Source organism: Hydrogenoanaerobacterium saccharovorans (assembly GCF_003814745.1).
GTDB classification, from domain to species: domain Bacteria; phylum Bacillota; class Clostridia; order Oscillospirales; family Ruminococcaceae; genus Hydrogenoanaerobacterium; species Hydrogenoanaerobacterium saccharovorans.
This window is the reverse complement of record NZ_RKRD01000001.1, coordinates 1,787,815-1,903,157: the sequence shown is the minus strand read 5'-3', so window position 1 is coordinate 1,903,157 and position 115,343 is coordinate 1,787,815. Positions and strand designations below refer to the sequence as shown.

At 43.3% G+C, this 115,343-nt stretch carries 105 protein-coding genes, 2 tRNA genes and 1 riboswitch (2 of these 108 only partly in view); of the genes, 74 read left to right on the top strand and 33 right to left on the bottom strand.

The genetic code is table 11. The features are described 5' to 3' along the window. Positions 1-273 carry the start of a DeoR/GlpR family DNA-binding transcription regulator gene (locus EDD70_RS08930; RefSeq protein WP_092750918.1) on the bottom strand. Its footprint begins 474 nt before the window's first position, so the window shows 273 of its 747 coding nt (coding positions 1-273); the start codon lies at positions 271-273; its stop codon lies beyond the left edge, outside the window. Between the two features lie 169 nt (positions 274-442). On the opposite strand from EDD70_RS08930, the gene EDD70_RS08925 reads away from it, so the two are divergent. From EDD70_RS08925 to fucU, 5 genes are read left to right on the top strand one after another with little or no spacing between them, the layout of a single operon-like run. Beyond that, entirely contained in the window at positions 443-1,126 is a 684-nt protein-coding gene (locus EDD70_RS08925; RefSeq protein ID WP_092750920.1) for a class II aldolase/adducin family protein, read from the top strand. A 30-nt stretch (positions 1,127-1,156) separates the two neighbouring features. Beyond that, on the top strand, positions 1,157-2,629 hold the full coding sequence (locus EDD70_RS08920; protein WP_092750922.1) for a rhamnulokinase: 1,473 nt from the start codon (positions 1,157-1,159) through the stop codon (positions 2,627-2,629). A 23-nt stretch (positions 2,630-2,652) separates the two neighbouring features. Further along, entirely contained in the window at positions 2,653-3,804 is a 1,152-nt protein-coding gene (gene fucO, locus EDD70_RS08915) for a lactaldehyde reductase (protein WP_092750923.1), read from the top strand. Between the two features lie 29 nt (positions 3,805-3,833). Further along, on the top strand, positions 3,834-5,618 hold the full coding sequence (locus EDD70_RS08910) for an L-fucose isomerase (RefSeq protein ID WP_092750925.1): 1,785 nt from the start codon (positions 3,834-3,836) through the stop codon (positions 5,616-5,618). A 23-nt stretch (positions 5,619-5,641) separates the two neighbouring features. Next, positions 5,642-6,073: an L-fucose mutarotase gene (gene fucU, locus EDD70_RS08905; protein ID WP_092750927.1), complete on the top strand. Its 432-nt coding sequence runs from the start codon at positions 5,642-5,644 to the stop codon at positions 6,071-6,073. Positions 6,074-6,124: 51 nt separating this feature from the next. Here fucU and EDD70_RS08900 read toward each other — a convergent pair whose 3' ends face one another. After that, positions 6,125-6,808, bottom strand: coding sequence for a DNA alkylation repair protein (locus tag EDD70_RS08900; protein ID WP_092750929.1), 684 nt, complete (start codon positions 6,806-6,808; stop codon positions 6,125-6,127). A gap of 325 nt (positions 6,809-7,133) precedes the next feature. Here EDD70_RS08900 and EDD70_RS08895 point away from each other — a divergent pair, with 325 nt between their 5' ends. From EDD70_RS08895 to EDD70_RS08865, 7 genes are all read left to right on the top strand, one after another. Further along, a complete protein-coding gene (locus EDD70_RS08895) occupies positions 7,134-8,819 on the top strand; it encodes a hypothetical protein (RefSeq protein ID WP_092750931.1) in 1,686 nt (561 codons plus the stop codon). 89 nt (positions 8,820-8,908) lie between these two features. Beyond that, entirely contained in the window at positions 8,909-9,742 is an 834-nt protein-coding gene (gene proC, locus EDD70_RS08890) for a pyrroline-5-carboxylate reductase (protein WP_092750933.1), read from the top strand. 129 nt (positions 9,743-9,871) lie between these two features. Then, positions 9,872-9,973: riboswitch (purine riboswitch) on the top strand. A 104-nt stretch (positions 9,974-10,077) separates the two neighbouring features. Next, the gene (locus EDD70_RS08885; RefSeq protein WP_205408574.1) at positions 10,078-10,869 is read left to right on the top strand and encodes an FAD binding domain-containing protein; all 792 of its coding nucleotides are present in this window, start codon (positions 10,078-10,080) and stop codon (positions 10,867-10,869) included. After that, positions 10,866-11,321: a (2Fe-2S)-binding protein gene (locus tag EDD70_RS08880; RefSeq protein ID WP_092750935.1), complete on the top strand. Its 456-nt coding sequence runs from the start codon at positions 10,866-10,868 to the stop codon at positions 11,319-11,321. The genes EDD70_RS08885 and EDD70_RS08880 overlap by 4 nt, the downstream gene beginning before the upstream one ends. Beyond that, positions 11,318-13,624: a xanthine dehydrogenase family protein molybdopterin-binding subunit gene (locus EDD70_RS08875; protein ID WP_242943058.1), complete on the top strand. Its 2,307-nt coding sequence runs from the start codon at positions 11,318-11,320 to the stop codon at positions 13,622-13,624. Before EDD70_RS08880 ends, EDD70_RS08875 begins: the two co-directional genes overlap by 4 nt. 102 nt (positions 13,625-13,726) lie before the next feature. After that, positions 13,727-14,362 carry a DedA family protein gene (locus tag EDD70_RS08870; RefSeq protein WP_092750937.1) on the top strand — a complete coding sequence of 212 codons (636 nt, stop codon included), beginning with the start codon at positions 13,727-13,729 and terminating at the stop codon, positions 14,360-14,362. Between the two features lie 493 nt (positions 14,363-14,855). Next, on the top strand, positions 14,856-15,056 hold the full coding sequence (locus EDD70_RS08865; RefSeq protein WP_092750939.1) for a DUF6514 family protein: 201 nt from the start codon (positions 14,856-14,858) through the stop codon (positions 15,054-15,056). A gap of 201 nt (positions 15,057-15,257) precedes the next feature. Here the strand turns inward: EDD70_RS08865 and EDD70_RS08860 are convergent, their stop codons facing one another. From EDD70_RS08860 to EDD70_RS08815, 10 genes are all read right to left on the bottom strand, one after another. Then, positions 15,258-15,791 (bottom strand): DUF2284 domain-containing protein, encoded by a 534-nt coding sequence (locus tag EDD70_RS08860; protein ID WP_242943059.1) that lies wholly within the window; start codon positions 15,789-15,791, stop codon positions 15,258-15,260. A gap of 75 nt (positions 15,792-15,866) precedes the next feature. Then, positions 15,867-16,907 carry a uroporphyrinogen decarboxylase family protein gene (locus tag EDD70_RS08855; protein ID WP_092750940.1) on the bottom strand — a complete coding sequence of 347 codons (1,041 nt, stop codon included), beginning with the start codon at positions 16,905-16,907 and terminating at the stop codon, positions 15,867-15,869. A 243-nt stretch (positions 16,908-17,150) separates the two neighbouring features. Then, complete coding sequence (rnfB, locus tag EDD70_RS08850; protein WP_092750941.1) at positions 17,151-17,960, bottom strand: RnfABCDGE type electron transport complex subunit B; 810 nt, start codon at positions 17,958-17,960, stop codon at positions 17,151-17,153. 19 nt (positions 17,961-17,979) lie between these two features. Beyond that, positions 17,980-18,579 carry an electron transport complex protein RnfA gene (locus EDD70_RS08845; RefSeq protein WP_092750943.1) on the bottom strand — a complete coding sequence of 200 codons (600 nt, stop codon included), beginning with the start codon at positions 18,577-18,579 and terminating at the stop codon, positions 17,980-17,982. Positions 18,580-18,581: 2 nt separating this feature from the next. Further along, the gene (gene rsxE / locus EDD70_RS08840; RefSeq protein ID WP_242943060.1) at positions 18,582-19,277 is read right to left on the bottom strand and encodes an electron transport complex subunit RsxE; all 696 of its coding nucleotides are present in this window, start codon (positions 19,275-19,277) and stop codon (positions 18,582-18,584) included. 2 nt (positions 19,278-19,279) lie between these two features. Next, the gene (locus tag EDD70_RS08835) at positions 19,280-19,843 is read right to left on the bottom strand and encodes an RnfABCDGE type electron transport complex subunit G (protein WP_092750945.1); all 564 of its coding nucleotides are present in this window, start codon (positions 19,841-19,843) and stop codon (positions 19,280-19,282) included. Then, positions 19,840-20,775: an RnfABCDGE type electron transport complex subunit D gene (locus EDD70_RS08830; RefSeq protein ID WP_092750947.1), complete on the bottom strand. Its 936-nt coding sequence runs from the start codon at positions 20,773-20,775 to the stop codon at positions 19,840-19,842. Before EDD70_RS08830 ends, EDD70_RS08835 begins: the two co-directional genes overlap by 4 nt. An 11-nt stretch (positions 20,776-20,786) precedes the next feature. Then, entirely contained in the window at positions 20,787-22,097 is a 1,311-nt protein-coding gene (rsxC, locus tag EDD70_RS08825) for an electron transport complex subunit RsxC (RefSeq protein ID WP_092750949.1), read from the bottom strand. Between the two features lie 19 nt (positions 22,098-22,116). Then, entirely contained in the window at positions 22,117-22,638 is a 522-nt protein-coding gene (locus EDD70_RS08820; RefSeq protein ID WP_092750951.1) for a Gx transporter family protein, read from the bottom strand. Between the two features lie 68 nt (positions 22,639-22,706). After that, positions 22,707-23,780, bottom strand: a complete 1,074-nt coding sequence (locus EDD70_RS08815) for an FAD:protein FMN transferase (protein WP_092750953.1) — start codon at positions 23,778-23,780, stop codon at positions 22,707-22,709. Between the two features lie 185 nt (positions 23,781-23,965). Between EDD70_RS08815 and EDD70_RS08810 the strand changes: the two genes are divergently transcribed. From EDD70_RS08810 to EDD70_RS08775, 8 genes are all read left to right on the top strand, one after another. After that, the gene (locus EDD70_RS08810; protein WP_092750955.1) at positions 23,966-24,400 is read left to right on the top strand and encodes an FMN-binding protein; all 435 of its coding nucleotides are present in this window, start codon (positions 23,966-23,968) and stop codon (positions 24,398-24,400) included. Between the two features lie 94 nt (positions 24,401-24,494). Then, positions 24,495-24,827 (top strand): DUF1622 domain-containing protein, encoded by a 333-nt coding sequence (locus EDD70_RS08805; protein ID WP_092754405.1) that lies wholly within the window; start codon positions 24,495-24,497, stop codon positions 24,825-24,827. Between the two features lie 182 nt (positions 24,828-25,009). After that, positions 25,010-27,223 carry a formate C-acetyltransferase gene (gene pflB / locus EDD70_RS08800; RefSeq protein WP_092750957.1) on the top strand — a complete coding sequence of 738 codons (2,214 nt, stop codon included), beginning with the start codon at positions 25,010-25,012 and terminating at the stop codon, positions 27,221-27,223. A 72-nt stretch (positions 27,224-27,295) separates the two neighbouring features. Beyond that, a complete protein-coding gene (gene pflA / locus EDD70_RS08795; RefSeq protein WP_092750959.1) occupies positions 27,296-28,024 on the top strand; it encodes a pyruvate formate-lyase-activating protein in 729 nt (242 codons plus the stop codon). A 414-nt stretch (positions 28,025-28,438) separates the two neighbouring features. Beyond that, positions 28,439-29,614 (top strand): DUF3798 domain-containing protein, encoded by a 1,176-nt coding sequence (locus EDD70_RS08790; RefSeq protein WP_162840760.1) that lies wholly within the window; start codon positions 28,439-28,441, stop codon positions 29,612-29,614. A gap of 112 nt (positions 29,615-29,726) precedes the next feature. Further along, positions 29,727-31,322: a sugar ABC transporter ATP-binding protein gene (locus EDD70_RS08785; protein ID WP_341465100.1), complete on the top strand. Its 1,596-nt coding sequence runs from the start codon at positions 29,727-29,729 to the stop codon at positions 31,320-31,322. Continuing rightward, entirely contained in the window at positions 31,319-32,371 is a 1,053-nt protein-coding gene (locus tag EDD70_RS08780) for an ABC transporter permease subunit (RefSeq protein ID WP_092750963.1), read from the top strand. Before EDD70_RS08785 ends, EDD70_RS08780 begins: the two co-directional genes overlap by 4 nt. Continuing rightward, entirely contained in the window at positions 32,364-33,626 is a 1,263-nt protein-coding gene (locus EDD70_RS08775; RefSeq protein ID WP_092750965.1) for an ABC transporter permease subunit, read from the top strand. Before EDD70_RS08780 ends, EDD70_RS08775 begins: the two co-directional genes overlap by 8 nt. Before the next feature lie 69 nt (positions 33,627-33,695). On the opposite strand, the gene EDD70_RS08770 is transcribed toward EDD70_RS08775, so the two are convergent. Next, complete coding sequence (locus EDD70_RS08770; RefSeq protein WP_092750967.1) at positions 33,696-35,021, bottom strand: MATE family efflux transporter; 1,326 nt, start codon at positions 35,019-35,021, stop codon at positions 33,696-33,698. Positions 35,022-35,249: 228 nt separating this feature from the next. Here EDD70_RS08770 and EDD70_RS08765 point away from each other — a divergent pair, with 228 nt between their 5' ends. From EDD70_RS08765 to EDD70_RS08730, 8 genes are all read left to right on the top strand, one after another. Beyond that, complete coding sequence (locus EDD70_RS08765) at positions 35,250-36,716, top strand: aminoacyl-histidine dipeptidase (protein WP_242943061.1); 1,467 nt, start codon at positions 35,250-35,252, stop codon at positions 36,714-36,716. Positions 36,717-37,166: 450 nt separating this feature from the next. Beyond that, on the top strand, positions 37,167-38,249 hold the full coding sequence (gene gcvT / locus EDD70_RS08760; protein WP_092750971.1) for a glycine cleavage system aminomethyltransferase GcvT: 1,083 nt from the start codon (positions 37,167-37,169) through the stop codon (positions 38,247-38,249). Between the two features lie 35 nt (positions 38,250-38,284). Beyond that, positions 38,285-38,662 carry a glycine cleavage system protein GcvH gene (gene gcvH / locus EDD70_RS08755; RefSeq protein WP_092750973.1) on the top strand — a complete coding sequence of 126 codons (378 nt, stop codon included), beginning with the start codon at positions 38,285-38,287 and terminating at the stop codon, positions 38,660-38,662. A 3-nt stretch (positions 38,663-38,665) separates the two neighbouring features. Then, complete coding sequence (gcvPA, locus tag EDD70_RS08750; RefSeq protein ID WP_092750975.1) at positions 38,666-39,994, top strand: aminomethyl-transferring glycine dehydrogenase subunit GcvPA; 1,329 nt, start codon at positions 38,666-38,668, stop codon at positions 39,992-39,994. Then, the gene (gene gcvPB / locus EDD70_RS08745) at positions 39,991-41,430 is read left to right on the top strand and encodes an aminomethyl-transferring glycine dehydrogenase subunit GcvPB (RefSeq protein WP_092750977.1); all 1,440 of its coding nucleotides are present in this window, start codon (positions 39,991-39,993) and stop codon (positions 41,428-41,430) included. Before gcvPA ends, gcvPB begins: the two co-directional genes overlap by 4 nt. Continuing rightward, a complete protein-coding gene (gene lplA, locus EDD70_RS08740) occupies positions 41,427-42,431 on the top strand; it encodes a lipoate--protein ligase (protein WP_092750979.1) in 1,005 nt (334 codons plus the stop codon). Before gcvPB ends, lplA begins: the two co-directional genes overlap by 4 nt. A 41-nt stretch (positions 42,432-42,472) precedes the next feature. Continuing rightward, a complete protein-coding gene (gene lpdA / locus EDD70_RS08735) occupies positions 42,473-43,855 on the top strand; it encodes a dihydrolipoyl dehydrogenase (protein WP_242943062.1) in 1,383 nt (460 codons plus the stop codon). Between the two features lie 225 nt (positions 43,856-44,080). After that, positions 44,081-44,156: transfer RNA gene (locus tag EDD70_RS08730), tRNA-Ala, on the top strand. A 186-nt stretch (positions 44,157-44,342) separates the two neighbouring features. Here EDD70_RS08730 and EDD70_RS08725 read toward each other — a convergent pair. Together EDD70_RS08725 and EDD70_RS08720 are read right to left on the bottom strand one after the other, a co-directional pair. Beyond that, positions 44,343-44,921 (bottom strand): DUF6143 family protein, encoded by a 579-nt coding sequence (locus tag EDD70_RS08725; protein ID WP_092750983.1) that lies wholly within the window; start codon positions 44,919-44,921, stop codon positions 44,343-44,345. Between the two features lie 155 nt (positions 44,922-45,076). Continuing rightward, positions 45,077-45,436: a winged helix-turn-helix transcriptional regulator gene (locus EDD70_RS08720; RefSeq protein WP_092750985.1), complete on the bottom strand. Its 360-nt coding sequence runs from the start codon at positions 45,434-45,436 to the stop codon at positions 45,077-45,079. 114 nt (positions 45,437-45,550) lie between these two features. Here EDD70_RS08720 and EDD70_RS08715 point away from each other — a divergent pair, with 114 nt between their 5' ends. The 5 genes from EDD70_RS08715 (at position 45,551) to trxA (ending at position 48,839) form a co-directional block, all read left to right on the top strand. Beyond that, positions 45,551-46,222: an NAD(P)H-dependent oxidoreductase gene (locus EDD70_RS08715; RefSeq protein WP_092750987.1), complete on the top strand. Its 672-nt coding sequence runs from the start codon at positions 45,551-45,553 to the stop codon at positions 46,220-46,222. Between the two features lie 40 nt (positions 46,223-46,262). Further along, on the top strand, positions 46,263-47,288 hold the full coding sequence (locus tag EDD70_RS08710) for an NADH:flavin oxidoreductase/NADH oxidase (protein WP_092750989.1): 1,026 nt from the start codon (positions 46,263-46,265) through the stop codon (positions 47,286-47,288). 151 nt (positions 47,289-47,439) lie between these two features. Next, on the top strand, positions 47,440-47,856 hold the full coding sequence (locus EDD70_RS08705; protein WP_092750991.1) for an RrF2 family transcriptional regulator: 417 nt from the start codon (positions 47,440-47,442) through the stop codon (positions 47,854-47,856). Positions 47,857-48,072: 216 nt separating this feature from the next. Next, complete coding sequence (locus tag EDD70_RS08700; protein ID WP_092750993.1) at positions 48,073-48,357, top strand: hypothetical protein; 285 nt, start codon at positions 48,073-48,075, stop codon at positions 48,355-48,357. A gap of 158 nt (positions 48,358-48,515) precedes the next feature. Next, the gene (gene trxA / locus EDD70_RS08695) at positions 48,516-48,839 is read left to right on the top strand and encodes a thioredoxin (RefSeq protein WP_423230120.1); all 324 of its coding nucleotides are present in this window, start codon (positions 48,516-48,518) and stop codon (positions 48,837-48,839) included. Positions 48,840-48,851: 12 nt separating this feature from the next. Here the strand turns inward: trxA and EDD70_RS08690 are convergent, their stop codons facing one another. After that, positions 48,852-49,529 (bottom strand): Crp/Fnr family transcriptional regulator, encoded by a 678-nt coding sequence (locus tag EDD70_RS08690; protein WP_341465102.1) that lies wholly within the window; start codon positions 49,527-49,529, stop codon positions 48,852-48,854. A gap of 162 nt (positions 49,530-49,691) precedes the next feature. Between EDD70_RS08690 and EDD70_RS08685 the strand changes: the two genes are divergently transcribed. Then, positions 49,692-52,136, top strand: coding sequence for a CoA-disulfide reductase (locus EDD70_RS08685; RefSeq protein WP_092750999.1), 2,445 nt, complete (start codon positions 49,692-49,694; stop codon positions 52,134-52,136). A 67-nt stretch (positions 52,137-52,203) separates the two neighbouring features. Here the strand turns inward: EDD70_RS08685 and EDD70_RS08680 are convergent, their stop codons facing one another. The 5 genes from EDD70_RS08680 to EDD70_RS08660 all read right to left on the bottom strand — a co-directional run bounded on the left by EDD70_RS08680 (position 52,204) and on the right by EDD70_RS08660 (position 59,662). Then, the gene (locus EDD70_RS08680) at positions 52,204-54,573 is read right to left on the bottom strand and encodes a homocysteine S-methyltransferase family protein (protein WP_092751001.1); all 2,370 of its coding nucleotides are present in this window, start codon (positions 54,571-54,573) and stop codon (positions 52,204-52,206) included. Continuing rightward, complete coding sequence (locus EDD70_RS08675; RefSeq protein ID WP_092751003.1) at positions 54,563-55,240, bottom strand: vitamin B12 dependent-methionine synthase activation domain-containing protein; 678 nt, start codon at positions 55,238-55,240, stop codon at positions 54,563-54,565. Before EDD70_RS08675 ends, EDD70_RS08680 begins: the two co-directional genes overlap by 11 nt. 38 nt (positions 55,241-55,278) lie before the next feature. Next, positions 55,279-56,151 carry a methylenetetrahydrofolate reductase [NAD(P)H] gene (metF, locus tag EDD70_RS08670; RefSeq protein WP_092751005.1) on the bottom strand — a complete coding sequence of 291 codons (873 nt, stop codon included), beginning with the start codon at positions 56,149-56,151 and terminating at the stop codon, positions 55,279-55,281. Between the two features lie 324 nt (positions 56,152-56,475). Continuing rightward, complete coding sequence (locus tag EDD70_RS08665; RefSeq protein WP_092751006.1) at positions 56,476-58,737, bottom strand: bifunctional diguanylate cyclase/phosphodiesterase; 2,262 nt, start codon at positions 58,735-58,737, stop codon at positions 56,476-56,478. Positions 58,738-58,912: 175 nt separating this feature from the next. Continuing rightward, positions 58,913-59,662: a GntR family transcriptional regulator gene (locus EDD70_RS08660; RefSeq protein ID WP_092751009.1), complete on the bottom strand. Its 750-nt coding sequence runs from the start codon at positions 59,660-59,662 to the stop codon at positions 58,913-58,915. 305 nt (positions 59,663-59,967) lie between these two features. Here EDD70_RS08660 and EDD70_RS08655 point away from each other — a divergent pair, with 305 nt between their 5' ends. From EDD70_RS08655 to EDD70_RS08570, 18 genes are all read left to right on the top strand, one after another. Beyond that, positions 59,968-61,242, top strand: a complete 1,275-nt coding sequence (locus EDD70_RS08655) for an amidohydrolase family protein (protein ID WP_092751011.1) — start codon at positions 59,968-59,970, stop codon at positions 61,240-61,242. A 266-nt stretch (positions 61,243-61,508) separates the two neighbouring features. Beyond that, positions 61,509-63,791, top strand: coding sequence for a xanthine dehydrogenase subunit XdhA (xdhA, locus tag EDD70_RS08650; RefSeq protein ID WP_092751013.1), 2,283 nt, complete (start codon positions 61,509-61,511; stop codon positions 63,789-63,791). A gap of 16 nt (positions 63,792-63,807) precedes the next feature. Then, positions 63,808-64,695 carry a xanthine dehydrogenase subunit XdhB gene (xdhB, locus tag EDD70_RS08645; RefSeq protein ID WP_092751015.1) on the top strand — a complete coding sequence of 296 codons (888 nt, stop codon included), beginning with the start codon at positions 63,808-63,810 and terminating at the stop codon, positions 64,693-64,695. Further along, positions 64,688-65,182 (top strand): xanthine dehydrogenase subunit XdhC, encoded by a 495-nt coding sequence (xdhC, locus tag EDD70_RS08640; protein WP_092751017.1) that lies wholly within the window; start codon positions 64,688-64,690, stop codon positions 65,180-65,182. The genes xdhB and xdhC overlap by 8 nt, the downstream gene beginning before the upstream one ends. A 170-nt stretch (positions 65,183-65,352) precedes the next feature. After that, entirely contained in the window at positions 65,353-65,709 is a 357-nt protein-coding gene (locus EDD70_RS08635) for a winged helix-turn-helix domain-containing protein (protein ID WP_242943063.1), read from the top strand. Then, positions 65,706-66,728 carry a molybdopterin-binding protein gene (locus EDD70_RS08630; protein ID WP_092751019.1) on the top strand — a complete coding sequence of 341 codons (1,023 nt, stop codon included), beginning with the start codon at positions 65,706-65,708 and terminating at the stop codon, positions 66,726-66,728. The genes EDD70_RS08635 and EDD70_RS08630 overlap by 4 nt, the downstream gene beginning before the upstream one ends. 15 nt (positions 66,729-66,743) lie before the next feature. After that, the gene (gene moaC, locus EDD70_RS08625; protein ID WP_092751021.1) at positions 66,744-67,235 is read left to right on the top strand and encodes a cyclic pyranopterin monophosphate synthase MoaC; all 492 of its coding nucleotides are present in this window, start codon (positions 66,744-66,746) and stop codon (positions 67,233-67,235) included. A gap of 18 nt (positions 67,236-67,253) precedes the next feature. Continuing rightward, positions 67,254-68,225: a GTP 3',8-cyclase MoaA gene (gene moaA, locus EDD70_RS08620; RefSeq protein WP_092751023.1), complete on the top strand. Its 972-nt coding sequence runs from the start codon at positions 67,254-67,256 to the stop codon at positions 68,223-68,225. A 52-nt stretch (positions 68,226-68,277) separates the two neighbouring features. Next, positions 68,278-68,721, top strand: a complete 444-nt coding sequence (locus EDD70_RS08615) for an MOSC domain-containing protein (protein ID WP_092751025.1) — start codon at positions 68,278-68,280, stop codon at positions 68,719-68,721. A gap of 2 nt (positions 68,722-68,723) precedes the next feature. Next, complete coding sequence (locus tag EDD70_RS08610; RefSeq protein WP_092751027.1) at positions 68,724-69,215, top strand: MogA/MoaB family molybdenum cofactor biosynthesis protein; 492 nt, start codon at positions 68,724-68,726, stop codon at positions 69,213-69,215. Positions 69,216-69,246: 31 nt separating this feature from the next. Then, positions 69,247-70,080, top strand: coding sequence for a molybdate ABC transporter substrate-binding protein (gene modA, locus EDD70_RS08605; RefSeq protein ID WP_092751029.1), 834 nt, complete (start codon positions 69,247-69,249; stop codon positions 70,078-70,080). 64 nt (positions 70,081-70,144) lie between these two features. Then, positions 70,145-70,834 (top strand): molybdate ABC transporter permease subunit, encoded by a 690-nt coding sequence (modB, locus tag EDD70_RS08600; protein WP_092751031.1) that lies wholly within the window; start codon positions 70,145-70,147, stop codon positions 70,832-70,834. 39 nt (positions 70,835-70,873) lie between these two features. Further along, positions 70,874-71,950, top strand: coding sequence for a sulfate/molybdate ABC transporter ATP-binding protein (locus EDD70_RS08595; protein WP_092751033.1), 1,077 nt, complete (start codon positions 70,874-70,876; stop codon positions 71,948-71,950). Between the two features lie 172 nt (positions 71,951-72,122). Further along, positions 72,123-73,040, top strand: coding sequence for an aspartate carbamoyltransferase (pyrB, locus tag EDD70_RS08590; protein WP_092751035.1), 918 nt, complete (start codon positions 72,123-72,125; stop codon positions 73,038-73,040). Positions 73,041-73,044: 4 nt separating this feature from the next. Next, entirely contained in the window at positions 73,045-73,470 is a 426-nt protein-coding gene (locus EDD70_RS08585; protein WP_092751037.1) for an aspartate carbamoyltransferase regulatory subunit, read from the top strand. A gap of 28 nt (positions 73,471-73,498) precedes the next feature. Continuing rightward, positions 73,499-73,876 carry a RidA family protein gene (locus EDD70_RS08580; protein WP_092751039.1) on the top strand — a complete coding sequence of 126 codons (378 nt, stop codon included), beginning with the start codon at positions 73,499-73,501 and terminating at the stop codon, positions 73,874-73,876. 302 nt (positions 73,877-74,178) lie between these two features. Continuing rightward, on the top strand, positions 74,179-75,507 hold the full coding sequence (locus EDD70_RS08575; protein ID WP_092751041.1) for a uracil-xanthine permease family protein: 1,329 nt from the start codon (positions 74,179-74,181) through the stop codon (positions 75,505-75,507). A gap of 78 nt (positions 75,508-75,585) precedes the next feature. Continuing rightward, positions 75,586-76,233 (top strand): helix-turn-helix transcriptional regulator, encoded by a 648-nt coding sequence (locus EDD70_RS08570; protein ID WP_092751043.1) that lies wholly within the window; start codon positions 75,586-75,588, stop codon positions 76,231-76,233. Positions 76,234-76,280: 47 nt separating this feature from the next. Here EDD70_RS08570 and EDD70_RS08565 read toward each other — a convergent pair whose 3' ends face one another. After that, complete coding sequence (locus EDD70_RS08565; RefSeq protein WP_092751045.1) at positions 76,281-76,913, bottom strand: helix-turn-helix transcriptional regulator; 633 nt, start codon at positions 76,911-76,913, stop codon at positions 76,281-76,283. 456 nt (positions 76,914-77,369) lie between these two features. Here EDD70_RS08565 and ssnA point away from each other — a divergent pair, with 456 nt between their 5' ends. The 5 genes from ssnA to EDD70_RS08540 all read left to right on the top strand — a co-directional run bounded on the left by ssnA (position 77,370) and on the right by EDD70_RS08540 (position 85,484). After that, positions 77,370-78,707, top strand: a complete 1,338-nt coding sequence (ssnA, locus tag EDD70_RS08560) for a putative aminohydrolase SsnA (RefSeq protein ID WP_092751047.1) — start codon at positions 77,370-77,372, stop codon at positions 78,705-78,707. A gap of 62 nt (positions 78,708-78,769) precedes the next feature. Further along, positions 78,770-81,763 carry a putative selenate reductase subunit YgfK gene (gene ygfK / locus EDD70_RS08555; RefSeq protein WP_092751049.1) on the top strand — a complete coding sequence of 998 codons (2,994 nt, stop codon included), beginning with the start codon at positions 78,770-78,772 and terminating at the stop codon, positions 81,761-81,763. 95 nt (positions 81,764-81,858) lie between these two features. Further along, complete coding sequence (hydA, locus tag EDD70_RS08550; RefSeq protein ID WP_092751051.1) at positions 81,859-83,262, top strand: dihydropyrimidinase; 1,404 nt, start codon at positions 81,859-81,861, stop codon at positions 83,260-83,262. 122 nt (positions 83,263-83,384) lie between these two features. Then, the gene (locus EDD70_RS08545; RefSeq protein WP_092751053.1) at positions 83,385-84,032 is read left to right on the top strand and encodes an RDD family protein; all 648 of its coding nucleotides are present in this window, start codon (positions 83,385-83,387) and stop codon (positions 84,030-84,032) included. A 168-nt stretch (positions 84,033-84,200) separates the two neighbouring features. Further along, positions 84,201-85,484, top strand: a complete 1,284-nt coding sequence (locus EDD70_RS08540) for a transglutaminase-like domain-containing protein (RefSeq protein WP_162840761.1) — start codon at positions 84,201-84,203, stop codon at positions 85,482-85,484. A 74-nt stretch (positions 85,485-85,558) separates the two neighbouring features. On the opposite strand, the gene xdh is transcribed toward EDD70_RS08540, so the two are convergent. After that, a complete protein-coding gene (gene xdh / locus EDD70_RS08535) occupies positions 85,559-88,117 on the bottom strand; it encodes a selenium-dependent xanthine dehydrogenase (RefSeq protein ID WP_092751057.1) in 2,559 nt (852 codons plus the stop codon). A gap of 370 nt (positions 88,118-88,487) precedes the next feature. Here xdh and dpaL point away from each other — a divergent pair, with 370 nt between their 5' ends. From dpaL to arcC, 4 genes are all read left to right on the top strand, one after another. Next, positions 88,488-89,708: a diaminopropionate ammonia-lyase gene (dpaL, locus tag EDD70_RS08530; RefSeq protein WP_092751059.1), complete on the top strand. Its 1,221-nt coding sequence runs from the start codon at positions 88,488-88,490 to the stop codon at positions 89,706-89,708. 74 nt (positions 89,709-89,782) lie between these two features. Further along, positions 89,783-90,979, top strand: coding sequence for a YgeY family selenium metabolism-linked hydrolase (locus EDD70_RS08525; RefSeq protein ID WP_092751061.1), 1,197 nt, complete (start codon positions 89,783-89,785; stop codon positions 90,977-90,979). A 62-nt stretch (positions 90,980-91,041) separates the two neighbouring features. Beyond that, complete coding sequence (ygeW, locus tag EDD70_RS08520; RefSeq protein ID WP_092751063.1) at positions 91,042-92,238, top strand: knotted carbamoyltransferase YgeW; 1,197 nt, start codon at positions 91,042-91,044, stop codon at positions 92,236-92,238. Positions 92,239-92,366: 128 nt separating this feature from the next. Further along, a complete protein-coding gene (gene arcC / locus EDD70_RS08515; protein WP_092751065.1) occupies positions 92,367-93,296 on the top strand; it encodes a carbamate kinase in 930 nt (309 codons plus the stop codon). 144 nt (positions 93,297-93,440) lie between these two features. Here arcC and EDD70_RS15350 read toward each other — a convergent pair whose 3' ends face one another. Genes EDD70_RS15350 through yedE form a run of 3 tightly spaced genes read right to left on the bottom strand, consistent with a single transcriptional unit; the run spans position 93,441 to position 94,961 of the window. Then, a complete protein-coding gene (locus EDD70_RS15350) occupies positions 93,441-93,680 on the bottom strand; it encodes a putative Se/S carrier protein (protein WP_092751067.1) in 240 nt (79 codons plus the stop codon). Between the two features lie 5 nt (positions 93,681-93,685). Beyond that, entirely contained in the window at positions 93,686-93,895 is a 210-nt protein-coding gene (locus EDD70_RS08505) for a sulfurtransferase TusA family protein (RefSeq protein ID WP_092751069.1), read from the bottom strand. Continuing rightward, positions 93,879-94,961 carry a YedE family putative selenium transporter gene (gene yedE / locus EDD70_RS08500; RefSeq protein ID WP_092751071.1) on the bottom strand — a complete coding sequence of 361 codons (1,083 nt, stop codon included), beginning with the start codon at positions 94,959-94,961 and terminating at the stop codon, positions 93,879-93,881. Before yedE ends, EDD70_RS08505 begins: the two co-directional genes overlap by 17 nt. Positions 94,962-95,145: 184 nt before the next feature. Here yedE and EDD70_RS08495 point away from each other — a divergent pair, with 184 nt between their 5' ends. From EDD70_RS08495 to EDD70_RS08480, 4 genes are all read left to right on the top strand, one after another. After that, the gene (locus EDD70_RS08495) at positions 95,146-96,303 is read left to right on the top strand and encodes an aminotransferase class V-fold PLP-dependent enzyme (RefSeq protein ID WP_092751073.1); all 1,158 of its coding nucleotides are present in this window, start codon (positions 95,146-95,148) and stop codon (positions 96,301-96,303) included. A 20-nt stretch (positions 96,304-96,323) separates the two neighbouring features. Beyond that, positions 96,324-97,706: an L-seryl-tRNA(Sec) selenium transferase gene (gene selA / locus EDD70_RS08490; RefSeq protein WP_092751075.1), complete on the top strand. Its 1,383-nt coding sequence runs from the start codon at positions 96,324-96,326 to the stop codon at positions 97,704-97,706. Then, entirely contained in the window at positions 97,703-99,589 is a 1,887-nt protein-coding gene (gene selB / locus EDD70_RS08485; RefSeq protein ID WP_092751077.1) for a selenocysteine-specific translation elongation factor, read from the top strand. Before selA ends, selB begins: the two co-directional genes overlap by 4 nt. A 35-nt stretch (positions 99,590-99,624) precedes the next feature. Then, positions 99,625-99,720 (top strand) — tRNA-Sec (locus EDD70_RS08480). Positions 99,721-99,783: 63 nt separating this feature from the next. Here the strand turns inward: EDD70_RS08480 and selD are convergent. Next, complete coding sequence (gene selD, locus EDD70_RS08475) at positions 99,784-100,818, bottom strand: selenide, water dikinase SelD (RefSeq protein WP_092754413.1); 1,035 nt, start codon at positions 100,816-100,818, stop codon at positions 99,784-99,786. Positions 100,819-100,918: 100 nt separating this feature from the next. Between selD and yqeC the strand changes: the two genes are divergently transcribed. From yqeC to EDD70_RS08455, 4 genes are all read left to right on the top strand, one after another. After that, complete coding sequence (yqeC, locus tag EDD70_RS08470) at positions 100,919-101,929, top strand: selenium cofactor biosynthesis protein YqeC (protein ID WP_092751079.1); 1,011 nt, start codon at positions 100,919-100,921, stop codon at positions 101,927-101,929. After that, a complete protein-coding gene (gene yqeB, locus EDD70_RS08465; RefSeq protein ID WP_092751081.1) occupies positions 101,923-102,723 on the top strand; it encodes a selenium-dependent molybdenum cofactor biosynthesis protein YqeB in 801 nt (266 codons plus the stop codon). The genes yqeC and yqeB overlap by 7 nt, the downstream gene beginning before the upstream one ends. After that, positions 102,716-103,747, top strand: a complete 1,032-nt coding sequence (locus tag EDD70_RS08460) for an XdhC family protein (RefSeq protein WP_092751083.1) — start codon at positions 102,716-102,718, stop codon at positions 103,745-103,747. Before yqeB ends, EDD70_RS08460 begins: the two co-directional genes overlap by 8 nt. A 157-nt stretch (positions 103,748-103,904) precedes the next feature. After that, entirely contained in the window at positions 103,905-104,489 is a 585-nt protein-coding gene (locus tag EDD70_RS08455; RefSeq protein ID WP_092751085.1) for a hypothetical protein, read from the top strand. Between the two features lie 140 nt (positions 104,490-104,629). Here EDD70_RS08455 and ade read toward each other — a convergent pair whose 3' ends face one another. The 3 genes from ade to EDD70_RS08440 all read right to left on the bottom strand — a co-directional run bounded on the left by ade (position 104,630) and on the right by EDD70_RS08440 (position 108,007). Next, on the bottom strand, positions 104,630-106,336 hold the full coding sequence (ade, locus tag EDD70_RS08450; protein ID WP_092751087.1) for an adenine deaminase: 1,707 nt from the start codon (positions 106,334-106,336) through the stop codon (positions 104,630-104,632). Positions 106,337-106,478: 142 nt separating this feature from the next. Further along, positions 106,479-107,654 (bottom strand): cation:proton antiporter, encoded by a 1,176-nt coding sequence (locus EDD70_RS08445; protein WP_092751089.1) that lies wholly within the window; start codon positions 107,652-107,654, stop codon positions 106,479-106,481. Positions 107,655-107,671: 17 nt separating this feature from the next. Continuing rightward, a complete protein-coding gene (locus EDD70_RS08440) occupies positions 107,672-108,007 on the bottom strand; it encodes a hypothetical protein (RefSeq protein WP_092751091.1) in 336 nt (111 codons plus the stop codon). A 222-nt stretch (positions 108,008-108,229) separates the two neighbouring features. Here EDD70_RS08440 and EDD70_RS08435 point away from each other — a divergent pair, with 222 nt between their 5' ends. Next, positions 108,230-108,973: a YebC/PmpR family DNA-binding transcriptional regulator gene (locus EDD70_RS08435; RefSeq protein WP_092751093.1), complete on the top strand. Its 744-nt coding sequence runs from the start codon at positions 108,230-108,232 to the stop codon at positions 108,971-108,973. A gap of 165 nt (positions 108,974-109,138) precedes the next feature. Here the strand turns inward: EDD70_RS08435 and EDD70_RS08430 are convergent, their stop codons facing one another. Together EDD70_RS08430 and EDD70_RS08425 are read right to left on the bottom strand one after the other, a co-directional pair. After that, a complete protein-coding gene (locus EDD70_RS08430; RefSeq protein WP_092751095.1) occupies positions 109,139-109,645 on the bottom strand; it encodes a hypothetical protein in 507 nt (168 codons plus the stop codon). Positions 109,646-109,750: 105 nt separating this feature from the next. Next, positions 109,751-110,182, bottom strand: coding sequence for a hypothetical protein (locus tag EDD70_RS08425; RefSeq protein ID WP_092751097.1), 432 nt, complete (start codon positions 110,180-110,182; stop codon positions 109,751-109,753). Between the two features lie 142 nt (positions 110,183-110,324). Here EDD70_RS08425 and EDD70_RS08420 point away from each other — a divergent pair, with 142 nt between their 5' ends. From EDD70_RS08420 to EDD70_RS08410, 3 genes are all read left to right on the top strand, one after another. Next, positions 110,325-110,531: a hypothetical protein gene (locus EDD70_RS08420; protein WP_123811030.1), complete on the top strand. Its 207-nt coding sequence runs from the start codon at positions 110,325-110,327 to the stop codon at positions 110,529-110,531. 353 nt (positions 110,532-110,884) lie between these two features. Continuing rightward, a complete protein-coding gene (locus tag EDD70_RS08415) occupies positions 110,885-111,802 on the top strand; it encodes a hypothetical protein (protein WP_123811029.1) in 918 nt (305 codons plus the stop codon). Continuing rightward, a complete protein-coding gene (locus tag EDD70_RS08410) occupies positions 111,793-112,566 on the top strand; it encodes a protein-glutamine gamma-glutamyltransferase (protein WP_092751103.1) in 774 nt (257 codons plus the stop codon). The genes EDD70_RS08415 and EDD70_RS08410 overlap by 10 nt, the downstream gene beginning before the upstream one ends. A 149-nt stretch (positions 112,567-112,715) precedes the next feature. Here the strand turns inward: EDD70_RS08410 and EDD70_RS08405 are convergent, their stop codons facing one another. After that, a complete protein-coding gene (locus EDD70_RS08405; protein WP_092751105.1) occupies positions 112,716-114,494 on the bottom strand; it encodes a flavocytochrome c in 1,779 nt (592 codons plus the stop codon). Between the two features lie 147 nt (positions 114,495-114,641). Between EDD70_RS08405 and EDD70_RS08400 the strand changes: the two genes are divergently transcribed. Next, positions 114,642-115,343: the beginning of a cache domain-containing sensor histidine kinase gene (locus EDD70_RS08400; RefSeq protein ID WP_092751107.1), read on the top strand. Its footprint extends 1,017 nt past the window's final position; only the first 702 of its 1,719 coding nucleotides appear in the window; the start codon lies at positions 114,642-114,644; its stop codon lies off the right edge, out of view.

The following is a 115,343-nucleotide window of genomic DNA, read 5'->3' as shown; positions in this document are numbered from 1 at the left end:
GGTAATATAACGCTGTGCAATGTTGGCAATGTGCAGCTTTTTTTCGCGGTTTTTTGAAGTGCGCACCAATAAAGGGGCATCTTGGTTGGTGCCCTCAAGCAATGCGGCGCCTCCGCGCACTCTTAAAATCATACCTTCTTCTTCCATCTGGGCAAGGTCTCGCCGTATGGTGGGCGCACTTACATAAAGCCGTTTGCTTAAAAACTCTACGGTTGCACTGCGCCGTTGTTTTAAAATATCCAAAATTTGCTGTTGTCTTTCAAAACATAACATTTTTAAAACCTCCTTGTTGATCGAAACTGATTGATTATGATTCAAATTATACTATAATGTTTTCAGTTTATCAATCTGTATTAAATATATGGACTTAATACAAAACATTATGTATAATTTGCTTAAAGTTAGAAAAAGTTCAATCAACATCGATATAGGAGGAACCAAGATGAACGAAATGGAATACAGAGAGCAAATTTGCGACATTTGCCACAAAATGTGGCAGCTCGGCTGGGTTGCTGCCAACGACGGTAACGTTTCGGTACGTTTGGAAGACGGTACTATTTTAGCAACCCCCACCGGCATCAGCAAAAGCTTTATTACACCCGAAAAATTAGTAAAAATTAATGCACAAGGTGAGATATTAGAAGCAAACAACGGTTACCGCCCTTCGTCCGAAATAAAAATGCATTTGCGCTGCTATCAAGAGCGCGAAGATGTAAACGGGGTAGTTCACGCACACCCGCCGACGGCTACCGGTTACGCAGTAGCAGGCTTGAGCTTGGATGAATACTCGATGATTGAAACGGTAGTTGCCATCGGTTCTATTCCGCTTACTCCGTACGGAACACCTTCAACGATGGAAGTACCCGAAGCAATTACGCCTTATTTAAAAGAGCATGACGTAATGCTGCTGCAAAACCACGGGGCATTGGCAGTTGGCGCCGACGTGCTCACTGCATATTATCGTATGGAAACTTTGGAGCTGTTTGCAAAAATCAGTTTTACAGCGCATCTGCTGGGCGGAGCAAAAGAAATTGAAAAACCGCAGATAGATAAACTGTTAAAGCTGAGAACCGATTATTACAAAGTAAGCGGGAAACATCCGGGTTATAAAAAGTACAACAAGTAACAAATATCGATATAATCAGGAGGATGTGCTATGGAAAAAAAGGTTTTGGCGTTTGACTATGGTGCTTCCAGCGGAAGAGCGATGCTAGGCAGTTTTGATGGTACCAAAATAAACCTCAAAGAGATACATCGATTCGATAACGACCCTGTCAGCGTAAATGGAACGCTATACTGGGATATTCTCAGGCTTTTTTATGAGATGAAGCAAGGCATTTTAAAAGCAAAGAACGGCGGCGGTTTCGACAGTATCGGTATTGATACCTGGGGTGTGGATTTCGGTTTGATTTCTGCTGAAGGAACTTTGCTTGAAAATCCGGTGCATTACCGCGATAAAAGAACAAGCGGCATGATTAAAGAAGTTTGCAAAGAAATGGATGCCAAAGAGCTGTATAGCATCAGCGGGAACCAGTTTATGGAGATCAATACAATCTTCCAGCTTTATTCGCTGCTAAAAAAACGTTCTCATCTTTTACAGCAAACCGACCGCTTTTTGCTTATGCCCGACCTGTTTGGTTACCTGCTTACGGGTAAACATTGTGCAGAACGCTCGATTGCCTCTACCACACAGCTTTTAGACCCATACACCAAGCAATGGAACTGGCACCTCATCGATACGCTGCAGCTGCCGCGCAGAATCTTTGCGCCATTGGTCGATTCCGGCACAATAACAGGCAATCTTTCTGAAATAATCTGTGAGGAATTGGGGGTAGACCCTAAGCCTGTAGTTGCTGTAGCATCGCACGATACTGCCAGTGCCGTTGCTGCAACCCCTGCTGAGCAAGAAGATTTTATCTTTATTTCGTGCGGAACATGGTCGCTGTTCGGTACAGAACTCAAAGCACCTGTAATCGGAGAAAGCTCGCACAAATGCAACCTTACCAACGAGGTTGGCTACGGTGGTACAACGCGTTTCTTAAAAAATATCATCGGGCTTTGGATGATACAGGAAACACGCAGGCAGTTCCGCCGCGAAGGCAAAGATTACAGCTACGCCGATATGGAACAGCTTGCAAAGCAAAGCAAACCGTTTGCCTGCTTTGTAGATCCTGATGCCCCCGAGTTTGTACCGCAGGGGAACATTCCGCGGCGCATTCGGGAGTTTTGCAAAAAAACAGGGCAGTATCAGCCGCAAACTGACGGAGAAGTGGTACGCTGCATTTACGAAAGCCTTGCCATGAAATACAGGTATGCCTATGGCCAGATTCGTGAATGTACAGGCAAAAACTACTCCCGTATCCATATGATGGGCGGGGGTACCAAAGATAACTTTTTATGTCAACTCACTGCGGATGCAACAGGTTGTGATGTGGTTGCTGGCCCGATTGAAGCAACCGCACTCGGTAATGTAGCAGTACAGCTGATTGCATTGGGCGAAATTGACGGCATTGAGCAAGCACGCAAAGTGATCAAAAACTCGTTTAACCCTGTTGTTTACTTTGCACAACCCAGTGATGAATGGATGAAGGGCTACGAGGCCTTTCTGAAGATAGTTGTAAGTAAATAAATTATGGCAAGGAGAGGATTAGCATGGCAAACAGAATCATATTAAACGAGACCTCTTATTTTGGCAAAGGGGCTATTCAAAACGTAGCATCCGAGATACAAGCAAGAGGATTGAAAAAAGTATTGCTTGTAACCGACCCTGATCTGATGAAGTTGGGGGTTACTGCCAAGGTAACCAAAGTACTGGATGACTCGCGTATTGCTTACGAGGTGTTCGACCATATTAAGGCAAACCCCAGCATTGCCAATGTACAAGAAGGCGTTGAAGTTTGCAAAAAGGCGGGGGCAGATGTTCTGGTAGCGGTTGGAGGCGGCAGTGCGATTGATACTGCAAAGGCAATCGGCATTATTATTACCAACCCCGATTTTGCCGATGTAAGAAGCCTGGAGGGAGTTGCCAATACCAAAAACAAGTGCCTGCCCATCATTGCAGTTTCTACTACTTCGGGCACAGCGGCAGAAGTAACCATCAACTATGTTATTACCGATGAAGAGAAAAAGCGTAAGTTTGTATGTGTAGACCCGCATGATATCCCCGTAGTTGCCATAATTGACCCGGATATGACCGCATCGATGCCCAAAGGGCTTTGCGCGGCAACAGGGATGGATGCCTTGACACACGCGATTGAGGGTTACATCACCAAAGGCGCATGGGTAATGACTGATATGGTACATATTAAAGCGATAGAAATGATTGCAAATTCGCTTCGTGCTTCTGTTGCGGGCGACATCGATGCGCGCGAGCAGATGGCTGTTGCACAGTATATTGCCGGCATGGGCTTTTCCAATGTTGGCTTGGGCATTGTTCACTCCATGGCACATCCTTTGGGTGCGGTTTACGATACACCCCATGGTGTTGCAAATGCGATTATTCTGCCCACTGTGATGGAATACAACGCAGATGCAACGGGTGAAAAATACCGCGAAATTGCAAAAGCGATGGGCGTAAAGGGAACAGAGAGTATGACGCAAGAGCAGTACCGCAGTGCCGCTGTACAAGCGGTGAAAAAGCTTTCGACAGATGTCAACATCCCTGCCAAACTTTCGGATGTCGGGGTAAAAGAAGAAGACCTGCAATTCTTAGCAGAGTCGGCTATGGCAGATGCTTGCACACCGGGCAACCCCAAAGACCCTATACTGGAGGATATCATTAAACTCTATAAATCAATGCTGTAAAACTTAAATTTTTAAGGAGGTATATCAGTATGAATTATCCAAAAATCGGGATACGTCCTACCATAGACGGCCGCTGGGGCGGTGTTCGTGTAAGCCTTGAAAAACAGACTATGGCAATGGCGAATGCCGCTGCAGAGCTTATCAGCAGCAATCTTTTTTATCAGGATGGCACGCCCGTACAGTGTGTGATTTCACCCACCACCATCGGTGGCGGTGCCGAAGCGGGCAGAAGTGCCGATTATTTTGCTACGCAAAATGTGTGCGGTACCCTTACCGTAACCCCTTGCTGGTGCTACGGCAGCGAGACCATGGATATGGACCCTCTGACCATCAAAGCTGTGTGGGGCTTTAACGGAACCGAACGCCCCGGTGCGGTTTATCTTGCTGCAGTTTTGGCGGCACATGCACAAAAAGGGTTGCCTGCATTTTCAATTTACGGGCACGATGTAAAAGACGCCAGCGATACAGGAGTACCCGAAGATGTTAAAGAGAAGATTTTGCGCTTTGCTAAGTGTGCGGTTGCAGTTGGTATGATGCGCAACAAAGCATACGTTAACTTTGGTTCGGTTGCTATGGGCATCATGGGTTCTTTTTGCGACCCATCGTTCTTCCAAAAATATTTGGGTATCCGTGCCGAATGGGTGGATATGACCGAAATACTGCGCCGTATTACACTTGAAATTTATGACCATGATGAGTACGAAAAAGCATTGACTTGGGTAAAAGCCAATTGCAAAGAGGGTTACGACTGCAATGCAGGCAAGCAATTGCCCGAGCTTATTACCAAATCAAAGTATATTCCGGCCGAAAAGGATTGGGAGTTCATTGTAAAACAAACATTGGTTTGCCGTGACATCATGCTTGGTAACCCCAAGTTGGATGAAATGGGATGGCACGAAGAAGCTTTGGGCAGAAATGCTATCGCAGGCGGTTTTCAGGGCCAAAGAATGTGGACCGACTGGCTGCCAAACGGCGATTTTATGGAAGCCATTATCAACTCTACCTTTGACTGGAACGGCAAGCGCAGTCCAATCCCGTTTGCTACCGAGAATGATACCCTCAACGGTACTGCTATGCTGTTTGGCAATCTGCTTACGCATTCAGCTACCGTTTTTGCCGATGTACGCACTTATTGGAGCCCCGATGCAGTAGAGCGGGTTACAGGAAAACGCCCCGAAGGCATAGCAAAAGATGGTTTTATGCATCTTATCAATTCGGGTGCAGCGGCACTGGATGGAACCGGAGTTTCGAAAGACAACGAAGGCAAAGGCTGCATGAAAAAGTGGTGGGATGTTACTGAGGAAGATATTGGTGCTATGACACAGGCAACCGACTGGGAGCGTGCCAATTACGAGTATTTCCGTGGCGGTGGTTTTTCCTCACATTTCAAAACGCAAAGCGAAATGCCCGTTACCCTTATGCGCATGAACATTGTGGAGGGTGTTGGCCCTACACTGCAGTTGGCAGAGGGTTACACTGCGTTGCTTGATGAGCAGATACATAACACCATTGATATGAGAACCGACCGCACTTGGCCTACCACATGGTTTGTTCCGCGCCTTACAGGCAAAGGGGTGTTTAAAGATGTTTACAGTGTTATGGCAAACTGGGGTGCCAACCACGGTGCATTCGCCTACGGACACATCGGCGCCGATTTGATTACGCTTGCCTCGATGCTGCGCATTCCTGTTTCTTTGCACAATGTGCCAGAAGATAAAATCTATCGTCCGCACTCTTGGGCAGCGTTTGGCAGTGATTCTCTTGAAGGCGCCGACTATAAAGCCTGCTCGCATTACGGCCCAATCTATGGCTGACAATTAAGAGGGGAGGAAACGATATGTTAAAAAAGATACCCAAAATTCTCTCTCCTGAACTGTTAAAAGTGCTTATGGAGATGGGGCATGGCGATGAAATCGTATTGGCAGACGGTAATTTCCCCGCTGTTACCTGCGGGCAAAGGGTAGTTCGGTGCGATGGACACGGAATCCCCGAATTGTTGGATGCAATTTTAGAGTTGCTGCCGTTGGATGTAAAATACAGCGATAAACCTGTGGGGTTAATGGAGGTTATGGCGGGCGACAGTTACCAGCCGGTAATATGGCAAACTTATAACGAAATTTTGGCTCGTCATGAAAATCCTGCACCGCAGATTGATTATATCGAGCGTTTCGCTTTTTATGAAAAAGCGAAAAAAGCCTTTGCGGTTGTTACAACGGGCGAAGGCGCGCTGTATGCCAACATTCTTCTTAAAAAAGGTGTAGTAGTGTAACAATTTAAAAGCACAAAAATAAACAGCCGTAGCTTTTTTGCTGCGGCTGTTTTATTTGCGCTTCATGCTGCGAATCAGTTTTTTGGTAGGTTCTTCTATTCGAAGAGATTCGGTTATTTTTTGCAAGGCTTTATTGTAAGTAAAATCATCCAAGCGGTTATTTTTAAGGTAGTACAGTGTCTGCTTCGGAAAATGAATGAAGCAGATGGATATTGCCCAGGCAACCGCCATTTTTGCATAATAACCCTCGTGACAGATGCTGTCAAAAAGGGGGAAGAGGCGGTGGATATATTCAGGCACCACAAACCAGTTTAGCAGCATTACCACACCAAAACGCACTTCATATTCATTTGGCGAGGTAAGATATGGCTTTATGAACTCCAAAACAATCTCGCGATGTTCTTTTGTCATTTTCAGCCCGTTGCAAAAGCTGTCGCATACCGACCAGTTATCTATTTTAGGGATGAAATTAGCGGCATAGCGCAAAATCTCTTCTATGTCTGCTTTCGCATACCCAATCACCATACCTTGCAGCATAACTTCTTCAAAATATTCGCTGTCTGCGGTTTTGAGATAACCGCGCCAATCTTCTTTTGCAAGTTGTTTGGCTATTTTACGTAGGGCTGGCAGCCGTACGCCCAAAATAGAATGGACATTCGGCAGAAGTGACGCAGAAAATTTTTGATAGCTTGGTTCGGCTAAGTTAATAAGCTGTTTTCTGATTGTATAATCCAATGCAATTCTCCCTTAACGTTGAATTAGCAAGTGCTGTTGTAAAAACAAGCATAACATCAATTATTTTTGCTGTCAAACATTGTATACTAAATTTGTGCGTGCTCATATCGGTAAACTTTACCAATGAAAAATATAGCGAAGTTTGTTGATTGAGCTTGGTAATAATGTTAAAATTGTATCATCTGCAGTGGAATAATTTGAGACCGGTTTTGGCAACTGTTGTCTCATTCCACTGCTTGTTGCTATTCAGCCATAACGAACGACATCCTGTAAATGACATTTTATACTTCGTTTCACACATAGAAAGGTTACAGGTGTACTAGTTATGAAAAAAGCCGTTGTATTTGTCCTTATATTTGCAGCAATTTTAAGCGGTTGCGCCAATCAGCCCCGGCAGTCATCCGATTATTCACAATCCTCCTTTTCATCAGAAAATGCTCATTCTGATGAAGAAATTTCTCTATCATCTTCCTCAACCCAAGAAAGCAGTACAACCGAGTCATCGCAGCCATCATCGTCTTCCCCTGCATCCGTTGCGCCCAACAAAGAACAGCCGAAACCATCTGCTGCACAAACAGGCAATCAATCCAGCAAACCTGCTGTTTCCGAATCATCAGTGCCTGAGTCCGTGGAGCCCCCCCAGCCGCCGAAAGACCCTGTAAGTGAAAAACTCAAAGCGCAAATCTACAAAGAGTTTCAAGCGGGTACGCCGCAAAAAAAGTTTATCTATCCGGTTACTTCGGATTGGACCAGTTCTGTCACAAACTACTCTTACGACACACGCTTGCAGGCGCACCTAAGCTGGAAGGTCAGTTGGATTTTGGAGGGGATGTACTACGCGTACAAAGCTACCGATGACAAGATGTTTTTGAACGAATCGGTACGAATGGTCGATGCCCTGCTCAAAAAACGGGATGACGCCATCCATCGCCAAGCTTTTGATGGAAATATCTACCCTCTGTGGGGTTCTACCTCACGTTACAACGGCGCATTTTTCACCATAAAAGATGCCGATGGCAACCGCCTTGCTGTTTTGCAATTTCACTCTCAGCAAAATGACCAGACGTATGTTTCGGTAAATTCCAACCAAGATACCAACACCTTTACTTTAAACATCCGTCACCAAAATAAAACCTATACCCTCCCAAACCTCACACTTGCCGATTTGATACAAAGAGTGGAACGAGAAGTGAGCTGGAGCTTTTATGGTTCGCCAAGGGAGGACAAGCATGTGGTTGAGGTAGCGTGGCTTGGTGATGATACAACCGCACTGCCGCAGAGCTGTGACTATACAATGGTTGAAAACACCAATGTTCCCACACCGGTTCATACCGCGCTTATTTTAGAGCCAATGACCCAAACTTACATAGAATTAAAAAACCAAGGTCACCCCGATGCAATGCGGTTTCGTGATGAGATAAAGACGATGTTTGATGCTTTGCTGGCAAACAACTGGGATGAACGGGGGTTTTTTAAAGAGATGGATAATTCCCCTACATTTTTAAACGGAGGTAAAATTATCCCGTGGAATCAGCAGCTGCCGTTGGTGTCGGCAATGGCACTGTACGCAAAAGAAGAGAATGACGCACAGCTCAAGCAGGTGGTAAAGCAGGCATGCAGCTATTTTAAAACCAAAATAACAGCCACATCAACAGGCTATTTGTGGCGTTATTGGGAAGACCCCTCCAATACGGTTACATATTACGAAACCACCAATTATGCGGCGCTTGATTTAAACAGCATTCGCCTTATCCACAGCACAGGGCTAGCTTTTTCAGATGCAGATATCACCTTATTTGCAAAAACAATTAAAAATCGTATTCTTAAAAATGCTGCCTCTCCCGCAACACATATTGATGCCTCATCCCCCAAAAGCGACAACTTAGCATTGCTGCAAAAATATCTGCCGTTTTCACCTTATGTGCCCGAAATTACCGCTTTGGTAGAGAAGCAAACATTGCCGTGGGATATTGCTGCAAAATTGCTTTATTTTAAAAGCAAACAATCTTAATAAAGTAAGGCTTGACAGATAGAGCGATTTGGCATAACCTAATTGATATAGAAAGATATCGACACTACAATTAATTGGGGGACAGATAGATGTTAGAGAATAAAAAAATCGGTTTTATCGGTGGCGGGCAAATGTGCGAAGCAATTTTTAGTGGTATTGTGGCAAGTAAAATTGTACCGCCTCAAAGCATTTGCATTACCGATGTAAACGCAGACAGATTAAGCTGCCTTGCTGAAAAATACGGTGTAAATACCATTGTAAATACACCCGATGCAGCAGGTGCAAAACAGGTGATTGCACAAAGCGATATTGTCGTTTTCTCGGTTAAACCGCAATATGCGCGGTCAATCCTGCAAGTAGTGAGCAGCAGCTTCCAACCCAATCAACTGATTATCTCAATTATGGGCGGCATCACGTTAGAGTATTTGGAAGAATTCTTCCCGGCAAACCCTGTACTCCGTGTTATGCCCAATACCCCTATGCTGGTGCAAAAAGGGATAGCAGGTATTTCCGCAGGCAGTAAGGCGTTAAAAGAGCATTGTGACCTTGGAATAGAACTGTTTAATTTGGTGGGCATCTCTTATCTTCTGCCCGAAAATCTCATCGACCCTCTCACCAGTGTCAGCGGATGCAGCCCCGCATTTGCCTATATGTTCATCGAGGCTCTTGCCGATGGCGGTGTAGAAAAGGGTTTACCGCGCGAAATGGCAATCAAGCTTGCGGCGCAGGCTTTGGCAGGCTCGGCAGAGATGGTACTGCAAACAGGCACGCACCCTGCCATTTTAAAAGATAATGTTTGTTCACCCGGCGGTGGCACCATTGCAGGTGTGCGTGCTTTAGAAAAAGGCGCTTTTCGCGCAACTGTTATGGATGCAGTGGATGCAAGCTGTGCGCGCATGATAGAGGTTGGTAAAAAAGCTTAGCAGTTTGCAGTTTATAAAAGATAGCAGATTAAAAAAATACATTGAATAGTACTATATTTTTAATTCCCATAAAACTCCTGTTGCATAAAACGACATTTTTTGATGCAGAGTGTTTACAGCAAGCCTGCTTTAATGCTATAATAAATCCGTCGTATAAATTTGGAGATATGGTCCAAAAGTTTCTACCTGTCAACCGTAAATTGACTGGCTACGAGGGTTTATAGAGAATATCGGCTCCATTGCAGCTTTTGCATGGAGTCTGTTTTTCTGTGAAGAACTCCTCGTTTATGGGGGGTTCTTTTTTGTTTGCTATATTATAAAACAGGGGGATATACGTGTATACAGTTAAAAGTTATCAATTTGCACAATCACTGGATGAAGCCTGCGAACTGCTGCAAAAGGATTCTAAAAATACAGTGCTTGGCGGATGTTGCTGGCTTAAAATGGGGCATAAGCGCATTCGCACAGCAATCGACCTTACCCGTTTAAATCTGAGTTATATAACCGAGAGCGATGGCAAAATTCTTATCGGTGCAACCACTACATTGCGCGAGCTGGAAACCAGCCCATTGCTGCAAAAACGGTTCGGCGGTATCCTACCCCAATGTGTAAAAAACATTGTTGGTGTACAGTTCCGCAATATAGCAACGGTTGGTGCCAGTGTATTCTCGCGTTATGGTTTCTCCGATATCTTAACTGCACTGCTTGCGCTTAACACCAGTGTGGAATTGCACCTTGGCGGGGTGATGACACTGGAGAAGTTCATTGAACTTCCCCCGCAGCGCGATATTTTAAAGCAAATTATCATTGCAGATGACGGCCGCGTTGCAGCATACCAAAGTATGCGCAATTCTGTTACCGATTTTCCGGTACTAGCTGTTGCCGTAAGTAAACTTGCAGCAGATTGGAAAGTATCGGTTGGCGCAAGGCCGGCACGAGCAGCGCTTGCACAAAATGCTGCCAAGCTGCTCTCGCAGGGGGCATCACCAGAACAAGCGGGCAACGCTGCGGCAGAAGAACTCGCATTTGGCAGTAATATGCGTGCATCGGCACAATACCGTAAACTGTTGGCATCGGTGCTGGTAAAACGTGCGGTGCAGCAGTGCAGGGAGGATACAAGCAAATGAAAGTAAAAATTACAGTAAACGATAAGCTGTTTGATAAACATATCCCCAACGATATGATGCTGATTGACTTTTTGCGTAAATACGGTTTTGTAAGCGTAAAGCGCGGCTGTGATACCGATAACTGCGGGCTTTGTACGGTGTGGGTAGATGGTACACCTGTATTGTCATGTTCTTATCCTGCTGCAAGGGCAGACGGTAAGCAGGTCACCACACTGGAAGGGCTGCAAGATGAGGCGGCAGAATTTGGGCGTTATATGGTAAATCAGGGTGCCGAGCAGTGCGGCTTTTGCAGCCCCGGTTTTATTATGAGTGTACTTGCCATGAAACGTGAACTGAAAAACCCCACCGAACAGCAAATTAAAGAGTATTTGGCGGGTAATCTCTGCCGCTGTACCGGCTATACCAGCCATATCCGAGCAATTCAGGAATATTTGGAGGATCAGAGCAAATGAGGTCAGCAATTCAACTCAAACAGGTTAATCAGCGCATCCCAAAATTGGATGGCATGGCTTTGACCACCGGTAAAGGTGTTTATACCGATGATATTGTTCCTCAAGGGTGCCTTGTTGTTAAAGTTTTGCGCAGCCCGCATGCTTTTGCAAAAATAAAGTCGATTAAAACAGATACGGCACTTCGAGTGGACGGGATTGAGTGCATACTTACTTACCAAGATGTGCCGAAAATACGTTACACCTTGGCGGGCCAGAGTTACCCCGAGCCAAGCCCCTACGACCGTTATATTCTCGAGCAGGTAGTGCGCTATGTAGGCGACCCGGTTGCGATTGTAGCCGGCAGAGATGAAAAAGCCGTTGATAAGGCACTGTCAATGATTCACGTAAAGTACGATGTGCGGGAGCCTTTGCTTGATTTTGAAACAGCCAAAGACCATAAAACAGTTATCCATAAAGAAGATGATTACCATAACAATTTTGATATCGGCGGTAATCCTGCCAAAAATTTAGTTGCAAGCGGTTCGGATATTGCAGGCGATGTAGACGCAGAATTTGCAAAATGCGATGTAGTTTTGCAAGAGACCTACTATACAAAGGCAAACGCGCAGGCAATGATGGAGACATTTCGCACCTATACTTACCTTGACTGCAATGGGCGGCTCAATGTGGTAAGCTCCACGCAAATTCCGTTTCACTGCCGCAGAACCATTGCCCATGCACTGGGGTTGCCGCAAACGGCGGTGCGTGTGGCAAAACCGCGTATCGGCGGCGGGTTTGGTGCAAAACAGACCATGGTAAGCGAACTGTTTCCCGCACTTGTTACGATGAAAACAGGCAAACCTGCCAAGATGATATTTACTCGTCAGGAGTCATTTGCGGCATCCAACAGCCGTCACCAAATGCGTATGACTGTTAAGCTCGGTGCAACAAAGGACGGTATTATCAAAGCAATTTCTTTGCATACGCTCTCGAATGCGGGTGCATACGGCGAGCACGCCTCTACAACGGTGGGGCTTACCGGGCACAAAACCATTCCTCTCTACAGCAAGGCAAATGCCTTTAAATTCACTTACGATGTTGTTTATACCAACACCATGGCAGCAGGTGCATTTCGCGGTTACGGTGCCACACAGGGCTGTTTTGCGGTAGAATCCACCGTAAACCAACTTGCAAATATGCTTCATATCGACCCTGCCGAGCTGCGCCTCAAGAATATACCGCAGCAGGGTGAAAAAATGCCCGCCTATTATAATGAAACTCTCAGCAGTTCTATGCTTGAAAACTGCATCAAAAAAGGCAAACAGATGATTGGCTGGGATCAAAAATACCCAAGTGTGCAGGTGGATGACCATCGTGTGCGCGGTGTGGGGATGTCTATTACCATGCAGGGTTCGGGTATTTCGAACATCGACGTTGCAAGTGTTGCTATTCGGCTTAACGATAGCGGCTTTTATACCTTGATGATTGGTGCAACCGATATGGGCACCGGCTGCGATACCATTCTGGCACAGATGGCAGCGGAACTGATGCATTGTCCCATCAGCCGTATTACGGTAGACGGGGTAGATACCGACCATTCGCCCTACGATACCGGTTCTTATGCATCCAGTACCACATATGTTACGGGTATGGCAGTGGTAAAAGCTTGTGCACAGCTCACTTCTATGATAAAAGAAGAAGGCGCTAGGTTGCTTGAAATACCAACGGTTTTGGCAGAGTTTGACGGCGATAGGGTTTACAGTTCTGCCGACAGAACCCATGCTATTTCACTGGATAAGCTTGCGCAGTCGCTGGTAGGCGGAAAACCGGGTAACTGGTTGTGCGCCAACGCGAGCCATTGCAGCCCTACCTCGCCGCCGCCGATGATGGCAGGCTTTGCAGAGGTGGAAGTGGATACCGAAACCGGCGAACTCAAGCTGCTTGATTATGTTGGTGTGGTGGATTGCGGGACGGTTGTAAACCCGAACCTTGCCACCGTGCAGGCAGAAGGCGGCATTGCGCAGGGCATTGGTATGGCAATGTATGAAGATATCCAATACAACGAATACGGTAAAATGAGTAACGATTCGTTTATGCAGTACAAAATTCCGTCTCGTTTGGATGTGCCCAACATTCGAGTTGCATTTGAAAGCAGTTACGAGCCAACAGGGCCTTTCGGTGCAAAATCCATTGGTGAGATTGTAATAAACACACCAAGCCCTGCCATTGCGGATGCTGTTTTTAATGCAGTAGGGGTTCGAATTCAGTCTTTACCGATCACCGCTGAAAAAATTAAACTTGCAATGTTGCAGCAAAACGAGTAATATTAATAATATAAGAGAGGCTTACGCTTTGTAAGGCTCTTTTATATTATGTCACGAGAATAATGTGGCATAATAATAAAAACAAATGGAAGAAGTGAAAGATTGCAGGACTGGATTATTGAAATTATGAACCAATACGGCTATATCGGTATATTATTGCTGATTGCCATAGAAAACATTTTTCCTCCAATTCCATCGGAGGTCATACTCACATTTGGTGGATTTATGACAACCTACAGTAACATGCAGGTTTGGGGCGTTATTCTCGCAGCTACGGCTGGTTCGGTACTCGGTGCGATCGTGCTTTACGGTGTTGGCAGGCTGCTTTCTCCGCAGCGGCTTGAGCATTGGTTAGAGGGTAAAATAGGGCGCTTGCTGCACTTTAAAAAAGGCGATGTTACCAAAGCATGCGGCTGGTTTGAAAAACGCGGAAAAAGCACAGTTTTGTTTTGCCGTTGCATCCCTATCGTACGCAGTTTAATATCTATCCCTGCGGGTATGGCAAAAATGAATATGGGTCTATTTTTGCTATTTACAACAATAGGCTCTTTTGTTTGGAATATAATTCTTGTATATTTTGGCGTGTTTGCGGGTGCCTCGTGGGAAAGCATTTTAGATTATATGAGCACTTATTCGCATATTACACTGGCAGTGCTTGTAATAGTCGCACTGATATGCACCGTGATTTTCTTTAAAAAGCGATTCGCATCAAAAGATAACGATTCATCTTCTAAATAATTATAAAATCTTTTCGTATATTGAAACGGCAGACTGCATTTATTGCGGTCTGCCGTTTTGTATGTAGATTTAGCAATAATAATTGCCGTACTTGCTTTTGTTTTGGTACCCTTAAGAAAATTTTTTCAGGTGCATAACGGTTTGTAGGTTCAATGATAAAATACCATTGCCAGCGAGGCGGTATGAACTTTAGATAAGGCATGAAACCCAAGCAATAAATGCTTAAAAGCCTCATTCTGCAATTTATTGTATCTTGCTATGAGAACAAACACTATATAAAGTATGAGCTGTGCAGGTTGATGAAAGTGGAGGTAAGTTTATCAGATGAGTAGGAAATTACTGTTACTTTCAGTACAAAAACGAGCTAATTTGAGTGTTGGAGATGAATCATACAAAATTATTGAAGAAAATTTTGTATTATCATGGATTTACTTCTGTATAGCATTTGTTGTATGCTTAAATAGGGACTACTTAAAAGCGAGGTGTAGTAACAGTGTATTGGGTTGTGAAAGAAAAGTATGTAAACGATGACTATGGTATTTACGAAAGCTATGGTATCAAGACGGAGGGATATTACATTGGAGACATATCCACTGATTTCAAGAGTGTGGAAGAGCTTGCACATCTTTGCAATACATATGAGTTAAGTACGATGCATCTAAAAGATGTGGTAGAGGATTGGTTACAAAAGTAATATCCAATTCGCCCTGTTTCACTATCTTTTGCATAACATTACAAGAATACAGCAAACCGCTTAGTTAAACAACTCGAAAAGTTTAACTAAGCGGTTTGCTTTTATTAATTAAAGGCACCTTTCGGCAGAAAGATGCTAACTACCTAATGGAATTGTTCGTCAACGGGCAAAAGCAATTCAAAACACAAAACCAAATGCTCATTACTTTTTATAAAAAAATGCACCAAAATAAGTTACAGTGTTGGCACCGTGTATGTACTTCATCCCGCAGCGTGCCGCAAGCTCAGACACTGCGATGCCGTAAGTTTCGAGCGACGATAGCGCTTTTTCGGGATAACGGCACGGCTCATCTGTGCGTTTTGCACATACCGGACATACGCGGCATCCACCTGCACCCAAATGTAAAGTTTCAGCAAAATTGTCTTTAAAAGCAATTGAAATTTCTTGAGCCAGGTCATTTTGTCGTTCACCAGCAGCCATCATTCCCTCAAAATCGTAGCTGTCTTCAAGGGATCCAACTGTTTGGTATACAACAGCGTAATCAAAAGTTTTTGCTTTGGCAATCAATTCATCAATATCGCCTGCATCGGGTGGGCACATATAGCTTTTGCCGTAATTGCCGCATGCATTACTTTCACAAAGGCTGCGAAAACTGCGGTCGAATGGGATATCTTCCACTTTAATTTGAGCCGCCTGATGTGCGCCCATATCCATTATTTTTTGTACCAAATCCACTTTTATCAATGCTTCCTTTCTTCAGCAGAGGTATATAGAACCAATCCAAGCAAATATGACCATTCAATATAAATGCTATTTATATTGTCCGTGGCTTTTGGCAATTTCAATCATACGTTTTGCTCTGTCAAAGCTGGCGTTTGCAGGGTATTCACAGCCTGTAGCCAGCATAAAACCGCCACCTTTTGCCATAGCATCAATTTGATCGATGCATTGTTTATCCCACTCTTCATCGGTACCAATTACAGCAGAGGCAGGTATAACACTGCCAATCAACATAGTTTTATCGCCGTATTTCGCTTTGCACTCCGCAAAATCGGCGCAATCATCGGGGGGATATAAAAACGAAATTGCCACGGGTTCTGCTGCCTCAATTTGTGCATCAAAATATATTTTTTGGCCGCAGTTGTGAATCATCATCAAACAGCCTTTGTCGCGTACAACTTGCGAAAGCTCGCGCAATGGTTGAGCCTCCATGTCCTTCCACATTTCTTTCGACATAATGGATGCCGAAGCAAACAGAGTGTCGAACATAACCGCATCTACACCTGTATCACATAAAGCTGCTACATATTCTTTAAGTGTTTCATTCACTTGTTTAACGGCTTCTTTGACAGCATCGGGGTCATCGTACAAATCCATATACATATCCTGCTGATTCCGCAGCATAGATACTACACCCAATGGACCAAAAACAAATGCCACAATTGGGATTTTACCCTTTTTCTCTGCTACAATCTTTTTGCAAACATCAATGTGCATCATCATGCGTTCAGAGGTTCGGTAATCAACCTTTTTGATTTTTGCGTAATCTTCAATTTCTTGAATAACACTTTGCGAATAATCGGGATGTGCAGCTTCATTTTCGGGGAATATTATTTTTTGCCCCCATGCATCGCATTCTACTGACAAATCGATTAACGTAACAATACAGTCAATGTCAAAATCTTCGGCAGATTTTAAAAATGCCTCTGCGCAAATGTCTGCGTTGGTAGACCAGTCGCTATAACTGGCGCCAATAAGCTTGCGAGTTACACCGCTTAAAATAGGATATACCGGTACACGGTCTGCTTCTTTATGCGAAAGAGCCAAAGCTACACGTTCATACGAAGTCATATCTATTCCTCCTAAACTACGTTTTGCATATTATCTATAGTATACAGGTAAATCTTCCGGTTGCATTGTAAAAAAGAATAGGTTTTGGTAATTCTTTATCTATCTGCATCTAAAACTATTCACATAATAAGCAATAATCATATGCATTCAATATACTATTTTCAACTTCTAATACTATAAAAAATAGGCTTGTACAGCATTGCTGTACAAGCCTAGCAGTAAAGTGTTAAAACTTACAGTAGATTATTTCTCACACGAGGGGTGGAATTTTTCAATGACATGAACGGGGCACACCTCGATACATTTGCCGCAAGAGATACATTTTTCAACGTCGATATAAGCCAGATTTTCATCCACAGTGATTGCTTCGGTCGGGCACACAGATGCACATTTTCTGCAGGCAATACAACCATTTGCGCAGACCTTGCGTGTTTTGGCACCTTTGTCTTTATTACGGCATTCTACGTGAATGGGTTTGTTTACCGGGTACATTGAAATAAGAGCTTTCGGGCAGGTAGCCACACAAAGAGAGCACCCTGTGCAAATTTCGGGGCGAACCACAGCAACTCCATTTACCAAATCAATCGCACCAAAGGGGCAAGATTTAGCACAGTCACCATAGCCTAAGCAGCCGTATGCACAGCTGGAATCACCGCCGTAAAGCAAACTGGCTGCATAGCACGAATCAATACCTTTATAATCAAGTTTTTTCTTATCATCTCCGGGGACACCTTTACAAGCTACAAAGGCAACTTTTTCTTCTACGTCACTCACGCCGGTTCCCATCAGCTCACCAACAGCTTTTGCTGTTTTATCGCCGCCGGGGATGCAACGGTTAACTGCGGCGCCTTCTTCTACAATGGCTTTTGCATATTGGTCGCAGCCTGCATAACCGCAAGCACCGCAATTGATGCCGGGGAGTGCCTCGCGTACTTCCTCAAGCCTTGTATCTACGGGGATAGCCATAAACTTAGATGCAAACGATAACATAATACCGGCTGCAACGCCAACTCCTGTCAAAATTAAAACAGGGACTAAGATTGCTTCAAACATAATATCACCCTGCCTTTCGTTATTTAAATATACCGTCGATTACACCGCCGAAACCTAAAAACGACAAAGCAACAATCGAAGCGGAAATCAGTGTGATCGGCAGACCCTCAAACGGGCGAAGTATACGGCTGTCCTCCAAACGGGTACGAACCCCTGCGAACAATACCATTGCAAGCATAAAGCCAAGTCCGCCACCCAATGCATTTACCAGTGAAACACCATAGCTGTAACCCTCTTTAATGTTCAGCAAAGTTACACCTAAAATAGCGCAGTTTGTAGTAATAAGCGGCAGGTAAACACCCAGTGTTTTGTGCAGTGCAGGAATATAACGTTTAAGAACAATCTCAACCAACTGTACGAACGCCGCAATAACGAGGATAAACGAAACGGTATCAAGGTATTCAAGGCCGTTTGGTACAAGCAGATAGGTGTAAAGCGGGTGGGTTACTGCAGTAGCCATCAACATTACAAAAGTAACAGCACAGCTCATGCCAAAGGCAGATTTCAAGTTTTTAGATACACCGAGAAACGGGCAGATACCCATAAATTTTGAAAGTACAAAGTTGTTCACCAGAATGGCGCTGAACAACACGATGCTCAAAGATTTTGCAAGTTCCATGATCAGCACTCCTCCTGTTTATTCTGGCAGATTCCTGCGGAAGGGCAGGATGAACAGCCAAAAGATTTTCTTGGTGTTTTGCCTTTTTTTCTCATCAACACGCCAACCAGCGCAATAAGAATACCATAAACAAAAAAGCCGCCAGCGGGTGAAGCAAAAATAGCCATTGGCTCAATGAAGCCGGCAGTTACAGTGAAGCCCATCCAAGTGCCGCTGCCTAAAAGCTCACGAATACTGCCGATAACGAACAGAGACAAGGTGAAACCAAGCCCCATGCCAAGCCCGTCAAAAAATGCATAGCTTACTTTATTTTTGCTTGCAAAAACTTCTGCACGCCCAAGTAAAATGCAGTTTACAACGATGAGGTCAAGAAACACGCCAAGTGCCACATAAAGCGGCTGTACATAAGCCATCATTAATTGCTTGATGATGGTTACAAACCCTGCGATAACAACAACATAGCAGGGGATACGTACAGTGGAAGGAATCAGCTTTTTAATCAGAGAAATTACAACGTTTGAACCAATTAAAACGAATGTTGTGGCAAGCCCCATACCAATAGAATTGCTGACCATTGTAGTTACCGCCAATGATGGACAGGTACCCAGCAGCATCACCATAACGGGGTTTTCCTTAATGATACCGTTTAGTAAAATAGACAGATAGGTCATACTGCCTTTGTTTGTATTGTTACTCATCATTACGCCCCTTTCGCCATTTCAAATGCAGCCAGCGCAGAATTTGCGGCAGTTGTCATTGCTGTAGAGGATATAGTAGCACCAGCCAATGCGGCAATATCATTGTCTCCGCCGCCGGTTCCCTTAACAAGGTTTAAAGTGCCGCTTTTGCCTATAAACTGGCTTTGCCAGTCTTTGTCTGCAATACGTTCGCCCAAACCTTTTGTTTCGGTGTGGCTAAGTACGGTTAAACCTACAATTTTGCCCTCAGGGTCTATACCAAACATCGAGGTGATTTCACCGTGATAACCGACAACTGCGGTTGTAATGGCATAGCCTGCACCATTTTCTGCCTTATAAACTTCAGTAACACCAAGCCCAGTCAATTCACTTTCAGGCAAATCAACTTTTGTGAATTTATCGCCATCAGCTAAAACCACTTTACGCGAAGAATCGGTTTTAGAGCCTTGATTCGCTGCAATGATAGGCGCAGTAAAAAAGTTGGTTACCCCAAGCAGTGCCGTAACGACAAGACATACAACACCAAGTACCAAAACAGGCATCAATATTTCTTTTGCTTTGCTCATTTATATGCACCTCCTAACACCTTTGGAAGGGTTGCTTTTTCAATATACGGTGTGAGAATATTCATCAGCAAGATAGAAAAAGAAACACCCTCGGTGTATGAACCGAACAGACGAATTATAATTGTGATGATACCGCACCCTGCGGCAAATATTACCTTACCCCAGTTGGTGGTGGGGGAGGTAGTGTAGTCGGTTGCCATAAATACGGCGCCAAGCATCAAGCCGCCACTGAGTACATGAAATAGTACATCCTCGCCGCCTAAAAAAGCACCGAGTGCAACTGTACCGATGTATACCAGAGGAATAATGGGGTTGATGACTTTGCGGATTACGAGATAGATACAGCCGATGATAAGTGTAAGCGCGCAGGTTTCGCCAAGGCATCCGCCGATAGTTCCAAAAAACAGGTCGCTGTATTCGGTCCATTTTCCGGCACGCATCATATCAAGGGGAGTAGCCGTAGTCATAACATCGGTGGTGCCATATTGGTATGAGAATGGCTTTACCCATGTGGTCATAGCAGACGAGAACGAAACAAACAGCACAATTCGGCCTACCAACGCAGGGTTGGCAAAGTTTTGTCCTATGCCGCCAAACAGCCCTTTTACAATTACAATCGCTACAAACGAGCCGATTACTGCCATCCAAATAGGCAGCTCAGCGGGTAAATTGTAAGCTAAGATGATACCTGTTACCACTGCACTCAAATCAGATATTGTGTTATCCTGCTTGGTGATTTTGCATAATGCCCACTCAAAAAACACGCAGGATGCAGCACAGACCACCGTCAGTATCAGCGCCTTGCTGCCAAAGATAATGGTTGCCGCAACCAATGTCGGCAGCAGTGCAATTACAACATCCAGCATAATGCTTTGCGTTGTTCTTGGGCTGCGAATATGCGGCGATGATGATACTATTAATTTTTTAGTCAAAGCAAACACCTCTACTTTTTAGTTTCTCTCAATAGCTTTTTAGAAGCTCTGTTTGTCTGCACTAGCGGACGTTTAGCAGGGCAAATAAAAGAACAGCAACCGCATTCTACGCACATATTAACCTTTAAAGCACTAAGCCGCTCAACATCTTTTGCTTCAAATGCGCGTTCAATTGAAACAGGCATCAGGCGAACGGGGCATACCTGTCCGCATTTTCCGCAGCGGATGCACAATGTTGTTTTTTGTTCTTTTGCCTGTTTTTCATTAAAGAATAGCACAGCATTGTTATTTTTTATGATAGGCATGTCCATATCATATAAAGCAATGCCCATCATAGGGCCGCCCATCAGTATCTTGCGGGCTTCGCCTTTTATCCCACCACAAAACTCTGCAACATCTTGGATGGAAGTACCGATGGGAACCATTACATTTTTTGCTTCGGTAATAGCACCCCCGTCTACGGTAATGCGTTTTTGTATCAACGGCATGCCTGTTCGCATATAAGTACCTACAAAGCCTACCGAAGCTACGTTCATCACAATGGTTCCCACATCAATGGGCAATTTGCCTTCCGGCACTACTCTGCCTACTGTGTCGTGGATGATTACCTTCTCAGCACCTTTGGGGTATTTGCATTGCAAAACAAACACTTCAAATTCTTTCGTTTGGGCAGCAAGCTTTTCAAAAAGCTCAATTGCTTTTGGCTTGTTTTTTTCTATGCTTATAATAACCTTGCCAACATTTAAATATTTTTTTACCGCAGCCATACCTGCCAGAATATCGTCGGTATTTTCAAGCATCTCACGATAATCTGAGGTAATGTAAGGCTCACATTCTGCAGCATTAATGATTAAATAATCTGCTTTTTGCTCAGATTTAATATTAAGCTTTACCCAAGTGGGGAATCCCGCACCACCAAGACCGACCAGACCGGATTGCTTGATAGCCTCAATAAAGCTTTCTTTGGAATTTATAACAGGAACTTTTACATCACTGCTGATCTCCTGCATACCGTCTGTATCAATGATGACTGTTTCGCAACTGCCGCCTGATGAGATGACCATCGAATCAATTGCCTTTACTGTGCCCGATACACTTGAATGAATAGGCGCGTAAAAAGAGCCCTGACATTCACCGATCAACTGGCCAACCAAAACACGGTCTCCTGGTTTTACAATGCTTTTACAGGGCGCTCCCAGATGCTGAATCATGGGAATCGTTACTCGAGACGGAACAGGCATAGATACTGTTTGCACATTTTCGGTATTCTTTAAATGAGCAACACGGATGCCATTTAGCAGTTTTTCTTTTGCTATACTCAATCTCAACAACCTCCAACTTCTACTTATATTTGTTGCTAAACTTATTAAAATAGGGTACCAACTGTCCAAAGGTGATTCCGGTTAGAACACCCATCACTGCACCGGATACAATCAATACCATGCTGTAGTAAAGGGTTAAAACCGAACGAATCAAAATGGATGCCGCCAATATTTGCCCGATATTGTGAAATATCGAACCAACCACACTTATGCCGATATAAGATAAACCCATGTTGTTAAATCGTTTTAAAAGCATCAGCACAAGAATAGAAAGGATACCGCCCGAAAGGCTTAAGAAAAAACCTGTAAAGCCTCTGGTCAGCCCAACAAAAGCCGATTTTAATAAAACAAGAATTACAGCGGGTACGTTACCGGCAAAAAAAAGTGTGTACATCGTTGCCAGGTTTGCAAGCCCAAGCTTGATTCCCGGCGGAATCGCCATAAAAGCACATAGCGTACTTTCAAAAAACGAAAGAACCAGTGCAACCGCAAGCATCATCCCAAGGAATGCAACCTGGTAGGTACTGATTTTTCTTTTCATTGTTGCACCTCCGATTGAGTTGAACGACTTATTATATCACAATTTAACAAATTATCCAAGTCTCATATCTATACTGCGAACCGATATTTTCCACCATCATCCTCTAAAAGTTCAACTTTGTCTTTTAACGATGGAGAAACATAGATGTTATACTGCTTGTCAATTGCAATAATCGCGAATTGCGGAGTTTCACCTTTTGCAAGCGTTGCTTTTTCTTGTTCAATGGTTTCTAAAACAGCCTTTTTACCCAAAATATAGTATGTAGTAGATAAAAAATCCGCCAGTGCTCCGTCTGCGGTTACAATGGTTGCAGATAACAAATCGCTCTGGGCGGGAAACCCAGTGTTTTTATCTATGATATGGTGATAGGATATTCCTTGATATTCAAAAAAACGTTCGTATGCACCCGAGGTGGCAATCACCTGCTCGGTACTCATAAGAGAAAGCAATGCATCTGCACTGTCACCAATGGGGTTGCGTATTCCTACACGGTAGCCTTGTTTGCCCCGAGGTGTGCGATAGGTATAAACATTGCCGCCTATTGAAATTAATGCGGTAGAGATGTCCGATTTTTGATAGATGGAACGAACCACATCACATGCATATCCCTTTGCTATGCCGCCCATATCTATTGCCATGCCTTTTTCGGCGAGCATAACCGACTGCTCTTCGTCATTAAAAAGCACTTTTTTGTAATCTACTAAGGCAAGCCTTTGGGCAACCTGCTCTTCTGTTGGGGGTACGCCGTTTTCTTTGGCTTCGTGCCACAGCGCAGTAATCGGCGCAATGGTAAAGTCAAACGAGTTGTGCAAAGTAGATAGCTCCTGTGAGCGTTTAAGCAGATTATAGGTTTGCTCAGCTACCTTAACGTAGGATATTCCGGCAGCGTTGTTGATTTTAGAAATTTCAGATTCGGTGTTATACATAGACAAACTATCATCAAACGCTTTTAACGCCTGAAAAACTTTTTCGCCCGTCTGTTTTGCTTTTCTTCCTGTTATCTGCTGCTGAATAAACGTATCCATCAAAAAATCCACACGGTCTTCTTTTTCCTCTCTAATAGAAAAAAAGAGCAAAGCCGCTAATACTGCAGTTGCTGTCAAAATAACGCCAATCATTAAATTTTTCTTTTTTAACATCATAAACTAATCTCCGTAGGGCAAAATTTAATTTTTCTAGTGAAGGCCCAATAACACTATGAATAATTTTTATACTTGCGTCAACAATTATTATATCATTAATAATTAAATTTTGAAAATAGATTGACGCAGCGATAAAAAAATTATATAATGAAATCTACATAAATACAACACCTTGGAGGTATAGAATGAAAAAATTTGGCATTGCATTGGTTGCAGCACTTTTAAGCGCATCTCTCTTGACAGGTTGCAGCGCTGGAATGAAAGACGGCACATACAAAGCAGAGTACAAAAACGCTGATGATCACGGTTGGAAAGATTATGTACAAGTTACTGTTTCCGGCGGTAAAATTTCCGAAGTTGACTTCGACTCTGTCAATGAACAAGGCGTACTGAAATCGGCGGATGCTGGCTACAAAGATGCTATGGAGCCCGTTTCAGGTACTTATCCTGAAAAGTTCATGAAAGAACTTGAAGACCAATTGGTAAGCAAACAAGAAGTTAAAAAGGTTGATACTCTTGCAGGTGCAACCCTTTCATCAGATTCTTTTAAAGTTCTTGTGAATGAGGCTCTTTCCAAAGGCGCTAAAAAGGGCAACACTGAAACGATTGTTGTAGAGTAATTTTAGTTACCTATACACGGCAGGAAACTCATTGGTTTCCTGCCGCTTTATTATGTAGAAATGTAAAAAAACGGAGGAACAGAGTGTGGAAGTTATGCATGTACTGTTAACCAAAGTGGTTGACTTTGCAATTCTTTTATTTGAATTGGTGGGGGTTCTTATAGTCGTTGCTTCGGGGATTCATGGTACATACAGTTATTTAAAGCGCGACCCTTATACAAAGCTGAATCTTGCAAAAGGTTTGGCAATGGGATTGGAATTTAAAATGGGCAGCGAGATACTGCGTACCGTTGTAGTGCGCGACTTCAGTGAGATTTTAACGGTTGCGGGTATTATTATATTGCGTGCGGCATTAAGCTTCTTGATTCATTGGGAGATTAAGAATGGAGAAGTGGCAGAATCGGAACATGCCCTAAACAAAGATTAATATAATAACTTCAAAAGCTCTGCCATTGGGTAGAGCTTTTTGATTGTATTAGATAATTAAACTATACAAATTGGTTACAATAGTTTTGTAAATTATTGACTAAAAGCAAAAGACATGATATGCTCAAGAAAAAAGTATACTAATTTGATATTAAAATAAAAATCTTATATGGGAGGCAACATATGAATTTCGAAAAAGGCACATGGCAAAGCGAAATAAACGTCAGAGATTTTATTATCAATAATTATTTACCGTATGACGGTGATTATCGCTTTTTAAGCACGCCTACCAAACGCACCAAACAGCTTTGGCAGCAGCTTTGTGATTTAATGAAAATTGAACGTGAACGCAAGGGCGTTTATGACATAGATGAAAAAACCATTTCTACCATTGTATCTCACGATGCGGGTTATATCAACAAAGATCTGGAACAAATTGTGGGGTTGCAAACCGATGAACCTCTTAAAAGGGCTATTATGCCTTTTGGTGGTATCCGTCTAGTATATACCGAACTGGAAGCATATGGCAAGCAGATGGACAAAAACGTAGAAAATGTGTTTAAATACCGTAAAACGCACAACGATGGCGTTTTTGATGCATACACCGATGACATGAAAAAAGCACGTCATACCGGTATTATTACAGGCTTACCCGATGCTTACGGACGCGGAAGAATTATAGGCGACTACCGACGTGTACCGCTTTACGGTGTCGATTTTTTAATTGAGCAAAAACAAACTGCAAAAAAGCATTTGGTTTTCGATATTATGGATAGCCCCACAATCCGCCTGCGCGAAGAGATTTCAGAGCAGATTCGCTCATTGAAAGAACTAAAAGAAATGGCTGCTAAATACGGGTTTGATATTTCGAAGCCCGCAACCGATACCAAAGAAGCAATTCAATGGCTTTATTTTGGTTATTTGGCAGCGGTAAAAGAGCAAAACGGCGCGGCAATGTCGCTTGGCAGGGTTTCAACCTTTCTCGATTGCTATGCACAGCGCGATTTGGAGGCAGGCAAGTACACTGAAGAAGAGATTCAGGAGTTTGTCGACCACTTTATTATGAAGTTGCGTATTGTTCGTTTTCTGCGCACCCCTGCGTACGACGAACTGTTCTCGGGCGACCCTACATGGGTTACCGAAGCGATTGGCGGTATGGCAATGGACGGCAGGCATATGGTTACCAAAATGTCTTACCGATTTTTGCATACCTTGGTAAATCTCGGCCCTGCACCCGAGCCTAACTTAACAATATTGTGGAGCCAAAATCTGCCTGAAAACTTTAAAAAGTACTGTGCCGAAATTTCAATCGAAACCTCATCTATCCAGTACGAAAACGATGATTTGATGCGCGAAAAATTTGGCGACGATTATGGCATTGCATGTTGCGTATCTGCTATGAAAATAGGCAAACAGATGCAGTTTTTCGGTGCCCGTGCAAACCTTGCAAAAGCCTTGTTGTATGCCATCAACGGTGGCATAGATGAACGCTATGGCGAGCAGGTAGGCCCCGAGATTGCACCTATCACCTCAGAATATCTTGAATACGATGAGGTAATGAGAAAATTCAATGAAATATGTGAATGGCTATCCAAGCTTTATATCAATACCCTGAACATCATTCACTATATGCATGATAAATATTGTTACGAACGCATTGAAATGGCACTGCATGACGAAGATATCGTTCGTACCTCTGCTTGCGGTATGGCAGGGCTTTCTGTTATTGTTGACAGCTTGTCCGCAATCAAATATGCTAAGGTGAAGCCCATCCGCAACGAAGCAGGGCTTGCCGTAGATTTTGAGATTGAAGGAGATTTCCCCAAATACGGCAACAATGATCCAGCTGTAGACCAGATTGCAATTGATGTGGTCAAATCGTTTATGAACAAGCTTTCTCGTCACCGTACCTATCGTGATTCGAAACCAACCATGTCCATACTCACTATCACTTCGAACGTTGTGTACGGTAAAAAAACCGGTGCAACACCGGATGGCAGAAAAGCAGGCGAACCTTTTGCGCCGGGTGCGAACCCCATGCATGGGCGTGATACTCATGGTTGTGTGGCTTCCATGAAATCTGTCGCAAAAATCCCTTACGATTACTCTGAAGACGGTATCTCCTACACATTCTCAATCGTTCCATCTGCTTTGGGCAAAGAAAAAGAGCAAAAGGCAGAAAACCTTGTCAGCTTAATGGACGGCTATTTTGGCGATAAGGGACACCATATTAATGTAAACGTTCTTAATCGTGAGGTGCTGATGGATGCTATGGAGCATCCGGAATTATACCCTCAACTTACCATCCGTGTATCGGGTTATGCGGTTAACTTTATCAAGCTCACACGCGAACAGCAGCTTGATGTTATTCACCGTACCTTCCACGAGCGGTTCTAATTTTATACGAAACCTACAAGTAGGGGATCGATTTAATCGGTTCCCTGCTGTGCGTTGGAAGGAGACTGAAAAATGGAAAAGGCTGTTACAGGAAGAATACATTCTATCGAAACGTTTGGTGCTGTAGATGGGCCGGGTGTGCGCTATGTGCTGTTTTTGCAGGGATGCCGACTAAAGTGTTTGTTTTGCCACAACCCCGATACATGGGAGTGTGGAGGCGGCAAACTGGTAACGTCCGAAGAAGTGGTTGAAGATATTAAAAACTATAAAAATTTCATTAAGAACGGTGGGGTAACCATATCCGGCGGTGAACCACTTTTGCAGCCCGAGTTTGTTCTTGATATTATTGAGAGATGCAAAAGCTTGGGCTTTCATACCGCACTGGATACCGCAGGTTCACAGGATCTTGCCGTGTCTCAACCCGTCATTGATGCGGTAGACTTGATATTATTGGATATCAAGGCATTGGAACCGGATGTATGTGAAGAGCTTACAGGGATGGATAATCGGCATGAACTTGAAACACTTGATTATTGCGAAGAAATATCAAAGCCTGTGTGGATACGCCATGTGCTGCTGCCCGGTTATACATTAGATTGTCACCGGCTTGAAAAGCTTGCAGATTTTTTAAAACCGTACACCTGTATTCAAAAGATTGAGCTTTTACCTTTTCATAAAATGGGTGAGTTTAAATGGAAGGAACTGGGGATGGATTATCAGCTTTACGATACCCCGGTACCAACCTATGAAGAAGTACAAATGGCAACCGATATTTTTAAATCCCGCGGGTTGCCTGTATAATAAAAATGCCATCGGCATTGCCGGTGGCATTTTTTTGTTATTTTTACAACTTAAATTAGTTTAGTCGTATAAACTTGCTTCTTTTGGTGTAAATAAAGGTTTAAATTTAAGCCTGCTATAAAAACGATATTAAGTGTAAACAATTCAAAATAAATCTTCTGTTTTGAGTTAAAAATAGGCTATAAAATTTTATCGGAATTTATTCTGCTAAAGCTTTTAACAGATAAAGTATTTGCAGGAACGAATAATTAATCCTGCTTTTTTAGGTGTTTTACACAAAGATATAGTCATGTAGCTTGTCGTTTTGTAGAAACAAAGAAAAGATGTTAAGAATCTCTATATTTTGTTGATACTTGTGAGAAAATATGCTATAATTTCTGAACATATTGTAAATATAATAAACAGGAGGCAATTATGAAAAAGTTATTAGCACTTGTTTTAGCCCTTACCATGGTGCTTAGCCTTGCAGCTTGCGGCAGCAAACCTGCAACCGAAACACCTGAAGGCAGCAAACCCGCAGAGGGCGGTGCTGCACCTGCAAACTTTAAAGTTGCAATTATTACCGGTACTGTTTCTCAAGGCGAAGAAGAGTTCAGAGCGGCAGAGCAGATGAAAGCTGCTTACCCAGAAATGGTTGTAACTGCAACCTATCCTGATAACTTTGCTAAAGAGCAAGAGACCACCATTTCTAATGTTTTGAACCTTGTTTCTGACGAAAGTGTCAAGGCCCTCGTGTTCCTGCAGGCTGTTCCGGGTGCTTCTGCTGCAATTGCAAAAGCAAAAGAGCTCAAACCCGACCTGCTAGTAATTGCCGGTGTAACAGGTGAAGATCCGGCTGTTATCTCTCCTGCTGCAGATATGGTTCTGAATGCTGACGAACTCGGCATGGGTAAATCCATTATGGAGCAAGCAAAAGCACTGGGTGCTAAAACCTTTGTCCACTACTCTTTCCCAAGACATATGTCTGTTGCACTGCTTTCTGGCAGACGTGACCTACTCAAGAAAACTGCTGAAGAGCTGGGCATTCAGTTTGTAGAAGCAACCGCTCCCGACCCACTGGGAGATTCCGGTGTTCCCGGTGCACAGCAGTTCATTCTTGAAGATGTTCCCAAGATGATTGAGAAATACGGCAAAGAAACTGCATTTTTCGCTACCAACTGCGCTATGCAGGAGCCTTTGATTAAGACTATCTTAGCAGGCGGAGCAATCTTCCCGCAGCAGTGCTGCCCAAGCCCATACCATGGCTATCCCGGCGCACTCGGCATTGCAATCCCTGACGATAAAGCAGGCGATGTAGATTTCATTCTCCAAGAGACCACCAAAAAGATTACCGAAAAAGGTAACCCCGGTCGTATGTCTACTTGGACTGTTCCCATCAATATGCTGTTTGTAAAAGCAGGCGTTGAGTATGCGAAACAGTATCTTGAGGGTACCATCACTGAAAAAGCCGATATGGAAGCAATGAAAAAGATCTGCTCAGACTTGGCTGGTGGCCCAGTTACTATGACAAAACTGACCGAAAACGGTGTGGATTACAATAACTTCTTTACACTGCTCGGCAGTTACTACACCTATGGTGAGGCAAAATAATCTAAAGCAGAGTTTATAATAAACATGTTGCGCCACAGGCAATGCACTGTTCCTGTGGCGCACTTTGTTACCTCATAGTAAAAAAAATGAAAATGCTAGGCGGCGATACATCTTGAAAGAAAAGACCCCCATCCTTCAAATGAAAGACATTAAAAAGGAATATTACGGCAATAAGGTGCTGAAGGGAGTTTCTCTGGAGGTTATGCCTGGAGAAATCCATGCACTATGCGGTGAAAACGGCGCAGGTAAATCCACACTGATGAACATTTTGTTCGGAATGTCAGTTATACATGCCACCGGCGGATACGATGGCGAAATAGCAATCAACGGTGAAACCGTAAAAATCACCCACCCCTCCGATGCAATGCGTCTGGGTATTGGCATGGTTCATCAGGAATTTATGCTGATTCCCGGTTTTTCCATTGCAGAGAATATTAAACTAAACCGCGAGCCACTCAAAAAAGGTGTGCTCAGCTATGCTTTTGGTAAAAAACTACAGAACCTAGATGCCCAGAAAATGAAAGATGACTCCAGAATAGCGTTGGATAAGCTGGGTATGGATGTTGATGAAAATCTTCCGGTTGCCGGATTGCCTGTAGGCTACATGCAGTTTATTGAAATTGCACGTGAAATTGACAAAAAGAATATTAAACTGCTGGTATTCGATGAGCCCACAGCGGTTTTAGCCGAAAGCGAAGCTGCAAGCCTGCTTAAGGTTATGAAAAAGCTTGCTTCCGAAGGCGTAGGCATATTGTTTATTACTCATCGCTTGGATGAGGTAATTGACGCAGCAGATAAAATTACTGTCATGCGTGACGGTGCTTGGATACAAACACTTGATAAAAAGGATACGAATATCGAACAACTTGCTGAGCTGATGGTTGGGCGTAAAATTGATATGTCTCAAAAGCAGGTTAACGACAAGCTGGATAAAAGCAAAATAGCAATCTCTGTTCGTGACCTGAAAGTAGAAATGCCGGGTGAAGTTGTACGCGGTGTTGACCTTGATGTTTACAAAGGTGAGATTTTAGGCTTGGGCGGTTTGGCAGGACAAGGCAAAATTGGTATTGCCAACGGCTTAATGGGCATTTACCCCACCTATGGCGAAGTTATCATCAACGGCGAAAAACTTACTTTGAACGACCCGAAGTCTTCCATTAATTCTAAACTGAGCTTTGTATCGGAAGACCGCCGCGGTGTTGGTTTGGTTCCTGATACCTCGATTGAACTCAATATGGTCATTCCCGCTATCATGAATCAAAATCGTTACATTCGTAGATTCGGTCCATTCACGCAGATGAACCAATCCGAAATCCGCAAAAATGCATTGGATTATATCAGAGAGTTGGATATACGTTGTACAGGCCCAACACAGCAGGTGAGAAGGCTTTCCGGCGGTAACCAGCAAAAGGTTTGCATTGCGCGTGCACTTATTTTAAAACCGGACGTGCTTTTGATTTCTGAACCTACCCGCGGTATCGACGTTGGTGCAAAAAGCTTAGTGCTTGATACCATCGTCCGCCTCAATCGCGAATACGGTCTCACCGTTATTATGACATCCTCCGAGCTTGCGGAGCTCAGACAGATTTGCGACCGTATTGCAATTGTTACCGGCGGTAAAATCTTTAATATTCTAGACCCTGACGCTCCTGATTCGCAATTTGGTCTGGCAATGGCAGGGAGTACAGGAAAGGATGGTGCGGAATGAATCGTATAAAAACAGGCATTAAGCAAATGGGCCTTCCGCGTCTGATTATTATTTTATTTTTACTGCTGTTAATTGTTACTGCAATTTTTCAGCAACAAAATATGGGTACGCTCGTTTCAGACGTACTGGTTCGCTTTGGTATGAACATGGTACTTGCATTGGCAATGGTGCCGGCAGTTATGTCCGGTACCGGTATGAACTTTGGTTTACCTGTGGGTTTGCTTTGCGGAATCTTGGGCGGATTAATCAGTATTGAGGTCGGCTTTAAAGGTTGGACTGGCATCCTCATGGCGATTGCAATCTCTATTCCTTTCGGTATTGTTGCCGGTTACCTTTATGGCAAGCTGCTCAATGCGGTAAAAGGCTCAGAGATGATGGTTGGTACTTATGTAGGTTACGCCATTGTATCGTTGATGTGTATTGGTTGGTTGATTATGCCTTTTAAAGACCCAACTATGGTTTGGCCAATCGGCGGATCAGGCTCGGGTTTGCGTTCTACCATCGCGTTAAGCGGCAACTATGATGGCATTTTTAATAATTTCTTCTCTTTTAAAATATTTGGAATTACCATTCCGTTTGGCTTAATTTTGTTTGCACTGATTGCTTGCCTATTGATGTGGCTGTTTTCCAGAAGTAAAATTGGTGTTGGCATGAAGGCGGTAGGTGATAACCCCCGCTTTGCAATTGCATCCGGTATCAGCGTAAATAAAAGCCGTATTATAGGTACCGTACTTTCAACTGTTCTTGGTGCAATCGGTATCATTTTCTATGCGCAAAGTTTTGGTTTTTACCAATTATACAATGCGCCGCTGAACATGGCATTCGCACCTGTTGCAGCAGTTTTACTGGGCGGTGCAACGGCAAAAACCTGTAAAATATCTCATGTAATTCTCGGTACATTTCTGTTCCAAGCACTTCTGACAATTGCTCTTCCGGTTGCCAATCAGCTAATGCCTGAGGGCAGCTTATCTGAGGTTATTCGAATTATTGTATCGAATGGTATTATTCTGTATGCACTTTCTCAGACTGGAGGCGGCGATAATGCTTAATCAAAACACGGCGATAGACAAGCTGAGAAGGTTTGTCATTTCTAACATTGTTCCAATTGTATTTATCATAGTTTGCTTTTTAGGTGTAGTGTACTCCGGTTCTTCACCTGCAATCATTTTAATGGACGTTATATCGCGTTTTGACCGAAATGCGTTTTTGGTTATCTCGTTGATTATTCCGATTCTGACCGGTTTGGGGCTCAACTTTGGTATCGTACTGGGGGCTATGGCTGGCCAGATGGCATTATTCCTTGTATGTGTTATGAAGCTGCAGGGAATCACGGCTGTTGTGGTTGCAACAATCATCTCCATCCCTCTTGCAATTTTTTTTGGATGGCTTTCGGGTCTTCTGCTCAACCGTACAAAAGGTCAAGAAATGATTACCAGTATGATCTTAGGCTTTTTTGCATCCGGTGTATACCAGTTTATCTTCCTGTTTGCGCTCGGAGGAATTATCCCTATAGATGCACCGGGTATCATGCTTGGTACCGGTCGTCCTGGTGTTCGTAACACCATTGACCTTACTAATATGAAGTATGCTTTGGATAATATCTGGAAATTGGATATTTTCTCTGCAATTATTTTATTTGGCGCTCTCTTCTTGGCCATTTATGCACTAAAGCTAATATTGAAAAAAGAAAAAACCAAAAAGAATTTTATTAATATTGGTGTTTCTGCAGCAGTTATTGTATTCGGTTTTGTTGCAGGCAATATGGAACTTTTCAAACAATACAAAGCACTTGCAAAAGTTCCTATGGTTCCGTTTATCCTTATTGCACTGCTATGCTTGTTTGTTCCGGCATTTCTTAAAACAAAACTGGGGCAAGATATGAGAGCGGTAGGACAAGATATGGGTGTTGCAGCTGTATCCGGCATCAACGTCAACAAAACCAGAATCATCGCGGTATGTATTTCTACCGTTTTGGCGGCAGTTGGTCAGATTATCTTCCTGCAAAACCTCGGCAATATGAGCACATACAATGCGCATGAAAATGTTGGTATGTTCTCAGCCGCAGCTTTGCTTATAGGCGGTGCATCAGTATCTAAAGCTACTGTTGGGCAGGCAATTATGGGTACCATCTTGTTTCACCTGCTGTTCAACGTTTCCCCTATGGCAGGCAAAAACATCTTCGGCAGTGCCGAAATCGGCGAATACTTCCGTGTATTTATCGCTTATGGTATCATTGCTGTTACTCTTGCTCTTTACGCTTGGAAAAAGGTTATGCAGGCTAAAGAGAAAAATAAGATTCACTAAGTTTTATACAATGAGAAAAGCTCTGGATGCAGTTTTGCATCCAGAGCTTTTTATATAAATAATATGTAGTTAGATAAACTGTTTGTTCTGCCATTTTCCGCTGAAAAATCGAGTAACAAACACAATAGCCCTGAATAGCCAGTCGATACTCATTGCTACCCAAACACCCAACACTCCCCAACCAAGCCACTGCCCAATGATGTAGCTGAAACCAATGCGGAATACCCACATAGATATTACGGATGTAATCATAGTAAACCGCACATCGTTCGCGGCACGCAATCCATTTGGCAGGGCAAATGACGGTGTCCAAATCAGAATAGAACACACGCTGTGGTAGATTAATATTTGCTTCGCAACCACAGCAGTTTGCGCCGATACCGAATACCACCCAATGATGGGTGAAAGGCTAATCACAACCAGCAGGTTTGTCACAGTCATCATTGCATAGGCAGCACCGGTCAGCTTTAAAGTATAATTTTTCGCCTGCTCGTATTCTTTTGCTCCCACACACTGTCCTATCACCGTAACCATTGCAAGCCCAATTGCAGAACCGGGTATCTGTGCCAGCCCTGCAACCCCGTTTGCTACAGCATTTGCTGTGATTGCAATTGTACCAAACGAGGCAATCAGCCCTTGAACTAAAATTTTACCGATGTTGAACATTCCGTTTTCCAATCCAGTTGGTACACCTATCCGTAAAATACTTTTAATCATTTCAGGATGAAAACCAAGCCGAAAAACTGTATCCAGCCGTATTGTATTATGCGGGTTACGCAATAGAATGATCATGATGGTTGCCCCCAGCATACGAGAAAGCAAAGTTGCCAGTGCGGCACCTGCAGCGCCCATTCCAAACCCAAATATTAAGATTGCATTGCCGCCAATGTTGGTAACGTTCATCAAAATGGATGCAAACATCGAAATTTTTGAATTGCCCATTGCGCGAAACAAGGCAGCACAAGAATTATAGATGGCAATAAAGGGGTAGGATAGCGAAGAAAGCAGAAAATAAATCAGCGCATTTTGCAGTACCAAAGGCTCTGCAGAACCAAACAACCCGTTGATTATGGAAGTTCTCCAAATCAAGCACACAGACATAATTACCGTTGCAAGCCCTGTGGTTACCAACAATAGTTGTTTTGCCGCTATATTAGCGTTGGGGTGATCTTCGCGCCCCAAATACTGCGCCGAAACAATTGCGCCACCTGTAGACAATGCTGCAAAAATACTGATGAGTAGCAGGTTAATCGAATCTACCAGAGATACGCCTGAAACGGCCGCCTCACCACTGCCCGATACCATTAAGGTATCTGCCATACCAATGGTTGCGGCAAGCAGCTGTTCTACAATCAAAGGCACAATCAGCCGAACCAGTTGTTTTTTTGTAAACATTTTACACCACACTTTACACAATTATAATAACCTTATTTTGCACTTTTTTACCTAAGAAGGCAAGCGTATTTTATATTTTTGGCATATTGCAGTATATGCCCAGTAAGTTGTGACTAAAACAAGTAACATTTGTCATACCTTTTCAGAAATTCGTCGATTCAAAGCTGCAGTTGATTTTGTTACTTGGATGGTATAGAATGAATTATATATTATTTTTTAGGAGATGTGATGATGGAATATATCGTAAAAGGATATGAACCTAAAGCTATTTTCGAATATTTTGAACAAATTTGTGCAATTCCGCGTTCTTCAGGTAATGAAAAAGGGGTTGCAGATTATCTCGAAGCATTTGCAAATCAGCACGGTCTGTTTTGTTACCGTGATGAATTACATAACGTTGTAATAAAAAAAGCAGGCAGCAAGGGCTGCGAGCATCTCCCCGCGGTAATGCTGCAGGGGCATACCGATATGGTATGTGAAAAAAATGCAGGCACTGTCCACGATTTTGACAATGAGGGTATTCACCTTGAGGTAAAAGACGGGTTTTTATGTGCCAAAGGCACTACGCTGGGCGCCGATAACGGCATTGCTGTGGCAATGATGCTTGCACTGTTAGCGGATGATACAATAAAACATCCTCCGCTTGAATGTGTGTTTACAGTGCAGGAAGAAACAGGTTTGTTTGGTGCTGTTGCATTGGATGGCAGTGTGCTGAGTGCCAAAACCATGATTAATCTTGATTCGGAGGAGGAAGGCATTGCAACGGTAAGCTGTGCGGGCGGTATGAGAATTCGTCTGCATAAAACCATTGATTGGGCAAAAACAGAAAGCTCTCTCGGTTTAGAAATTGCCATCCGCGGTTTGCTCGGCGGCCATTCCGGTGCAGATATTCACTTGGAACATGCGAACGCAAACAAAGTAATGGGCAGAATCTTATACGCTGTTCTGCTAGAAACCCAAGCGAACTTGGTTGCTATCGATGGCGGCAGTAAAGATAATGCGATTGCGCGTGAATGTGATTGTACCCTTGCCTTTAGCACAGAAGAAGAAAGAAAGAAAGCGAAAACAATTATTACAGCGGTTGCTAAAGATATTTACGATGAAGTCTCTGCGGCTGAACCGGACTTCCGTGTAGAACTAAAAGAGCCAAACTCATTGCCCCAGCAAATGATGAGCAAAGATACCACCGATGCCATTGTAAAACTCGTATTTTTGGCACCGAACGGCATGAGAAAAAGAAATGTGCTTGCAGGCGGTTTTGTTGTTTGCTCGGTTAATTTGGGCGTTATCAAAACAGACAGTACAGAAGTTGTTGTATACTTTTCACCCAGAAGTTCTGTGGCTTCGCTGCAACAAGAAACAAAAAAAGAGCTTCAGCTGCTCTCTGATTTGTTTGGCTGTAAGCTGACATGTGATAGCCAGTATCCCGGTTGGAGCTATGCCGAAACCTCGCAGATTCGTGACCTCTTTAAAGAGAGCTACAGCACATTGTTTGGCGGCGAACTAAAAATCGAGGCAATCCACGCAGGCCTTGAGTGTGGTTTGTTTATTGATAAACTATCAGGGTTGGATGCGATTGCAGTTGGCCCAACCATGTTTGGTTGCCATACCCCCGATGAGCGCCTTGAACTTGCATCTTGCGAGCGCGTCTGGAAGCTCTTGATAGATGTGTTGGATAGACTAGCAAAAGCATAATAAAAACATGATACCACGTTTATTTGTAGCGGCATTTGCATAAGCAAGTGCCGCTTTTTCGTCGTTTGCGTTGCTAAAAAACACATGCATGAAGGTAGTTTCTTTATATTGTTTTTCTATAAAAATAGATTGACGTTTTGAAAATTTTAGGGTATATTTAATAATAAGGAAAAATTGGTTTTATACTCAGAACACCATATGAACAGTTGGGATGAAGAATTTAGTTCGAATTTAACTTTACAAGCTGCTTTGCAGCACCCTGATGCAACCCTGCTTTGGTTTTTTAACAGTGGAATTTATCAGGTACCATTACAGAGGTGTGCCTTAATAGGTACGCCTCTTTCTGTTTAAAGGGTTAGTTTTCTCCTATAGGTTTAGGCAGTATGTAAAAATAAAAAGTTTATGCTTGTTTTGCGTATTAGAACAATCAAATTTAGGAGGATTTATTGTATGGAATTGAAGACACCACTGTACGATTGTCATGTTGCCCTTGGCGGAAAAATAGTACCGTTTGCAGGCTATTTACTGCCTGTACAGTACGAAACCGGTGTGATTACCGAGCATATGGCAGTGCGTACCAAAGCAGGTTTATTTGATGTTTCACACATGGGGGAAGTTTTGTTCAGCGGCAGGGATGCTTTGGGGAACATTAATCAGCTGTTAACCAACGATTTTTCAGGTATGTACGACGGTCAGGTTCGCTACAGCCCAATGTGCAACGAAGCTGGCGGAGTTGTAGACGACCTTATTGTTTATCGCATGGATGAACAGCGTTACATGGTAGTGGTGAATGCCGCCAACCGCCATAAAGATGTTGCGTGGATGAAAGAGCGTTTGTTTGGTGATGTGCAGTTTGAAGATGTTTCTGATACATATGCGCAGGTAGCACTGCAAGGGCCAAAAGCACACGATATTCTTATGAAATTAGCCGATACCGAGCATATTCCCGTAAAATACTATAGCTTTGTAAAAGATGGTATCGTGGCGGGTATTCAATGTATTGTATCTAAAACAGGGTATACAGGGGAGGACGGATATGAGCTTTACTGTGCACCCGAAGATGCCTCTGTACTGTGGAACACTTTACTCAAAACAGGCAAAGAGTTTGGGCTGATACCGTGCGGGCTTGGCGCACGCGACACTTTGCGGCTGGAGGCTGCAATGCCGCTTTATGGCCACGAAATGACAGACGACATCACCCCTTTGGAGTCGGGTCTGGGGTTTTTCGTTAAGATGGAAAAGCCCGATTTTATAGGTAAAGCAGCGCTGGCTGCAAAAGGTACGCCTAACCACAAGCGTGTTGGGCTTAAAATAACCGGGCGTGGTATAGCACGCGAGCAATGCCCCGTTTATGCGGGAAAAACGCAAATCGGTATGGTTACATCGGGCACGCATTGCCCGTATCTCGGCGGTGCCTATGCTATGGCTATTTTACCTCTTGAATATGCCGCTGTCGGCACAGCGGTAGAAGTAGATGTACGAGGTAGGCGTATTACCGCGGAGGTTGTAAAACTACCATTTTATAAACGTTAAAAATAATATCAAAAGATTTTAAAGGAGGATTTACTATGAACATTCCGAAGGAGTTGCTTTATTCAAAATCGCACGAGTGGGTAAAATTAGAGGGAGATAAAGCAAAAATTGGGTTGACCGATTATGCACAAAACGCTTTGGGTGACCTTGTATTTGTAAACATGCCGCAAGAGGGCGATTCCGTTACAATGCAAGAGGCTTTTGCCGATGTTGAATCTGTTAAAGCGGTGTCCGATGTGTTTAGCCCCGTTACTGCAACGGTGTGCGCTATAAACGAAGAACTGCTCGACCATCCTGAGCTTATCAACCAAACACCGTACGACGCTTGGTTTATCGAAGTGGAGGGTATCTCCCAAAAGGAGGAACTGCTTACTCCCGAGCAGTATGAAGCATTGCTGAAAGAGGAGGAATAGAAAATGGGCAGTTATGTCCCGTCTACCTTGTCTGAGCGTCAGCAAATGCTAGAGGGCATGGGATTAAAAAAGATGGAGGAGTTGTTTGCAGATGTTCCGCAAAACATGCTACTTACAGAACCGCTGGATTTACCCCAAGGTAAATCGGAGTTTGAGGTTCGCCGCACGATGGAACAAATCGCAAATAAGAATGTTGTGTTTCAATCCATTTTTCGGGGTGCGGGTGCATATCATCACTACATCCCTGCCATAGTAAAAAGCGTTATTTCAAAAGAAGAGTTTCTCACTGCCTATACGCCGTATCAGGCAGAAATCAGTCAAGGCATTTTACAGTCGATTTTTGAGTATCAAACAATGATTTGCGAACTTACAGGGATGGATGTTTCCAATGCTTCGGTGTACGACGGTGCAACGGCTGCTGCCGAAGCAGTTGCAATGTGTAAAGAGCGTAAACGTGTTAAGGCACTGATTTCTGCTACTACTCATCCTGATGTGATACAGACAGTTCAAACCTACTGTGATGGTGCTGATACCGAATTAATTATTGTGCCTGCTAAAAACGGCGTTACCGATGCGGATGCACTGGCAACTATGCTTGATGATACTGTATCGTGCTTTTATGTACAGCAGCCCAATTATCTTGGTGTGTTAGAAGATGTAGAAAGTTTAGGCAGCCTTGTTCATACTGCTGGTGCGAAATACATAATGGGATGCAACCCCATGACATTGGCTCTTTTAAAAACCCCTGCCGAGTGCGGGGCGGATATTGCAGTGGGGGACGGACAGCCGCTAGGTATGTCCCTAAGCTTTGGCGGGCCGTACCTTGGCTATATGGCGGCAAAATCTGCTGTAGCGCGCAAACTACCGGGCAGAATTGTTGGCGAAACCGTTGATATTGACGGCAAACGTGCTTTTGTGCTTACCTTGCAGGCGCGTGAGCAGCACATACGCCGCGAAAAAGCCTCAAGCAACATATGCACCAATCAGGCACTTTGTGCAATGACTGCATCGGTGTATCTTACCGCTATGGGAGCAAGGGGGCTTACACAGGTGGCACAACAATGTATGTCTAAGGCGCATTATCTTGCCGATAGGCTTGCTGAAATTGGTTTTACGCCTAAATTTAGCAACGAATTTTTTCACGAATTTGTTACCGATAGCCCAATTGCAACTAAACAGGTGATGTGTGCGCTTGAGGCAAAAGGCATTTTGGGCGGATACCCGCTTGGAGATGAACTGAGCGGATGCATTTTATGGTGTGCAACCGAACAAAACACAAAAGAAGAGATTGACACCCTAATTGCTGTTTTAAAGGAGGTGTGCGGTAAATGAAGCTGATAATTGAGAAAAGCCGCGAGGGCAGGGGCTGTACCATTCTGCCCGAATGCGATGTACCTGTTACAACGTTACCTAAAAGCCAAACCCGCTCAGCTGCACCCCGTCTACCTCAGATTGCCGAGACTGACATCAGCCGTCATTATACCCAGCTGATGAAGCGCACACATGGTGTCAACGATGGCTTTTATCCGCTTGGCTCGTGTACTATGAAGTATAATCCGCGTATCAACGAAGAAATTGCCGCATTGCCACAGTTTAGCAAAATTCATCCTTTACAGCCTCAACATACCGTACAGGGGTGTCTTGAGGTTTTTGCAAAAGCTGAGCAGTACCTGTGCGAAATTACCGGTATGGATGCGATGTCCTTTCAGCCTGCGGCTGGTGCGCATGGCGAGTTTACCGGTTTGCTGCTGATTAAAGCTTACCACAAATCGCGCGGAGACAGCAACCGCACCAAAATTATTGTGCCCGATTCAGCCCATGGCACCAATCCCGCAAGTGCAACAATGGCAGGGTATACCATCGTCAATGTGCCGTCACAGGCGGATGGCTGCGTAGACATCGAAAAGCTGAAATCGGTTGTCGGCAGCGACACAGCGGGTTTAATGCTTACCAACCCAAACACCGTTGGTTTGTTTGATAAGAATATACTTGAAATAACAAAAATTATCCACGATGCAGGCGGCCTGTGTTATTATGACGGCGCTAATTTGAATGCGGTAATGGGCATTGTTCGCCCCGGAGATATGGGATTTGATGTAATCCACCTTAATTTACACAAAACGTTTTCTACTCCACATGGAGGTGGCGGCCCGGGCAGTGGCCCTGTAGGGTGTAAAAATCTGCTTACCCCGTTTTTGCCTGCACCGCACTGGCATAAAGAGGGTGAAGGGTACGCGTTTGATACCGAATCACCGCAGAGCATCGGCCGTGTAAAAGAGTTTTACGGCAACTTTTTGGTTGTGGTAAAGGCACTTACCTATATCCTCACACTTGGCAGCGAGGGCATTACCGAGGCTGCCCAAAATGCGGTACTCAACGCAAATTATTTGATGAATCGTCTCTCAGACCTTTACGACATGGCGTTTCAACACACGTGTATGCATGAGTTTGTCATAACGCTGGAACGCCTTAAAAAAGAACACGGAGTTTCTGCCATGGATATTGCAAAAGGTCTGCTTGATAACGGCATTCACCCGCCTACGATGTATTTCCCGCTGATTGTACACGAGGCGCTGATGGTGGAGCCCACCGAAACGGAGAGTAAAGACACACTTGACGAGGCAGCAGAGGTGTTCCGCAAGCTGTATCATACCGCCCAAACTAACCCCGAATCGCTGCATAACGCGCCCATTACCACGCCTGTACGCCGTTTAGATGAGGTGGGCGCTGCGAGAAATCCGCGGCTGAAATATGAATTTGAACTATGATTACAAAAACACAATATTACATCACCCAAAACACACTGCCCTACCGCAACCTTGCACTTGAAGAATATCTGCTGGAAACAGTGCCCGTCGGCACTTGCGTCCTTTACCTTTGGCAAAACCGCTTCACTGTTGTGGCGGGGCGTAACCAAAATGCATGGCAAGAGTGCAGAATAGCAGAGCTGGAGGCTGACCGCGGCTATTTTGCACGGCGCCTTTCGGGCGGCGGCGCAGTGTTTCACGACCTTGGTAATCTCAATTTTACTTTTTTAGTAAGAGAAGAAGATTATAATGTGAGCCGCCAAATAGATGTTATTTTGAGCGCAGTAAAAGCTTTTGGTATTCAGGCAGAGAAATCGGGCAGAAACGATATTACCGTACAGGGACGCAAGTTTTCGGGCAATGCGTTTTATCGCAGTGGGGGCAGTTGTTACCATCATGGCACATTGCTTGTTAACGTAAATATGCAAGATTTGTCACGCTATCTCAATGTTTCGGCAGCAAAACTTTCATCCAAAGGGGTAAGCTCGGTAAAAAGCCGTGTTGCAAACCTAATAGATTTTTGCCCTGAGCTTACAATCAAGCAGTTACAGCACAGCTTAATCAATTCGTTTGCTAAAACTTACGGGTGTACCCCGTCATGTATTGCAGATGACAAAATAGATTGGCAGAGGGTGGAACAGCTTACCGAAAAATTTTCATCTTGGGAGTGGAAATTCGGTCATCGGCTGGAATTTCAGTATCAACTCACTCACCGTTTTGTGTGGGGAGATATTCAAATTCAGTTATCGCTCGACCGTGGAAGGGTTTTACAGGCGGCGGTTTATTCTGATGCCATGGATGCTTGGCTTATTGCACAAATTCCGCAGCAGGTGCGAGGATGTGTGTTTTCTTCAAAAGCGCTTGCAGCATCGTTAAACCCTTTATTGCAAGATACAAAGGGCGAACAAGAAAAGAAAATTATTTATGACTTGCAAGATTTAATCCATAAGCAAGAATTTTAACAAGACGGAGGTGGATTCCGATAAACGATTACAATTTAGCGGTGATTGGCGCGGGCTCGGGTGGATATGTCGCCGCCATAAAAGCAGCACAGTTGGGGCTGCGCGTGGCAGTTATAGAAAACCGCGAGGTAGGCGGTACCTGTCTTAACCGCGGCTGTATCCCAACAAAAACCTTACTGCATGCGGCACAATTGTTTGCCGAGGCACAAGCGTTTGACGCAATCGGGCTGCATGTAGATGGAATATCGTACGATATAAGTGCCATGCATCGCCGTAAAGATGAAGTGATAGAAAAGCTACGTGCCGGTATCGAGAATCTGCTCAAGGCAAATAAAATTGAGCTGATAAACGGAACAGCTACAATCATAGCACCTCACAACATATCGGTTAAAACTGCCGATGGAGCAAAGGAGCTTACTGCCGACCATATCCTAATTGCAACCGGTTCTAAACCCGCACGCCCGCCAATTGAGGGGTTGGATTTACCAAATGTAGTTACCAGCGATGAACTGCTGTCGCTCAGCAATCAAGTTTATCAAAGGTTGGTTATCATTGGCGGCGGGGTAATCGGCGTTGAATTTGCATCTGTTTTTAATGCACTTGGTTGTACGGTTACCGTAGTGGAGGCAATGGAGCGTGTTTTACCTGCAATGGACAGGGAAATTTCGCAAAATCTTGCTATGATACTGAAAAAGCGCGGTGTAGTCATCCATACTGGTGCGCAGGTTCAGCAAATTGTGCAAGCGGATGGTGAACTTCAATGTAAATTCACTGACAAAAATGGTGAGCAAACTGTGGCAGCAGATGGAGTACTTATTGCAATCGGTCGCAAGCCAAACACCGATGAATTATTTAGCAATGGCTTTACAGTAAAGATGAACCGAGGCAGTATTGTTGTGGATGATCGTTTTTGTACTGATGTGGAGGGTGTATATGCCATCGGTGACGTTACTTCGGGCATTCAGCTTGCGCATGTGGCTTCAGCGCAGGGGATTTGTGTTGCCGAGCAGATTTCAGGCTGTCAACCTACAATCCGCCTTGATGTTGTACCGTCGTGTATTTACACCAACCCCGAAATTGCCGTAGTCGGTATCTCTGCCGATGATGCAAAAGCACAGGGACGCGCCATAAAGACAGGAAAATTTATACTGTCTGCCAACGGTAAGTCGTTGATTGAAAATCAAGACAGGGGCTTCGTCAAGCTTGTATTTGATGCAGAAACCGATGTAATCCTTGGTGCGCAGTTGATGTGTGCACGCGCTACCGATTTAGTGAGCGAACTTTCTACAGCGATTGTAAACAAGCTTACGGCAACACAACTTGCCGCTGTAATCCGCCCGCATCCAACTTTTACAGAAGCAGTTACCGAGGCGGTGGAAGACACAGGGGATGGGTCGATACACAGTATGCCCCGCCGCAGATAGTTAATAAGGTAACAGAGGCCCCGCTAAAATAAGCAGGGTCTCTGTTAATATCGAAACCATTAAATTTCATGTGTGCAATCGTCCGTTACTCAAAAAAAGACTTGCATAATGTTATTCTGTATTTATAGCTGTAGAATTAAAAATTAGTTTCTGCAAAAACGTTGTGGCATCTTGATTTTTAAACATGGAAGGAGTATAATTATATTCGTTCGAAACTTGTAATATGGGCCCGTAGCGCAGCTGGGAGCGCGTACGGTTCGCATCCGTAAGGTCGGGAGTTCGATCCTCCTCGGGTCCACCAGCGGCAAGGCGCCGCAAACAAATTGCGCTCTTCACTTTTGTGAGGAGCGTTTATTTTTTGCACACACATTTAAGATATGATAATTATTGAGTTTCGTTCAAATAGAAAGAGCTGAATGCAAGTTGATTTTTCTTGCATTCAGCTTTTTTGTAGTTTTGAATATAAAAAATAGTTAGCAATTTTAAGTCAATATCTACATGGACAAGTGATTTTTTCTTCCCACCATCCAAATGCTACTCGTCCGGAAGCCGAAAGATTGGGGTTCTCAGCTAATGTCAGAAAAACCAAGAAAGAACCACCGGGCGGGAAAATGAGCTTGCCGTTTTCTGTTTCTACCAAGGTTATTTCCGGTTCGCCTCTTCTTACAAAAGCTTTTACTCCTCCGGTAGGTTCGCCTGTAACGTTGGAAGCCAACTGCAACTTCACTTTAGGTATTGGCGTGGGGCGAATTGCCGTATTCGAAGGGGTAACAAGGGTGGATTCTGACGGGATTCCGGGAGGATCGGCGTTAAACCAAAATTGCGCTCGGAAGGGGGCTGTTGATATATCGGTTACCGTCCAAACATTCACGTGAAGATTCACCCCCGAATTGCAGGGGTTGTATAATCTTGCCCATGCGCTGGTATAATTACCAAAACTCAATTCATCGGCATAACCGATAAAATACTCCCCTTTTATAGATTCATATAACTCTATGGGGATATTAACTACTTTTCTATAATCATTTTGGTTATTACAAAATAATTGATTTCTGTAATCAGACATAAACTCACCTTTTCAATAGTGATATAGCTTTCATATTTACATAGCACTACGGTTCATTTTATGTTAATTGCGCAGTATCTGTGAATGTTGTACAAATTTTGGCTGTGCAATTTATAAAGGGCGACTTAGGGCTGAAAATAGTAGCGGATAAAGCGCTACACTTCGCTTACCTCTGGGGTATCAATAAACTGCAGCCCCCAATCGTACATTAAATTCAATATAGGGATGAGAGATTTGCCTTTTTCGGTAAGGGAGTATTCTACTTTAGGAGGTACTTGATAATACATTTCTTTATGGATTAGGTCAGATGCTGCCAACTCTTTCAGCTGATTGCTTAATACTTTGTGCGTGATGTTATTCAAGCATTTTTTTAATTTGCCGTATCGAATCACTTTTTCGTCGTAAATATGCCATAATATAACCAACTTCCATTTTCCCGAAATTTCGTTCATGGTATATTCCATTGGGCAGGTTGCTCTGCGAAAATTTCGTTGCGTTTTACAGGGTTCACTCATAGTAACTCTCCTTTATGATAGTATATAACAAAAAAGTACATACTTGCATTGTCTACAATTTTAATATATATTTACTTTAACAAAGAAAATATTAATTGTAAAGGGTGAGTTTTCATGCCGAATACCAAAGAAAATATTTTGCAAGCCTATTACTTCAGATACGCCTGCAAAGAGTTTGATTCGCAAAAAAAGATTAGTGACGAGGACTTTGACTTTATACTAGAAGCAGGCAGATTATCCCCCAGTTCTTTTGGCTTTGAGCCGTGGAAATTTCTAGTTGTTCAAAACAAAGAATTACGAGAAAAAATAAAAACATATGCATGGGGTGCGCAAAGGCAGCTGCCCACGGCAAGCCATTTTGTCATCATTTTGGCAAGAAAAGCAATCGATACAGCGGCAGGTTCCGACTATATCATCAATTTTATGAGAAACATTCAAAAATTACCAGAAGAAATTGTAAAGCTGAAAGGCGATTTTTATGAGAATTTTCAAAAGAAAGATTTTGATTTATCGGATGACAGAAAGCTGTTCGACTGGGCTACTAAGCAAACATATATTCCTCTAGCCAACATGATGTCGTCAGCAGCGCAAATAGGAATTGATTCTTGTCCGATAGAAGGCTTTGATAAAGCAAAAATTGATGAAATTCTCAAAGAAGAAAATAGAATGGATTCAAACCATTTTGGTATTTCGGTGATGGTTGCATTTGGTTACAGGGCAGAAGATGCAAAGGTCCCTTCGAAAACAAGAAAATCCATGCAAGAGGCAGTAGAATGGATTTATTAAATCACTTCGTTTTAAAATAAGTTATTAAGGAGTCAAAAGTATGAAGCTGCTGGAAGAAAATTTTATCGGAAAGCAAAAATTACGCAACAGAATTGTTATGCCGCCTATGTGTATGTATATGGCAGAAGACGGGCTGGTAAACGATTTTCATATTGCTCATTACACTACCAGGGCGTTGGGTGGGGTAGGTATGATTATTGTGGAATCGACTGCTGTTACCCCAAACGGCAGAATTTCAAAGAATGATTTAGGGCTTTGGAACAATAAGCATATCAATGGCTTGAAACGATTGACCGATAACATCAAAAAGTACGGTGCGGTAGCAGCAGTGCAGTTGAACCATGCCGGCAGAAAAAGCGAAATAGCAAACAGCCTACCGGTTGCCCCAAGTGCAATTTATTTTTCAGACAAGTACCCCATACCTGTTTCGCTTTCTGTAGATGAGATACACGAGATTATCCAATCTTTTCAAGATGCCGCAGTGCGGGCAGTAGAAGCCGGCTTTGATTTAATTGAAATTCATGGGGCTCACGGGTATTTGATTCACGAGTTTTTATCACCGTTTTCGAACACCAGAACAGATGAATACGGCGGTACGCATGAAAACAGAGTCCGCTTGTTAAAGGAGGTATTACTTGCTGTGCGCAGCGTACTACCAAAAGACTTTCCTGTAACGGTGAGGTTGTCTGCAATTGATTATTTAGACGACGGTTTAACCATTGAAGATTCTGTAAAGACAGTTCAGGCGGTTGAAGCGTTAATCGATGCCGTTCATGTATCTACAGGCGGAATTAGCGGAACCTTTGAAAAAATTCAAGACTATCCGGCGTATCAGGTACAATTCGCCAAAGCGATTAAAGATGCAGTTGCATTGCCGGTGATTGCGGTTGGTCAAATCAAAAATTACGATCTTGCAGAGGCAATTATTCGTCTTGGTAATGCAGATTTGGTTGCAGTTGGGCGCGAAATAATAAGAGACCCGTTTTGGGCATACAGGCTTGCTAAAAGGGAAGGTTTAGATTATCCTATGCCAGAAGGCTACCTTGTTGCATTTAACAGTAAATAAATGATAAATGACAAAAGCAACTCGCAGAATTATGCGGGTTGCTTTTGTTGTTGCTCAAGATTTGCTTGACAGTTAGAACTGTAACAATTATAATTACATAAACTAAAGTAATTGAATTTATTTACTAACTTATAAAAAAGGATGAAACGATTTGACAGGAGAATTTGCAGTTGCGGTTCATGCGCTGGTGTTTTTAAACCATAAAAAAACGACGCTTTCAAGCGAAGCCATTTCAGAAAATGTATGTACCAACCCTGCCCGTGTACGCAAGGTTATGGCAAAGCTTAAAAAAAGTGGATTGGTTTCAACGAAAGAGGGCGCAGACGGCGGTTACTTGTTTATTCGTAATCCAAATGACGTTACACTAAGAGAAATATGCGAAGCGGTTGAGGCAAAAGTGGTGTCCTCAGCGTGGCACTCTGGGGATACGGATAAGCAATGTCTAATAGCATCCGGTATGGCAGATGTAATGGATTCTATCTGCAAAAGTTTGGATGAATCATGTAAGCAGGAGCTTGAAAACATCACGATTACGGATATTGAAAAAAAAATATTTAAAAATGAGTAATAACAAGCAATATGCAAATGAGAAATTACGAAAGGTGAGCTGTTATGAAAACGATTCGTAAAGTTGTAATTGCTTTGGCAATGGTACTTCTGTGTATTTTAATATGGTATTCCAGCAGTGGTTCCTGTTCAATTTAATGGTTCCTATTAAATTACAGAAAGATACATTAATATATTACTACATATGAGCTCAGCAATTGAGCGGGGAGGAGACCACATGTATTATGCATTTTCTGCGTTTGTATCGTTTTTTTGCGTGGCAATTGCGTTGGTTGTCATTATTATAAATAGTATCAATTTAAAACAGAAAAGAAAATTTGCAAATTCACTTATCTATTTAACGATTTCTACTCTATATGCGCTTACTGTTGTTAAAAGCCTGGTAGAGCAGAGCAGTGGTATTGCCTGCGCCGCTACACCTACCAATACTCTGCTCGTTTATGGCGGGCTTGCCTTGGTTCACATCTTTTTTGTGTGGGATAGTATCAGACAAGCTGAATAATTCTTATAATAAATAAGGCAATCACACCTGTCAGTTGTTGTGATTGCCTCTTTTAAATCAAAACTTTTGTACTATGTGATTAGGTTACAGATAAAACCAAAAATATGGCTATAATAAAGGTATACCAAAAATAAAAACCTTAATATAAATCAAGGAGGATTGAAGTCATGAGTGTTATGACAATTACAAAAGAAAACTTCGAAAATGAGGTAATCAAATCCGAAAAACCGGTACTGCTCGATTTTTGGGCTAACTGGTGCGGTCCTTGCAAAATGGTATCCCCCATTATAGATGAAGTTGCAAGCGAGGTTTCTGCAACCGTAAAAGTAGGCAAAATTAACGTTGATGAGCAGCCGGAGCTTGCACAGGCTTTTCAGGTTATGAGTATCCCTACTCTTGCAATCATCAAAGACGGTAAGCTGGTTCACTCTTCTGTGGGCGCAAAATCAAAAGCAGCGATTCTGGGTATGTTAGAAAAATAACCATTAACAGTCTTATGTGTAGCTGCGCAGCTTGGTTTTATCCAGTATTTTTACCCCGCCGCGGAACAGCTCGACGATACCTTCGTCAGAAAAGTACTTGAGCATACGAGACACTACTTCGCGCGCAGACCCCATATATTTTGCTATTTGTTCGTGGGTTAAGTAAATGCTGTCGTTACCCTGTTTTGCAATCTCATCCAGCAAAAAGATGGCAAGGCGTTTATCAAAACGCATAAATAAAATTTGCTCCATTGCCCACATAACGTCCGAAAATCGGTCGACAGCTACTTTATTCGAAAAATTTTCGGCATAAATATTTTGGCTGATGATTCCCGAAAACACAGCGGAATTAATAAGTAAAATTTCACTGGCTGATTCTGCATCGATATGCACGTCAAAAGTAATGTTTTTAAGAATGCACGAAGCCGAGAGTATGCATAGATTGCCTTTTGTCAAGCGATAAAGTGTTACTTCTCGTCCGTCTTCCGACAGAATATACGTACGCAGCTCTCCGCTTTTTACAATCAAAACGCCAATGCAGTCGTTATCACCGCCGTGCACATTATATCCGCGCTCGTACCGCACTGAGTGTGTATTGTTTAAAATCTGGTTCTGTTCGGCTGCGTTTAGCTTATTCCAAAAGGTTAAAGCTTTTTTAAGAAGTTCAATATCTTGCTTTTGCAGCATCATAATCCCTCCGCTTTTGTATTATAGCGGTTGAACTTTTTATTCGGATGCCTGAAACTCTTTTGTTCAACCGCATACAGCAAAGAAGCTGCTTTGAGCGTACGACAACATCTTCAATTGCTGTAAAAACAGTATAACATAATTTGAAATGGAATGGTGAACGCAATGAAAAACAATCAGAAGATTCTAATAGTAGGCGGTGTAGCAGGCGGCGCTTCGGCGGCCGCCAGATTGCGCCGTTTGGATGAACACGCTGAAATTGTGATGTTTGAAAGGGGCGAATATATCTCCTTTGCAAACTGCGGTCTGCCTTACTACATTGGCGGGGAGATTAAAGAGAAAGCAGCGCTGACATTGCAAACCCCCGCCAGCTTTCATGCACGTTTTCGTGTAGATGTTCGTACTTTCAGCGAGGTAACTTCAATTGATGCAACCAATAAAACCGTTACAGTAAAAAATGTAAAAACCGGCGAGGCTTACACCGAAAGCTACGATAAACTAATTTTATCTACGGGTGCAGAGCCTATAAAACCCAATTTGGGTGCTGAAGACTCCGCGAGAGTGTTTACTCTTCGTAACATCCCCGACACTTACCGTATCAAAGAATTTATTGAGCAAAACAACCCCAAGCGGGCAGTTGTGGTAGGTGGCGGATATATCGGTGTTGAAATGGCAGAAAATCTGCACAGTGCAGGGCTTGACGTGACGATTGTTGAAATGGCAAATCAAGTAATTGCACCGCTGGATTACGATATGGCATGTGATGTCCATCATCATATTGAGAGCAAAGGCGTAAAACTGCTGCTGGGTACGGCGGTAAAATCGATTACCGATAACGGAAGTTCACTGCAAATTGCTTACGAAGGCGGCGAAATAAACACAGATATGCTGATTATGGCGATCGGTGTTAAGCCTGAAAGTGCGCTTGCTAAAAATGCAGGGCTTGCACTCAACGAGCGGGGATTTATTGTGGTTAACGAAAATATGTTAACCTCCAACCTCGATATTTATGCTGTGGGCGATGCAGTGGAAGTTACCGACTTTGTCACAGGGCAGAAGGCTGCCATCCCGTTGGCGGGGCCTGCAAACAAGCAAGGGAGAATCGCCGCCGATAATATCTGCGGTATTGACAGCAGATATACCGGTACGCAGGGTTCGGCAATATTAAAGGTATTTGATATGACAGTTGCAACTACGGGTATCAATGAAAAAACAGCAAAGCGTTTGGGGATGAAATACGATAAATCGTTTACCTACTCTGCTTCACACGCAAGTTACTATCCGGGTTCCGTCAACATGTCGATTAAAATAATATTTGAACCCAATACTGGCAAATTGTTGGGAGCGCAGGTGGTAGGATATGACGGGGTTGATAAGCGCTGTGATGTGCTTGCCACCGCCATACGCGCAGGGATGACCGCATACGACCTTACAAGGCTTGAGCTTTGTTACGCACCCCCTTACTCGTCGGCAAAAGACCCTGTTAACATGGCGGGGTATGTTATTGAAAACATATTAACCGGCAAAGTGAAGAACTTCCATTGGCACGATGTAAAAGACTTGCCCCGCGATGGCAGTGTTACTCTTTTAGATACCCGTACCACTATTGAGTTTGAAAACGGTAGTATCGACGGTTTTATCAATATACCTCTCGACAGTTTAAGAAGTCGCATTCATCAGCTGGATAAAAGCAAACCTGTTTATGTAACCTGTCAGGTTGCTCTTCGCGGATACATCGCTGCCAGAATCTTAATGCAAAATGGCTTTGATGTATATAATCTGAGCGGCGGCTATCGGCTGTATCACTCTATTTTCAGCAATAGAACAGCACCGAAAAACCCTGTAGTGCTTAACCCGGAAACCCAGCGGGCTGAAAAAAAGGTTACCACGTTAAAAATTGATGCTTGTGGGCTGCAATGCCCCGGCCCGATTGTAAAATTATGCGGAGCTTTAAAGCAAGCGTCACCGGGTGATGTGATTGAAATTTCAACCACAGACCCTGCGTTTGCATCGGATATTCAAGGCTACTGCCGCAGAACAGGCAACCTATTTCAGGGGATGACATCCAACAAAGGGGTATCCACTGTTTTAATCGAAAAGGCATCGGAAGATGCGCAGAATTCTTGCAATGTTGACAATAAAAACAACAAAAACCTTATTGTGTTTTCGGGCGATTTGGATAAGGCGATTGCCTCCTTTATAATTGCAAATGCGGCAGCTGCAATGGGGCGTAAGGTGAGTATGTTCTTTACCTTTTGGGGGTTAAACATCCTGCGTAAACCAGAAAGAGTATCAGTGAAGAAAGATTTTATGTCTACAATGTTCGGTAGAATGATGCCGCGCGGCTCGAAAAAACTATCGCTCTCTAAAATGAATATGAGCGGTATGGGTGCTAAAATGATTCGAGGCGTTATGAAAAACAAAAATGTCGATAGTCTCGAAGATTTAATTAAGCTTGCGCAATCAAACGGGGTAGAACTGGTTGCATGTTCTATGAGCATGGATGTGATGGGAATTAAACCAGAAGAGCTTATTGACGGCGTTAAACTCGGTGGTGCTGCGGCAATGCTTGCAAACGCTGAAGAATCGGATATGTCACTGTTTATATAAAAAATAGCAATACAAAAGCTCGAAAGCCAATTGGTTTTCGAGCTTTTGTGCTTTATGTTTTGTTGTATTATCCCAACAGCTTTTTTGCAATGTCAACCGATTCTTTTGCATCGCGCGCATAGTAATCCGCCCCGATTTTTGCGGCATAGTCTGCGGTGAGTACTGCCCCGCCAACCATTACTTTGCAGGGCAGCTGCCGTTCATGCAGTAAGGCAATGGTTTGAGCCATACTGCCCAGTGTGGTTGTCATTAAAGCGCTCAACCCTACAAGTGGTACTTCGTGCTCAAGCACGGCATCCGCAACTGCAGCGGGCTCCACATCCTTGCCAAGGTCAATTACAGTATAACCATAGTTTTCAAGCAAAATTTTAACGATGTTTTTACCAATATCGTGGATGTCGCCTTTTACGGTGGCAAGCACGATTTTGCCGCGGCTGACGGTTGCGCCATTCAGAGCCATTTTGCTTTTGATTACCTCAAAGGCTGCTTGTGCCGCACCTGCACACTGTATCAGCTGCGGTAAAAAAATGTCGCCTTTTTCAAACGAAACTCCTGCTTTATCCAAAGGCGGTATCAGCTTGGTGTTAACAAGCTCCATCGGGTCAACGGTCTGTAAAAGTTTGGCGGTAATTCTTGCTGCATCGGCTTTTAATCCGCTTTTTATGGCGTAATCCAGTTCCATTTGATTTTGCGTTGGGTCTGTTTTGGGGGTAGGTGAGGCAATACCGCCATACAACGATACAAATTCAGTTGCATTTTTGTCGGTACACGAAAGCAAAGAATATGCGCGAATGGCAGCTACCATAGAAGTTACGTTGGGGTTAATGATAGGGAGGTCGAGCCCCGCACCCATTGCCAGTGTCAAGAAGGTTTGATTGATGAGCTCGCGCGCCGGCAAGCCAAACGAGATATTGGATACACCAAGAACAATTTTTACACCAAGATTTTCTTTTACCATGCGCACAGCCTTTAATGTCTCCATTACGGCTTGTTGCTCTGCCGAGGCGGTCAAAGTAAGGCAGTCGATGTAAACATCTTCTTTGCGGATGCCATAAGAAATTGCCCTGTCAACAATTTTTTTGGCGATTTCAAAACGCTCTTGTGCTGTTTTGAGAATACCGCGTTTATCTAGGGTCAGCCCAACAACCGCGGCACCGTATTTTTTTACAACCGGCAGTACGGTGTCCAGTACCTCATCGTCGCCGTTCACCGAGTTGACGATGGGCTTGCCGTTATAAACCTTAAGTGCGGCAGTAAGCACCGCAGGGCTTGAAGAATCAATCTGCAAAGGGGTATCGGTAACACCTTGCAGTGCTTTCAGTACCTTCACCATCATTTTCTGCTCGTCAATTTCAGGTAAGCCCACATTCACATCCAAAATATCTGCGCCTGCTTGGCACTGTTCCAGCCCCTGTGTGAGAATATAGTCGAGGTCTTGGTTTTTAAGAGCCTCTTTAAACAGCTTTTTGCCTGTAGGGTTGATACGTTCACCAATGATGCGCACCCGATTAATAGGTACAACCTTGCTGGCACTGCAAACAGCAGCAGGGATTTGCACATTAGGCTTGTTATAGGTATAACCTTGCAGGCCCTGCTTGAGTTCAGTGATGTAATTGGGGTTGGTGCCACAGCAGCCACCGAGAATTTTTACACCGAGTTTTGCAAGTTGCGCCATGTTATTTGCAAATTCTGCTGGTGTAATATCATAGCTGTCGCTGTTAGGGTCAGGCAATCCGGCATTGGGCTTGGCGATAATAGGCAGAGTTGTCCACTGCCTCAGTTCCTCTATCAAAGGTGCAAGCTCTTTTGGCCCCAGTGAGCAGTTAATGCCGATTGCGTCTGCGCCTAATCCCTCTAAAGTTAGCGCCATTGCAGATACAGCGCAACCTGTAAATGTGCGTCCGGTCTGCTCAAATGTCATAGTACATACTACGGGCAAGGTGCAGTTTTCTTTTACGGCAAGCAAAGCCGCCTTCATTTCGTAAAGGTCGGTCATGGTTTCAATGGCAACTAAATCTGCCCCTGCAGCGACCCCTGCGCGTACCTGCTGCGCAAATAATTCATACGCATCTTCAAAAGATAGCGTACCGGTCGGTTCCAATAATTGCCCGATTGGTCCTACATCCAGTCCTACCAGGGTATCAGTGCCCAGTTCTGTTACGGCTTGTTTTGCTAATCCAACTGCCGCGGAGATAAGTTGTTCTACTGTGTAACCACAATTTTTTGTTTTGTAAGAGTTTGCGCCAAAGGTGTTGGTGTAGATAATATCAGAACTGGCGGTAATGTACTGTTTGTGAATATCCAAAAGCCATTCGGGATGTTCTAGGCACATGGTTTCGGGTACAGCGCCCAATGGCATCCCTTTTTTCTGCAGCATGGTGCCCATAGCTCCATCGAGTATAATAAATTCTTTTTGCAGCAGTGTTTTAAAGTCCACAGTATTCCTCCCTTTTGCGATAAGCACATTCCTCGCGCATATTGCATGTTTCACAGCTTTGTTTGTGTTGTTTTATGGGATGCTCTGATATACCAATTACCGCAGTAACTGATTTTCGTGGAGTGAGGATGCTGCTTTCGGTTACGCAAACACCTATTTTTCGGGGTGCGTCTAAAAGCTGAACAAAATCTTTTTGAATGGTTAATGGCAAATCGCCGTAACCAGGGCTGTAACGCGTTGTAAAATAGCAGCCGCTGAATAGCTGTTTAATCTCAGCCTCAACGTGGTTGCAAAGCACTTCCACAGCTGTAGAGGCACAGCTATCCAATACAACCCCACGGCTCATATCAGTAAGCTGAGCGCGCCGCAAAAGATTATCTATGCCCGAAGAGAGTGTAACGCAAAAGAGAACCGCATGCTTACAATCTTTTAATAAAGCAGAAATATCATTGCCTGGTAGAACAAAATCACAGTTTGCAAGTGCAATGCCGTTGCCATCTACCGCAGGGGTGATATCAAAAACGCGGTAAAGCCTGCGCGGAGCAACCGCTGCCAACAATTCGGCACTGCATATTTCAACAAGTGCGCGTATGTCATCGTTTTGCTTCTTGCAACCCAAATAACGCAGCACCTCGTCCGCAGGGATTGAATCGAGGACAAAGTTCAATTTTGCACACCTCCCTCAGCTGCATTTATGTAACCCGATTATACGATACGCAGCGAAGAAATACTCTCTGTTATTTTTCGTGCTACATAGGGGTTGTTCATCGTGTACAGATGAATTCCATCAACACCGTTGGAAATTAAATCAACGATTTGGTCTACCGCATAGGCAATACCGGCGTCGCGCAGCGCATCGGGGTGACCGTCGTAACGGTTAATCATCTTAGTAAACTTGTGGGGCAAACTCGCACCGCACAGAGATACCATGCGTTCAATCTGCTTTTTATTTACAACAGGCATAATTCCTGCCTCTATCGGCACAGTAATCCCCGCAATGCGCGCACGTTCTACAAAGGAGTAAAAAACACTGTTATCGAAAAACAGCTGGGAGATAAGATGTTCCGCACCTGCATCCACTTTTTTACGTAAGTTGTGGATATCCGATATGACATCGGCACATTCACAATGCCCTTCGGGGTAGCAAGCACCAGACAGCGAAAAACCGCCCTGCTCTTTTATAAAAGTAATCAGTTCACTGGCATGGGTAAAATCTGTTTTAGGCGGTACATCTGGGTTAATATCACCACGCAAGGCAAGAATATCCTCAATGCCGTTATTGCGCAGTTCATCTAAAACTGCAACAATCTCTCCACGCGTTGAGTTAACACATGTAAGATGTGCAAGGGGATGGATATTGTACTTTTCTTTGATGATGGATGCTATTTCGCAAGTAGGCTGTTTGGATGCAGCACCGTTTCCGCCTGCGTTATAGGTAACACTGATAAAATCAGGCTTTAAATCCTGCAGTTCATCCAATGTCTTGTAAATGGTATCAATAGGGCTGTTGCGTTTAGGCGGGAAAACCTCGAACGAAAAAATGGTGGAACGGTTTTGAAATAGGCTGGCGATGCTCATAAAGAAACCTCCGTTTAAAATAAACAACCAAGACGATTTTACAAGTTAAAGGAGTAAAGTATAATTAATTTTATAATAAATTTATGAAAAAAGCAACAAAAATTTAAGTAACCAATTGTATAATATGGTGTAGAACAATTTAAATAGATAGTTTATAAATCATACTGATTATATATGAAATATAGTTTATCGGCAAATATTACAAAAGTCAAGCTACATAAATTAGTTTCTGTAAAAAAGCATCGCCAATAAAATAATAAGATTTATCATTTCACAAAAAAAATCCTGCCACCCAAGGGATGACAGGATTTTATCAGAGATGCATTAGAAGTTTAGTGGAAACGCCTTTACATTTTGATGAAATGCAAGTTTTTCAAACTGTTCAATAGACATAGGGTGAGAAAAATAGTAGCCTTGTAGTATGTTGCAGCCCGCTTCTTTGAGAAAATGCACCTGCTCTTTTGTTTCTACACCTTCAGAAACGGTGGTGATAGATAGGCTTTTTGCCATTTGAATAATGCTTGAAATAATTTGTTTACCTCGTTTTGTGTCTGCTGCCTTATCAAAAAACTCTTTGTCTAACTTTAACGTATCAATCGGCAAATCTTTTAGAATATTGAGTGATGAATATCCAGAACCAAAGTCATCCATAGAAATAAGAAACCCCGTATAATGCAGCTGCTTTACAATATCAATCATTGCATCACGGTTTTCAAAAACCACACTTTCGGTAATTTCTAATTCAATTAATCTTGCGGGAATATTGAATTCTGAAATTATATTTTTTAACTTATCAACATAATTTGATTGATACAACAATAAACGAGACTGATTTACCGAAATTGGAAAAACATCATAGTCCAAATCAATCCATTTTCTCATTTTTTGGCAGATTTTTTTCACAACATATAAATCCAACTCGGTAATAAAGCCGTTCTCTTCAAATAACGGGATAAATGAATTTGGCATAATGATGCCTTTTTGAGGATGGTGCCAGCGCACAAGAGCCTCGGCACCCCAAATTTGTTCTGTTTGGGCGTCGTATTTTGGCTGTAGATAGACGACGAATTCGTGGTTGTTTAAAGCGTCAATCATATCTTTTTCGATCTCGATTCTTGTTGCTGCCTTACAATGAACTTCTTCATCGTAATACAATATGATATTGCGATGTTTGCCTTTTGATTGAGATAAAGCGAGCGTTGCACGGTCAAATAAAGTGTTAATATCAAGAGAACGGTTTGATTCATTTACAATACAAACGCCACAGCGACAAGTAATTTTATAATTAAGGTTGCTGTGGATAGCATAATCACTTACCAAACGCATAATGCGTTCAAGCCGAACATCCAATGCGGAATCGTTTCTCATCATCAAGCAAAAGTTATCTGCAACATTTCGGGCATAAATCTCATCACCGTACAGTTGTTCCGCAAATACAGCAACTACATGTTTTAAGACGCAGTTCCCTTCATTGTAACCAAACAATTCGTTGATTGGTTTAAAATTATTGATATCAAACATCACGATGGCATAATTAAAAATGCCTATACGAAGCTGCTCGGATGCTCTGTCTAAAAACCTGTTTTTATTATAACAGCCTGTCAAATCATCATAATACGCAAGTTTCATGATAGATAGCCTGCTGTTTCTTTGCATACGGTTAATATGCAATAAAAGAAGGATGAAAATAGATGAGACAATAATAACCGAACCAATCGTGATATCCAACATTTTAATATAATGCTTGTTAATGGCAGATTTCGGAACCACGCTGGTTATATACCAATCGTTTATACCAAGCGGAATATAGGCTAGGCACTTTTCGGTTGCTTGAAAGTTGTAATCAATTACACCACTTTTATTTTGCAGCATGTCTTCTTTCATTTGAAGCAAATCATTTTCATTTTCATATTTCAGATTAAAAAAGTTCTTTATGTCGGTAGCTGAAGAGGGATGTGTAGAAGGTATAATAACATTTCCGTCTTTATCGACGATATAAGAGTAACCTTTGCCGCCAAAATTTGAAATTGCTAAAACATCCCGTAATACTTTGATGTCTATAATTCCGAATAATACACCCAGCAAATTTTCTTTATTGTAAATGGGTACGGCATATAATTGTACTTCACCAGTGTAATGAAAGCTGCTACTAATGATGCCCGATACATAAGGCTCTCCTAAAAACAATCCGTTTGAAAATTTTCGATCAATAAAATCCACATTGCGGTATTCATTTCCAGAGTTATCAACCATATAGCTCAGCCCGTTTATTGATACAAAGCCCAGCCTTAAAAAAGAGCTTCTGTTGTTTTCTGTGTTTATTACAGCTTTCAATTTTTCATATTCCGGGGTTCCGCTTATTCCAATAAATCCGGCCAATGCTTCAAGTTCTTTAAAATTGCCGTCAATTTCTTTTGAAACAACGTTGGCACATTGTCGGCTAACTTCATACAACAAAAGGTTGGATTCTTGTTTTTGCGATTGAATCAAGGCTTTGATATAAGCAGCAACTCCCAATGAAAAGATAATAGAAATCGCCGATAGAATTAAAAAGGTTTTACTGATTTTTGACCTTGGAAAAGTCATATCTAGCTCACCTCGTTTTTCAGTTATATATATAACAAGTATATCATACGAACATTTTATCTTCTATTATATTATCGACAAAGAGTTGCGTTTTTCAACTATTTATCAAGCCGATTATTTTTTTATGTTTGATTCAAGCAGTAAAAAATCCCCGATAATTTATCGGGGATGTAAGCTAAAACTTTTTGCGGAGCATAGTAAAATCAAAAAAGTCGGTATAAAATTCAAGAGACCGCATTACAGGTCTGCTCAGTTTGCAATAACCAACTTCATCTAACAAAATCAATGCTTGCTTAGGTTGTACCTGTAGCTTTTCTCGGATAAATTCATCCGCATTGGTGGCAGTGATTTTGGCGATATCGGTAACTACAATTAACCCGCAATATTTGTCTAGCAAATCGAAAATGGGCTTTGACCAGTCGATGTCCGTATATTCTATCCCGCTGAACAAATCATACGAGAGATAGTCGATAGAATAGATACAGGGAATATTACCGGCGAGTACTCGTTTTTCGCAAACGATTAACTTTGACCCTTCGTCTACATTTAAAAGCTCTGCGTTTTCTTCATCCGCATATTCTATACGAAGTTTGATATTATCTGTATACGGGGTATAACCGGAGTTGACAATCAGCTCATTATACTCCAGCTTTAGGTCAAGCCGATTGGTAAGATTTACGATGTCACGGCAGATGACTGTACCAATACCGCGAACACGCTCTATAAAACCTTCTCTCTCAATGTCGGACAGTGCATCACGAATTACCGTGCGAGATACACCAAGGCGCTCTGCCAGCTCAACTTCAGAGGGGAGTTTTTCGCTTTTGGAGAAAATTCCATTTTTTAATTCCTTCATCAGCAAGGCACTTACTTGCGTAGACATCAGTTTACCGCCAAAATGGGGCAGCTCATAGTTATCCGGCATGGATAGGCTCCTCTCGAATCTAAAAAATTTGTACAAAAGCAACGGTTCATGTTATAATTGCATTAATAAATATTAACATTATTATGCAATATGTATATTGTAAGTCGTCAAAAAAACCGCTACTATAATTATTAGTATGACTTTTAATGAATATGCATAATCAACATGAGAACGTTCCGTTGCAATATTCAAGGCATTTTTCATTATAAACCAAATGTTTACAAAAGACAACACCAACCGCATACAATATGAAAACTCGAGCTTTTTTATTGCAACCGCCGCCATAAGAAAATGGAGGATTTAAGATGAATAAAAATCTATTCGCGCTCAAAGGCAACATTGTTTATTCGCAGGATAAGAATAATTTGGTAACTGCTGCCTCATCTTATTTAGTTTGTGAAGACGGTAAAGTTGCGGGCATATTCAAAACGATTCCCAAGCAATACGAAGGCATTTGTGTTGAAGATTACGGCATTAAGTTGATTATCCCCGGGCTTACCGACTTACATGTTCACGCTCCGCAATTTACGTACCGTTCGCTGGGTATGGATATGGAGCTGCTACCTTGGCTGAATACCTATGCATTCCCCGAGGAGGCTAAATATGCCCAAGTGGAATATGCTAAAAAAGCATACGGGCGTTTTGCACGGGCGCTCTCTGCAAGTGCAACCACACGTGCGGCAATTTTTGCCACACTGCATGTACCTGCAACTTTTATTTTGATGGATTTATTAGACCAAACCGGTGTACAGGCATACATTGGTAAAGTAAATATGGACCGAAACAGCAGCGATAATTTGATTGAAACAGCAGAACAATCGGCTTTGGATACCGAAAATTGGTTGAAAGAATGCGTAGGTAGATATAAAAACGTCAAACCCATTTTAACACCTCGTTTTATACCCTCTTGTACGGACGAACTGATGGAGCGTATCGGTGAGCTGCAAAGAAAATATAATGTTCCCCTGCAATCGCATCTATCTGAAAATGCGTCTGAAATCGCTTGGGTGCAGCAGCTGCACCCCGATACCAAATGTTACGGAGAGGCTTACCAAAAATACGGTGTATTCGGCGGTAATTGTCCAACCATCATGGCGCATTGTGTTCACCCCAATAAAACAGAACTGGAACTGATGGACAAAAACGGTGTGTACATTGCGCATTGTCCGCAGTCGAATATGAATCTTTGCAGCGGAGTTGCACCGGTGCGCACATATTTGGATCGTAATATGCGTATTGGGTTGGGAAGCGATGTTGCAGGCGGTGCTGACCTCTCCATCTTTAAAGCAATGGCAGATACAATACGTGCTTCGAAACTGCGTTGGACGCTTAAAGATAAAGCACTTGCACCAATCACTGTACCCGAGGCATTTTATATGGCAACCAAAGGCGGTGGCTCATTTTGGGGCAAGGTTGGCAGTTTCGAAGAGGGCTACGAGTTTGACGCAGTTGTGCTGGATGACAGTAATTTGGAGGGTTCGGAAGAATTCTCGTTACAACAACGGTTGGAACGTATGATTTACCTGTCGGATGACCGAAATGTCATTCATAAATACATCAAAGGCATAAAAACACGATAACACACCTACCTCATATCAGGCAGTTGCATTAAGCAGGGATAACTTATTCTCTGTTTACTGCAACTGCCATTTTTATTCATTTTGTTGTGCAATATGTACTATATTGATTAATAAAATAGAAAAATGTTCCGAAACTTTGTAAATACTATTGAAAAGTATGACTAATACATGTATAATAAAATTCAACAAAAGTATCTATATAAAAGTCTGGCATAGCGAGGTAAAACACCTTGGTACCAGACGATACATAACAGGAGGGTGATAACGTGGCAATCAGAAAGAGTATTAATCGTGTTGACGCAGTGGAAAAAGTAACAGGCGGAGCGCGCTATACCGATGACTTTTTTGAAAGAGAAATGCTTGTTGCTAAAGTTTTGCACAGCACGATTGCTAATGGCTGGGTCAAAAGCATGGATATTTCCGAAGCAGAAAAAGTTCCCGGTGTAGTGAAGATTGTTACCTGCTTTGATGTTCCCGATATCCAGTTCCCAACGCCAGGCCATCCTTGGTCCGTTGAAGCATCTCATCAAGATGTAGCCGACAGAAAGCTGTTGAATCAGCGCGTACGTATTTACGGTGATGATATTGCCGCGGTTGTGGCAGAAGATGAGGTTGCTGCAAGCCGTGCACTGAAGCGAATCAAAGTGGAATACGAAGAACTGGAGCCGGTACTTACCCCTGCTGAGGCGATGAAAGAGGGGGCACCCGTCATTCACGATGAACACCCCGATAATGTGCTCAAACACACCTCCTATACCGTTGGCGACCCGGACGCAGCATTCCAAAAGGAAGGCGCACATGTATTTGAAGGCGAGTACGAAACACAAATTGTACAGCACTGCCACATCGAGCCGCCAATCTCTTATGCATATATGGAAAAAGACAGAATCGTTGTTGTATCTTCCACTCAAATTCCTCATATTGTACGCCGTGTTATAGGCCAGGCAATGGGTATTCCGTGGGGTAAGGTGCGCGTAATTAAACCGTATATAGGCGGCGGGTTTGGTAATAAGCAGGAAGTTCTTTACGAACCGCTGAATGCATTTTTGTGTACTAAAGTGGGCGGACGTTGTGTAAAACTGGAGATTTCTCGTGAGGAGACCTTTGTTTCTACACGTACACGCCATGCAATTGCATTTAAAACAAAGGCTGCGGTTACATCCGACGGTAAATTGGTTGGCCGCACTTTAGAGGCTTACTCCAATCAAGGCGGTTATGCGTCGCACGGGCATGCAATTGTTGCAAATTCATCCAATGCGTACCGCTACCTTTACCAAGATGAAATAGGGCTTAAATCGGATGCTTACACAGTATACACAAACATTTGCTCGGGCGGAGCGATGCGCGGATACGGTATTCCGCAGGTGGCTTTTGCAATGGAAAGCCAAATGGATGATATTGCAAGAGCGCTCAACATTGACCCTATAGAGTTTCGTGAGAAAAACTGTATGCCTTTGGGATACAAAGACCCCTTCACGGGCTTAACATGCTATTCTTCCGGTTTACTGGAGTGTATTAAAAAAGGCAAAGAGCATATTGGTTGGGACGAAAAACGTAAAAAATATGCAAATCAAAACGGCCCCGTCCGCCGTGGTGTGGGTATGTCTATTTTTACCTATAAAACAGGTGTATACCCCATTTCGCTTGAAACAGCAAGCAGCCGATTGATTTTGAATCAAGATGGTTCGGCGCAGCTGCAAATGGGCGCTACCGAAATAGGCCAGGGCGCAGACACCGTATTTACTCAAATGGCTGCAGAAACAATCGGCTTTAAACTGGAGGATATTCATATTATTTCTACACAGGATACCGATGTAACCCCGTTTGATACCGGTGCGTATGCATCCCGTCAAACCTATGTAAGCGGTATGGCAGTTAAGAAAACAGCTGAGCAGTTTAAAGCAAAAATCTTAGATTATGCGAATTATATGCTGAAAATATCGGTAGAAAAATTGGATATTTGCGACGGTAACATTGTTGATAAAGAAAACGGCGATGTGCTGCTTACGATGGAAAGGCTTGCGATGGAGGCATTTTACAGCCTCGACCATTCTGTGCATATTACTGCTGAAGCAACCAACCACTGCAAAGACAACACCTTTGCATTTGGTGCATGCTTTGCCGAAGTAGAGGTGGATATCCCCCTCGGTAAGGTTCATATTATCGATATTATCAATGTGCACGACAGCGGCGTGCTTATTAACCCCAAACTTGCCGAAGCGCAGGTGCATGGCGGCATGAGCATGGGGCTTGGGTATGCCCTTTCAGAGCAGCTGCTTTATGATGCAAAAGGTAAACCCCTTAACAATAACCTGCTTGACTATAAACTCCCCACCAGCATGGATACCCCGGATTTGCATGTTGATTTTGTAGAAACACTCGACCCAAGCGGTCCATACGGCAACAAAGCACTTGGCGAGCCTCCGGCTATCCCGCCGGCGCCGGCAATCCGCAACGCAGTTTTGCATGCAACCGGCGTAGCAATTAACACTTTGCCACTCAATCCGCAAAAGCTTGTCGAGAAATTTACAGAAGCAGGCTTAATTTAGAAAGGGGGCATGACTTATGTATGATATTGAAAAAATCTATCAGGCAAAGAGTATACCGGATGCAATCGATGCACTTTTGGCAGACCCGAAAGCAATCATTATTTCAGGCGGCAGCGACGTGCTCATCAAAATTCGCGAGGGTAAACTTGCGGGCTGCAGTCTCGTCAGCATCCACGGCATAAAAGAACTTGAGGGTATTTACCTTGAGCAAGACGGCACCATTGTAATAAAGCCCGGCACCTCTTTCTCTCACGTAACTTATAACGAAATTATTCAAAAATACATTCCTATCCTCGGCAATGCGGTTGATCAGGTAGGCGGTCCCCAAATCCGCAACATAGGTACCATCGGCGGTAACATCTGCAACGGTGTTACCAGTGCCGACAGTGCATCGACACTGTTTGCGCTCAATGCAGTTGTTGAAATTACCGGCAAAGCAGGCAAGCGTACATTGCCTATTGCAGATTTTTACAAGAGTGCGGGCAAGGTAAACCTTGAACATGGCGAACTGGTAACCGCTATCTATATTTCAAAGGATAATTACGAGGGATTTGGCGGACATTACATTAAATATGCACAGCGCAATGCTATGGATATTGCAACCCTCGGTTGCGCGGTAAATGTTAAACTCAGTAGCGATAAAACCACGATTGAAGATATGCGCCTTGCGTTTGGCGTTGCAGGCCCTGTACCCATGCGCTGCCACGAAACAGAAAAGCTTGTAAAAGGGCAGAAGATTACCCCTGAACTGTTCGAGCAGGTAGGGAAAACGGCAATTACCGAGGTCAACCCCAGAACCTCTTGGCGTGCTTCAAAAGAGTTCCGTTTGCAGCTTGTAGAAGAATTATCAAAACGTGCACTCAAACAGGCAATTGTTTTTGCGGGAGGTGCCATCTATGAATAAATTGATGAAGATGATCGTTAATGAAAAAGAAGTTGAAATCATGGTGGATGAGCGTGAGGCGCTGGTGGATACCCTTCGCAATAAATTGCGGCTTACCAGTGTAAAACGCGGCTGTGAGGTTGGCGAATGCGGTGCTTGTACCGTTTTGGTAGACGGCGAAGCAATTGATAGCTGCATTTATCTTACTGTTTGGGCAGAAGGAAAAAGAATTATGACTGTAGAAGGGCTGAAAGGTCCTAATGGCGAGCTTAGCCCCATCCAAAAGGCATTTGTTGAAGAAGCGGCTGTTCAGTGCGGTTTCTGCACCCCGGGGCTTATTATGTCCGCGGTAGAAATTGTCGGTACCGGCAAACGGTACAACCGCGAAGAACTCAAAAAGCTTATTTCAGGTCATCTATGCCGCTGCACAGGCTACCATAATATCCTCAATGCAATGGAGCGCATTGTGGATGAAACCTACAATTATGCAGGCGATAATACAAAATGATAATTCCCCCCTTAACAGAAAAGCGGCCGTCGCATGTGCGGCGGTTGCTTTTTGTGTTTGCCATAGATAATATCTATAGCATAGGCGGATATTCTTGACCATTATTTAAAATTATGATAAACTGGCGATACCTCGTTATTCTTAAAAAAATATAACGGAATTGAAGGGGCGTGGTTGTCATCGCAAACTTAAGCTATTCTCTGCGCATTCGGTTAAAAAAAGGCGAACCTTTTTTCGGCCCCGGTGTGATGCAGCTTTTACAGCATGTTGCCGATACAGGCTCGCTCCAAACCGCTGCTGCACAAATCAAGATGTCTTACAGTAAAGCATGGAAGATTATTAAAGAGGCAGAGAAGGGGCTCGGGTTCCCCCTTATGACACGCCGCGTGGGCGGTGTAGGCGGCGGCAGCTCAGAGCTTACCGAGCAGGGCAAAGACTTTATGCAGCGTTATTCCTGCTTTGAACGTGAAGTATACAAAACCGCAGATGATTTATTTAATAAACATTTTGGAGATGTGTTGCGATGAAGTTGATTGATACCAAGGATGCTGTGGGGCATATTTTATGCCACGATATTACACAGATTGTGAAAGGCGTTACCAAACAAGCTCGTTTTCGTAAAGGCCATGTTGTAACCGAAGAGGATATCCCCGTGTTGCTTTCTTTGGGAAAAGACCATCTGTATATCTGGGAAAAACAAGAGGGGATGCTGCATGAAAATGAGGCAGCGCAAATCCTTTATGATATCTGCAGAAATGATTATATGAAACCCAGTGAAGTAAAAGAAGGCAAGATCGAGCTCATCGCCGAATGCGATGGTGTGTTTAAAGTAGATGTTGCCCGTTTGGATGAAATCAACTCATTGGATGAAATTATGATTGCCACCCGTCACAATAATTTCCCGGTAAAAGCAGGGGATAAACTGGCAGGCACCCGTGTGATTCCTCTTGTAATCGACGAAAAAAAGCTACACGCCGCACAAAAAATTGCAGGCGACAAGCCGTTACTTTCTTTGCTGCCCTACCGCCATAAAAAGGTGGGCATTGTAACTACGGGCAATGAGGTGTATTACGGCAGAATTAAAGATACCTTTGGCCCTGTTATCATGCAAAAACTCAGTGAATATGATGTGACCTTGCTAGGGCAAAAACTTTCGGACGATAACCCTGAAAACATCACGGCAAGAATACGGGAGTTTTTGGACGAGGGCGCTGACATGGTAGTGTGTACCGGCGGTATGAGTGTAGACCCCGATGATAAAACACCTGCGGCAATCAAAGCAACCGGTGCTGAGATTGTCTCTTATGGTGCACCCGTTTTGCCCGGTGCCATGTTTTTGCTGTCTTATTATAACGGTAATATCCCCATTCTTGGGCTGCCGGGCTGTGTAATGTATGCTAAGCGCACTATTTTTGACCTTGTGCTGCCGCGTATTATGGCGGATGAACGGTTAAGCAAAAAAGACCTTGCCGTTTTGGGGCATGGCGGGTTATGCCTAAACTGCGAAGTATGCCATTACCCTTACTGCAGTTTTGGCAAAGCATAAGGAGGATAAAATCATATGGAAAATGGGCTGACTCATTTTGACCAAAGCGGTAACGCTGTAATGGTCGATGTTACAGATAAAAATATTACCCATCGGGTTGCTGTTGCGCGTGGCAGCATTGCTGTTAATGCAGAAACGTTTGCGGCAATTAAGAATGGTACTGCTAAAAAAGGCGACGTGTTGGGTGTTGCTCGTATTGCGGGCATCATGGCGGCAAAAAAAACATCTGAACTTATTCCATTATGTCATCCGCTGGCACTTACAAAATGCAATATTGATTTTGATTTAAAACAGGATGCAAATGTAGTTGATGCCATATGTACCGTTAAGGTGACAGGGCAAACGGGTGTAGAGATGGAAGCTCTGACAGGAGCAACCGTTGCATTGCTTACCATTTATGATATGTGTAAGGCAATTGACAAGGGTATGAAAATAAAAACGGTATACCTTCAGCGAAAAAGCGGAGGTAAAAGCGGAGATTTTTGTAACCCGAATCATAACGAATAATTGAAAGGGGATAGCGGCATGTTCGATTTGCAAAACCGCAATATCGACTACCTGCGCATCTCGGTGACCGACCGCTGTAACCTGAGGTGTGTTTATTGCATGCCTGCCGAGGGGATAGAGCCTTGCCTGCATGATGAGGTGCTAACCTATGAAGAAATTCTCAAAGTGTGCCGCTGCGCTGCAGCTTTGGGTATTTGCAAAATTAAACTGACGGGTGGCGAACCGCTTGCCCGCAAGGGGACGGCAGAGCTTATCCGTAGCCTAAAAGCGATTGAAGGCATTGAACAGGTTACTATGACCAGTAACGGTATTTTACTGTACGAACAGCTGCCTGCATTGGCAAAGGCAGGGCTTGATGCAGTTAACATCAGTTTGGATACACTCGACCCCGACCGTTTTGAACGAATCACACGCAGACGTGGATTGGATACTGTGCTCAAATCCATTGACTTAGCTTTAGAGCTGGGGTTGCGTGTGAAAATAAATTGTTTGCCGGTTCGCGAATTTAACGGCGACCATTTAATGCAAATGGCAGAACTTGCGCGTACCCGCCCTGTTGATGTGCGGTTTATTGAGCTTATGCCCATTGGTTATGGCAAAGACCTTACTCCCGTACCCAGTTGTGAAATACAAGAACAACTGCGACAAACCTATGGCGAACTTGCCCCGTGCAACAAAAAGCTAGGCAACGGCCCGGCGTCCTATTTTTCGATTGCGGGTTTTCAAGGCAATATCGGTTTTATCAGTGCGGTGTCTACCGGCTTTTGCGGTACCTGCAACCGTATACGGCTTACATCAACAGGATTTTTAAAGCTATGTTTGCACTATAATAAAGGCGTTGAGTTGCGGGAGTACCTGCGAAAAGGCATCGAAGATGCAGATTTAACCCAACTTTTGCAACAAGCCATACTCCAAAAACCACTACAGCATCATTTTGGCAGCCATATTTCAGATGAAGAACAGCATACGATGGCTCAAATTGGCGGATAATTGGTGTTATAATTTTGACAGATGAACTTTTTAGCACGAAAGAGAGGATAATATGGGTAAAGTAATTGCGGTTTGTGTAAGCGAAAAACGCGGCACACAAAAAACAAATGTGGGCAAAGCACGTTTTCTTCCCGATTTCGGCATAGCAAATGATGCGCATGCAGGGCATTGGCATCGTCAGGTAAGTTTACTTTCTTACGATAAAATACTGGCATTTAAAGCGCGTGGTGCCGAGGTGGAAGATGGTGCATTTGGTGAAAATCTTGTTGTAGAGGGTATTGATTTTCGCAATTTACCGGTAGGAACGGTTTTACATTGCAACGATGTGGTACTGGAGATGACACAAATCGGTAAGGAGTGCCATCACGGATGCCAAATTTTTCAGAAGATGGGCGAGTGTATTATGCCTACCGAGGGTGTATTTGCAAAGGTGTTGACAGGCGGAACTATCTCTGCGGGTGATGATATGACTGTGCACCTTGCAAAGGAGGAGTAACTATGTTTCGGGTTGCAATTATAACCCTAAGCGACAAAGGATATGCAGGCGAGCGTGAGGATAAAAGCGGAGAAGTGATTCGAGAAGTTGTTACGAAAAACGGTTACGAGGCAGTAAGCTATACGCTGCTGCCCGATGACCGTACGATGCTTGCGAATGAACTGCGCCGCCTGTGCGATAACGACCTTGCCGATTTAATTCTCACTACAGGCGGTACCGGTTTTTCTCCGCGCGATATTACCCCCGAAGCCACCCTTGATGTAGCGCAGAAGCTTGTGCCGGGTATCCCCGAAGCTATGCGTTATTCGAGCTTGCAAATAACCAAACGCGCTATGTTAAGCCGTTCGGTTGCTGCAATTCGCGAAAAGGCGTTGATTGTAAACCTCCCGGGCAGCCCCAACGCAGTACGCGAAAACCTTGAATATATCATTGCGGAATTGCATCATGGGCTAGAAATTCTAAAAGGCAAAACAGATGAGTGTGCAAGAATCTGAAAACATTAAATAAGCTTAAGGAGTCGTAGACATGAAAAAATTGTTATGTGCATTGTTGACTGGAGTTTTGTTGTTTACATCGGGGTGCGGTACATTCGGCAAAACCTCTTCTCCGTCCCCGTCCGAGGCTGTTTCTGTGTCAGAATCTTCACAAACATCAGATACAGAACCTAATGTTGAGTTAATGGTTTCCGCCGCCGCCAGCCTTACCGATTGCATGGAAGAACTGAAAGCTCTTTACACCTCCCAACATTCTAATATTACCATCACATATAATTTCGGTAGTTCCGGTTCTTTGCAGCAGCAAATTGAGCAGGGTGCGCCCGCAGATATTTTCTTTTCCGCAGGTAAAAAACAGATGACTGCTTTGCAGGATGCAGAACTGATGCAAAACGATACGGTTAAAGAGATTCTTGAAAATAAAGTAGTACTGATTACCCCAAAAGATGGTGCAGAACTGGATTCTTTTGAAAAACTTACCGATTCATCCATTGCAAAAATTGCAGTTGGTGAGCCGGAAAGTGTACCCGTAGGGCAATATACGCAACAGGTTTTTGAAAGTTTAAAGCTAACCGATGCTTTAAAACCAAAACTGATTTTATCCAAAGATGTGAGGCAAGTTTTATCATATGTAGAAGCAGGCGAAGTACAGGCAGGCGTTGTGTACGAAACCGATGCGAAAATTAGCGACAAAGTTGTGATTGGATGTACCGCACCTGAGGAGTCACATAAAAAGGTGATTTACCCTGTGGGTGTTGTAAAAGAGACAAAACATGCCGAAGAAGCCAAGGCATTTGTTGATTTCTTGTTCAGCGATACCGCAAAAGAAGTATTTGCGAAATATGGGTTTTCTCCATTATTCTAAGGTGCGTTTAAAACAGCTTGCTTATTTGCAGAAAAGCACTTAATTCTGAAAGGAGCTGCGCAGCATGGCTTTTGACATCACTCCGCTGTGGATTTCGATTAAAACTTCGCTTACAGCGGGGGTGATTACCTTTGTGCTGGGCGTGCTGTGCGCGCGCTTATTCCTTTATGTCAGTGGAAAAACCAAATGGTTATTGGATGTGGTTTTCACGCTGCCTTTGGTTTTACCACCAACCGTGGTGGGTTTTCTGCTGCTGGTACTGTGTGGTAAAAACAGCGTACTTGGTAAACTTCTGCATAGTATTGATGTTACTATTATTTTTTCATGGCAGGCAACAGTATTGGCAGCCGTGGTAGTATCTTTCCCTCTCATGTACCGTGCAGCGAAGGGCGCTTTGGAACAAGTAGATGAAAATCTCATCTGGGCGGGCAGAACACTTGGTATGTCTGAATGGAATATTTTTTTACGGATACAAGTCCCTCAAGCTTGGCCCGGAATAGCTTCCGGCGCTGTACTGTCTTTTGCCCGCGCGCTTGGTGAGTTTGGCGCTACACTTATGATTGCCGGCAATATTCCGGGGCGCACGCAAACCATCCCAATCGCTATTTACTTTGCTACTGCTGCGGGCAATATGAAAGCAGCGGCGATTTGGGTTGCTGTTATTACACTTATTTCGTGTATTGTTTTGGGCTTAATGAATTATTTGGGCAGCAAGAAAGCGCCTCGCATACGAACAAGAGCATCTTCCTTTTAGATGCTACAAAACTCAAAAGCACAACAGGGAGGGGAAGCTGTGAGTATCTATGTAGACATCAAAAAGCGCCTTGGCAGCTTTAACCTTTCAGTACAGCTTGAAGCTGAGAATGAAGTTGTCGGCATCCTCGGTGCATCGGGCAGCGGCAAAAGTATGACGCTGCGCAGCATCGCCGGCATCGTTACACCCGATTCGGGTGAGATTGTATTAAACGGTAAAACTTTGTATAGCTCCGCAAAAAAAATCAACCTCATGCCGCAGCAGCGTAAGGTGGGGCTGATGTTTCAAAGCTATGCTTTGTTCCCTAACATGACAGTAGCGCAAAATATAGCTGTTGGCATAAAAGATAAGACTCAGCGTGTAAAACTTGTAAAAGAATATATGGAATTGTTGCGCCTGCAAGGATTGGAACAGCGCTACCCGTCGCAGCTCTCGGGCGGGCAGCAGCAGCGTGTGGCACTTGCCCGCATGTTGGCGAGCAGCCCTGACATTTTACTGTTAGATGAGCCGTTTTCTGCACTGGACCGCCATTTGCGCTTTTCTATTGAGCAAGAATTTGCCGATGCTTTACAGCGCTTTAACGGTACGGTATTGTATGTGTCACACAATGTGGGTGAGATTTATCAGTATTGCAAATCTGCTGCGGTGCTGGCACATGGCAAAGTGGCTGAATTTAGTGCAACCCAGAGTTTGTTCCATGCACCTCAAACGGTGGAAGGGGCGCGCCTAACAGGTTATAAAAACCTCTCTGCTATTGCAAAAATCGATTCTCATACTATTTTTGCAGCTGATTGGAATTTACCTTTTACACTGGAAGATGAGTTAACCAACGACATAACTTTTGTAGGTGTGCGTGAGGCGGATTTGGTTCTAACTGAAGTTGAGAGAGAGGGCTGTGTAAAAGTTACCGCTGCAAATGTCAAATACTTTCCGCAGTTTGCAGTGCTTAACCTATATTCCAATGGGGCAAATAAACCAATCTATTTTACTTGTCCTAAAGAATCTGCAGAAAACTTTCTTACCCTTAGTAAACAAGATAGGCTGTATTTAGTCATCCGCCCTAAACAATTGCTGTTTTTTCGCAGTGAAACATATCATAATAAAAAGCAGCCTTAAAAAGGGGCTGTTTTTATTATACCGCTTATAAATCACCAAAAAAGTTTTTAAAAATCGGGTTATAATGATACATTTTGTAAAAATTAGATCTAAGTGATAAAAAACTATTAAAAACGTGGTATAATGTTATGAACAAAATTATGGATATCTAAAATAAAGCCGGAGGTAATGTATGAAACATGTAATTGACCCTCTTGATTTATCGGTGGAAGAAATCACCGAACTGCTTGATGTATCGAATGATATTGAAAAGAACCCCAAAAAATATTCAGAAATCTGCAAAGGTAAAAAACTTGCAACTCTGTTTTATGAACCAAGTACTCGCACACGTCTCAGCTTTGAGGCAGCAATGCTCAATTTAGGCGGAAGTGTGTTGGGCTTCTCGTCGGCAGATTCCAGCTCTGCTGCAAAAGGCGAAAGTGTAGCCGATACGATTCGTGTAATTTCTTGTTATGCAGATATTTGTGCTATGCGCCACCCAAAAGAGGGTGCACCGAAAGTGGCGTCTGAATATGCAACCATTCCGGTTATTAATGCGGGTGACGGCGGCCATCAGCATCCCACCCAAACACTTACCGACCTGCTCACCATCCGTTCGCTGAAAGGCAGGCTCGAAAATCTTACGATCGGTCTCTGCGGTGATCTCAAATTTGGTAGAACCGTACACTCTCTTATCAAATCACTCTCACGTTACAAGGGCATCCGTTTTGTTCTTATTGCACCTGAAGAACTTCGTATTCCCGATTACATCCGCGAAGAGGTTCTTCGCGCAAAAGACATTCCCTTTGTAGAAGTAGAAAAGATGGAAGATGTAATGCCTGAACTGGATATTTTATATATGACTCGTGTTCAGCGCGAACGTTTCTTTAACGAAGAAGATTATGTTCGCCTCAAAGACAGCTACATTTTGGATATGAACAAACTAAAAAACGCAAAACCGGATATGTTCATCCTTCATCCTCTGCCGCGTGTGAATGAGATATCAACCGAAATAGACAATGACCCGAGAGCGGCCTATTTCAGGCAGGCACAGTACGGCGTGTATGTACGTATGGCATTGATACTCAAATTGTTGGAATTGGAGGCATGAGAAGATGATTAATGTAGATAGCTTAAACAGGGGTGTGGTCATTGACCATATCCGTGCAGGTAAAGCAATGGAAATCTATAAATATCTCGAACTTGATCGTTTGGATTGCAGCGTTGCTATCATCAAAAATGCAAAGAGCCGCAAGATGGGCAAAAAGGATATCATTAAAATTGACGAAAACATTGATATTAACCTTGATGTTCTGGGCTTTATCGATCCGAATATTTCCATCAACATTATCAACGAAGGCGGTTTGATTGAAAAGAAAAAGCTGAAACTGCCAGACCAAGTAACCAATGTAATTAAATGCATCAATCCGCGCTGCATTACTTCTATCGAACAGGGTATTAACCACATTTTTAAACTTGCCGATGCACAAAACGGCATTTATCGTTGTATTTATTGTGAACAAGAGTTCCAAAACAAATAATAAATTATTATAATTGGAGGAATAAACCATGGCAAATACAGTTATCGCAGCTAAAAATGCGCCTGCAGCAGTAGGCCCATATTCTCATGCAGTGTTGGCAAATAATACATTATATACTTCTGGGCAGTTGGGCTTGGACCCAACCTCGGGTGAATTGCCGCAGGGAGTAGAAGCACAGGCAGAGATGGCACTGAAAAATCTCGGAGCAGTACTTGAGGCAGCAGGGATGAATTACAGCGATGTTGTAAAAACCACTGTTTTTCTTGCAAATATGGGCGATTTTGCAGCAATCAATGCGATTTATGCAAATTATTTTAAAGGGGAGTGCCCGGCACGTTCTTGTGTTCAGGTGGCGGCACTGCCCAAAGGCGCTTTGTTTGAGATTGAAGCAATTGCAGTAAAGTAAAATAATATATTTTAAATTTATATTTGTTAAACCACAGGTTTTCTTTTTAATGGAAATCTGTGGTTTTTTGTTTTATAAGGCATAATAATAAATTTGCATTATGCAATTGATTTTTCACACAAAAATAAGATAAATTTATTAGAACAACTTCTAAATTTTGCGAAAAACAAAGATAATTGCTTGAATATTGCTAAAAATACCTTATAATGAATCTAGTTTGATAAAAAATTATTTATTTTAAGCAAAGGTCTCTGTGGATGATGCGATAGAAAATCGCAAAAAATATGATATGAGGTGTTATCATGAAAGAAGCTGTCAACAAAAACCCGGGTTCTCTCTTCAGCTTGGACGGAGTGCCGAGCTTGAAGCAGATTGTACCTTTGGGGCTGCAGCATGTAGTTGCAGCAATTGTAGGTGTTGTCACACCTGCTCTTTTGGTATCCAATGTATGCAATCTTTCTCCGGCAGACAAAACACTTTTAGTGCAATCCTCGCTTCTCATTTCTGCAATCGCAACCTTGCTTCAGCTTTTTCCGTTTGCTAAAAAGCTTGGCTCCGGTTTACCTGTAATTATGGGTGTCAGCTTTGCCTATGTTCCCACATTGCTTGCAATCGGCGGCGAATTTGGTATTGCAACCATTTTCGGCTCTCAAATCATCGGTGGCTTGGTAGCTATTGTTGTTGGCCTATTTGTTAAAAAACTAATGGTTCTGTTTCCTCCGCTGGTAACCGGCACCGTTATTTTTACAATCGGTCTTTCTCTGTATCCTACAGCAGTTAACTATATGGCGGGCGGCAAAGCGTCTCCAACCTTTGGTTCTCCTCAAAACTGGTTGGTTGCTTTGATTACATTTGCTATCGTTGTATTTTTTAACTATTTTACAAAAGGTTCTATGAAGCTTGCAGCTATCCTTATCGGTATGGTATCGGGTTATGTGGTAGCCCTTTTCATGAATATGGTTAACTTCGATTCTGTTACCGCAGCAGGTTGGTTCTCTTTGCCAAAACCGATGCATTTCGGCATTGTATTCCAGCCGACAGCAATTGTATCGATGGTTATTATCTACATTGTAAATGCGGTACAAACCATAGGCGACCTTTCATCTACCACCACAGGCGGTCTTGACAGAATGCCCACTCACGACGAACTTACGGGCGGTATTGTTGGCAATGGTATTGCCAGTGTTATCGGCGCATTTTTTGGTGGTATGCCTACAGCTACCTACAGCCAAAACGTTGGTATCGTAACTGTTAACAGAGTAGTTAACAGAGTTGTATTCGGTTTTGCAGCCGGTGTTCTTCTTGTAGCCGGCTTTGTTCCTAAATTCGCATCGGTTCTTACTACTATTCCTCAAAGCGTTATCGGCGGTGCAACCATCTCTGTATTTGCAACCATTACTATGACTGGTATTAAAATGATTGCCTCTCAATCGCTTACACCCAGAAATACAGCTGTTGTCGGGCTTTCTGTTGCGCTCGGTGCAGGTATCGTGCAGGCAACCGGCAGTTTACAGCTGTTCCCATCTTGGGTGCCTACCGTATTCGGCAGTTCATCTGTAGTGGTAGCTACTTTAATGGCAGTTTTCCTTAATGTAATTCTTCCCAAAGATAAAACAGAAACAAAAAAATAATATGCACACCTTTTAAACTGTATAACAGTTACACTCGGGGCAACCGGTTAAAAGCCGTATTAAAGAAGGAGGCTACCCATGAACAAATACGTTAGCATGTACCTTCCGCTCGTCGATTTTATCGCCGAGTGTATGGGGGAAAACACAGAGGTGGTTTTACACGACCTCACCGACTATCATCAGTCTGTTGTTGCAATTCGCAATGGGAATATCAGCGGAAGAAGTGTAGGCTCACCGATTACTGACCTTTCGCTTAAGGTTCTCAAAGCTGCAATTTTTGAGCAAGTGCCCTATATGGCAAACTATCAGGGTGTGGCAAAAAACGGTCACATGCTCAAATCCTCTACATACTTTATAAAGGATGACAGCGAACGTTTTGTTGGGATGCTTTGCGTTAATACGGATTACCACAATTTAGTAGAATCGCGCAATCTGCTTACAGACTTAATTGCTATGCTGAAAATTCCAAATGAATCTTCGATTATTTCAGAAAACTTAAATATGAATGTACAAGACCTGGTTATGAACAACATCCACCGCATCTGCCCCGATATTGTTAATGTGGCAGAAACCATGCAGCAGCGTGAAAAGATGGATATTGTAGATAAACTCAACGAGATGGGTACCTTCATGATTAAAGGCGCAATCAGTTATGTTGCAGATGCATTGAGAGTTTCGGTACCGACAGTTTATCGTTACCTCAACCTAGTAAAAAAAGAAAATTAAAAAGCACGCTGTCCTTAAGGACAGCGTGCTTTTTAATTGTATAACGATTATTTAGCATCAATGTAGCTGTACAATGTATATTTTGAAATCCCAAAATACTTGCTTACTTTATCGCCGGATTTTGTTATTAAAAATGCGCCTGTGTTATTTAAGAATTGAATTGCTTTAATCTTATCGTCTTTATTCATCAAAGCAACAGGTTTCCCCACCAGCTGCACAGATTGCTCAATCAATTCGTCCAGCAAGTCATTCACATTCTGCGCAATGCGTTCAGGCTCTTTGGTATCCGGTTCGGTTGCAATGAGCGGTTTCAAAGAATTTTCAATCATCAATAAACCGGTAATGTCGTAATTGATAGAAAAGATTCCAACTACATCGTTTTTCTCGTCGCGGATATAAATAGTGCTGGATTTAAGAATTTTACCGTCGCGTGTTTTGGTAAGGTAGTTTAGATGATCTTTCAGTTTGCTATGGTCACCATGTAATGCTTCCAACACCACCAAAGACGGCCCATCACCTGCTTTGCGTGAGGTTACATGTCCGTTTTCGATAATGACTATAGAGCTTTCGGTAAAGTTGTTGCTAAGATCATGCACTACAACCTCGCAGTTGTTGCCAAACTGCTGCGATATGCCCTTTGCAAGACGTTTTAAAAAATCAAAGGTTAATCCCTGCAGCATCATTGCCTCCATTTCTCCGGTGCATTTAATGAATCGGTTTTGTGCAATGCTCCGGTGCGATTTGTATAGTATTCATCATAGCAGAAACCAAAAATAAATCAACAGTTTTCAACAAAAAAAATAATTGCTAAAAAATAATTTTTAGTTTATGCAATCCGCCTACATATTAATGCTTGATTTTTAATAAATCTAATGGTAAAATATAAATTGTAAACAGAAAGATTCTACTTTCTGTGCAATGTGTATGATTTTTGCCAAAAGTCATACTTATTATAATGGGGCATGATAAAAGAAAACGGCTGAAACGGAGTGCTTTGCGCACGGGCTGAATGTTCGAATTTGGGAACAATCTGCACGGTGCGTAGGCATTTTTTATATGCAGAAAACCCGATAAAGAATATTTCTTTTTTAACCACTCAACCAAGATCAATTTTTAAAGAGTAAGGAGAATGCGCGATGCTATTAATTGGAAACGGTAGACTTGTTACCCGCGATGAAAACAATCTCTTTTTTGAGAACGGCTGTGTCTGCGTAGAAAAAGAACTGATTAAAGAAGTGGGTGAGACTTCTGCATTGAAGGCAAAATATCCCGATGCAGAGTTTATTGATGCCAAAGGCGGCGTCATTATGCCGGGTCTTATCAATGCACATAACCATATTTATAGTGCGTTTGCACGCGGACTTTCCATTAAAGGTCATAACCCCAAAAACTTTATGGATATTCTGGATGGACTTTGGTGGACACTTGACCGTAAACTTACAGTCGAAGACACAAAATACAGTGCATATGCTACTTACCTTGATTGCATTAAAAATGGTGTAACAACAGTGTTTGACCATCACGCAAGCTATGGCGAAATTGACGGCAGCCTGTTTGCTATTTCAGATGCTGCAGCAGAATATGGCGTGCGTACCTGCCTGTGCTATGAGGTTTCTGACCGTGACGGTGAAGAAAAAATGAAACAAGCAGTGCTTGAGAACGAAGCATTTATTCAAGCCGCATTAAAAGACGAAAATGATATGCAGTATGGTATGATGGGCATGCATGCTGCGTTTACACTTTCGAATAAAACTCTGGAGTTTAGCCGGGAGCATACTCCCAAAGGGACTGGTTTCCACATCCATGTTGCCGAGGGCATCAGCGATGTTTATGATTCGCTTGAAAAATACGGTAAGCGTATTGTCAACCGTTTGTTTGATATGGATATTCTCGGGCCGCAAACCATTGCCGGTCATTGCATTCATATTAATGAACATGAAATGGATATCTTAAAACATACCGATACGATGGTGGTTCATAACCCCGAATCCAATATGGGTAACGCAGTTGGATGCCCTGCAGTACTTACCTTATTCCAAAAAGGAATTCTCATCGGTCTTGGCACCGATGGCTATACCAATGATATGCTCGAATCCTATAAAGTTGCAAATATTTTGCATAAGCACAATACCTGCAATCCGAATGTTGCTTGGGGCGAAATTCCAGTTATGTTATTCCAAAACAATGCAACAATTGCAAACCGTTACTTTAAAAAACCGCTTGGTGTGCTTAAAGCAGGGGCAGCAGCAGACGTCATCGTCACCGATTACAACCCGCTTACACCAATGACAGCCGATAACATCAACGGGCATACTTTATTTGGTATGAACGGGCGCAGTGTCGTTACCACCGTTTGCAATGGTAAGGTCCTTATGAAAAACCGCGAACTGCTGAATATTGATGAAGCAGCCGTTATGGCAAAATGCCGTGAGCAGGCAAAAGCATTGGCAGACAGAATTAATTTTGGCAGATAATAAAATTGTACCTAGGTAGGCTGATGAAAATGCAATCGGTCTAATAGAGAGGAGAAACACGAATGAGTGATAGAATGAGACCAATCCCATTTGATAAATTGGTCAACTGGGTATTGGAAGAGCATAAAACCGATGGCGCCGTTTTCGGCGTACGCCGCCCATTTATAAAGAAAAACGATAAAGTACTGCACTTGTTTGGCGAACAGATGGAAACCCCGTTTGGCCCCGCAGCAGGCCCGCATACACAGCTTGCACAGAATATTATTGCTGCTTATTTTGCTGGCAGCCGCTTTTTTGAGCTGAAAACCGTACAAAAACTTGACGGTGAAGATTTACCGGTAGCAAAACCTTGCATCAATGCAGAAGATGAATGCTACAACGTGGAATGGTCAACTGAGCTGCGCATACCCGAGGCATACGACGAATATGTTAAAGCGTGGTTTGCACTGAAACTGATATCCAAAGAATTCGGTTTGGGCAGCGACACAGGCTTTATGTTTAATATGAGCGTCGGATATGACCTTGAAGGCATTCAATCCCCCAAAATTGATACCTTTATCGAAGGGCTTAAAAATGCCGAAAATACAGAGATATGGGCAGAGTGCAAAGCATTTGCACTTGCAAATCTCAATCGTTTTGAGCATATTGATGCAGCTTTTGTAGAGGGCATCAGCCCCAAAGTTTGTACATCCATTACACTTTCTACGCTACACGGCTGCCCACCGCAAGAGATTGAACGCATTGCTACCTACCTCATTACCGAAAAGGGGCTTAATACCTATATTAAATGCAACCCAACCTTGCTGGGCTATGAATTTGCACGCAAGACGATGGATGAGATGGGTTATGATTATCTTGTATTTGATGACCACCACTTTAAGGCAGACTTGCAATTTGAAGATGCTGTGCCTATGATTCAACGCTTGATAAATCTGGCGGAAAGCAACGGGCTTACTTTTGGTGTCAAACTTACCAACACTTTCCCGGTAGGTATTGGCCGCGGAGAGCTGCCCGGCGAAGAGATGTACATGTCCGGCCGTTCACTTTATCCGCTCACCGTTTCGCTTGCTCATAAGCTTTCTAAAGCATTTGACGGCAAGCTGCGCATTTCTTATTCCGGCGGCGCAGATATCTTTAACATTGAGAAGATTTTTGAAGTGGGCATTTGGCCCATTACCCTCGCTACAACATTGCTAAAACCGGGTGGATATCAGCGGCTTTCGCAGATGGCAGAAGTATTAGATTCTTGCGAATACAAAGATTTTGATGGCGTGGACCTTGTAAAACTACAGTCGCTTGCTTACGAATGTGTACGTGATCCGCATCATCTCAAAGCAATGAAACCGCTGCCCAACCGTAAAATGAAAAAGAAAGTTCCTCTCATCGATTGCTTTAGTGCTCCTTGTCAAGATGGCTGCCCAATTGGGCAGGATATCCCAGCTTACGTGCGTTTGGCAGGCGAAGGAAATCATCTTGAGGCTTTGAAAGTAATTACCGAGAAAAATCCGCTGCCGTTTATCACGGGTACTATTTGCCCGCATCACTGTGCAGATAAATGCACCCGTAATTTCTATGATGAATCGGTGAAAATCCGTGCTGCTAAACTAGAAGCTGCTAAAGCGGGTTACGATCAGTTGCTGGCAGAATTGGAAGCTCCTAAAATTAAAGGTAGATCGAAAGTAGCAATCGTCGGTGGTGGCCCTGCAGGCCTTGCTGCTGCGTATTTTCTGGGCAAAGAGGGCATGCCGGTTACCGTATTCGAGAGAAGAAAAGAACTGGGCGGTATTGTTAAACTGGTTATTCCTGAGTTTAGAATTTCAGATGAAGCTATCGATAACGACGTGAATTTGGTTCGTTCTATGGGTGCAGAATTTATACTGGGATCTGAGCAAACTTCGGTTGAAGAACTCAAAGCGCGCGGCTATAAATATGTGCTGTTTGCAGTTGGCGCTTGGAAGCCGGGAATATTGCGCTTAGAAACCGGTAAAGCAATGAACGTGCTGGAGTTTTTAGAAAAATACAAAGCAGATGAGTCCAGCTTAAACCTCGGCAAGAATGTTGTCGTCGTAGGCGGCGGCAATACCGCTATGGATGCAGCGCGCGCAGCAAAACGTGTAAAGGGCGTAGAAAAAGTATCACTCGTATACCGCAGAACCAAGCGCTATATGCCTGCTGATGAAGAAGAACTTGAACTTGCGCTGGAAGACGGTGTGGAATTCTGTGAACTGCTTGCCCCAATCGGCGTTGAAAACGGTGTGCTCAAATGCTATAAAATGGTTCTTGGTGCACCTGACGAAAGCGGCAGACGCAGCCCTGTTCAAACCGAAGAAATCGTTACAGTTCCTGCAGACACCGTGATTGCTGCAATAGGCGAAAAAGTGGACACCGAGTTGTTCGAGAAAAACGGCATTGCAGTTGATGAGCGCGGACGCGTGAAAGTGGATGCCAAATTTAGAACCAACGTTGAAAACGTATTTGTCGCAGGCGATGCACTGCGCGGCCCTGCAACGGTAGTAGAGGCAATTGCTGATGCTATGCAGTTTGCAAAAGCAATTTCTAAGTTGGAAACAAATCATTATGAAGAATTGAATGTCAACCCCAACTCTGCCGATGTAAGACTGAAAAAAGGTTTGCTTGAGGTTGATACCGATGCTTATAAGCAATGTGACCGTTGCCTGGAATGTGCAACCGTATGCGAATGTTGCGTAGATGTGTGCCCCAACCGTGCAAATCTTTCTATCCATGTGGGTACCAAGCCAATGGCTCAAATTATCCATGTCGACGGTATGTGCAACGAGTGCGGCAACTGCGAAACCTTCTGCCCGTACGACAGTGCACCTTACAAAGAAAAATTTACTCTGTTTGGCAATCTCCCTGATTTTGACGACAGCAAAAACGAAGGTTTCTTATGCATAGACGGTGCGAAGAGTATCTTCCGTGTTCGTCTGGACGGTGAGGTTAAGGACTATGCAGTTTCAGACCCCAAATGCGGTTTGCCCGAGGATATCCGCAAGTTGATTACCACTGCATATGTTGAGTATAATTATCTGTTTTAAAAAATTATCATTCTGCAACACCATTTTTTAAATAGCCTGTGCGGGTATCCGAAAAAACGGATACCCGTATTGTGCATGTTGAAGGGGGTCACTCTATGTCAAAAATGATTAAGGGCGGTACTATTGTTACTCCAAAGGGCAGTTATTCTGCTGACATTCGCGTTGATAATGGGAAAATTACTGAGATTGCGGCACAGCTGTCCACTGAAAATGCAGATGTGCTCGACGCAAGCGGGTGCTTGATTTTCCCCGGTTTTATTGATGCCCATACCCACTTTGATATGAGTACCGGCACTGCTTTGACGGCAGATAACTTTCACAGTGGTACGCGCGGTGCGATTGTTGGCGGTACCACCACAATTGTAGATTTTGCAACGCAAGAAAAAGGTGAATCTCTTGTACAGGCTCTGCAAAATTGGCACAATAAAGCCGATGGTGTCTCCTCTTGCGACTATGCATTCCATATGGCAATCAGCGATTGGAATCCGTCTGTCAGCAAAGAAATTGATACAATGGTTACCGAGGGTGTTACTTCATTTAAGCTTTATCTTGCCTACGACAATCTGCGCGTTTCGGACGGTGAGCTGTACGAAATATTGAAGCGGGTGCATGATGTGCATGGTATTATTGGTACCCACTGTGAAAACGGCGACCTCGTTAACGAGATGATAGCAGAAAAACGTGCGACAGGTGAGCTTTCTCCTGCGGCGCATCCCGCTTCTCGCCCCGATTTTGTTGAAGCGGAAGCAATTTCACGTTACTTATACATCGCCGAGGCTGCGGGTGCTCCTGTCAACATCGTACATTTGAGTACCAAAATGGGTTTTGATGAGGTGCTCAAAGCCCGTGCAAGGGGGCAAAAAGTGTATGTTGAAACTTGCCCGCATTACTTGACGTTGGACGAAAGCCGTTATCACCTTCAAAACTTCGAAAGCGCAAAATATGTATGCTCACCCCCCCTTCGTAAAAAAGAAGATCAGCAGTGTTTGTGGACGGGGCTGAAAAACGGCGACATTGATACCGTTTCAACCGACCACTGCAGCTTTAACTTTAAAAAGCAAAAAGAGCAGGGCAGAGAAGATTTTAGTAAAATCCCCAACGGTATGCCCGGGGTAGAGCATCGCCCTGCTGTGATGTATACCTACGGTGTGTGCGAAAACCGTATAACCAAAGAACAGATGGCGGCTCAGTTGAGCGAAAATACAGCTCGTCTTTTTGGTATGTATCCTCAAAAAGGTGCGCTACTTGCGGGCAGTGATGCAGATATCGTTGTGTGGGACCCATCTTATAAGGGCATAATTACTGCACAAAAAATGGAACAGAACGTCGATTACACCCCTTATGAGGGGATGCCTGTCACCGGCAGACCGAAGGCAGTATTTTTACGTGGCCAGCTGGTGGTACAGAATGGTGAAGTTGTTGCTGAGCATCGCGGAGCATATGTCCCCCGTCATGAGAGTGAGTATTATCCGCAACAACCCGAAAGTTCGAACCGCTAATATTATAGAAAAGGACGGGATGATTCCCGTCTTTTTCGTTTTGCTGTGCAGATTGTTTTGTAAATGATATTATGGTAAAATTATATAAAATATGTATATTATAACAAGAAGGAGGATGTGATTTGAGTAAGGCAGAATTCTTGACTGAATTAGAAAACGCTTTGGAAGATAAATTGCCGAAAACAGATTTGGATGAGGTGCTGTCGAATTACAGCAGCTTTTTTGATGAGAAAACAGCAAGGGGGCGAACAGAAGAATCTGCTTCTCAGCAACTGGGTTCTCCGGCAAAAATTGCAAGAAATATAATAGATGCAAGAAATTTGGCTGAAACCGTAGGCTTAGCGAGCATGTCTCGCCGGCTTGGCGCATTTATGGTGGATACTTTTGTGTCTGCTATTGCAATTTTGCTTGCGGTATTGCCAAGTAAACTTTTAGGCAGCGGCACCATACAAGGCGGTATTTTAATTTTATTACTCCCATTAATATTGCTTTTGGGAGTTAGCAATATTTTAACTGCTATTTTGCTTTGGGCAGGCAATGGCTATACACCGGGCAAATGGCTGCTCAAAATTAGGGTTGTGAGGCTTGATAGTAAAAAGCTTACGTTTTGGGATGCTATTTTGAGAGAATTTTTAATTAAAGGCAGTGGCAACGTGATTTCGAATGGTATTTTAAATATGGGTTCTTTTATTTGGGGATGCGCTACGAGTCGACATAAAACCGTACAGGATTTGGCAGCGCAAACAAAAGTAATCAAGGTTGCAAGGTGAAAATTCGATATATAGAGATTTTCAAGCGAAGAAGAATCATCAAAGAGGTTTTCAACTTATCCAGTAATTTGAAAAAATATTTAAAAAAAGTTTCTAAATAGATGCAATATTTTTACAATGTTATGGTACTATATAAGAAATATTGAAATGGATATGAGGACCACTACAATGAGAACGACAACAAAACTTTTGACTATAGTATTACTGCTTGCAGCTGCAATTGCGTTTTCTGCTTTTACTTTTGCAACACCATATCAGCGAAACCATATACTGCAAACAAGCGTTGAAGATTTGTCATCTGAAGAAGAGGATATGCTGAAAAACATCAACGGTACATGGAAGGGTTCTTTTTATGTAGTGGTGGGGGAGAAAAAGTATATAAACGACAAAGTGACTATGAATTTTGTAACCAAAGGTGATAATCCAAGATTGTATCTTACGGTGGAATCTTGTGATGCGAATTACTTGTTGCCCAATAAATGGTATTTTGAGGATGACAAAATTGTTTATACCTTTAATGATAGCCCTTGGACGGCAATTGTGAGCCTAAGCTTTGAAAACAATAAAACCTTGGTTGGTGAATACGAACAGTATGGCAAAAAACGCGAGATACGTTTTGTCAGAACTTCATCATCGCCCATAGATTTTGAAGGGCAGCCTCAATTTATGTTTGAGGATGTTCCTGCAGCCGAGTGGCTGAATAAGCTAAAAGAATACCCCAACTATACAAAAACTGCTGTAAACATACCATATACCTATGAGCTTGGCAAAAGAGATAAACTTAAAAGCATACTAAAAACAAATGCTTTAGACAAATTAGTGAATACAAAAAAGAATGATGCAGATAAAATGCAGGTTTTATTAAATTGGGTATCAACACAATTTAGGCATAACGGAGAATCGGGTATGCCTGAAAAGCAGGACGCTTTATCCATTATGCAATACAGTAAAAAAATGAATGGGGTAGAGTGCAGGGGATTGTCAATTATTCTTTCTGAAATGCTGCGTGCTTATGGCATTCCCGCAAAATCGGTTAAGTGCGCCCCACCCGATGCAAATACTGTATATTGCCATGTGGTAGTGCATGCTTACTCCAAAGAGTTAAAACAATGGATTATGCTGGACCCAACATACAACCTTGTTTTAAAAAATGAACAGAATGTTTATATCAGTTTGCCTATGTTGCGTGAAAGCTTGATAAACGGTACCAAACTCATACCCAATGAGGGAGCAGGGCGCAACGGTAGGCCATTTTATATGGATTTTTACCGCGCGTATATGACAAAAAACTGTTTTCATTTTTCCAATGCAGTCGATTCTTTTTCAGGGGCGGAAGGTGCTGCAGCAAATCGCGTTATTACACTAATCCCCTCAGGTTATCCAACTACCTATGCATATTACAGAAATGAACAGCCCACTTACTCTGCCGAGGAGTTTTGGAAGCTGCCCTAATATCTATTGAAATAAGCTGACGAAAAAGAGCGCGTGACCTTTTTATTGGTCTCGCGCTCTTTGTTATGTTCTGCTTATTTCTTTTTTCTGGAGTAGGGGGTGTCTTCCATCGGCAGTTTTGTTCTAAACTTGCCGTCCAAGTTGTAGTAAGCAAGCTGAACTGCGGGTGGAGTGGGAATAGAGCAGATTTCACCGATACCTTTTGCGCCGTATGCCAAGTCACTGTGGCTCTTCTCAATGATCATCGACTCAATTTCAGGTACTTGCGTCGATTTCATTAAGCCAAGTGTACCGTATTTCGCGGTGGGAACACCGTCTTTCAGCGGAAAATCTTCGGTTAAAGCGTATCCAAGGCTCATAACAACGCCACCTTCAATTTGCCCTTCAACGCTGATGGGGTTAACCGCTTTGCCAACATCATGTGCTGCAATTACCTTTAAAAGCTTGCCGCTTTCATCCAAATCTACCACGTGAGTTGCATAACCGTAAGCAATATGGCTGACGGGGTTTGGCTTGTCACTGCCCATTTTATCGGTTACACCGAGGTATTCGCCTATAAACTCTCTGCCGTTCAGGCTTTCGAGCGAATTACTGCCCAGTGCTTCTTTCAGTGCCATAGCAGCGCGGTGGGTTGCCTCGCCGGTAAACAGTGTCTGACGGGATGCAGTTGTATTGCCTGCATTGGGTGCTTCTTTTGTGTCGGGCGCATCATAAATTACTTGTTCGGGGGAGAGACTAAGAGTTGTGCAAACCATTTGTGTAACAACGGTACCCATACCCTGCCCAATGCAAGCTGCACTGCTGTGGATATGCACCTTTCCATCTTTGACGGTTAGTCGGCAGCGTCCGGTATCGGGGATGCCGACGCCAAGCCCGCTGTTCTTCATTGCACAAGCAATACCTGCTTTGGGGTGAGCATCCATGTATGGTTTTACAGCCTCCAAAGTTTCTACCAATGCGGTAGATTCATCTGCGATTTGTCCGTTAGGCAATACCTCACCTGGACGAATTGCGTTACGATAGCGTATTTCCCAAGGGGATATGCCTACTTTTTCAGCCAACAGGTTGAGGTTGCACTCTGTTGCAAAGCAACTTTGTGTTACACCAAAGCCGCGGAATGCGCCTGCAGGCGGGTTATTGGTATACCAAGCCTGCCCGTGGATATCAATTACTTGATAATTGTATGGACCTGCCGCATGCGTACAAGCTCTTTGCAAAACAGGGCCGCCGAGTGACGCATAAGCACCTGTATCGGCAAGCAATGTTGCCTTCATCGCTGTGAGGTAACCGTTTTCGTCACATGCAGTGGTAAACTCCATCTCCATCGGGTGGCGTTTGGGGTGTATCATAATACTTTCTTTCCGCGTAAAAGAAACTTTAACGGGGCGTTGAGATTTGTATGCGAGAACAGCAGCATGATGCTGAACACTCATATCTTCTTTGCCGCCAAAACCACCGCCTACCATTTTTGCAATGACGCGTACTTTATCTTCGGGCAATCCAAGTGCTTCGCTGCACTCTTTGCGTGTCTGATAAATACCCTGGTCACCTGAGTAAATAAGCACACCGTCACCTTCTGGCATTGCAACTGCAGTTTCGGGTTCAAGAAACGCATGGTCGGTAAAAGGTGTGCTGTAACGCATTGTTACAGAGTGTTTCGAATTTTTTATTGTTTCGTCGGCGTCGCCGCGCACCAAATGTTCGTCGGCAAGCAGGTTACCGGTTTCGTGAATCAACGGCGCACCCTCTGCTATCGAATCCTGAACAGACAGAACGGGTTTCAGCTCTTCAAAATCAATTTTAACAAGCTTTTTGGCTTCTTCCAAAATTTCCTTGCTTTCTGCCGCAATCAGCACAATTGCATCGCCGATAAAATGAGTTTCTTTACCCTCGGCAATCAACACATCATAATCTTTTTTCAAATGCCCAATTTTATGGTTGCCGGGCAAATCGGCAGCGGTAAGCACAGTAACAACACCGGGCAATGCTTTTGCTTCGGTGACATCAATATGTTTTACAAGGGCGCGGGGATAGCTGCTGCGTACTGCACTTCCATACAGCATGCCGTCTATATGGATATCATCGGCATATTCTGCTGTACCAAGTGCTTTAGCGGTGGCATCCACACGGTGCAGGTTTTCGCCAATTACACCGCAAAATTCTTGTTTTGGTACAGCGGTGTTCTCGCGGAACAGTTTAGCAGAAAGCAAAATTGCCTCTTCTATTTTTTTATAACCGGTGCAACGGCAAATGTTATTTTTAATCGCTTCTTTTACATCCATAGGCGATGGATTTGGGTTTGTGTCAATCAAGCCTTTGGCACTGATGACCATACCCGGTGTACAAAATCCACATTGTACGGCACCAACATGCGTAAATGCATAACCGTAAACATCTTTTTCACGAGAGGATAGCCCCTCTACGGTAACAATGCTTTTACCTGCTGCGCGTGCTGTGGTTAAAATACAGGCTTTTGTCGCCTTGCCATCTACCAAAACCATACATGTTCCGCATGCACCTTCAGAGCATCCGTTTTTTACAGAAGTGAGATGAAGCGTTTCTCTTAAATATGTAATCAGCTTTTCATCCTTCTGTGCAAAAGTTGTCTTTCCGTTAACCACGAATTCAAACATTACTGCACCTCGTTTCCCCAATATTTAATGTAGCCCGTGCACGAAGCACTCGTTTTTATAACGACGCTAAAACCCCTAAAAATATTTTAGGTTCGGTACAATTTAATCGAAGTATGACTTTACTGCACTTTGTACACAATTAAAAAACATTAAAAGAGTTATAGTGTTACTATTAGATAGTTTATCATCTAAAAATGAAAAAAGCAAGCTATAAAACAGCAACTTTATGGTAAAAATAAAATATTTTTGAGCAAATCTAAAAATTTTTTAGAAAATCTATTGATTTATTCTATTTCTGTGCTATGATGGAGACATAAAGCAACACTACGCAATGAAAATTGCCGCTATAAAATTAGGAGGGGTTTGTCGAATGGATAAGATCAAATGGGTAGAAAACAAAATGCCTAAAACCGATGACGCGAAGCTAAAAGTTATGGCGCTGTCTGAGGTAGAAAAAGCAAGAGCATTCCATAAAAGCTTTCCGCAATATACAACCACACCTTTGGCACATTTAAAGAATATGGCAGGGGTGCTTGGTGTTAAAGAGTTTTTTGTTAAAGATGAATCTTATCGTTTTGGTTTAAATGCATTCAAAGTATTGGGCGGTTCTTTTGCCATGGCTCGTTACATAGCCCAGCAGCTTGGCAAAGACGTTTCTGAAGTTGATTATAATTACTTAACCTCCGATAAACTCCGCGAAGAGTTTGGTCAGGCAACTTTCTTTACCGCTACCGACGGCAACCACGGCAGAGGCGTTGCTTGGGCGGCAAACAAACTTGGTCAAAAATCGGTTGTACTTATGCCCAAAGGCTCTACCAAAACCCGTTTTGACAATATTGCAAAAGAGGGTGCAAAGGTTAGCATCGAAGAAGTTAACTACGACGAATGTGTTCGAATGGCAAATTCAATGGCGCAAAAAACCGAGCACGGCGTTATGGTGCAAGACACTGCATGGGACGGCTACGAAGAAATCCCCGCTTGGATTATGCAAGGCTATGGCACCATGGCAATGGAGGCTTACGAACAGCTGAAAGCAGCCGGTGTGGACAGACCCACTCACATTTTTGTGCAAGCAGGTGTAGGCTCGTTGGCAGGTGCGGTGCAGGGCTTCTTTGCCAATATGTACCCCGATAACTGCCCCACCACTGTGATTATGGAAGCTGAAATTGCAGCTTGTCTCTACAAATCTGCTGCTGAGCAAGATGGTAAAATCCGTTTTGCAGAGGGTGATTTGCAAACGATTATGGCAGGTTTGGCATGTGGTGAGCCAAACACAATTTCTTGGGATATTCTTAAAAATCACAGCAGTTTCTTTGTATCCTGCCCCGATTGGGTAGCTGCAAAAGGTATGAGAATGCTTGGGGCACCCATGAAAGGTGACCCGCAGGTGGTCTCGGGCGAATCAGGTGCAGTTGGTATGGGCCTGATTGCTACTCTGATGGAGAGCGATGAGTATAAAGACCTTCGTGAAGCGCTGAAGCTTGACGAAAACTCTAAAATTTTGATGTTCTCCACCGAGGGAGACACCGACCCTGATAGTTACCGCGGCATTGTTTGGAACGGTGCTCATCCAACCTACTGCAACAAATAAGCTACCACGGCAAAGGCATATTTTTCAGTAAATAAATCTGCGATAAACAAAAATTTGAAAAGGAGACTACAATCATGGATTTTAACAAAATCAAAGAAGCAGCTCAGGGTTACGAAGCTGCAATGACAAAATTCCTGCGTGATCTCGTTGCTATCCCCGGCGAAAGCTGCGAAGAGGAGGGCGTCATCAAAAGAATTGAAAAAGAGATGAAAGACCTCAACTTTGATAAAGTTGTAATCGACCCGATGGGTAATATTCTGGGTTATATGGGCACAGGTAAAACCCTCATCGGCTACGATGCTCATATCGATACCGTTGGTATCGGCAACAAAGCAAACTGGACATTTGACCCCTATGAAGGTTTCGAAACAGAAACCGAAATCGGCGGACGCGGAACCTCCGACCAGTTGGGCGGTATTGTTTCCGGCGTATACGGCGCAAAAATCATGAAAGATCTTGGTCTTCTCAGCGATAAATACACTGTTGTTGTAACAGGCACTGTACAGGAAGAAGACTGCGACGGACTTTGCTGGCAGTACATCATCAACGAAGACAAAGTGAAACCGGAATTCGTTGTGATTACCGAGCCAACAGACGGCAACATTTACCGTGGCCAGCGCGGACGTATGGAAATCCGTATTGATGTAAAAGGTGTATCCTGCCACGGTTCTGCACCCGAGCGCGGCGATAATGCTATCTACAAAATGGCAGATATCCTGCAAGAAGTTCGCGAGCTGAATAATAACCTCCACTACGATCCGTTCTTGGGTAAAGGTACCGTTACCACTTCTCAGATTTTCTACACATCTCCCTCTCGCTGCGCTGTTGCAGACTCTTGTGCAGTTTCTCTTGACCGCCGCCTCACCGATGGTGAAACCTACGAGATGGCTTTGGAAGAAGTACGTAACCTGCCTTCTTGCAAGAAATACGGTGCAGAAGTTAGCATGTACACCTACGAGCGTCCGTCTTGGACCGGGCTTGTTTACCCCACCGACTGCTACTTCCCAACTTGGGTTATTCCCGAAGATCATGCTGCTACAAAAGCAATGGTTGAGGCTTACAAAGGCATGTACGGTGAGCCTAAGGTAGATAAATGGACTTTCTCTACCAACGGTGTTTCCATTATGGGCCGTTATGGCATCCCTTGCATCGGCTTTGGCCCCGGTAAAGAGGCTCAGGCACATGCTCCCAACGAGAAAACATGGAAAGAAGATTTGGTTCGTTGCGCTGCTGTTTATGCCGCAATGCCTTCAATCTACTGCAATAAATAAGTACAGTTACGTTTACAGCCCGCAGGTAATGCGGTTAAATAAAATTATAAAGGAGATACACAATGAGCGGACTTAACAAATATATCGAAACTCTTAATAAACTTGATTTCTCTAAAATGTATCAAAACGATTTCTTCCTGACTTGGGAGAAAACCGACGACGAACTGAAAGCTGTTTTCACCGTAGCAGACGCTCTGCGCCATCTGCGTGAACAGAACGTTTCTACCAAAATTTTTGACAGCGGTTTGGGTATTTCCATTTTCCGCGACAACTCTACCAGAACACGTTTCAGCTTTGCATCTGCTTGCAACCTGCTGGGTCTTGAAGTACAAGATTTGGATGAGGGTAAATCTCAGATAGCACATGGTGAAACCGTTCGTGAAACTGCTAACATGGTTTCCTTTATGGCAGACGTCGTCGGTATCCGTGATGATATGTACATCGGCAAAGGCAATGCTTACATGCACGAAGTTTCTGAAGCAGTACAAGAAGGTAATAAAGAAGGCGTTCTCGAGCAGAGACCAACTCTTGTGAACTTACAGTGCGATATTGACCATCCCACACAGGCAATGGCAGACGCTTTGGCTCTGGTTCACCATTTTGGCGGCATTGAGAATATGAAGGGCAAAAAGATTGCTATGACTTGGGCATATTCTCCTTCTTACGGCAAACCTCTGTCTGTTCCTCAGGGCATCATCGGCTTGATGACTCGTTTCGGCATGGATGTTGTCCTTGCACATCCCGAGGGCTACGAAGTAATGCCTGAGGTTGAAGAAGTTGCTAAGAAAAACGCAGCTGCTTCCGGCGGTAGCTTTAAGAAAGTAAATAGCATGGCAGAAGCATTTAAAGATGCTGACGTTGTTTACCCCAAGAGCTGGGCACCGTTTGCTGCAATGGAGAAGCGTACCAACCTTTACGGCGAAAACGATTTTGACGGTATCAAAGTTCTTGAGAAAGAGCTGCTTGCTCAAAATGCCAACCACAAAGATTGGGAGTGCACCGAAGAGCTGATGAAAACCACAAAAGACGGCAAAGCACTTTACATGCACTGCCTGCCTGCCGATATTACAGGCGTTAGCTGCAAAGAGGGCGAAGTTGCTGCATCGGTATTCGATCGCTACCGCACACCTTTGTACAAAGAGGCTTCCTACAAACCTTACATCATTGCTGCTATGATCTTCTTGGCCAAAGTAAAAGATCCTCAGAAGACACTTGCTGCTCTTGAGGCTCGTGGCTTAGAGCGTTGGATGCAGAAATAATCCTGCTTGCATGAACCATTAACAATTCTTATGGCTCACCTGCATGAACCCTAATTCTGTGTAGGTGAGCCATTTTATTTCTATTAATTGTGAAATTTGCCAATTATAAACCGAAAGAGGTAAAATTTATGGGCAAAAAGATAGTCATCGCACTCGGCGGCAACGCACTCGGTAATAATCTCCCCGAGCAGATGATTGCTGTCAAAGAAACCTCCAAAGCCATCGCAGATCTTATCGAAGAGGGCCATCAGGTTGTTATTTCTCATGGCAACGGCCCGCAGGTAGGTATGATCCAAAATGCAATGGCAGAATTCAGCCGTGTACACAACCAGCCCCTTGCGCCACTTTCTGTTTGCGTTGCAATGAGCCAAGGCTACATTGGTTACGACCTGCAGAATGCACTGCGCGAAGAATTACTCAACCGCGGCATTAAAAAAGCGGTTTCTACCGTGTTAACACAAGTTGCGGTAGATCCCGAGGACAAAGCTTTTGAAAACCCCACAAAGCCAATCGGTGCATTTATGACCAAAGAAGAGGCCGATAAATTAGTTTCTGAAAAAGGCTGCAAAGTAATTGAAGATGCAGGCCGCGGCTACCGCCGTGTTGTTGCGTCTCCAAAACCGCAGGAAATCGTAGAGCTTGATATTATCAAGGCACTGATCGACGCAGGTCAGATTGTCATTGCGGGCGGCGGCGGCGGTATCCCCGTTATTAAACAGGGCAACCACCTCAAAGGTGTCCCTGCGGTAATCGATAAAGACTTTGCAAGTGCTAAGCTTGCAGAGCAGATTGATGCCGATTACCTTATCATTCTCACAGCGGTTGAAAAGGTCGCTATTAACTTTGGCAAACCCGAACAAAAATGGTTGTCTGAAATTACACCTGATGAGGCGAGAAAATATATGGAAGAAGGGCATTTTGCGCCTGGCTCCATGTTGCCTAAGGTACAGGCTGCGGTACAATTTGCAGAGAGTAAAGCAAACCGCACTGCTTTAATTACATTGCTTGAAAAGGCAAAAAACGGCATTGCAGGTAAAACCGGTACCGTCATCAAATAACTTATTTATATGCCATACTTCTATCTCCGATAAACCATAGATACCAAGCCAAAAAGCCATCCGATATTGACCTTCGGATGGCTTTTTGGTATTCAGATATTTAATGTGTTGCTGAAATGTGCATATGAATTCTTACCTACGAAACTAACGATTGTCCCATACTAGTTGATAGTGGTCTTCTGATACAGATACGATTTGCTCAATGCCCTCATGCTTGTAATTTAATGGACTAGCATCTGAGGTGAATTTTACGCAAGTGCCGCAAGAGGATGACAGCCTGCGTGGCACGGGCATTGGCTTTGCATCCAACCCATTTTTGTGCAGTGTCTTTGCAAAACTGATTGCATCAAAGTGGGTAAAAAAAGTTGCAATATAGGTTATCATAGCTTTTATTTCACAATGCTCAGATGATATTCGTCATCTATTTGTGCAACCGTAACTTTATAGCCTGCATTTTCTGCATAGCGGGTAGTGTTCTCCACAGCGGTACGGTTATCTACCAAAAGTTCGCAGCTATTGGGTTTGGCATCCAGTACCTTTTTCAGCATAATAACCGGCTGTGGGCAAGAAAGCCCGCGTGCATCAATTGTGTTGTTCATATACCTTCTCCTTAACTTTCTTTGCATTTTTTATATTGCAAACGGCGATAATTACCATAATGATAAGCCCTGTTATAACAGCAATCTTCCCGTTTAAAGTAGGGCCTTTGCCCGAAGATGCAAGACCAAAATTATGTACAAATGCTGCGCCAACAAATAAACCAAGCACAGTGATTGCAGAATCGGAGTTGCCCTCGCCTGCAAGTACCAGTTGGCGCATGGGGCAACCGCCTAAAAGTACAGAGCCAAAGCCAACAGCAAGCATACCAAGAAAATTCCAAAGTCCGTCGGTGTGGGCTACGGGCTGGTTAGCAAAACCGGGGTGAAACAACCCAAATATTAAATTGCAAACCAAGGCTCCTGCAAAAATTGCTGCAAAACCCGCAAGCAAGGTCCAGTCTTTAAACAGCATTACATCGCGGATACCGCCTACCATGCAAAGCCTTGTACGCTGTGCAATAACACCTACAATCAAACCTGCTGCCAGGGATACTAAAATAGGGGCATGTTTTGAACCGGGCCCCTCGGTGCTGAACAGAATAAACGCAGGTGCTGCGAGCAGCAAAGTAAGCATCACAAGTTGAATTACCGGCAGAGCTGCACCCTCTAAGGCGGGCAGGGTATAAGTGCGTTTTAGGCTGTATCCGTTCTTTAAAAATGCAACGCCAATGCCAATTCCAACAGTAAAGCCAAGTAAACCCAACACAGCATTCCAGTCTCCGCCCGCCAAACGAAGAATCATTCTAAACGGGCAACCGAGGAACATCAGTGCACCAACCATTACAAAAAAGCCCAGTACAAAACGTGTAACGGGGGAAGAACCGCCGCGCGGTGAAAACTCTTTTTTGCATACTGCTAAAAGAAATGCGCCTAAAACCAAACCGATGATCTCGGGGCGTATGTACTGCACAATTTCCGCTCTGTGCATACCAACTGCACCTGCTGTATCACGAATAAAACAAGCAATGCAAAACCCCATATTGGCAGGGTTGCCCATCAACACCAACACCACCGAGATGACGCCGATGATCAACCCGGCAACTACTATTTTTATCTTTCCTTTCAAGAAAACAACCGCCCTTTCGTGTTAAAATCACTGATAGATTAGTATTACTAATAATCATTATAGCATATAAATTCCAAATTTAGGCATTGCAATTTTATATAATTTGTGCATATCTATAGAATTTATCTATAGATATAGCGGTTTTTTAGAAAAAATAGTATCATAGCTTTATGAGGTGATAAAGATGGCTGAAAACTGCAAAGTCTATCTGGATAATGCCAGTACAACCTACCCCAAAGCTCCCGGAGTTGCACAGCGTGTTTGTGAGTTTATTGAGCATGTTGGTTGCAATGTCAACCGCGGTGAATATGAAGATGCTTACAGTACGGCGGAGGTCGTACTTGATACGCGTGAGCGTTTATGTACTTTGTTCGGTTTTAACGAGCCGCGCAATGTCATCTTTACACAAAACGTAACAGTTGCTCTGAATATGGTTTTAAAAGGCTGCTTTAAAGCAGGTGATCACCTGTTAATATCTGCAATGGAGCATAACGCAGTCATGCGTCCTCTGACACAGCTTACCGAAAACGGTGTTACATTTGACCGTATACCATGTAACCGCGACGGTGAACTGATGGTAGATGAAATGGAATCGATGCTGCGCCCCAATACAAGAGCCGTTGTAATGACGCATGCTTCCAATGTTTGCGGTACCTTGATGCCTATTGAATGGGTGGGTGCATTTTGTCGCGAGCATGGATTAAAGTTTATTGTAGATTGTGCACAAACAGGAGGCACCTTTCCAATTAATATGCAGGCGATGCACCTAGATGCATTGTGCTTTACCGGCCACAAAGGGCTGCTTGCACCGCAGGGGATAGGGGGCTTTCTTATTACTGATTCTTTTGCAAAAGAGCTCACCCCTTTATTTTCGGGTGGAACCGGCAGTTTTTCTAACCTTGAAACCTTGCCGCTGCTGTTGCCGGACCGTTTTGAAGCAGGTACTCCGAACCTCCCCGGTATTTATGGGCTGAACACCTCTCTCAATTATCTCGAAAAATACGGTATTGACCGGATCCGAGAGCAGGAGCAGTCACTTACACAACGTATGATGGAAAGCCTTACCGAAAAGAAGTTGCGCTTGGTGGGGGTAGACGACGCAACAAAAAAATCGGCGATTGTGTCGCTTGATTTTCTTGGCAAAGATAATGCGGAGGTTGCATACCGCCTTGATAGTGAGTATGGTATTATGACGCGCTGCGGGCTGCACTGTGCCCCCAATTCACATAAAACTCTGGGTACTTTCCCGCAGGGGACAGTGCGCTTTTCCATCAGCCATTTTAACACCATTACTGAAATTGATTATGTGGTTAAGTGTATACATAAAATTCTTGCAGAATAAGACGAAAGGAGCGTTGCTTGATGCCATCCAACCCGCTTTTGCGCCAAATTCCAAAAGTGGACGAACTTTTGCGTCAGCCTGCGCTTTTACAGCAGCAATATCATCATTCAGTTCTTTTGCAGGCGGTTCGCGCCGAACTGGATAGCCTACGAGCCAAGCTTATCGCAGGCGAGTGCAACGAAGTGCCGTCAACAGAATGCCTTAGTAACGCGGTGTTGGCAAGGGCAAATTGCTTGAGCACGATGAGCCTGCGGCGTGTCATCAATGCAACGGGTATTGTTCTGCACACCAACCTTGGGCGAGCTCCGCTGAGTAAATCGGCGTTGCAGGCAGTGTATGACGCTGCTTCGGGGTATTCCACGTTAGAATACGATGCGGAAAAGGGCGCACGAGGCAATCGAGGAGAGCACATAGAACCTCTGCTCTGCGAGCTTACAGGGGCACAAGCAGCAATGGCGGTAAACAACAACGCGGCGGCTATTTTGCTAACACTTTCCACCCTTGCGAACAATAGGGAAATTATTGTTTCACGCGGAGAATTGGTAGAAATCGGCGATAGCTTTCGTGTCCCCGATATTATGGAGCAGAGCGGCGGGCGCTTGGTTGAAGTGGGCGCAACCAACAAAACCCATCTGCGCGACTACGTAAATGCAATAACCGACCAAACAGCGGTATTTTTAAAAGTGCATACCAGCAACTATAAAATTATCGGATTTTCGGGTGATGTGCCGCTCACTGAGCTTGCAAAGCTGGGCAAACAACGCAATATCCCCGTTGTATATGACCTTGGAAGCGGTGCTTTGCTTGATGAACATGCATACCCTATTTCGATTGAGCCAACTGTGCCGCAGGCTCTGCGTGACGGTGCAGATATAGTAACCTTTAGCGGTGATAAGCTGCTTGGTGGTCCACAGGCTGGTATTATTGTAGGCTCTGCGGAATGTATCAACCGAATGAAACGCAGCCCTCTAGCACGAGCATTGAGGCTTGATAAATTATCGCTCGCAGCACTTGAGGCAACACTGCATTTGTATCGTGACCCTGTACAGGCATGCAAAGAAATCCCCGCTTTGCGTATGCTTTTCGCAGACATTGCCACTCTAACTGAAAAAGCACAGTTGCTATGCCAAAAGATTTTAGATAACTGCCCTGGGTATACAGTAGAGGTGGTTCGGCAACAGCGGCAGGCGGGTGGCGGTAGTTTACCTGCACAGGTATTTCCAACTGCGGCGGTTGCAATTGCACCTTATAAAATAACCGTTACACAGCTGGAACAGAAATTGCGTGCTTTTGAAACACCTATCATTGCACGCATCAGCGAAAACCGCTTGTTGCTCGATGTTTCCACCATAGATGAGCATGAGTTCGATTTGGTGGCACAGGGGGTAGCAAACGCACTATGAAACATATCATTATCGGAACAGCAGGCCACATCGACCACGGTAAAACCTGCCTGATTCGTGCACTTACCGGTATGGATACCGACCGCCTTGCAGAGGAAAAACGCCGCGGAATTACCATTGACCTTGGTTTTGCTCATATGGCGCTGCCCAATGGGGTGCAGGCAGGCATTATCGACGTACCGGGGCACGAACGCTTTATCAAAAATATGCTTGCTGGTGCAGGATGTATCGACCTTGTCTTGATGGTAGTTGCTGCCGACGAAGGCGTTATGCCTCAAACCGCAGAGCACCTTGAAATATTATCTCTGCTCGGCATCAAACGAGGTATCGTTGTAATAACTAAAACAGACCTTGTCGATGCGGAGGGGCTTGCCCTTGCAAAGCAGGATATTGCAGAGCGTTTTGCAAACAGCTTTCTTGCAGATGCACCGGTATATGCGGTTTCTTGTAAGACTGGTGTAGGTATTGACGCTTTGTGTACGGCAATAGCAACCATTTCTGCAAGTATCCCTTACCAAAATGACGCGCAGTCCTTTCGGCTCCCTATCGACCGTGTGTTTACCGTAGACGGCTTTGGTACGGTAGTAACCGGTGTTGTAGCCGAAGGTTCTGTTACGGTTGGCGATAGCATCAGCATTTACCCAAGCGGAGAGGCTGCAAAGATACGCGGGCTGCAAAGCTATGGTAAAAATGTTGAAAAAGTGGCGGCGGGGCAGCGTGCGGCGGTAAATCTCACCGGAATAAACAAACAAAAGCTAAAGCGCGGAGATGTACTTGCCTATTCAGGCTCATTGAGTGCAACATACTATTTGGATGTAAAGCTTATTGGTTTGCCGAATATAGAAAAACCAATTGTCAACAATCAGCGCGTTCATCTTTTTATTGGCACTTCGGCTGTATTGTGTCGTATAGTTTTGTTTGGTACAAACGAACTGCAAGCAGGCAAAAGCGCTTACGCACAACTTCGCTTAGAAAGCCCTGTAGCAGTTAGAAACGGGGACCGATTTGTGGTTCGTTTTTACTCTCCTTTGTGTACTATCGGCGGCGGGACAGTACTGAATGCAAACCCAGTGCGCCATAAGCGCAGTGATATTACGGTACTAAATGCGATTCGTATAGCAGATACAGGCACACTCCGCGAGCAAATTTTACAGTTGATGAGAACATCATCTGTTTTGTATATGCAAGAACAAATACACTCTAAAATGCCTAAAATACCAAAAGAGCGGCTTCAAGAAGAATTGCAAGCGTTAATTGACAAAGGCGACGTAATAAAAACCGATTCACAACTGTTTGTATTATTAGAGTATTTACAACTGATAGCACAAAAAGCACAGACACTTCTTTCCGATTATCATAATCGCAACCCTCTAGAGGAAGGAATGCCAAAACAGGAGTTTAAAGTTGCGCTGTTTGGGCAGAACCCTGCACCTGCAGCGGATGAAATATTACATTTACTGAATAAACGTGGGGTTATTTCCGTTCTATCCCATATGGTTGCCCTGCCAACTTTTTGCTGTGAGCGCACCTCGCTTTATGTTACGTTAAAAGAAAAGGTGATGTTTTTTTACAATAAACAAGGCTTTGTACCTGCACCGCCCGAATCAATAGCATCTGATGACCGAACTCTGCTTCGTGTTGCCCTTTTGTTGATGCATAGCGGTGCACTTATCAAATTACCATCGGGATGCTGTATTGGTGCAGAATATTACAATTCGGCGGTACAAAAACTGAAACAGTATCTATTGAAAAACAGCAACATTACCCTCGCACAATACCGTGATTTACTGGGTATTTCTCGTAAGCCTGCACAGCAGTTGCTCGAGTACTTTGATGCTGTTGGCATCACAAATAAAACAGGGGATGTACGCACGTTGAAATAAAAACAGGGAAGCCTGCAAAGGCATCCCTTATATATGGGGGCAGATGGGTGCTGGTGTGCCCTGCGGTCTTCAAAACCGTTGCAGGTAGTGATTGCTGCCTGGGTGGGTTCGATTCCCACATGCTCCCGCCAATACAAAGTCTATTGTAAAAACAAAAAAGCCTGCAGAAAGCTCTGCAGGCCAGTTGCGACACATTATTCCACAATGATGCTGTGTTCTGTTTTATCCACAACCTCGCCGATGATGCGTGCCCAAGGGGTACGCTGCTGCAACTCGGCAAGCATTTCTGTTGCCTCTTTTGCAGAGACCGAAACCAACAACCCTCCCGCGGTTTGCGGGTCCGCTAATATATCCCGCATACTGCGTGCCACACTGTTGTTTATCTTTACCTTTTCGTACAGGTAGTTCATGTTGGTGTATGCACCTGCAGGTATAATCCCCATTTCTGCTAGCTCTACAGCAGTGGGCAGTACGGGTATTTCGCCAGAAAACAGTTTGATACTGCGCCGAGAACCATCCGCCATCTCAAAAGCATGCCCAAGCAAGCCAAACCCTGTTACATCGGTGCAGGCATGCGCATGGTAACGCGAAACAACCTCACAGGCGGCTTTGTTCAGTGTAGACATGTTTTCAACCGCAAGCCTATAAGCAACGGCATCTGCCATATCTGCTTTTGCAGCAGTTGTAAGAATGCCAATGCCAAGCGGTTTGGTTAATATCAGCAAGTCACCTGTTTGCGCGCCGCTGTTTTTGAGTATCTTATCGGGGTGTGCAAACCCGCTGACGCACAAGCCGTATTTGGGTTCGCTGTCTTCAATGGTATGCCCGCCAGCAATAATAGCACCCGCTTCACGCACTTTGTCGTAGCCGCCCGCTAAAATTGCCTGTACCGTTTCCTGCGGCAGGCAAGACGGGTAGCAAAGCAGATTCATTGCAAGCGTTGGCGATGCACCCATAGCGTAAATATCGCTTAGCGCATTGGTGGCGGCAATCTGCCCATACATGTATGGGTCGTCTACAATGGGCGGAAAGAAATCCACCGTTTGAATCAGAACGAGTTCATCACTTATTTTATAAACACAAGCATCGTCGCTGGTGTCGAACCCTACAATTAAGTTTTGGTCGGAGAATTTTGGTAAGTTGCACAAAACTTGTGCAAGGACACCTGGTCCAATCTTGGATGCTCAACCGGCGCTTTTGGTCATTTGTGTTAAACGCATATCCTTCATCTCAGACATATTTTACCCTCCCATCAAGATTATTTGTATTCTATCTTACCCCATTCTTACACGAAAAACAAGAACACGTTTACACGAAAGGACGTTTATTATGGATTTTAAGCAACTAGAGGCGCTTGTATGGGTAGCCAAACTGGGCAGTTTTTCTAAAGCAGGCGAGCAGCTTTTTCTTACCCAGCCTACCATCAGCGCCCACATCAGCAGTTTAGAAAAAGAACTAGGTATGCGTTTGATTGTGCGCACAACCAAGGCAGTTTATCCTTCTCAAGAGGGTACAAAACTGCTCACCTATGCCACTGAAATACTGCGCCTGCGCGATGAAGCTTATGCCGCGTTGGCACAAACCAGCAGCAGAACGCCAAAATTATGTGAGCTGTTTGGAATTGACTTAAACAGTAAACGTGTTATTTCTTTGGTAGGCTCTGGTGGTAAAACCACTTTTTTGTTCGCACTTGCAAATGAGCTTGCAAAACAGGGCAAACGTGTTGCTGTTACCACTACCACCCATATTTTTAGGCCTGATCCACAGCAATGTGCCTATTTAATAACAGACGGTGATTTAGAAAAGATAGATATCGCTTTAAAAGAGCACCGCTTTGTAACGGTTGGCGCTCTTGAAGAAAACGGTAAATTGTCGGCACCTGCAGAAGAGCTGATTCGCTATTTACACAAGTCGGTAGACTTTCTGCTGATTGAGGCAGATGGTTCCCGTTGCCTTCCTATTAAGGTCCCTAATAACCGTGAACCGGTTATCTATTCGGGTACCGACCAAATCATTGCAGTGGGGGGGCTTTCATGTCTGGGCAAGCCAATCGGGTTAATTTGCCACCGTGCCCCCATCGCACAGCAGCTGCTGAATGTAAAAGATACCCACCAAATAACAGCACAAGATATGGCGAAGCTGCTTTATCACTCTTACGGCAACTACGGCGCTATGCTAACGGTAGTGCTCAATCAAGCGGATAACGAGTTTTTGCGAGGGCAGGCGGGAATCATTGCAGGTCTGCTGATGCAAGAAGGGGTTCATCGGGTGGCGGTTACCTCGTTCTTATCAAAACAATACGAATACTATTCTCAGAAAAGAGGTACTGTAAAATGCTGATTTTAATAAAAGGCGCGGGCGATTTGGCAACCGGTGTGGCATGCAGGCTTAAAATGTGCGGGTTTGATGTAGTGATGACTGAAACTGCAAAACCCACTACAGTCAGACGCACGGTTGCATTCTCTCGTGCGGTGTACGAGCAAAAAGCCGTGGTGGAAGGTATTACCGCGAGTTTGTGTACGAATTTAGGTGAGGTATGGGAAACTCTCAGGCAAAATGAGGTTGCAATTGTTGTTGACCCCGAAGCTGAAATTATCAAAGAGCTGCACCCTCAAGCGGTAATAGATGCCATCATTGCAAAAAAGAACATCAACACATCCATCACCGATGCCCCTGCTGTTGTGGCACTTGGGCCCGGTTTTACAGCAGGCGTCGATTGTCACGCTGTTATCGAAACCAAACGCGGGCACAACCTTGGGCGTGTGCTTTATAAAGGCAGTGCAGCCGCTAACACCGGCATACCGGGCAATATTGCAGGCTTTACGAGCGAACGTATCTTACGTGCTTGCTGTGACGGTATTTTTACACCTGTTGCGGATATAGGCGATATGGTTAAGGCCGGCGATGTTGTAGCAACTGTGGGTTCAAAGCCCGTTTATACCAATATTGATGGAATCGTGCGGGGGATGCTGCCCCCCAATACCCCTGTTTTTGAGGGGATGAAAAGCGGGGATGTTGACCCGCGCGGAATATACGAATATTGTTTTACAGTTTCAGATAAGGCACGCGCGATTGCCGGCGGTGTGCTTGAAGCGGTTCTTCACATTACAAATGAGGTGAATAAATATGAATAATTATCAGTTTTACAAAGAAGTTGCACGTTATATTCGCGATAAAGGCAGTGTACAGCTTTATACCATCATTTCAGGTGAAAATGCAGGGCAGAAAGCACTGCGTACAAGCGAAACTCTGCTTGCACAAAATGATTTACTGCTCCCATTTTGGCATAGTGCAACGTCAGACAGCCGCTTCGAAAATGCACCATGTACCGCTGAAATAAATGGTATCCAGGTTCTTGCCGAAAATTTAGTGCGCCGCCCGCGGCTGGTTATTTGCGGAGGCGGGCATATTTCGCTGCCTCTTGCGCAAATCGGCGTAATGCTCGATTTTGAAGTCACCGTCATCGATGACCGCGAGGAGTTTGCCAACATCCAACGTTTTTCAACGGTTCACAACGTAATTTGTGCCGACTTTAAAAGTGCCTTTGAACAGTTGGAAAGCAACCCCAACACCTATTATGTTATCGTTACGCGCGGGCATTCAGCCGACCGCCAGTGCCTTGAGGAGATATTGCACCGTCCGTATGCTTATGTGGGTATGATAGGCAGCAAACGCAAGGTTGCAGTGGTTATGCAGCAAATGAAAGAAGATGGCTATAGCGAAGAACAGCTTGCTCAGGTGTATGCACCCATCGGGCTTAAAATAGGTGCACAAACCCCTGCCGAAATTGCAGTTTGCATTGCGGCAGAATTGGTGCAAGTTCGCCGTTCGGGTTTTGCCGAAGGCTGTATGGAGGACAGCATGCTTGAGTGCCTTGATAACATAAATCAGGCGGAGATGATGGCAACCATTATTACCAAAAACGGTTCGGCACCTCGCAGCACAGGCGCTAAAATGCTTCTTGATGCGCAGGGGAAAATCCTCAGTGGCAGCATTGGCGGAGGGGCAGGCGAGGGGCAGATATGTGCTATGACGGCAGACGTCATCAAATCCGGTAAACCTCAAATTTCTACCTGCAACATGACCAATACCGATGCCAAACAGGCGGGCATGGTGTGCGGCGGCACGCTTACCGTATTTATGGAGCCGATAGTTTGATAACATATCAAACATAAAAATCGTTGTACTGCTTTATAGCTTCCACTTTACTCTTTGCTATTTGATATGAAGGATAATAATGGAATATGTTATATTATGCTTGCAATCATCCCATTTGTATGGTAAATAAATAGTATATTATATTAGGAGAATTTTTTTGAAAAGAATACTGTTACTGGTAATCGCGATTGTTATTGCACTGTCTGTGGTAGCATGCAAAGATAAAAATTCAGGCAGCCAATCGGCGAGCTCTTATTCATCAGAAGAAACATTAATTTCTGCTTCGTCAGAGCCAAAAGACGAAGAAACAGCCCTTTTCCAGCTGGGATTAATGACGACCGATAAGAAAACTATGAAAGTTGGCGACACCCTTGGTGACTGGACTTTAAGCGATTTAGAGATTGAATATGATGGGGCAAATAAAATCCAAATGCTAGAAGCACTGTTTAAAGGCAAAGTTACCCTAAAAGGTACCATTACCCGTAGTGGACTTATGGATGTAGGGTATGACTTTACTGTATCCGAAGAAGATAGAGCAAAAATGCCGCATTACATTTCTGATGAGATGGAACAGAAAGATGAGTTTATGTTTATGCTTACTATTCCGGAAAATGTTGCAAATGCACCCAGTTTGCAGCACGGCGAAAACCAAGAGTGCAATATAACTATTAGCGACTACCGTTTTATCTTTGCTTACATGACAGCGCCTGACAGTGCCACCGTTGAGAAAATAGGCATTTAGTAATGTGACTTTGCTTTGTTTGTAATAAGAAGTATGCGAATAAGGGCATCCTCGTTTAGCAAAACGAGGATGCCCTTAAAACATTCTTTTATAAGTCCTAGCAGTGTGCCCACATTTTAAACGTTAACAGCTGTATCATATCACACAAACTGTTCTTTTTGCACATCATAAATTCCGCGTGTAGTTAACCTCAATTCGGGGATGACTGGAAGTGCGGTAAAGGAGAGTGTAATAAATGGGTCGATATTCGGGTTGACGCCCATGTTATGCGCCAACTCTACCATGCTATGCAGTGTGCTGTTTACCTGTTCAAATCCCGTATCGCTCATTAAACCCATGACAGGCAATGGAAGTGAGGCAACTACTTTACCTCCGCCTGCAATCGCATAGCCGCCCTGAGTACGTACCAGTTCGCGAACAGCCAGCAATATATCAGTGTCGTTATCACCTGCAACAATGATGTTATGGCAGTCGTGCGATACACTGGAAGCAATCGCTCCGCCTTTGATACCAAAGCCTTTTATTGCGCCGATACCGATGCGCCCGCTTGCTTTGTGGCGCTCGATTACCGCAATCTTGTTGTACTCTGCATTTGGAATAAACTTGCCATCCTTTTCAGGCAGCACGGCGTCGATGCGCTTGGTGAGTATTTGTCCATCAATCAACACGATTACAGGGAACGGTTTATCTTCTGCATTCAGTACAAAGCTGCTTTCGTCAAGTGCAGCAACATGTACGCTCTCGCGAATTGCACCATAACAAGGTAGAACTTCTGCCTTTGCAGGTGTGGTGTTTTCACTTACCGCAATACCTTTGTGATATACGCGTGAAATTTTCACTTGCTCCAAATCGTCCAGCACAACGATATCCGCTTGATAACCCGGGGCAATGGCACCGATGCCGTCAAGATGATAACATGTTGCGGCGTTGATTGTTGCCATCTGTATTGCATGCACAGGAGAGATGCCAAGGGAGATCGCTTTTTTTATGCAATGGCTGATGTGCCCTTCACGCCGTATCTCCTCAATATGCTTATCGTCAGTACAAAAGCAAAAGCCGTTGGTGTCAATGTTGTTTTCTACAATACCGCGAACAATTGCCTCCAAATTTTTTGCCGCTGTGCCTTCTCGTATTAGTATTTGCATTCCGTCACGGCGTTCTTTCATTGCATATTCAAAGTTACAGCACTCGTGGTCGGTAGCAATACCCGCCAGTGAATAGGCGGCGAGGTCAAAATCTTGTAAAAACGGAGCGTGTCCATCCAATATTTTATGGCGGAACAACTCCAACTTTTCGTACATTGCTTTGTCTGCCGTTACCACACCGCGGTAATCCATTACTTCACCAAGCCCCAGTATACGTGGGTGATTTATAAATCCTTTCATATGCTCTGCTGTAAGTTTGCAGCCGTTGTCTTCAAATACGGCAGACGGTACACAGGACGGCATCATCACAAATACATTTGCGGGCACTTGTTCGGTTTGCTTTAATATGTACTCAACGCCCCTCAATCCGCACACATTTGCGCTCTCGTGCGGGTCGGCAATATAAGTTGTTGTGCCAAATGCAACGGCATTAGCAATCAGTTCAGGGGGGGCTACCAGTGTGGATTCAAAGTGCAGGTGCGAGTCAATAAAGCCGGGGCAAAGTATTTTACCGCTCATGTCTTGTTCCAACGCACCTTCATAACAACCTACACCAACAATGATTCCGTCCGAAATTGCAACATCCGCGGTAATGATTTCGCCCGAAAATACATTAACAACGCCGGCATTTTTCAAAACTAAATCAGCTTTTTGTTTTCCCAATGCAATCTGAGTGAGTTTTGCAAATTGCTCATATTTCATATCACAACCTCCTTATAACTGTATATATTATATATAAGTATTACTATATAGTATATTCTGTTTTTACAGAAAATCAACCCAATCACTGTAATTATAAAAAATCCCATTGCTTTAAGTATCAAGCAATGGGAAGATAAGATTTTTATTTGTCTGCAATTTCTCCGGCTTTAGTAAGGCTGATTTTTACAATAGCCGGCCCTACTATTTCATAAATAAGTGTACCGCAAAGTACAACAGCGCGTATTGTATCTGCATATTCCGGTACTACAGTTTGTGCCACAAACGTCAAACCGATGGCAACACCTGCCTGAGGGATCAGTGCAGGACCAAGATATTTACGAACGGTAGCAGGTGCCTTCATAATGGCACCACCAGCCCATGCGCCAAACATCTTACCGGCAACACGCAGAATGATATAAATAACACCTACAACTCCGATTGACGGCAAAATCGAGATGTCCAGCCCTGCGCCCGAAAGCACGAAGAACATCATAAACAATGGGGGAGTAACCATGTCGGTAATCTTCATTGCATCTTCAGAAGCGTCTGAAAGATTAACCAAAACAGCGCCCATTGCCATACACGTTAGCAAGGCGGATACATTGAGCATTTTTGCACACGTAATTGTCAAAAATACAAAAGCGGCACTCAGGTTTAAGTGGTTGGCTTGGCTTTTGAAAAATTTTAGCAAAAACGCGAATGCAAGTCCTAATAAACTGCCTGCCACTAGGGTGATAACCACTTCAAAAATGGGGTCTAAAATCGACATAGCCAAAGAGCCGGCATTGGGTGAAATAATACTTTTTGCAATGGTTACAGCAAAACCGAATGCAATCAAAGCCACGGCATCGTCAAGTGCCACAACGCTTAGCAGGGTTTCGGTAACAGGCCCTTTTGCCTTATACTGCTTGATAACCATAATGGTTGCAGCAGGTGCGGTAGCGGCTGCTATTGCGCTAAGTATTAACGAAAACGGCAATTTAAAGCCTGCCAGCAAAAGGCCGCCCAAAACAAACCATACTGCACACAAAGCTTCCAAAATTGCAATAACAATAGGGGTAAATCCTACACGCTTAAAATAGCTGATTTTAAATTCACTGCCTATCGAAAAGGCAATAAAACCCAGTGCCATGTCCGATATCATAGTCAACTGCGATACTGTTTCGCCGGGGATCAACCCCAAAACGGAAGGACCAATTAACAACCCCCCTATTAAATATCCGGTTACATTTGGCAGTTTAACCAGTTTGGCAAGTTTACCAAACAGTAAGCCGGTCAATAAAATAACAGCGAGATAAAAGAATACATCTAATTTCATATTTGCCTACAGCCTTTTCAGTTAAGTTTAATTCCTTTTGTAAAGTCAACAGGTACGGTAAATACGATACCCGTGTCTGGTTTAGAAAGATCACCGACAACCAGCTCGATTGCTTTCACTGCAATTTCTACCTGATCTTCCGGCAGTACCGCAAACAGTGTTCTGCTTTCTACACGTTCTGGGTTTAAAATTGCACGCAAAGAACCAAGAAACGACCCACCGTACTCCGAAAGGGTGTGAGCCATCCCGTTGCTGTTCAATATGGTTGCACCGCTGATTCCGTCATGCGAAAAACGTTCAAGCAGCGGTTCCAGTGTTTCAATTTTGTTTAATACAAACACTAAAAGTTTCATTGCTCTAACCTCCTATAGCTGTGAATTGGCACAGCTGTTTTTTGTATGGAATTACTATAACATTCTATCACTTTTAGCAGAAATGCACAATGCCTAATGCTCAAAAATAAGAAGATATTCAGGCAATTTTTTTCTTAAGTACCTTTTTTAACCCTTGAACTAGCTAATTTGGTGTGATAGAATGAATAAGTATGAATTCTTTACATGAGAGGACGATTTTAGATGTCTGGACATTCCAAGTGGAGTACCATCAAGCGGAAAAAAGAAAAGACTGATGGTGCACGAGCCAAGATCTTTACCAAAATAGGCAGAGAAATTTCGGTTGCAGTCAAAGAAAGCGGTGCCGATCCAAATAATAACAGCAAACTGTATGACTTGATTGCAAAAGCCAAAGCCAACAATGTCCCTAATGATAACATTGACCGTGCGATTAAAAAAGCATCCAGCGAAGGCAATAAAAACGATTACGTTGATATGGTTTACGAAGGATATGGACCTTGCGGTGTAGCGGTAATTGTAGAAGCATTAACAGATAATAAAAACCGTACAGCAGGGGATTTGCGCCATTATTTTGATAAATTCGGCGGTAATCTTGGACAAACCGGTTGTGTATCTTTTATGTTTGAACGCAAGGGAATTGTCGTTGTTGAGAACAATAAACTCAGCGAAGATAAAGTTATGGAAGATTGCATGGAGGTTGGCGCAAACGATTTTCATTTTGAAGAAGATGCGGTGGAAATCTCCTGCGAGCCCAATGATCTCCATATCGTAAACAAAGGGCTTATTGAAAAGGGCTACAAGGTGCTTTCTGCAGACGCTGTGATGGTACCCTCCACTTATACAACCATTGATGATCCCGATTTGCAAAACAAGATGTCGCTGTTGCTCGATCACCTTGAGGATAACGACGATGTTCAGCAAGTGTTCCATAATTGGGAGATGCCTGATGAGCCGGACGAAGACTAATATAAATGTCTTAAACTTTTTAAAGATGTATCAATAATAATACAATGCTAAAGTATAGCAAAAATTACGCCTCTTTAACACGCTGCTCAGTGTGTTAAAGAGGCGTTTTTATATTAGTAAGTGAATACAACACTGTTAAAACACGAGCTGAATTTAACCAGTACTTTAACTTGCTTTTTCTGTGATGTATTCGAGATTTTCATTACCATCTTTTCCGTTATAACTGATTACATAACTGTATTCCGTACCATCTTTAGTCGTGATTGCAATTCTGTAAGCGGGTGCACCTTCGGGGCGCAGTGCTTGCATTGCCAATGCAAAATCGTTTGCAGGTTTGGGGTTCTCATATACTTTTTCTACATCAAACAAAGTTCCGTCCGCCTCTATATCCTGCGAATAAATCGCAATACCGCTGCGATTGTCTTTGGGTATTACAAAAATGATGTTTTCGGTTTGCTGTAATTTTAAAGTCTCATGAGGCTGCAAAATTTTTATTTGTTCATCCGTTGCAAAGTTGACCACCAACGCAACTGCCTGTTCAGGCGGGGTTTGTACTAGTTGGTTGAATTTTTTATTATTGTAGTCTATCTCTATGACGGAACTGCTGTTTTTACTTGTTGTGCAGCCAGTAAACAAGAGTAGCAAAAACAAAATAGATAGTGCTTTTTTCATGACAACCTCCTTACAATATTTCGAATATCCTTTATATCTTTCCTCATAATTCATGAAATATTTTAATTTTAAAAACAGCAGAATAATAACAAACAAATGTGTTTATTATAAGCCTTTATAATAAAATGAGCCTTTATCAACTGTCTGGCACCAAAAAGCCTGTTCTAAAATGCGTACTACGTCTGCACGTTTGGCTCGTCCATTTACCGCTTTAACAGCTTCAGCAGCAACAATTAAATGGTTTGCATTCTCTTTAAAATACTGCTGCAATGCAATCTGGAGTTCCACATCAGACATTGACGAGGTGTTTTTTGTATTTGTTTTTGCAACGATAAACTCTCGCGGATTTGCCTTTCGGTATGTCTCAAATACAGTTTTGATTCTGCTTGATAAAAGCGAGGAAATATCCGGGCGTTTGCTTAACAAATGAAACGGACATTTAAGTAAATCTTGCATTGTTTTATATTTCAATTCATTGCAATAATCCAAAAAAGGGGCATAAATCTCTTTGTTGTATACTTCTTTAATTTCGCTCATAATTTTGAAGACCTCTCCTTAAAAAAATTGTACAAATAATAATTATATATGATTGTGCATTTCAGTGCAACCGGTAAAACAAAATACAATAAACGTAGGTTTATCTGCTCTGCATTTTGGTAAAGCTAATACAGAGGTGATTATGATGAAAAATTATGCTAACGGTTCTCAAATGCCAATGGGATTGGGAATGGCGCTCGCAAAAAATTTAGATGCAATGAACTATTTTGCCACGCTTTCACCTGATCAGCAGCAACAGGTTATCAATCATACTCATGTAATCCAATCGAAAGAGCAAATGCAACAGTATGTGCAGCGGTTGGCAGAAAACAAATTGGATCTTTTCTGAGTAACCTCCGGTTCACCGGAGGTTTTTTTATGCCTTAAATTTAATAAGTACTTATACTAAAATGCATCAGCATCAGATTTAGATTTCATTTATCAACCTTATTTAAGCGGATGTTTTTTGCAATAGCCCATTACTATACCATAAATAGTGGGGGATGTGTTGTTTGAAGGAGTATTTTATGAAACAAAAATTTATTTTTTAATATTATATAATAATGCCAACTTCAAAAAGATTATATTACAGAAAGGGTGAAATAAATGAATCGATCATTTGCAAATACCAATCTATTAAGTCCTTTGGACTCAATAAGAAAAAACAAAGGTGTTGATGCACTTAGGGTATATTTTTATAAAATGGGAAAAACAAAAAAATCAGAGGCAAGCAGATTGATTAACGACAGCCGATTGCATTTTTATTCGCTGTTTTTACTTATCCAACAGATTAAAACATTGGACTTCTTTCCACACTTAAATACACGAAATAAAACTGCTTTGAGTCTTTGCGGTAAAATTTTAAAAGATGAAAGGCTTGTTTTGATGAATGCCGGTATACCAACGCCCCCCAACAGCAGTCAAAACCAAGCAGTTCTAAAATGGATGCTTGCTTCCGGTTCTGATGACGACGGACTTAGTGATGATTTTGATGAGATTTTAGATGCTGCTGCATCGCTTTTGGTTGTACAGTATAAGGATAAAACCATTTTGCCGCTCATAGCAAATATGATTTTTAAAAGGAATAAACAAGGCGCATACTGCCACGAGTTGATTTGGTGTTTTTGCCAAAGCCGAGACCCCAATTCCCTGAAACTCATTTCACAATATCTTGATTCTGGTGATAAAAAAGATGCTGAGCTGTCACGTAAAATTCTACATTATCCCAACCCCCAAAGTAACAATCCAAGTACAGAAAATTACAGCAATCAAGCTTATCAGGGTTGGCTAAAAGACAATTTTGATTATTTATACTTTACAAGTGAGAGCTTCCAGCAATCCAGCGAACCCGAGATATGTTGCGTTGATTTGGGTGCAAAATATTTGGGCAAAAAAATAGCACCCCATAACAGACAAATGCTTGCCCCGTTGAACAAAAACGAACAGGAGCATTTGGATGAGTTTCATCAATTGGATTACGATGAACAAGTGAATTTATGCAATTTTGCGCATAAGGTTCATAAACAAAATCGGAGCTTACAAAATAAATGGAGCAGCTACCCTGTGAGTAAACAAGTACATCTTGCCCAGAGCGGGTTAGGAGGTATTCGATGGTTATAATATCAAACAGTCCTTTGGATACAGAGGCTTTGGAAGAAAAATATAAGCCAAACAATGTGGAAAAAGAAATTATAAATACGCTTTCATCAAGCGATAAAAAATATTACTACGATTCACTGGATGAATTTGTTTTTGAACTGAGACTGAGAAATGAAATTGTAAAATCTGCAATTGAACTAGACAAAAGCCAGTTAGGTTTTGCTGTTTTTCGCAAGAGCAAATGCAACGAGGCGTATTGGGAACGGACTCAAGAAGGAGGTTTTGTTTTAAAAAATGGCGCAAAGCCAAGCGATGCAATCGGTGATATCTATTTAAACAGTTCAAAGTATGCAACAGAATGTGCAACGGCGATGATGATTATTTATTATAAAGCGCTGCTGAATATTTACCCTGAAGAACTGTTTAACAAAGTGTTCCCAAAAATCCACCTGATGAACTGGCACTATATTGACAAACTGCTTAAAGAAGTTGGATATATGCGAAAAAGGTCAGATTATTTGCTGGGAGACCGCAGATATTTTTCGAACCCCGACGTAGACCCTTTGACACCGCAATGGAAAGGCGAAAATGTAATCGACTTAAATGGCGAACTTTACTATGGGCATGGTATCGGTATTCATAATGCAAAAACTATTATTAAAGTGTTAAACGACAACAGAAAAGAAGGTGCACAACAATCTGCTTATTTGCTTGATTCAGCGGGCAGACCGAATTTTAAAAACCTATATGATATTTACTATAAATTTCAAAATCCTTCCATATAACACCTTATAATAAATTTGCAATAATAATTGAAAATAGGATAAGTTTTTACATACTGAATTTTAGTTTATGTAGTTTTAAGGACATCTTATGATATTGACAAAAAGAGTGCACTCCATTATGGCTTGCACTCTTTTTGGTTGATTGAATTTTATTTAGAAGCGTTGCAGCCTGCAATTCTGCCGAATACAGTAATATCGGCTAAAGCGTTACTGCCAAGGCGGTTGGTACCGTGGATTCCTCCGGTAACTTCGCCTGCTGCGTAAAGCCCTTCAATTACCTTGCCGTCTTTATTAATTACCTGAGCATTTGTGTTGATTTTTACACCGCCCATCGTGTGGTGCACTGCGGGAACAGCCTTTATTACATAGAACGGAGCTTTTTCAACTTTAGAAGGCATACTCCGTTTGTTAAACTCTGGGTCTTTTCCTGCATCTACATATTTGTTGTAATTTTCAATTGTCTTTTTAAATTCAGTTGAATCAATTTTAAAGAAATCAGCTACTTCTTCAATCGTATCGCCTTTTACAAGAAGTTTGTTGTCATAGAGATATTTTATTTCAGCAGCATGATTTTCTTCCAGTTTGCTTTGTTCATAACCGTTTTGATCCACAATTTCGTAGCAGCAATGGTCGGTTTGTGCTTTAATTGCCATCGACATAACGTCACGTCTACCGAGTTCCTCTACAAAACGTTTGCCTTCTTTGTTAACAATTACGGTATGACCGTATAGTCTTGCGTCATCAAAGTACAAAAGGGTACCTGTAAGCGGATCGCAGATAGGGTAAGTCTGAATATATTCCATCCCTACAAGCTCGGCGCCTACTTTTTCTGCCATAACAATGCCATCGCCTGTGCTGCCTACAGAGTTTGTTGAAAGAATATTTTCGTCAATTTCAGGGTTATACTTCTTTCTCATTTCAATGTTTGAACCAAATCCGCCTGTAGTAAGGATGACCGCTTTGTTTGTTTTAAAAGTGTAATTTGCATCGGGGCCTTCTGCCTTAACACCAACTACTTTTCCGTTTTCATCGGTAATAAGCTCGGTTGCAGGTGTATTGCAGAGTACTTTAATACCAAGTTCTTTTGCTTTTGCCTGCTGTTTTACAATGATTTCCTGGCCGCTTGCTCCTTTTGGAATAAGGCTTCTTTTAACAGAGTGTCCGCCGAAGAACATCAGCTCGTTTTCCCACTCAACGCCTACGACATCTCTCAGCCATTTTGCCCCGTCAAGTGCACCGTTTGCAACTACTTTAACCAGTTCGGGGTCGTTTTTATTATCTCCGCCCTTCAGCATGTCCTCAGCCATTTGCTCGGGGTTATCTTTAATATTTTCTTTTTCCTGAAGCCAGTTTGCAGGGGCTGCATATTCTGCGCCAGAAATAAGTGTGTTGCCGCCCGGTACGGGGAGCTTTTCAAGGATGATAACATCGGCTCCCGCCATTTTTGCTTCAATAGCAGCACTGAAGCCTGCGCCGCCGGCACCTATAACAACAATATCATGTGTTTCTTCAACGTCTTTTTTTTCTGCTGCATCGGCAGTTGTGGCGTTAACTTTTTTCAGCAGTTCAGGTGTTGCACCTGCCGAAGCCAATGCGGCGTTTACTGCCTCTAAAAAGCCTTTTGAGGTTAATGTACAGCCTGCAACAGTATCTACTTCGGTGCTGTTTTTTTCAATTATGCTTTGGGTGAGTGTTTCCATAGCTTTGTCAAAGCCTTGGGTTTCTTTGTTTTCAAGCACCTTTATGTCGGTTACAGCGCTGTCTTTAATTGTTACTTCAACCTTGATTGTGCCGCCTTTACCGGTACCTTCGCCGGTGTAGGTGCCGTCTTGAATGCCGGCTTGTTCCGCTTGCGGTTTAGGTGAGCCGCATGCGGCTAAACCCAGTACCATCAACAATGCCAGTGCTAATGCAATTAGTTTTTTCATAATTCTCCTCCTGCAATATCTGTTGTTAAATAATTAACTAACAAATACAGTATATCATAGCCGAAGGTGAAAGTATTTGCATTACATTTCTTTTTCTTGTACTTTGCTGTATAATAAAATAACGACAAAATTTGGGGGCGTGATTGATTGTCGCTAAAACTTAAAATTATAATATGCTTTTTAATGTGTATTCTGTTTATTTTTTTGCCGTTGTTTTATTTAATCGAATCTTATTTTAAGCCGATGAATATGAAAAACGCAGAACATCAAATTACGCAGCTTATCGACTCAAAAGCCAACGAAATAGGTTCATGGCTCAATCAAAGAGTGAGCGAAATAAGAATTATAAAAGAATATCCATACTGCAAAGAGCTGGATTTTAACCAATTAAAACCCTACATCATTAATCTGAACAAGATATTGAATAAAAATTACGGTAACAGTACAGAAACCTTTGCCATAGGCGGTTTGGACGGCAAAGGCTGGATAAACGATAATATAACAATTGATGTATCACGGCGCCCCTATTTTAAAGAAGCAATGGCTACCAATCAAGAATACGTTATAAGCAACCCCGTCATTTCGAAATCAGACAACAACCATATTTTTCTTATTTGTTATCCCATCCACAACACAAAAGGTGATAAGGTGGGCTTTATCAATGGTGCCGTCAACCTTGAGCTGCTTTCTCAAATAACAAAAGAGATTGAACTATATGATGGCTTTTCTTGGATTATGAACAGGGAAGGCGAAATCTATATGTCGTCCGACAAAGTTTTGCCACAGCATAGCGTTACAAGTGACATGCTTTTAAAATCCGTTAAACAAAGCAATGGTTTTACTTCAGGA

What these genes read in the sequence shown, in the direction of transcription:
- yqeB (WP_092751081.1), top strand. Translation starts at nt 101,923, where the DNA reads ATGCTGATTTTAATAAAAGGCGCGGGCGATTTGGCAACCGGTGTGGCA.
- EDD70_RS08845 (WP_092750943.1), bottom strand. Translation starts at nt 18,579, where the DNA reads ATGGAACTTGCAAAATCTTTGAGCATCGTGTTGTTCAGCGCCATTCTG.
- selB (WP_092751077.1), top strand. Translation starts at nt 97,703, where the DNA reads ATGAAACATATCATTATCGGAACAGCAGGCCACATCGACCACGGTAAA.
- EDD70_RS08780 (WP_092750963.1), top strand. Translation starts at nt 31,319, where the DNA reads ATGAATCGTATAAAAACAGGCATTAAGCAAATGGGCCTTCCGCGTCTG.
- EDD70_RS08820 (WP_092750951.1), bottom strand. Translation starts at nt 22,638, where the DNA reads ATGAAAAGAAAAATCAGTACCTACCAGGTTGCATTCCTTGGGATGATG.
- EDD70_RS08700 (WP_092750993.1), top strand. Translation starts at nt 48,073, where the DNA reads ATGTATTATGCATTTTCTGCGTTTGTATCGTTTTTTTGCGTGGCAATT.
- lplA (WP_092750979.1), top strand. Translation starts at nt 41,427, where the DNA reads ATGATTACAAAAACACAATATTACATCACCCAAAACACACTGCCCTAC.
- EDD70_RS08920 (WP_092750922.1), top strand. Translation starts at nt 1,157, where the DNA reads ATGGAAAAAAAGGTTTTGGCGTTTGACTATGGTGCTTCCAGCGGAAGA.
- dpaL (WP_092751059.1), top strand. Translation starts at nt 88,488, where the DNA reads ATGGATAAGATCAAATGGGTAGAAAACAAAATGCCTAAAACCGATGAC.
- EDD70_RS08810 (WP_092750955.1), top strand. Translation starts at nt 23,966, where the DNA reads ATGAAAAAATTTGGCATTGCATTGGTTGCAGCACTTTTAAGCGCATCT.
- moaA (WP_092751023.1), top strand. Translation starts at nt 67,254, where the DNA reads ATGTTCGATTTGCAAAACCGCAATATCGACTACCTGCGCATCTCGGTG.
- EDD70_RS08815 (WP_092750953.1), bottom strand. Translation starts at nt 23,780, where the DNA reads ATGATGTTAAAAAAGAAAAATTTAATGATTGGCGTTATTTTGACAGCA.
- EDD70_RS08525 (WP_092751061.1), top strand. Translation starts at nt 89,783, where the DNA reads ATGGATTTTAACAAAATCAAAGAAGCAGCTCAGGGTTACGAAGCTGCA.
- arcC (WP_092751065.1), top strand. Translation starts at nt 92,367, where the DNA reads ATGGGCAAAAAGATAGTCATCGCACTCGGCGGCAACGCACTCGGTAAT.
- fucO (WP_092750923.1), top strand. Translation starts at nt 2,653, where the DNA reads ATGGCAAACAGAATCATATTAAACGAGACCTCTTATTTTGGCAAAGGG.
- EDD70_RS08925 (WP_092750920.1), top strand. Translation starts at nt 443, where the DNA reads ATGAACGAAATGGAATACAGAGAGCAAATTTGCGACATTTGCCACAAA.
- rnfB (WP_092750941.1), bottom strand. Translation starts at nt 17,960, where the DNA reads ATGTTTGAAGCAATCTTAGTCCCTGTTTTAATTTTGACAGGAGTTGGC.
- EDD70_RS08710 (WP_092750989.1), top strand. Translation starts at nt 46,263, where the DNA reads ATGAAGCTGCTGGAAGAAAATTTTATCGGAAAGCAAAAATTACGCAAC.
- EDD70_RS08765 (WP_242943061.1), top strand. Translation starts at nt 35,250, where the DNA reads ATGATGGAATATATCGTAAAAGGATATGAACCTAAAGCTATTTTCGAA.
- ygeW (WP_092751063.1), top strand. Translation starts at nt 91,042, where the DNA reads ATGAGCGGACTTAACAAATATATCGAAACTCTTAATAAACTTGATTTC.
- xdhC (WP_092751017.1), top strand. Translation starts at nt 64,688, where the DNA reads ATGAATAAATTGATGAAGATGATCGTTAATGAAAAAGAAGTTGAAATC.
- EDD70_RS08875 (WP_242943058.1), top strand. Translation starts at nt 11,318, where the DNA reads ATGAGGTCAGCAATTCAACTCAAACAGGTTAATCAGCGCATCCCAAAA.
- xdh (WP_092751057.1), bottom strand. Translation starts at nt 88,117, where the DNA reads ATGTTTGAATTCGTGGTTAACGGAAAGACAACTTTTGCACAGAAGGAT.
- EDD70_RS08775 (WP_092750965.1), top strand. Translation starts at nt 32,364, where the DNA reads ATGCTTAATCAAAACACGGCGATAGACAAGCTGAGAAGGTTTGTCATT.
- EDD70_RS08685 (WP_092750999.1), top strand. Translation starts at nt 49,692, where the DNA reads ATGAAAAACAATCAGAAGATTCTAATAGTAGGCGGTGTAGCAGGCGGC.
- EDD70_RS15350 (WP_092751067.1), bottom strand. Translation starts at nt 93,680, where the DNA reads ATGATAACCTATATTGCAACTTTTTTTACCCACTTTGATGCAATCAGT.
- EDD70_RS08665 (WP_092751006.1), bottom strand. Translation starts at nt 58,737, where the DNA reads ATGACTTTTCCAAGGTCAAAAATCAGTAAAACCTTTTTAATTCTATCG.
- ygfK (WP_092751049.1), top strand. Translation starts at nt 78,770, where the DNA reads ATGAGTGATAGAATGAGACCAATCCCATTTGATAAATTGGTCAACTGG.
- EDD70_RS08660 (WP_092751009.1), bottom strand. Translation starts at nt 59,662, where the DNA reads ATGCCGGATAACTATGAGCTGCCCCATTTTGGCGGTAAACTGATGTCT.
- EDD70_RS08835 (WP_092750945.1), bottom strand. Translation starts at nt 19,843, where the DNA reads ATGAGCAAAGCAAAAGAAATATTGATGCCTGTTTTGGTACTTGGTGTT.
- EDD70_RS08565 (WP_092751045.1), bottom strand. Translation starts at nt 76,913, where the DNA reads ATGCTGCAGGGATTAACCTTTGATTTTTTAAAACGTCTTGCAAAGGGC.
- EDD70_RS08580 (WP_092751039.1), top strand. Translation starts at nt 73,499, where the DNA reads ATGGCAAATACAGTTATCGCAGCTAAAAATGCGCCTGCAGCAGTAGGC.
- fucU (WP_092750927.1), top strand. Translation starts at nt 5,642, where the DNA reads ATGTTAAAAAAGATACCCAAAATTCTCTCTCCTGAACTGTTAAAAGTG.
- pflB (WP_092750957.1), top strand. Translation starts at nt 25,010, where the DNA reads ATGAATTTCGAAAAAGGCACATGGCAAAGCGAAATAAACGTCAGAGAT.
- ssnA (WP_092751047.1), top strand. Translation starts at nt 77,370, where the DNA reads ATGCTATTAATTGGAAACGGTAGACTTGTTACCCGCGATGAAAACAAT.
- EDD70_RS08805 (WP_092754405.1), top strand. Translation starts at nt 24,495, where the DNA reads ATGCATGTACTGTTAACCAAAGTGGTTGACTTTGCAATTCTTTTATTT.
- EDD70_RS08790 (WP_162840760.1), top strand. Translation starts at nt 28,439, where the DNA reads ATGAAAAAGTTATTAGCACTTGTTTTAGCCCTTACCATGGTGCTTAGC.
- EDD70_RS08540 (WP_162840761.1), top strand. Translation starts at nt 84,201, where the DNA reads ATGAGAACGACAACAAAACTTTTGACTATAGTATTACTGCTTGCAGCT.
- EDD70_RS08655 (WP_092751011.1), top strand. Translation starts at nt 59,968, where the DNA reads ATGAATAAAAATCTATTCGCGCTCAAAGGCAACATTGTTTATTCGCAG.
- EDD70_RS08880 (WP_092750935.1), top strand. Translation starts at nt 10,866, where the DNA reads ATGAAAGTAAAAATTACAGTAAACGATAAGCTGTTTGATAAACATATC.
- proC (WP_092750933.1), top strand. Translation starts at nt 8,909, where the DNA reads ATGTTAGAGAATAAAAAAATCGGTTTTATCGGTGGCGGGCAAATGTGC.
- gcvPA (WP_092750975.1), top strand. Translation starts at nt 38,666, where the DNA reads ATGGGCAGTTATGTCCCGTCTACCTTGTCTGAGCGTCAGCAAATGCTA.
- metF (WP_092751005.1), bottom strand. Translation starts at nt 56,151, where the DNA reads ATGAGCATCGCCAGCCTATTTCAAAACCGTTCCACCATTTTTTCGTTC.
- EDD70_RS08725 (WP_092750983.1), bottom strand. Translation starts at nt 44,921, where the DNA reads ATGTCTGATTACAGAAATCAATTATTTTGTAATAACCAAAATGATTAT.
- ade (WP_092751087.1), bottom strand. Translation starts at nt 106,336, where the DNA reads ATGAAATATGAGCAATTTGCAAAACTCACTCAGATTGCATTGGGAAAA.
- EDD70_RS08585 (WP_092751037.1), top strand. Translation starts at nt 73,045, where the DNA reads ATGATTAATGTAGATAGCTTAAACAGGGGTGTGGTCATTGACCATATC.
- moaC (WP_092751021.1), top strand. Translation starts at nt 66,744, where the DNA reads ATGGAAAATGGGCTGACTCATTTTGACCAAAGCGGTAACGCTGTAATG.
- rsxE (WP_242943060.1), bottom strand. Translation starts at nt 19,277, where the DNA reads ATGAGTAACAATACAAACAAAGGCAGTATGACCTATCTGTCTATTTTA.
- EDD70_RS08445 (WP_092751089.1), bottom strand. Translation starts at nt 107,654, where the DNA reads ATGAAATTAGATGTATTCTTTTATCTCGCTGTTATTTTATTGACCGGC.
- pyrB (WP_092751035.1), top strand. Translation starts at nt 72,123, where the DNA reads ATGAAACATGTAATTGACCCTCTTGATTTATCGGTGGAAGAAATCACC.
- EDD70_RS08415 (WP_123811029.1), top strand. Translation starts at nt 110,885, where the DNA reads ATGGGAAAAACAAAAAAATCAGAGGCAAGCAGATTGATTAACGACAGC.
- EDD70_RS08495 (WP_092751073.1), top strand. Translation starts at nt 95,146, where the DNA reads ATGGCTGAAAACTGCAAAGTCTATCTGGATAATGCCAGTACAACCTAC.
- modA (WP_092751029.1), top strand. Translation starts at nt 69,247, where the DNA reads ATGAAAAAATTGTTATGTGCATTGTTGACTGGAGTTTTGTTGTTTACA.
- EDD70_RS08440 (WP_092751091.1), bottom strand. Translation starts at nt 108,007, where the DNA reads ATGAAACTTTTAGTGTTTGTATTAAACAAAATTGAAACACTGGAACCG.
- EDD70_RS08405 (WP_092751105.1), bottom strand. Translation starts at nt 114,494, where the DNA reads ATGAAAAAACTAATTGCATTAGCACTGGCATTGTTGATGGTACTGGGT.
- yqeC (WP_092751079.1), top strand. Translation starts at nt 100,919, where the DNA reads ATGGATTTTAAGCAACTAGAGGCGCTTGTATGGGTAGCCAAACTGGGC.
- pflA (WP_092750959.1), top strand. Translation starts at nt 27,296, where the DNA reads ATGGAAAAGGCTGTTACAGGAAGAATACATTCTATCGAAACGTTTGGT.
- EDD70_RS08570 (WP_092751043.1), top strand. Translation starts at nt 75,586, where the DNA reads ATGAACAAATACGTTAGCATGTACCTTCCGCTCGTCGATTTTATCGCC.
- EDD70_RS08720 (WP_092750985.1), bottom strand. Translation starts at nt 45,436, where the DNA reads ATGAGTGAACCCTGTAAAACGCAACGAAATTTTCGCAGAGCAACCTGC.
- gcvT (WP_092750971.1), top strand. Translation starts at nt 37,167, where the DNA reads ATGGAATTGAAGACACCACTGTACGATTGTCATGTTGCCCTTGGCGGA.
- EDD70_RS08855 (WP_092750940.1), bottom strand. Translation starts at nt 16,907, where the DNA reads ATGACTTCGTATGAACGTGTAGCTTTGGCTCTTTCGCATAAAGAAGCA.
- EDD70_RS08630 (WP_092751019.1), top strand. Translation starts at nt 65,706, where the DNA reads ATGAAGTTGATTGATACCAAGGATGCTGTGGGGCATATTTTATGCCAC.
- EDD70_RS08420 (WP_123811030.1), top strand. Translation starts at nt 110,325, where the DNA reads ATGATGAAAAATTATGCTAACGGTTCTCAAATGCCAATGGGATTGGGA.
- EDD70_RS08615 (WP_092751025.1), top strand. Translation starts at nt 68,278, where the DNA reads ATGGGTAAAGTAATTGCGGTTTGTGTAAGCGAAAAACGCGGCACACAA.
- modB (WP_092751031.1), top strand. Translation starts at nt 70,145, where the DNA reads ATGGCTTTTGACATCACTCCGCTGTGGATTTCGATTAAAACTTCGCTT.
- EDD70_RS08460 (WP_092751083.1), top strand. Translation starts at nt 102,716, where the DNA reads ATGAATAATTATCAGTTTTACAAAGAAGTTGCACGTTATATTCGCGAT.
- EDD70_RS08435 (WP_092751093.1), top strand. Translation starts at nt 108,230, where the DNA reads ATGTCTGGACATTCCAAGTGGAGTACCATCAAGCGGAAAAAAGAAAAG.
- EDD70_RS08425 (WP_092751097.1), bottom strand. Translation starts at nt 110,182, where the DNA reads ATGAGCGAAATTAAAGAAGTATACAACAAAGAGATTTATGCCCCTTTT.
- EDD70_RS08505 (WP_092751069.1), bottom strand. Translation starts at nt 93,895, where the DNA reads ATGAACAACACAATTGATGCACGCGGGCTTTCTTGCCCACAGCCGGTT.
- EDD70_RS08575 (WP_092751041.1), top strand. Translation starts at nt 74,179, where the DNA reads ATGAAAGAAGCTGTCAACAAAAACCCGGGTTCTCTCTTCAGCTTGGAC.
- gcvH (WP_092750973.1), top strand. Translation starts at nt 38,285, where the DNA reads ATGAACATTCCGAAGGAGTTGCTTTATTCAAAATCGCACGAGTGGGTA.
- EDD70_RS08895 (WP_092750931.1), top strand. Translation starts at nt 7,134, where the DNA reads ATGAAAAAAGCCGTTGTATTTGTCCTTATATTTGCAGCAATTTTAAGC.
- gcvPB (WP_092750977.1), top strand. Translation starts at nt 39,991, where the DNA reads ATGAAGCTGATAATTGAGAAAAGCCGCGAGGGCAGGGGCTGTACCATT.
- EDD70_RS08410 (WP_092751103.1), top strand. Translation starts at nt 111,793, where the DNA reads ATGGTTATAATATCAAACAGTCCTTTGGATACAGAGGCTTTGGAAGAA.
- xdhB (WP_092751015.1), top strand. Translation starts at nt 63,808, where the DNA reads ATGTATGATATTGAAAAAATCTATCAGGCAAAGAGTATACCGGATGCA.
- EDD70_RS08715 (WP_092750987.1), top strand. Translation starts at nt 45,551, where the DNA reads ATGCCGAATACCAAAGAAAATATTTTGCAAGCCTATTACTTCAGATAC.
- EDD70_RS08430 (WP_092751095.1), bottom strand. Translation starts at nt 109,645, where the DNA reads ATGAAAAAAGCACTATCTATTTTGTTTTTGCTACTCTTGTTTACTGGC.
- selA (WP_092751075.1), top strand. Translation starts at nt 96,324, where the DNA reads ATGCCATCCAACCCGCTTTTGCGCCAAATTCCAAAAGTGGACGAACTT.
- EDD70_RS08610 (WP_092751027.1), top strand. Translation starts at nt 68,724, where the DNA reads ATGTTTCGGGTTGCAATTATAACCCTAAGCGACAAAGGATATGCAGGC.
- EDD70_RS08690 (WP_341465102.1), bottom strand. Translation starts at nt 49,529, where the DNA reads ATGATGCTGCAAAAGCAAGATATTGAACTTCTTAAAAAAGCTTTAACC.
- EDD70_RS08770 (WP_092750967.1), bottom strand. Translation starts at nt 35,021, where the DNA reads ATGTTTACAAAAAAACAACTGGTTCGGCTGATTGTGCCTTTGATTGTA.
- hydA (WP_092751051.1), top strand. Translation starts at nt 81,859, where the DNA reads ATGTCAAAAATGATTAAGGGCGGTACTATTGTTACTCCAAAGGGCAGT.
- EDD70_RS08910 (WP_092750925.1), top strand. Translation starts at nt 3,834, where the DNA reads ATGAATTATCCAAAAATCGGGATACGTCCTACCATAGACGGCCGCTGG.